86 protein-coding genes and 1 tRNA gene (2 of these 87 only partly in view) are annotated in these 115,343 nt (G+C 36.1%); 41 read left to right on the top strand and 46 right to left on the bottom strand.

Annotated elements, in window-relative coordinates; genetic code table 11:
- The 5 genes from AC3HD6_RS03350 to AC3HD6_RS03330 all read left to right on the top strand — a co-directional run.
- A protein-coding gene (locus tag AC3HD6_RS03350) for a sensor histidine kinase (RefSeq protein WP_488895058.1) crosses the window boundary here: on the top strand, nt 1-370 show its 3' end. Its footprint begins 692 nt before the window's first position; only the last 370 of its 1,062 coding nucleotides appear in the window; the start codon falls outside the window, past its left edge; its stop codon occupies nt 368-370.
- Entirely contained in the window at nt 363-1,058 is a 696-nt protein-coding gene (locus AC3HD6_RS03345; RefSeq protein ID WP_488895057.1) for a LytR/AlgR family response regulator transcription factor, read from the top strand. Before AC3HD6_RS03350 ends, AC3HD6_RS03345 begins: the two co-directional genes overlap by 8 nt.
- Before the next feature lie 385 nt (nt 1,059-1,443).
- Entirely contained in the window at nt 1,444-2,001 is a 558-nt protein-coding gene (locus tag AC3HD6_RS03340) for a hypothetical protein (protein WP_488895056.1), read from the top strand.
- 80 nt (nt 2,002-2,081) lie between these two features.
- Entirely contained in the window at nt 2,082-2,789 is a 708-nt protein-coding gene (locus tag AC3HD6_RS03335) for an ABC transporter ATP-binding protein (RefSeq protein WP_488895055.1), read from the top strand.
- A 222-nt stretch (nt 2,790-3,011) separates the two neighbouring features.
- Nucleotides 3,012-3,449 carry a hypothetical protein gene (locus tag AC3HD6_RS03330; protein ID WP_488895054.1) on the top strand — a complete coding sequence of 146 codons (438 nt, stop codon included), beginning with the start codon at nt 3,012-3,014 and terminating at the stop codon, nt 3,447-3,449.
- Between the two features lie 164 nt (nt 3,450-3,613).
- Here AC3HD6_RS03330 and AC3HD6_RS03325 read toward each other — a convergent pair whose 3' ends face one another.
- From AC3HD6_RS03325 to AC3HD6_RS03315, 3 genes are all read right to left on the bottom strand, one after another.
- Nucleotides 3,614-4,414, bottom strand: coding sequence for a patatin-like phospholipase family protein (locus AC3HD6_RS03325; protein ID WP_488895053.1), 801 nt, complete (start codon nt 4,412-4,414; stop codon nt 3,614-3,616).
- Between the two features lie 269 nt (nt 4,415-4,683).
- Nucleotides 4,684-6,072: a dihydrolipoyl dehydrogenase gene (gene lpdA, locus AC3HD6_RS03320; protein ID WP_068943964.1), complete on the bottom strand. Its 1,389-nt coding sequence runs from the start codon at nt 6,070-6,072 to the stop codon at nt 4,684-4,686.
- A 227-nt stretch (nt 6,073-6,299) separates the two neighbouring features.
- Entirely contained in the window at nt 6,300-6,563 is a 264-nt protein-coding gene (locus AC3HD6_RS03315) for a hypothetical protein (protein ID WP_488895052.1), read from the bottom strand.
- A 404-nt stretch (nt 6,564-6,967) separates the two neighbouring features.
- Here AC3HD6_RS03315 and AC3HD6_RS03310 point away from each other — a divergent pair, with 404 nt between their 5' ends.
- Nucleotides 6,968-7,858, top strand: a complete 891-nt coding sequence (locus tag AC3HD6_RS03310) for a hypothetical protein (RefSeq protein ID WP_488895051.1) — start codon at nt 6,968-6,970, stop codon at nt 7,856-7,858.
- Between the two features lie 164 nt (nt 7,859-8,022).
- Nucleotides 8,023-8,397, top strand: a complete 375-nt coding sequence (locus tag AC3HD6_RS03305; RefSeq protein ID WP_488895050.1) for a hypothetical protein — start codon at nt 8,023-8,025, stop codon at nt 8,395-8,397.
- A gap of 18 nt (nt 8,398-8,415) precedes the next feature.
- Here AC3HD6_RS03305 and AC3HD6_RS03300 read toward each other — a convergent pair whose 3' ends face one another.
- The 10 genes from AC3HD6_RS03300 to AC3HD6_RS03255 form a co-directional block, all read right to left on the bottom strand.
- Entirely contained in the window at nt 8,416-9,315 is a 900-nt protein-coding gene (locus AC3HD6_RS03300; RefSeq protein ID WP_488895049.1) for a TIGR01777 family oxidoreductase, read from the bottom strand.
- A gap of 71 nt (nt 9,316-9,386) precedes the next feature.
- Nucleotides 9,387-10,091 carry a YqjF family protein gene (locus tag AC3HD6_RS03295; RefSeq protein WP_488895048.1) on the bottom strand — a complete coding sequence of 235 codons (705 nt, stop codon included), beginning with the start codon at nt 10,089-10,091 and terminating at the stop codon, nt 9,387-9,389.
- Between the two features lie 90 nt (nt 10,092-10,181).
- Complete coding sequence (locus AC3HD6_RS03290) at nt 10,182-10,667, bottom strand: SRPBCC family protein (protein WP_488895047.1); 486 nt, start codon at nt 10,665-10,667, stop codon at nt 10,182-10,184.
- Between the two features lies 1 nt (nt 10,668).
- Nucleotides 10,669-11,451, bottom strand: a complete 783-nt coding sequence (locus AC3HD6_RS03285; RefSeq protein WP_488895046.1) for a fatty acid desaturase — start codon at nt 11,449-11,451, stop codon at nt 10,669-10,671.
- 11 nt (nt 11,452-11,462) lie between these two features.
- Entirely contained in the window at nt 11,463-12,275 is an 813-nt protein-coding gene (locus AC3HD6_RS03280) for a DCC1-like thiol-disulfide oxidoreductase family protein (protein ID WP_488895045.1), read from the bottom strand.
- A gap of 181 nt (nt 12,276-12,456) precedes the next feature.
- Complete coding sequence (locus tag AC3HD6_RS03275; protein WP_068943974.1) at nt 12,457-12,960, bottom strand: GbsR/MarR family transcriptional regulator; 504 nt, start codon at nt 12,958-12,960, stop codon at nt 12,457-12,459.
- 252 nt (nt 12,961-13,212) lie between these two features.
- Nucleotides 13,213-17,709: a TonB-dependent receptor plug domain-containing protein gene (locus AC3HD6_RS03270; protein ID WP_488895044.1), complete on the bottom strand. Its 4,497-nt coding sequence runs from the start codon at nt 17,707-17,709 to the stop codon at nt 13,213-13,215.
- Between the two features lie 3 nt (nt 17,710-17,712).
- A complete protein-coding gene (locus AC3HD6_RS03265) occupies nt 17,713-20,484 on the bottom strand; it encodes a hypothetical protein (protein WP_488895043.1) in 2,772 nt (923 codons plus the stop codon).
- A 69-nt stretch (nt 20,485-20,553) separates the two neighbouring features.
- A complete protein-coding gene (locus AC3HD6_RS03260; RefSeq protein WP_488895042.1) occupies nt 20,554-22,797 on the bottom strand; it encodes a T9SS type A sorting domain-containing protein in 2,244 nt (747 codons plus the stop codon).
- 12 nt (nt 22,798-22,809) lie between these two features.
- Nucleotides 22,810-23,328, bottom strand: coding sequence for an RNA polymerase sigma factor (locus AC3HD6_RS03255; protein WP_488895041.1), 519 nt, complete (start codon nt 23,326-23,328; stop codon nt 22,810-22,812).
- A 199-nt stretch (nt 23,329-23,527) separates the two neighbouring features.
- Between AC3HD6_RS03255 and AC3HD6_RS03250 the strand changes: the two genes are divergently transcribed.
- Nucleotides 23,528-24,730, top strand: coding sequence for a C1 family peptidase (locus AC3HD6_RS03250; protein WP_488895040.1), 1,203 nt, complete (start codon nt 23,528-23,530; stop codon nt 24,728-24,730).
- A 104-nt stretch (nt 24,731-24,834) separates the two neighbouring features.
- Here the strand turns inward: AC3HD6_RS03250 and AC3HD6_RS03245 are convergent, their stop codons facing one another.
- Entirely contained in the window at nt 24,835-25,293 is a 459-nt protein-coding gene (locus tag AC3HD6_RS03245; RefSeq protein WP_488895039.1) for a hypothetical protein, read from the bottom strand.
- Nucleotides 25,294-25,452: 159 nt separating this feature from the next.
- On the opposite strand from AC3HD6_RS03245, the gene AC3HD6_RS03240 reads away from it, so the two are divergent.
- The 4 genes from AC3HD6_RS03240 to AC3HD6_RS03225 all read left to right on the top strand — a co-directional run bounded on the left by AC3HD6_RS03240 (nt 25,453) and on the right by AC3HD6_RS03225 (nt 26,441).
- A complete protein-coding gene (locus AC3HD6_RS03240; protein ID WP_488895038.1) occupies nt 25,453-25,608 on the top strand; it encodes a bacteriocin-like protein in 156 nt (51 codons plus the stop codon).
- Nucleotides 25,609-25,667: 59 nt separating this feature from the next.
- A complete protein-coding gene (locus tag AC3HD6_RS03235) occupies nt 25,668-25,829 on the top strand; it encodes a bacteriocin-like protein (RefSeq protein ID WP_488895037.1) in 162 nt (53 codons plus the stop codon).
- A 117-nt stretch (nt 25,830-25,946) separates the two neighbouring features.
- Nucleotides 25,947-26,102, top strand: a complete 156-nt coding sequence (locus AC3HD6_RS03230; protein WP_488895036.1) for a bacteriocin-like protein — start codon at nt 25,947-25,949, stop codon at nt 26,100-26,102.
- A 90-nt stretch (nt 26,103-26,192) separates the two neighbouring features.
- Nucleotides 26,193-26,441: a hypothetical protein gene (locus tag AC3HD6_RS03225; protein WP_488895035.1), complete on the top strand. Its 249-nt coding sequence runs from the start codon at nt 26,193-26,195 to the stop codon at nt 26,439-26,441.
- A gap of 188 nt (nt 26,442-26,629) precedes the next feature.
- On the opposite strand, the gene AC3HD6_RS03220 is transcribed toward AC3HD6_RS03225, so the two are convergent.
- Entirely contained in the window at nt 26,630-27,691 is a 1,062-nt protein-coding gene (locus AC3HD6_RS03220) for an NADH:flavin oxidoreductase (RefSeq protein WP_488895034.1), read from the bottom strand.
- 122 nt (nt 27,692-27,813) lie between these two features.
- Between AC3HD6_RS03220 and AC3HD6_RS03215 the strand changes: the two genes are divergently transcribed.
- A complete protein-coding gene (locus AC3HD6_RS03215) occupies nt 27,814-28,197 on the top strand; it encodes a winged helix-turn-helix transcriptional regulator (RefSeq protein WP_185247740.1) in 384 nt (127 codons plus the stop codon).
- 13 nt (nt 28,198-28,210) lie between these two features.
- On the opposite strand, the gene AC3HD6_RS03210 is transcribed toward AC3HD6_RS03215, so the two are convergent.
- Both AC3HD6_RS03210 and AC3HD6_RS03205 read right to left on the bottom strand, forming a co-directional pair.
- The gene (locus tag AC3HD6_RS03210; RefSeq protein WP_488895033.1) at nt 28,211-28,588 is read right to left on the bottom strand and encodes a hypothetical protein; all 378 of its coding nucleotides are present in this window, start codon (nt 28,586-28,588) and stop codon (nt 28,211-28,213) included.
- A 54-nt stretch (nt 28,589-28,642) separates the two neighbouring features.
- Nucleotides 28,643-29,131 (bottom strand): hypothetical protein, encoded by a 489-nt coding sequence (locus tag AC3HD6_RS03205; RefSeq protein WP_488895032.1) that lies wholly within the window; start codon nt 29,129-29,131, stop codon nt 28,643-28,645.
- 44 nt (nt 29,132-29,175) lie between these two features.
- Here AC3HD6_RS03205 and AC3HD6_RS03200 point away from each other — a divergent pair, with 44 nt between their 5' ends.
- On the top strand, nt 29,176-29,592 hold the full coding sequence (locus AC3HD6_RS03200) for a carboxymuconolactone decarboxylase family protein (protein ID WP_488895031.1): 417 nt from the start codon (nt 29,176-29,178) through the stop codon (nt 29,590-29,592).
- Nucleotides 29,593-29,641: 49 nt separating this feature from the next.
- Here the strand turns inward: AC3HD6_RS03200 and AC3HD6_RS03195 are convergent, their stop codons facing one another.
- Together AC3HD6_RS03195 and AC3HD6_RS03190 are read right to left on the bottom strand one after the other, a co-directional pair.
- Nucleotides 29,642-30,490 (bottom strand): GLPGLI family protein, encoded by an 849-nt coding sequence (locus AC3HD6_RS03195; RefSeq protein WP_488895030.1) that lies wholly within the window; start codon nt 30,488-30,490, stop codon nt 29,642-29,644.
- Nucleotides 30,491-30,614: 124 nt separating this feature from the next.
- Nucleotides 30,615-33,047 (bottom strand): alpha-ketoacid dehydrogenase subunit alpha/beta, encoded by a 2,433-nt coding sequence (locus tag AC3HD6_RS03190; protein WP_488895029.1) that lies wholly within the window; start codon nt 33,045-33,047, stop codon nt 30,615-30,617.
- Between the two features lie 136 nt (nt 33,048-33,183).
- Here AC3HD6_RS03190 and AC3HD6_RS03185 point away from each other — a divergent pair, with 136 nt between their 5' ends.
- Nucleotides 33,184-33,477: a hypothetical protein gene (locus AC3HD6_RS03185; protein ID WP_068943987.1), complete on the top strand. Its 294-nt coding sequence runs from the start codon at nt 33,184-33,186 to the stop codon at nt 33,475-33,477.
- 1 nt (nt 33,478) lies between these two features.
- Here the strand turns inward: AC3HD6_RS03185 and AC3HD6_RS03180 are convergent, their stop codons facing one another.
- The 5 genes from AC3HD6_RS03180 to queA form a co-directional block, all read right to left on the bottom strand.
- Nucleotides 33,479-34,456 (bottom strand): polyprenyl synthetase family protein, encoded by a 978-nt coding sequence (locus tag AC3HD6_RS03180; RefSeq protein ID WP_068943988.1) that lies wholly within the window; start codon nt 34,454-34,456, stop codon nt 33,479-33,481.
- A gap of 73 nt (nt 34,457-34,529) precedes the next feature.
- Entirely contained in the window at nt 34,530-35,408 is an 879-nt protein-coding gene (locus AC3HD6_RS03175; RefSeq protein ID WP_068943989.1) for a hypothetical protein, read from the bottom strand.
- Nucleotides 35,409-35,605: 197 nt separating this feature from the next.
- Nucleotides 35,606-36,553: a sterol desaturase family protein gene (locus AC3HD6_RS03170; RefSeq protein ID WP_488895028.1), complete on the bottom strand. Its 948-nt coding sequence runs from the start codon at nt 36,551-36,553 to the stop codon at nt 35,606-35,608.
- A 75-nt stretch (nt 36,554-36,628) separates the two neighbouring features.
- Nucleotides 36,629-37,663: a dual-specificity RNA methyltransferase RlmN gene (gene rlmN / locus AC3HD6_RS03165; protein WP_068943991.1), complete on the bottom strand. Its 1,035-nt coding sequence runs from the start codon at nt 37,661-37,663 to the stop codon at nt 36,629-36,631.
- 71 nt (nt 37,664-37,734) lie between these two features.
- Nucleotides 37,735-38,784 carry a tRNA preQ1(34) S-adenosylmethionine ribosyltransferase-isomerase QueA gene (queA, locus tag AC3HD6_RS03160; protein WP_068943993.1) on the bottom strand — a complete coding sequence of 350 codons (1,050 nt, stop codon included), beginning with the start codon at nt 38,782-38,784 and terminating at the stop codon, nt 37,735-37,737.
- A 524-nt stretch (nt 38,785-39,308) separates the two neighbouring features.
- Here queA and AC3HD6_RS03155 point away from each other — a divergent pair.
- From AC3HD6_RS03155 to AC3HD6_RS03130, 6 genes are all read left to right on the top strand, one after another.
- Nucleotides 39,309-40,001: an AIM24 family protein gene (locus tag AC3HD6_RS03155; protein WP_488895027.1), complete on the top strand. Its 693-nt coding sequence runs from the start codon at nt 39,309-39,311 to the stop codon at nt 39,999-40,001.
- A 55-nt stretch (nt 40,002-40,056) separates the two neighbouring features.
- Complete coding sequence (locus tag AC3HD6_RS03150; protein ID WP_488895026.1) at nt 40,057-41,592, top strand: M61 family metallopeptidase; 1,536 nt, start codon at nt 40,057-40,059, stop codon at nt 41,590-41,592.
- A gap of 45 nt (nt 41,593-41,637) precedes the next feature.
- Nucleotides 41,638-42,711, top strand: coding sequence for a serine hydrolase domain-containing protein (locus AC3HD6_RS03145; protein ID WP_488895025.1), 1,074 nt, complete (start codon nt 41,638-41,640; stop codon nt 42,709-42,711).
- A 276-nt stretch (nt 42,712-42,987) separates the two neighbouring features.
- Nucleotides 42,988-44,385 carry a Gfo/Idh/MocA family protein gene (locus AC3HD6_RS03140; RefSeq protein WP_488895024.1) on the top strand — a complete coding sequence of 466 codons (1,398 nt, stop codon included), beginning with the start codon at nt 42,988-42,990 and terminating at the stop codon, nt 44,383-44,385.
- Nucleotides 44,375-45,283, top strand: a complete 909-nt coding sequence (locus tag AC3HD6_RS03135) for a sugar phosphate nucleotidyltransferase (protein WP_488895023.1) — start codon at nt 44,375-44,377, stop codon at nt 45,281-45,283. Before AC3HD6_RS03140 ends, AC3HD6_RS03135 begins: the two co-directional genes overlap by 11 nt.
- Nucleotides 45,274-46,305: a phosphotransferase enzyme family protein gene (locus AC3HD6_RS03130; RefSeq protein ID WP_488895022.1), complete on the top strand. Its 1,032-nt coding sequence runs from the start codon at nt 45,274-45,276 to the stop codon at nt 46,303-46,305. Before AC3HD6_RS03135 ends, AC3HD6_RS03130 begins: the two co-directional genes overlap by 10 nt.
- Nucleotides 46,306-46,469: 164 nt before the next feature.
- On the opposite strand, the gene AC3HD6_RS03125 is transcribed toward AC3HD6_RS03130, so the two are convergent.
- The 5 genes from AC3HD6_RS03125 to AC3HD6_RS03105 all read right to left on the bottom strand — a co-directional run bounded on the left by AC3HD6_RS03125 (nt 46,470) and on the right by AC3HD6_RS03105 (nt 51,595).
- Nucleotides 46,470-46,961 carry a DNA-deoxyinosine glycosylase gene (locus AC3HD6_RS03125; RefSeq protein WP_488895021.1) on the bottom strand — a complete coding sequence of 164 codons (492 nt, stop codon included), beginning with the start codon at nt 46,959-46,961 and terminating at the stop codon, nt 46,470-46,472.
- Nucleotides 46,962-47,093: 132 nt separating this feature from the next.
- Nucleotides 47,094-48,149: a poly(ethylene terephthalate) hydrolase family protein gene (locus AC3HD6_RS03120; protein WP_488895020.1), complete on the bottom strand. Its 1,056-nt coding sequence runs from the start codon at nt 48,147-48,149 to the stop codon at nt 47,094-47,096.
- A 196-nt stretch (nt 48,150-48,345) separates the two neighbouring features.
- A complete protein-coding gene (locus tag AC3HD6_RS03115; RefSeq protein WP_488895019.1) occupies nt 48,346-50,340 on the bottom strand; it encodes a S9 family peptidase in 1,995 nt (664 codons plus the stop codon).
- 367 nt (nt 50,341-50,707) lie between these two features.
- Nucleotides 50,708-51,052: a phage holin family protein gene (locus AC3HD6_RS03110; RefSeq protein ID WP_488895018.1), complete on the bottom strand. Its 345-nt coding sequence runs from the start codon at nt 51,050-51,052 to the stop codon at nt 50,708-50,710.
- 120 nt (nt 51,053-51,172) lie between these two features.
- The gene (locus AC3HD6_RS03105; RefSeq protein WP_488895017.1) at nt 51,173-51,595 is read right to left on the bottom strand and encodes a PaaI family thioesterase; all 423 of its coding nucleotides are present in this window, start codon (nt 51,593-51,595) and stop codon (nt 51,173-51,175) included.
- A gap of 63 nt (nt 51,596-51,658) precedes the next feature.
- Between AC3HD6_RS03105 and AC3HD6_RS03100 the strand changes: the two genes are divergently transcribed.
- The 4 genes from AC3HD6_RS03100 (at nt 51,659) to AC3HD6_RS03085 (ending at nt 56,658) form a co-directional block, all read left to right on the top strand.
- Nucleotides 51,659-51,725: transfer RNA gene (locus AC3HD6_RS03100), tRNA-Ala, on the top strand.
- Nucleotides 51,726-51,811: 86 nt separating this feature from the next.
- On the top strand, nt 51,812-52,822 hold the full coding sequence (locus AC3HD6_RS03095) for a PDDEXK nuclease domain-containing protein (RefSeq protein WP_488895016.1): 1,011 nt from the start codon (nt 51,812-51,814) through the stop codon (nt 52,820-52,822).
- Nucleotides 52,823-53,314: 492 nt separating this feature from the next.
- Nucleotides 53,315-54,523, top strand: a complete 1,209-nt coding sequence (locus AC3HD6_RS03090; protein ID WP_488895015.1) for a PepSY-associated TM helix domain-containing protein — start codon at nt 53,315-53,317, stop codon at nt 54,521-54,523.
- Nucleotides 54,524-54,534: 11 nt separating this feature from the next.
- Nucleotides 54,535-56,658 (top strand): TonB-dependent receptor domain-containing protein, encoded by a 2,124-nt coding sequence (locus AC3HD6_RS03085; protein ID WP_488895014.1) that lies wholly within the window; start codon nt 54,535-54,537, stop codon nt 56,656-56,658.
- Between the two features lie 117 nt (nt 56,659-56,775).
- On the opposite strand, the gene AC3HD6_RS03080 is transcribed toward AC3HD6_RS03085, so the two are convergent.
- The 3 genes from AC3HD6_RS03080 to AC3HD6_RS03070 all read right to left on the bottom strand — a co-directional run bounded on the left by AC3HD6_RS03080 (nt 56,776) and on the right by AC3HD6_RS03070 (nt 62,948).
- Nucleotides 56,776-57,978 (bottom strand): DUF4374 domain-containing protein, encoded by a 1,203-nt coding sequence (locus AC3HD6_RS03080; protein ID WP_488895013.1) that lies wholly within the window; start codon nt 57,976-57,978, stop codon nt 56,776-56,778.
- 6 nt (nt 57,979-57,984) lie between these two features.
- On the bottom strand, nt 57,985-60,345 hold the full coding sequence (locus AC3HD6_RS03075; protein WP_488895012.1) for a TonB-dependent receptor: 2,361 nt from the start codon (nt 60,343-60,345) through the stop codon (nt 57,985-57,987).
- A 476-nt stretch (nt 60,346-60,821) separates the two neighbouring features.
- Nucleotides 60,822-62,948, bottom strand: a complete 2,127-nt coding sequence (locus AC3HD6_RS03070; protein ID WP_488895011.1) for a type IA DNA topoisomerase — start codon at nt 62,946-62,948, stop codon at nt 60,822-60,824.
- A 733-nt stretch (nt 62,949-63,681) separates the two neighbouring features.
- On the opposite strand from AC3HD6_RS03070, the gene AC3HD6_RS03065 reads away from it, so the two are divergent.
- From AC3HD6_RS03065 to AC3HD6_RS03045, 5 genes are all read left to right on the top strand, one after another.
- Nucleotides 63,682-64,680 carry an EamA family transporter gene (locus tag AC3HD6_RS03065; RefSeq protein WP_488895010.1) on the top strand — a complete coding sequence of 333 codons (999 nt, stop codon included), beginning with the start codon at nt 63,682-63,684 and terminating at the stop codon, nt 64,678-64,680.
- Between the two features lie 18 nt (nt 64,681-64,698).
- Nucleotides 64,699-65,727, top strand: a complete 1,029-nt coding sequence (locus AC3HD6_RS03060) for a methionine ABC transporter ATP-binding protein (RefSeq protein WP_488895009.1) — start codon at nt 64,699-64,701, stop codon at nt 65,725-65,727.
- Complete coding sequence (gene metI, locus AC3HD6_RS03055) at nt 65,720-66,376, top strand: methionine ABC transporter permease MetI (protein ID WP_488895008.1); 657 nt, start codon at nt 65,720-65,722, stop codon at nt 66,374-66,376. Before AC3HD6_RS03060 ends, metI begins: the two co-directional genes overlap by 8 nt.
- A gap of 82 nt (nt 66,377-66,458) precedes the next feature.
- A complete protein-coding gene (gene metQ / locus AC3HD6_RS03050) occupies nt 66,459-67,265 on the top strand; it encodes a methionine ABC transporter substrate-binding lipoprotein MetQ (protein WP_488895007.1) in 807 nt (268 codons plus the stop codon).
- Between the two features lie 285 nt (nt 67,266-67,550).
- Complete coding sequence (locus AC3HD6_RS03045) at nt 67,551-69,809, top strand: glycoside hydrolase family 3 C-terminal domain-containing protein (RefSeq protein ID WP_488895006.1); 2,259 nt, start codon at nt 67,551-67,553, stop codon at nt 69,807-69,809.
- A gap of 81 nt (nt 69,810-69,890) precedes the next feature.
- On the opposite strand, the gene AC3HD6_RS03040 is transcribed toward AC3HD6_RS03045, so the two are convergent.
- The 9 genes from AC3HD6_RS03040 to AC3HD6_RS03000 form a co-directional block, all read right to left on the bottom strand.
- Nucleotides 69,891-70,280: a hypothetical protein gene (locus AC3HD6_RS03040; RefSeq protein WP_488895005.1), complete on the bottom strand. Its 390-nt coding sequence runs from the start codon at nt 70,278-70,280 to the stop codon at nt 69,891-69,893.
- A gap of 114 nt (nt 70,281-70,394) precedes the next feature.
- A complete protein-coding gene (locus tag AC3HD6_RS03035) occupies nt 70,395-72,578 on the bottom strand; it encodes an outer membrane beta-barrel protein (protein ID WP_488895004.1) in 2,184 nt (727 codons plus the stop codon).
- Nucleotides 72,579-72,901: 323 nt separating this feature from the next.
- Nucleotides 72,902-73,456 (bottom strand): DUF2652 domain-containing protein, encoded by a 555-nt coding sequence (locus AC3HD6_RS03030; RefSeq protein WP_068944015.1) that lies wholly within the window; start codon nt 73,454-73,456, stop codon nt 72,902-72,904.
- Nucleotides 73,457-73,513: 57 nt separating this feature from the next.
- Nucleotides 73,514-74,929 (bottom strand): efflux transporter outer membrane subunit, encoded by a 1,416-nt coding sequence (locus AC3HD6_RS03025; RefSeq protein WP_488895003.1) that lies wholly within the window; start codon nt 74,927-74,929, stop codon nt 73,514-73,516.
- A 17-nt stretch (nt 74,930-74,946) separates the two neighbouring features.
- Nucleotides 74,947-78,087 (bottom strand): efflux RND transporter permease subunit, encoded by a 3,141-nt coding sequence (locus AC3HD6_RS03020; protein WP_488895002.1) that lies wholly within the window; start codon nt 78,085-78,087, stop codon nt 74,947-74,949.
- 9 nt (nt 78,088-78,096) lie between these two features.
- Nucleotides 78,097-79,242 carry an efflux RND transporter periplasmic adaptor subunit gene (locus tag AC3HD6_RS03015; protein WP_488895001.1) on the bottom strand — a complete coding sequence of 382 codons (1,146 nt, stop codon included), beginning with the start codon at nt 79,240-79,242 and terminating at the stop codon, nt 78,097-78,099.
- 214 nt (nt 79,243-79,456) lie between these two features.
- Complete coding sequence (locus AC3HD6_RS03010; RefSeq protein ID WP_488895000.1) at nt 79,457-80,383, bottom strand: AraC family transcriptional regulator; 927 nt, start codon at nt 80,381-80,383, stop codon at nt 79,457-79,459.
- A 92-nt stretch (nt 80,384-80,475) separates the two neighbouring features.
- Complete coding sequence (locus tag AC3HD6_RS03005; RefSeq protein WP_488894999.1) at nt 80,476-81,222, bottom strand: metallophosphoesterase; 747 nt, start codon at nt 81,220-81,222, stop codon at nt 80,476-80,478.
- Between the two features lie 104 nt (nt 81,223-81,326).
- Nucleotides 81,327-82,715 (bottom strand): MFS transporter, encoded by a 1,389-nt coding sequence (locus AC3HD6_RS03000; protein WP_488894998.1) that lies wholly within the window; start codon nt 82,713-82,715, stop codon nt 81,327-81,329.
- Nucleotides 82,716-82,857: 142 nt separating this feature from the next.
- Between AC3HD6_RS03000 and AC3HD6_RS02995 the strand changes: the two genes are divergently transcribed.
- Both AC3HD6_RS02995 and AC3HD6_RS02990 read left to right on the top strand, forming a co-directional pair.
- Nucleotides 82,858-83,328: an Lrp/AsnC family transcriptional regulator gene (locus AC3HD6_RS02995; protein WP_488894997.1), complete on the top strand. Its 471-nt coding sequence runs from the start codon at nt 82,858-82,860 to the stop codon at nt 83,326-83,328.
- Nucleotides 83,329-83,696: 368 nt separating this feature from the next.
- Complete coding sequence (locus AC3HD6_RS02990) at nt 83,697-85,124, top strand: LuxR C-terminal-related transcriptional regulator (RefSeq protein ID WP_488894996.1); 1,428 nt, start codon at nt 83,697-83,699, stop codon at nt 85,122-85,124.
- An 810-nt stretch (nt 85,125-85,934) separates the two neighbouring features.
- Here AC3HD6_RS02990 and AC3HD6_RS02985 read toward each other — a convergent pair.
- The gene (locus AC3HD6_RS02985; protein ID WP_488894995.1) at nt 85,935-86,450 is read right to left on the bottom strand and encodes a hypothetical protein; all 516 of its coding nucleotides are present in this window, start codon (nt 86,448-86,450) and stop codon (nt 85,935-85,937) included.
- Nucleotides 86,451-86,467: 17 nt separating this feature from the next.
- Nucleotides 86,468-87,472 carry a hypothetical protein gene (locus AC3HD6_RS02980; protein WP_488894994.1) on the bottom strand — a complete coding sequence of 335 codons (1,005 nt, stop codon included), beginning with the start codon at nt 87,470-87,472 and terminating at the stop codon, nt 86,468-86,470.
- An 800-nt stretch (nt 87,473-88,272) separates the two neighbouring features.
- On the opposite strand from AC3HD6_RS02980, the gene mnmE reads away from it, so the two are divergent.
- Nucleotides 88,273-89,658 (top strand): tRNA uridine-5-carboxymethylaminomethyl(34) synthesis GTPase MnmE, encoded by a 1,386-nt coding sequence (gene mnmE, locus AC3HD6_RS02975; protein ID WP_488894993.1) that lies wholly within the window; start codon nt 88,273-88,275, stop codon nt 89,656-89,658.
- Nucleotides 89,659-89,807: 149 nt separating this feature from the next.
- On the opposite strand, the gene AC3HD6_RS02970 is transcribed toward mnmE, so the two are convergent.
- Nucleotides 89,808-91,607 carry a hypothetical protein gene (locus AC3HD6_RS02970; protein WP_488894992.1) on the bottom strand — a complete coding sequence of 600 codons (1,800 nt, stop codon included), beginning with the start codon at nt 91,605-91,607 and terminating at the stop codon, nt 89,808-89,810.
- A gap of 118 nt (nt 91,608-91,725) precedes the next feature.
- Nucleotides 91,726-92,424 (bottom strand): DUF1826 domain-containing protein, encoded by a 699-nt coding sequence (locus tag AC3HD6_RS02965; RefSeq protein WP_488894991.1) that lies wholly within the window; start codon nt 92,422-92,424, stop codon nt 91,726-91,728.
- A gap of 257 nt (nt 92,425-92,681) precedes the next feature.
- Here AC3HD6_RS02965 and AC3HD6_RS02960 point away from each other — a divergent pair, with 257 nt between their 5' ends.
- Both AC3HD6_RS02960 and AC3HD6_RS02955 read left to right on the top strand, forming a co-directional pair.
- A complete protein-coding gene (locus tag AC3HD6_RS02960; RefSeq protein WP_488894990.1) occupies nt 92,682-94,184 on the top strand; it encodes a tetratricopeptide repeat protein in 1,503 nt (500 codons plus the stop codon).
- 221 nt (nt 94,185-94,405) lie between these two features.
- Nucleotides 94,406-95,215, top strand: a complete 810-nt coding sequence (locus AC3HD6_RS02955) for a phospholipase D-like domain-containing protein (protein ID WP_488894989.1) — start codon at nt 94,406-94,408, stop codon at nt 95,213-95,215.
- A 63-nt stretch (nt 95,216-95,278) separates the two neighbouring features.
- Here the strand turns inward: AC3HD6_RS02955 and AC3HD6_RS02950 are convergent, their stop codons facing one another.
- Nucleotides 95,279-100,189 (bottom strand): PKD domain-containing protein, encoded by a 4,911-nt coding sequence (locus AC3HD6_RS02950; RefSeq protein ID WP_488894988.1) that lies wholly within the window; start codon nt 100,187-100,189, stop codon nt 95,279-95,281.
- Between the two features lie 453 nt (nt 100,190-100,642).
- On the opposite strand from AC3HD6_RS02950, the gene AC3HD6_RS02945 reads away from it, so the two are divergent.
- The 6 genes from AC3HD6_RS02945 to AC3HD6_RS02920 all read left to right on the top strand — a co-directional run.
- Entirely contained in the window at nt 100,643-101,971 is a 1,329-nt protein-coding gene (locus AC3HD6_RS02945; protein ID WP_488894987.1) for an ArnT family glycosyltransferase, read from the top strand.
- Nucleotides 101,972-102,077: 106 nt separating this feature from the next.
- Complete coding sequence (gene glsA, locus AC3HD6_RS02940) at nt 102,078-103,091, top strand: glutaminase A (RefSeq protein WP_488894986.1); 1,014 nt, start codon at nt 102,078-102,080, stop codon at nt 103,089-103,091.
- A 76-nt stretch (nt 103,092-103,167) separates the two neighbouring features.
- On the top strand, nt 103,168-103,755 hold the full coding sequence (locus tag AC3HD6_RS02935; RefSeq protein WP_488894985.1) for a Crp/Fnr family transcriptional regulator: 588 nt from the start codon (nt 103,168-103,170) through the stop codon (nt 103,753-103,755).
- Between the two features lie 94 nt (nt 103,756-103,849).
- Nucleotides 103,850-104,305: a DoxX family protein gene (locus tag AC3HD6_RS02930; protein WP_488894984.1), complete on the top strand. Its 456-nt coding sequence runs from the start codon at nt 103,850-103,852 to the stop codon at nt 104,303-104,305.
- Nucleotides 104,306-105,152: 847 nt separating this feature from the next.
- Nucleotides 105,153-112,190: an SDR family NAD(P)-dependent oxidoreductase gene (locus AC3HD6_RS02925; protein ID WP_488894983.1), complete on the top strand. Its 7,038-nt coding sequence runs from the start codon at nt 105,153-105,155 to the stop codon at nt 112,188-112,190.
- Between the two features lie 19 nt (nt 112,191-112,209).
- Nucleotides 112,210-115,343: the 5' portion of a type I polyketide synthase gene (locus AC3HD6_RS02920; protein WP_488894982.1), read on the top strand. It continues 1,132 nt past the right edge of the window; 3,134 of the gene's 4,266 nt are visible here — the first part of the coding sequence; it begins with the start codon at nt 112,210-112,212; its stop codon lies beyond the right edge, outside the window.

The raw sequence follows: 115,343 nt of genomic DNA, 5'->3' as shown, positions 1-115,343 counted from the left end.
TATTGCTCTGGAAAGCCTGCGGTATTCCCAGGAAAGATTAAAAATAAACAGAAAGATAACATTAACTTCTGTCAATTTCATTCCACCGCTTCTGTATCTTACTCTAGTGGAAAACGTTTTTAAGCATGGTGCGGGAAAAAATTCTGAACCAACAGAAATAAAAATAGAATTGGAAACCAATACCCAGAATTCAATTTTCAGAATTAAAAATACGTATAGCATTAGTTCAGATCATAATGAAAAAGGAATTGGTCTTCAAAACATAAAACGACAGTTGGAGCATTATTATCAGGATCATTATACTTTCCATATTTCCCGGGAAAACAATATTTTTAGCGTTGAAATAATCACTCCTTCCCAATATGATTAACTGTATTATTGTAGATGACGAGCCTTTGGCGACCACTTTGCTGGAAAATCATATTTCCAAAATAGATCATTTGAAACTGACAGGAAAAGCAGAAAATGCCCTTGAAGCCTATAAACTCCTTCAGAACCAGCCTGTAGATCTGATGTTTCTGGATATCCAGATGCCTCATTTCAATGGGATTGATTTTTTAAAATCACTTTCTCAAAAACCTAAAACAATTTTTACCACAGCATACCGGGATTTTGCCATTGAAGGATTCGAACTGGAAGCTGTAGACTATCTTTTGAAACCCATCACTTTTGAGCGGTTTTTCAAATCTGTGGAGCGGGTGATGAGGAATATCCAGGATTCAAAAGATGATTTCATCATTCTTAAAACAGAGGGAATGCATCGAAAATTGCTTCTGAGAGATATCGTTTATATTGAAAGCCAGGGAAATGACGTTAAAATAATCTTATCTACAACCGAAAACTTTATTTCAAAGAATAAAATAACAGATCTGGAACTGCTTTTAGAGTCAAAAGGCTTTTTAAGAATTCATCGGTCATTTATGATCAATACAGAATTCGTTACCGCTTTTAATAATCATGAAATTCATCTTGGGTCTTATCAGATTCCTGTGGGAAGAAGCTACAGACAGGAATTTGATAATTTTATATCCAAGTTCTCAAAAAACAGGCTTTTATAGCTGTTTATTAACACCTTATAAGTAAAATCGCGATATATTTCTATCTCATTTTCACTTTCTGCCTATCATTTTAACATTTATTTTAAATATTTTTTGAAAATACTTCTTCAGATTAATTATTTTTATCCTGTTTTTCAACTCATTACAGGATTATCCTTGCTTGGTTATTTGATAAATATAAAGTAGAGATATTTTCGACAACAAACAAATAAACCACTGTATTACAACTAATTAAAACCAATCAAAAACCCCAGTCCCTAACTAGCTGTTTAAGACCAATATTAAAAAAAAATATTATTTTTGCCAAAAGGAATAAAATTGCTTTTTAGCCGTTTTATTCGTAAGTTTATGTGCACCAATATCTAAAACATTAAAATTTCATTCCATGAGAAAAATAATTCTACTTATTACATGTATGTTCGGTATTTCAGTTTTCTCTCAGATTAAAGTATTGAAAAATGAAAGTTTGGTGGAAATCGGCAAGGACAATTCTGTAGGTTTATATAAAAAAGAAGACAAATATACTGTCAATTATCAGGATCTGAACACCAGTAACCTGAATACAATCCGAGCTTTTTCATTCCAAAATCTGAATGGAGATGTTTCAGGGCTTTATAAACTCATTATGGACGGTTTTATTTCTGCCCCTGAAGAGAATATCGTGTTGGAACTTCCTAATGATATTATCGAACTTCATTATGAAAAAAACTATGGCCAGCCTACTGTACAGTTTATTCAATACATCAACAAGAATAGAAAATATGTGGGAAAATCACAATTTTTAACTCAAAAACAGGTTGATAAGGTTTTCGGAAGAACAAATGGTAAATATGCTATGTATGACAAAACCCCCGGTATCAATCAGGATGGAAAAAAAGGAGGTGCAAGTACCGCTTCTACCACTACTCCGGCTTCCGGTGCTAAGAAAAAAGCAAAAAAATAATTATTATTTATAAATATTGCGAAACTCATTCCATCGAATGAGTTTTTTTATTTTATTTTTGCAGAAAGACATTAAAAATTATGCCGCTTCAGATAAACAATTTAACTAAGAAATTTGGTGAACAGACTGCCTTAAACAATATCAACATTTCTATTGATAAAAATGAAATCATTGGTCTTCTGGGGCCTAATGGAGCCGGAAAATCTACTCTGATGAAATCTATTGTAGGAGCTCTGAAAATTGATGAAGGGGAAATTATTTTTAATGGCCTCAACATTACTCAACACGAAATTGAAAGCAAGAAAAAAATAGGATTTCTTCCGGAAAACAATCCGCTTTACCTGGAAATGTATGTAAAGGAATACCTTCAGTTTGTAGCAAATATTCACAAAATTCCTGAATCTAAGGTAGATGAAGTTATCGAATTAGTCGGAATTACTCCGGAAAAGACAAAAAGAATCGGTCAGCTTTCAAAAGGATATAAACAGCGTGTAGGATTGGCCCAGGCCATTATCCATCAACCTGATCTATTAATTCTGGATGAGCCTACCAACGGACTGGACCCTAACCAAATTCTGGAAATCAGAAATGTAATCAAAGAAATCGGACAACAGAAAACAGTTTTGCTTTCCACACATATTATGCAGGAGGTAGAAGCGCTTTGTTCCAGGGTTATCCTTATTCATAAAGGGAATATTCTTCAGGACTGCCCGATTGATGAATTTAAAGGGAAGTTTAACAGCTTAGAGGAAGCTTTCGCTAGTTATACTGCTGTTGAAAAAATTTAAAATTCTGATCCAAATTTCAAAAAATTAAAATATATCTCTGAGATTTCTACGAAATGATAAACATTGTTTTCACCCAGTTTTGTCATTTCGTAGGAATCTAATTCTTTTTAAATAATGTGGTGCAAGATTTCTTAAAAGCAAAATCAACAGCCTATTTTTTTACTCCCACAACAATGGCTTCATATTTGATGGAATTTGACATTAACCAATAACCATTGCAATATGATTAAGTACTTCTTATTGGGAGTTTTGTCTTTAGCTCAATTTTCTTTTGTTTCGGCTAAAGAAACTCCGGAATTTTTAAAAAGCAACACGATTAGCAACACTGTTTTACAGCAGGTTCCTAAAACAGTAATTATTAAGACTAAGAAATTTAAGATTAGAATTGATAAGCAGCCCAATGGTAAATACCTGTATCAATCCTGGAATGCCAATTCAAAAATTACAGCTAAGCCAAGCATGATTATCAGTGACGGAGAGCTGATTCCAGATGGCAGCGGAGGGAATTATTATTTCAATTTTAATAATCAGGGCCATAGCTATCAGGTTTGGAGAAACTATCTTACCAATTCCGCAAAGAAGGCTCCTTATACTTTGGTAGTTTACGATACGAATGATACTGAAGTTGTACGTCAGGACGCACAGGTAGTTAAAAATTAATATAAAGTTTAGTTCCGGCAGGAAGCTGGAAGAGAGAAGTTGAAAATTTTTAGGATATGAATTTTCAGAAATCTTACATCACTGAAATTTTGCAGAAGACTGAATTTTAGTTGCTGTAAGTTCAAACATCCCTCTTTCAGTGTTCCTGCCTTTTATTATTGAATTTATGTTCCGGCCTGTCTTAATTCTGTAAGAAAACGGCTATCGTCATAGCTTTCTTTAGCTGCGGTATAGCCAATATCAAAAATCTGTTCCAGACGGTCTTTTCCACGCTCGAAAGTTCCGTATGCGGATAGCTTTTGAGAAGAGATAAACCAATCACAATAATCAAACTTCACCTTTTCAATTCTATAGGAAAGAAGATCATAAGAGCGGGAAACAATGGCTTTAATAGAGTTCAAATCCTTGATTTTAGCATCATTCGGTGGTGAAACAAATACTCCGATAAGTTTATCACAATCATCTCTGATAATATCTGCCGGGAAATTGTTCAGGACTCCTCCATCACAATACATTTCATCTCCGATGATATAAGGTGTGGTTATTCCCGGAATAGAACACGAGGCAATGATAGCATCTACCACCTCAAAATCTTTATCAAAAATCTTTTGTGTACCTCCTACCAGTTCTGTGGCTACAATTTTCACTTCAATACCCAAATCTCCCAATTTCATATCATGGAAAATAGGTTTCAAATAGTTTCTGAAAATAATTGAAGAAACCAATCCGGGTTGATTGAATGCAAAGTGCTTCCAGTTAAAAAAATACACAGAATTGAAAAAATCCAGTATTTCTTCCGGAGTTTTTCCTATAGCATGAAGACATCCCACAATAGATCCTGCGCTGCAACAGGCAAGAATATCTATTTCTACATTTTTCTCCTTCAGGAATTTCAATACTCCTGCATGAGCAATGCCTTTGGTACCGCCACCTGACAAAACAAGTCCTACTTTCTCAAAATTCATAGAATAAATGTAAGAAAACGCCTTGATATAATCAGGTTAATTTTTATAAATATGATGATTTTAAAATTATTTTAACAGAAAAACACACTCTAACGGTTAATATTTTATAGCAACACCAAAATATAGGTAAATAAAAACCTAACAGGTTTCTGAACAAAGCTTCTAATATAAGCTCAGTAACAAACCTATTAGGTTTTTAGTAATAATTTATTTCAAACCATAAAAAAAACTCAGATTTCTCTGAGCTTTAAATATAATAAAATAATTGATTAAATGTGAATCACCTCACCGTAAGCTGCTGCTGCTGCCTCCATGATAGCTTCAGAAACAGTTGGGTGCGGGTGGATAGATTTAATGATTTCGTGACCTGTAGTTTCTAATTTTCTAGCAACTACTGCTTCAGCAACCATATCGGTTACTCCTTCACCAATCATGTGGCATCCTAACCACTCACCATATTTAGCATCAAAGATTACTTTGATAAATCCGTCTGTATTTCCGTTTGCAGTAGCTTTACCACTTGCAGAAAGAGGGAATTTACCAACTTTGATTTCGTATCCTTTTTCTTTAGCCTGCTTTTCAGTAAGACCTACAGAAGCTACTTCAGGGTGGCAGTAAGTACATCCAGGGATATTGCCATAGTCGATTTTCTCAACGTGCATTCCTTTGATTTTCTCAACACAAGTGATTCCTTCTGCGGAAGCAACGTGAGCTAATGCCTGAGTTGGAATAATATCACCGATTGCATAGTAACCTGGTACTGAAGTTTCATACCATTCGTTTACTAAAACTCTCCCTTTATCTGTCTGGATTCCTACTTCTTCTAAACCGATATTCTCGATGTTAGCAGCAATACCTACAGCAGATAATAGAACATCAGCTTCAAGAGTAATGTTTCCGTTAGCTGTTTTAACGTTAGCCTTTACTCCTTCTCCTGTTGTATCTACACTTTCTACAGAAGCGTTAGTCATGATTTCGATTCCTGATTTTTTCAGAGATTTCTCTAAGTGTTTAGAGATTTCTTCATCTTCTACAGGAACGATATTTGGCATAAATTCAACAACAGTTACTTTAGTTCCCATTGTGTTATAGAAGTCAGCAAATTCTACTCCGATAGCTCCAGAACCTACAACGATCATAGATTTTGGCTGCTCAGGAAGAGATAATGCCTGTCTGTATCCGATTACTTTTTTACCATCCTGCGGTAAGTTTGGTAATTCTCTTGAACGAGCTCCTGTAGCGATGATAATGTGGTTGGCAGTATATTCAACTACTTTACCTTCTTTATCGGTTACAGAAACTTTTTTACCTTTCTGTACTTTTGCAGTACCAAGAATTACGTCAATCTTGTTCTTTTTCATTAAGAACTCGATTCCTTTGCTCATTTTGCTGGCAACCCCACGGCTTCTCTGAATCACGTTCGGGAATTCAAAGCTTGCTTCTACTTTATTTAATCCGTAGTCTTCAGCATGGTTGATATAATGAAAAACCTGAGCAGATTTCAATAAAGCTTTGGTTGGAATACATCCCCAGTTAAGGCAGATTCCTCCTAAGTTTTCTTTTTCGATAATTGCGGTTTTGAAACCCAATTGTGCTGCTCTGATCGCAGTAACATATCCACCAGGACCACTTCCAATGACAATAATATCGTAATTCATTACTTTAAAAATTTTTATGCGAATTTAAGGAAAAATATTGGATGTTTCACGTTTCCGTCAATTGATCTTAAAATCCATCAATAAGCCATTTTCATTTAATTTTAAACAAGAAAAGAGAACACAAAAAGCATTCTCTTTCAACAAAAATTATTTTAAACTACAAACTTCGTAAAATTCTGGTTATAGAATTTTACACATCAAATTTTAATAAGTGCAAAAAATCTGTATTATTTCGCTTGTCTTAGCAATCGTTTTTCAGTTTGATATCTTTTATTTAAAGCTTTCATCTGATCTCTTTTCATCTGTTTGGTAGCCAGTGGATGATTGAGGATCAGTTTCTTTTCTAAATTGTATTTTTTATCCAGTTCCTGCTGCTTAATATTGATTAATTCATTTTTCGACGGATGCGGTGGAGCAGGTGGATGTTTTTGACCGAAAACATTCATCGATAAACCTAATAATAGCAGGGTTGAAATTAATGCCTTTTTCATAATACTTCTATTTTTAAATGAACTTAATAACTTACTAAATTCATTCTGGTTGATATTTTAAACCTGCATATATCATACCAATATTATTTATAAAAACACACTGTATCTACCTATTAGCACATTATTATTAATTATAAATATTCTAAATAAATAAACAAACCTTAGTATTTTATTAAAAATAAAGAATTAAACAACTATCATTAATAAAATACTCATTTTCAAATTAAAAAAAACACAACCATAACATTATATGATACTTACAATTAAAAAAACGCAATTTACTTCACAAATAATTCAAATCACATAATAGAGATTTATATTAAAATAATCTTAAATCTCATTAAAAAACACAAAACAACAATTATTTTTCTATATTTTTGCAAAAACATTTAAATAAAAACAATATGAGAAGATTTATTTCAATTTTCCTGTTTGGTGCAATCACCTTAAATGCACAAGTTGGTATTAATACCGCGACTCCCAATAGTACATTAGCTGTCAACGGATCCTTAAGAGCAGGTTACAAAGAAGTAACTGCCACACCTTATACTATTTTGGCCACTGATCACTATATTACGTATAATGGAGCTGCTAATGCAACATTTACCCTTCCAGTTATCGGAACAGGAACCACAAGCTATACGGGAAGAATTTACAAAATCAAAAACATCTCATCTTCTACCATTACGCTACAGGCTTCAAGTGGAAACACTCTTCGAATTGATAACACTCCTGTGGCCTCTTTTGTAATTCCTGTAGGGGCATATGCAGAAGTAGTAAACAACAGTAATACTTCTGGCGGTACATGGGATTTATCTTTTACAGTACTGCCTAAACCAAGTAATGTAGAAATCTATGGTGCACAACTTTCCATCCCCCCTCATGGAGGAGCTAGTCCGGGAGTTGCAGATTGGACCAACCATGCTAATGCATCTTTTGATACAGGAACAGGAGCTGATGCATGGTGGATTATCAGTAAAGCTTCCGTAACTTCATCTTTCGGATACACAAGTTCTAGTAGTGGTTTTACCAAAAGTAGTAGAATGACTCTTGTATATGAATACCAAGGACCTGCATTCAATGTAACCAATATGTACCCAATCCTTACAGCAGGAAATAATTCAAGTTATCCTGATGTATTTACGGCTTCTTTCGTAAGCCTTGCCAATGTAGGTGGGAAAACCAGACTTACAGTGTCTGTTGCCCGTGTAGACTTTATGGGAATTGAAAGTCCTAATAGCAGTAACTGGGCTGGTACCTTTCTGCTGAATGTATTGCTAGCAAGAAAATATTAAAAATATATACAGACAATCGTAACATAAGCGTTGTCTCCCGAAACTTATGCTCCTTCAATGATGATTGAGGGAGTTTTTGTTTGTGAACAAATCAATTTTAAGATATTTGTTGTGAAGTATTTTTATACCTTTATTTACTATTTAATCAACATTCATAAACATCTATGAAAAAAGACACACTAACTAAAGATAGCCTTTGGATGAAGGAACCTGAAGATCATGATTTCCCTGCGGCCTTAGATTATTTAGAGCTTCTTTTTACTCCTGATGAAGCCAAAAAAATTGTTGAAAGCTTAAAAGGAGCAAAAACCATTACTAAAAAATCTAAAGATATTCTTAGGGCCAGTAAGCTGGCTTTACTTCCAGAGACCAATATTCATGTAAAAGAGAATCTAAAAAAAGTAGAAAAGAATAAAAAGCTCTCTCCTATTCTACTGGTAAGAGGCCAGCATGAACTTATCATTGCTGACGGCTACCATCGTTTGTGTTGCAGCTATTATCTTACAGAAGATCTGGAGGTTCCCTGCAGATTAGTATAAATTATACTATTGCAAAAATTAAGATTTCAATAGTTTAAGAAGAGCCTCTTCAAAGGTTGGATAAGAAAATTGAAAACCACTATGAATAAGTCTTTCAGGATAAACATTTCGGCTCTTTAATAATAATTCGGTTTCGGTTTTCAGAAAAATAGAGGCAATTTCCAACTGCCATACCGGAGCATCCAATTCAAAAGGAGCATTGAATTGTTTCCTCAGTTTTTTCATCATCACTTCATTCGATAATGGAGCGGGAGCTGTTATATTTATTGCCCCATCAATATTGTTATTCTGAATAATCCAGTCTACAGCTCTGCAAAAATCATCAATATGGATCCAGCTTACCATTTGATTCCCTCTTCCCTGCTTTCCTCCTAATCCTAATTTTGTAATCATTTTCAGCTTGGGAAATGCCCCACCATTGTTTCCCAGTACAATAGAGGTACGGAGCGCCACTTTTCTTATTCCTTCATTTTGAGTCCTAAAAAACTCTTCTTCCCAGCTTTTACAAATATTCATAGAAAAATCATCTCCTATAATTCCATTTTCTTCTGTATTTAAATGTTTCTCAGAATGTACATAAATCGTTGCAGAACTTGCATTCAACCAAATTTTCGGGGCAGCAGTACAACCATCAACAGCTTGCTGCAATACTCTTGTACTGTCTATTCTTGATCTATAAATTTCAGCTTTATTCTTTTCATGGTAACGGCAATCCACAGACTTTCCTGTAAGGTTGATGAGTACATCTGCCCCTTCAAGCGTTTTTTTCCATTGTCCAACTGTTTTAGAGTCCCAGTAAATTTCATTTTTACGTTGAGGGTTGCGGGTTAGAATATAAACTTGCTCCCCTTTTTCTGTAAAGTATTTTTCCAAGTTCTTGCCGAGAAATCCAGTTCCGGCAGCGATGATTATTTTCATTTTTGTGAAGTTTAGAAAAGTGAGTTATTTGAGGTACGGTTTCTTGGGATCCGGATAAGATGTGAAGTATTTTAAATGATGTATTTTTTTGTTTTTACTTCTATTTCTGAACCTTCAGCCAGCATTACTGAAATGGGAATCTGATGATTAAGGGACTCAAAGTCTTTACCATAAATCTTATGAAAATCAATTTTCAGATGATAATCTTTTACCTGATAACATTCCCATTTTGGATGGCAGACTTCGTACTCTGAAGTTTTATTTTCTTTTTTGGTAAAACCATAATAATGCTCTGTAATAAATTCAAATTCTGAATTCTTTTCCATCTGTTGTTTTGAACTTTCTGCTGTAATCCGGATAGAATGCCAGCTTTTATCTTTCCATGAATATTGGATCAGCAATTCATCTTCCTGATAATGAATCAAATTTTTCATAGGTAAAGTATGGTAATTTTCTTTATAAACAGAATTAGCAACAAAACTCAAAGCTGGTTTAGGGACGATTTCTTTGATAAAAACTACTCCTCTTTTCCATTTTCCGTTTTCTTTTTTCTTTACATAAAATCTAAGATTCACTTCTTCAAAATTGCGGTGAAAAGGAATAGGCAAGCCTAATAATTTCGTGTTTAAAAACATGAATCCAACTAAACTTATATAACATTTACCTTTATAGAAATCGAGCTCTGTGCCTTCTGGTAGATATTTTAATAATGTTTCAGGATTGATTTCGTAATTGATGATGGCTAATTTTCTCCATTCTGCTTTTAAAAAATTCATGATGTGGGTGTTTATGGGTTGTTGTTTGTTGAATGATTGATAGAATTTCATTCTATCCTGGGATTAAATCGCCACTTCATCGCTGGGTTGTTATTTTAGTTGATCTTTTGATTGTGGGTATGGGGTTATTGATTCTGCAGTAGTTTTTATGAGTTGATTTCTTTCCAGCAGGAATTCTCTGAGATAATTTTTAAGGTATAGTCTGTTGAATATTTTTCCTATTATTCCAAATGGAGATTCAAAATCAAAGATGTCTATCATGAGTGTTCTCCCATCCGATCTTTTAAAAATATGCTGGTGGCGTAATGATTTGAAAGCCCCTTGCTGCATTTCGTCTGTAAACTGATTGGGTTTTTCCATACTGACAATTTTTGTAGTGAGGGTTTGATATACTCCCAAATGTTTGGCTCTCCATGTTACAGTTTCGTTTTCTTCAATCAGTCCAGATGTACGTCCTGCAATTGCTTTTTCGTGGGTTCGTGAGGTTGATTCTTGGTGTAAATCTATATTTCTTGCTAAATCAAAAACTATTTGAAGATCAGTGTTAATAAGGGTTTCTAAATAAATTCGGGACATATCAAAAGGTTTGTTTTTTATTTAATTGAGGTAATTTTTTGTCTATCCTGTCAGCAAGCTCCGGAAGCTTGATGGTTGGAACTGCAGGAAATAAATGATGCTCCATATGATAAAACATACTGAAAGTCAGCTTATTTTTCCAAAATCCGCGTTGTGTTCTTGCAATACATGGATTTTCATGGGTATCATGATGAACGGTCCAGACTGCAAAAAATGCCATCAGAAGCTCACCAAAGATCATCACTCCTGTATGATACATCAGAACATGAATCTGAAAATAAAAGATCATAATTACCATCACTCCTATAGATCCTAATTCAAGGAACATATTTTTTCGGTATGTTTTATTTGCCTTTTTAAAGGTGACCCAATGAATCAGAAACAGGTGCTTTGGTCCATACAGAATAGCTTCGTACCATTTCATAGAGGCTGATTTCCCTTCATAATCTTCTTCAGAAAGACAAAATTTGTGATGCCTGATATGGTTGAATTTTACAGCATGAACTGAAGTCAGCATCGTTAAACTGTTAAGATATAAAGACAGCCAGGTCATCAATTTTCCAGTACCTAACGAATTATGAAAACCATTATGCACCTGCCTGAGAGCGGTTAGAAAATAAAACCCGGAAAATGGTAATGCCAACCAGTAATATCCGTGATAAGCTAATGACAACGAAATAAAAAACCATGGCATGCTGATATTGTTTTCTATAAATATCTCCATCATAGAAAGTTTTTTAAGGTCTTTCCATTCTACATTTTTGATAAGTTCAATATGATTCATATAATTAATCTTTAAATGGTTGTCAAAATAATGATTCCCAGAGCGGTTAACCTGAACAGTATCCATGAGATGGTTGGAAGGTAATTCAGTTTTAAGATTCTGCATCTTCTCAAATGTTCTAAAAACATGATGAATACCACAATCCCGAAATAAACAAGATAAAAAACCGAAGTACCATCAATAAACAAAGCTGGAATCAAGAGCAAGGTTCCTATTAAAGAAACAGTCATCATATTTCCGAGGTAGTCCCAGATCTTATCTTTTAAATACCTTTTTAAAAATAGGCTTTGCCAAAAAATCTGCCCTAAACATACAGCGAGTTCTCTAAAAAAATTTGGTGTTAAATTGACTCCAAGTCTTCCTGAATATAAACTTAAAACATAAGCTGAAAACAATGCTACAAAAGCCATATAAGCCAATCGGTATTTCAGATTAAAGTCCGGGACACAGGATTGTTCTGTATTGTCTTTTTTAGATGGGATCATCTGCTTTCTGTTATACGAAATAAAGGAATACAATTTTTTAAAGAACCAATATAAAGGCTGTATCCTGGCTGCTCTTTCTAAGAATGGGAATGAATTTCCTATGATTAAAAGCAAACTATCTAAACCATACATCACTTTATTATTTCCATGGTCTATCAGGGCTATTTCGTTTTTTGCCCGTTGAAAATCTACCTGAGCTTTGCTTCTATCTGATATTTCCGTGAAGGCTTCTCTTCCATTTTCATCCAGCATTCCGCTTTTTATAAACCCTTTGGAATAAACAGCGCACATAGGACATTCATTGTCGTAGATCAGGGTGTGATTTTTAAGTGTTTTCATGACATTTATTTTAAAGATTAAGAAAATCTCCTCGGGTTCGCTTGTGTTTTGATCTGAAAGTAAGGTACATCCAGATCTTAAAGATCAATGTCTTCATTCCTGAATATTTTAAAAATATTATATTTTCAATAATTTTTGAAAGTTTAATCGAAATAAAAAAGGATTTTCATCCCTTTCTATTTTATTTCAACAGGTTGGTAATTTTGCCTACCAGCCAGTGATCATCACTTTTAATCGCCAAATCCATAATGTTATTGATTTTTCCGGTTACAGAGCTGAAATCATCCATCAACTTGATGAATTCTTTGGCTTCCTCTGAATCGCTATCTTCAATATTCCTTAACTCTTCCAAAAAGGAAATGACTGGCTCAATTTCTCTTTTCCTACGTTCTTTGGTAATCTGTTTAAAAAGATACCATACATCTTTTTCTGCTACAAAATATTCTTTTCGGTCTCCTTTTATAAATTCTTTTCTTACAATCCCCCAATCCATCAAAGCACGAAGATTCATATTGGCATTTCCTCTCGAAATTTCAAGCTGCTCCATCACCTCATCTGTTGATAATGGTTTGCCACTTGCCAAAAGTAATGCATGAACTTGTGCCATGGTACGGTTGATTCCCCAATTGGTGGCAAAAGTTCCCCAGGTCTGAATGTATTTTTCTTTGGCTTCTGAAAGTTGCATTGTTTTTTTACTTTAAATTTCTATTACAAATGTAATTATATTTTTTGAATTTTCAATAATTATTGAAAATAAAATATAAAACTACTATCATTTTGTAGCAAACAGTGTTACAATCTATTGCATTAAGACATGTTGATAGAAACACTTAAGCGAATTTAAAAGGTTAAAATACTATTTTTGAGATTTCTGTAATTACTAAATACAACCCGCTTCATACATGATGAAACGGGTTGTATAATCTCTGTTAAAGTTCTATGGTTCAATCTTAGTATATATACCTTCATTCCAATATTTTGATTCAGGCATATAATAAAGATAGGCATTGCTTGATTTTCCTGTATAAGATCCTGCAAATTCTACTTTCAGATCAAGATTGATAGTTTTTGTTTCTTCAGCCGCAAAATGTTCCCAGTACAATACCAGGTAATTGTCAAAGATCTCATAATAGGAAACTTGCTTTTTATCTAATAAATCTTTTAATAAAGATGTTTGCAGAGTTAATCCTGCAGGAATACCAATTTTAGCAACAGTCATGGGCAGCTGATTATTCACTTTGTTTTTAAGGGTGACTATCATTCTGTTGGTTTCTCCTACTCTGGAATTTTCGGACATTAATTTCGTATCCATGGTTAAAAGAATATTGGAGCTTTCCGGAGCCTTCAGAGTATAATATTGATATTCTAACTTATAAAGAAGCCCTGTCTCTGAAGGGTAATCTATAGTAATGGTATTGTTTCCGGTTTTGTAAGCGGATGAAATATTTAAGCCAGATGATACTAAAGCATTGTTTATTTTAATAGCAGGTCTATCAGTTCTAAACAGCTTTTCATTTTTTATAAAAAACTGAGACAACGCCTGTAGAGCCAAGCTTGTTGCCTGAGTTGATCCAAATCCATAGCCTCCATTGTACCTTAAAAGCTCATCTGCTGCTTTTGCTATCGTTTGTTGATTGAGTTTTTCATCTTTCTGAAGCGCTATCATATACAATGAAAGGGTTTCTGCATTGGCTGAATATCCACCGGAACCCGTAAAAGTTGTTTCAGCTTTAAGTTTTTGGGGTTCAAACTGTGTATTTAAAGCAAACATCAAATTATCGTAATCCTGATGCTTCCCCAGATTCGCCGCTGCATTGGCCAATAAAGCCAGTTGATAAGAATCTTTTTTCAACAAGGCTCTTTTCAGCATTACCAGGTAAGAATCTTCAATTTCAGTTGTAAAGCCTAACTGAGATAATGCATAGAGAACATACATATTTCTTGACCAATCGTATTCTGAGTAGGGTCCTGTTTGGGACTCATAATATTTTCGTACTCCAAAAAGTCCATTCCCTGCTTTTTTTGATAAAATAAATGATGATAGTCCTTGAATAATCTTTGGATCAATCGCAATATACCTTTTCAGATCTGTAAACTCAAGTAAAGCAAATGCAGAAAGAGAGACATCTGACTCCGCTGTATTAAAATATCCAACACCTCCGTCTTTATTTTTATAGCTTAGCATTTTTTGAAAGCCTTTTTTCAGATTTTTGATCACAAGACTTTCCGTGGAACCATCAATTTTTTTGCTTAATTTTAAATAATCCAGAATAAAAATATTAGGATATACTGTTGATGACAGCTGCTCAAAACATCCATGAGGCTCTCTTTTCAATCTTTCAAGATCATCAAACATTTTCAAAGCAGCATTTTCAAATACATAATAAGATGAAAACAGGCTGCCATTAATATATTCAGGAATCGTAATCTGAATTTTCTCCGTCTTGTTATCTATTACTGAAAACTGATGTAAAAATCCTTTCTCTTCTACCTTAAAAGGAAGAATCATTGTTTCCCTGAAATCTCCAGATCTTATAATAAACTGAATATTAGAATCCACTACCTCATCAGTCTGTATTTTAACAAATAATCTTCCGGATTCCAAAGGTTTTAAAGTAATCAGGCTGTCTGATGACATGAGTTTTACATGATTGGGAACAATAACATCCATTGCCATTTTTCTGGTTTCTCTGGAGTTGTTTTTGATCACCACAGGAATAAGCATTTCGTCCGTTCTAGTCAAATACTGTGGAATCTTAGCATCAATAGATATCAAACTTTGTGCGGCATAAGTGGTTTCATACCGTCCTATAAGTCCGGACGCTGAAATTCCTTCTGTCGTCGTTCTGAAAGTGGAATTGGCATCTGAGTTATAGAATTCTACTTTTGCTTTACCTTCTTTATTGGTTTCCACTACAGGATTCCAATAAATAGCTTCTCTGTAATCAAATCTATAAGAAGTATTTGTTGTTTTATATTCGGGATAGGCAAATTCCTTATTTACTGAATATTTGATAAGTTCCTCTGTAGGAATAGACAGGACTGCAAAATACGTTTTCGGGGTAATATCCAGCTTATTCTGAGCCAGACTATTAGAAAATGAATTAATAATGATAACTCCATTAACGGCTCTGCTTCCGTAAATGGCTGTTGCTGCTGCATCCTTCAAAACTGTAACGCTGTTGATATCGTTGGGATTGATTGCTGTATTAAAATTTTCTACCGGAACTCCATCTACTACAAATAATGGGCTTTTATTTGATATTGATGAAGCCCCTCTCACCACAAAATTCCCTCTTTGCTGCTCTCCAGCCGGAGTTACAGTGATCCCTGCAACTTTTCCCTGCAATAATGACCCAATATTAGAATCTTTAATTTCGGAATTGCCAATAATGCTTACTGAAGAGGTATTTGTTTTTTTACTCATCAAATTTCCATATCCTACCATCACAACTTCCTCAATATATTTTTCAGAAATAGAATCTTTTTTGGTGCTATTTGTTTTTGGTGATATTTGTTTAGGTTTTTCTTTGATTTCAGCCTCTTTTATAATCTCTTCTACATTTATGTTATTTAGCTTTTGCTTAACAAGCGGGTTTATCTCTAATTTATATGACAATACCCTTATTTTTACTGTATGCTTAGGCTGAATGGATTTAGCAATCAATTTATAAGAATCACTCCCTTCCATCCCTGAGAAATAAAACTGCCCGTTTTCTGTTGTCGTTTGTTTGAGAATCTGACCTCCATAAGATTCTACAAGAAAAACATTGGCTTTAATGGGTTTCTTATTTTCATCTTCTACGACTCCATATACAGTGCCTCTTTTTTCTGGGAAAAATTTGTATTTACCTGTTTTAACAATCTCCGGAATCAGTTCAAAATACCGGTATCCATTGGTGAGCATCACAAGATCCAGACTTTTCTCTGCTTTTCCTTCTTTTTTATCAAAATAAAACTGGGGCTTTTCAATTTTTCCTTTCAACTCAGAATCCATCAGAAGCCATGAACTGATATGATTTTGTTTATCATCGGCATAAGTCCAAAGCTTATCATCCACTACACTTATGGCAAGATTTGCCGGTATAGGTTGATTGTTTTTATCTGTAGTTTCAATATTCAGTACTACTTTTTCTCTTGGCTGGTAATATTCTTTTACAGGTTTTACCTTAATATTCAGCTGCTGATCTTTATTGGTAAAAACAATACGTTCTACAAGAGGAATATTATTTTCAAATATCGTAAAACGACAAATTCCAACTGGCAGGTCTTTTTCCGGGACCTCCAATACGTTGGTTCCGTTTTTTAAAGAAATCTCACGGCTGTATATTTCTTTTTCACGGAAAAGCCCTTTTAAAACAATAGCCTTTTCTTGTGTAGTCACCGTTTTCAATAAAAGTATTCCATTTTCTTTTTTGATATTCAATATCAAGCCATTATTTTTAGACTCAGGAAAATGATAAATCTGTGTAATATTTTCGGGTTTTACAACTTTTGCATAATATGTTTCTCCTATTTTCGGAGTAAAGAAGAAATTTCCCATCCCGAAATTATAAGTGGAAACCTCAGATATTTTTTCATGGTTCTGATTATAAATACCCAAAACGGCATCTACAGGTTTTTCATATTCATCTAATACTTTGAATGCAATATTCTGTTCTATTCCGTTGATTAAAGCACCTCCTTCAGGCAAAAGTTTCACATCCAGATTGTTCAATACAATAGGAATATTTCTTGAAATAGATTCTGTAAATCCATCAAAATTAACTTTAATATTTAAAAGTGCATCAGATGATTGTAAGGATTTGGGAAGCCTGAACTGCAATAGCTTTTTTCCTTCCTTATCTGTAATAAGCTTGCCTTCAGTAATCATTTCCCCGTTATGAGTTACCATATAATCCGCTTCGTAAAAAGGAATGGGCAAATTACCCAGACTCCGCATTGAAAAGTCTGCTGTGACTTCATCACCAGGGCCATATCCTTTCTTTGGAAAATCAAGCTTCATTAAAATCCTTGGAGATACTATTTTCTGTAAGGTAATTTCTTTTTCAAAAACATTTTTCCCTTCCTCATTCTGCATCCAGTTGGTATAGGCTCTAATCTTGTAAATACCACCCTTCATATCATCAGCGAAAGAGAAGTATCCGTTAGCATAGCCATTGTTAATTTTATATTTGGACTTTGCTAAAACACTTCCGGAAGGGTCAATGATTTCAAAATTGACCACCCTGCTGTCTCCTGTAGGAAGATTATTCTTTCCCTGCACTACGTATATTTTAAAATACATGTCCTCTCCCGGTTTATAGAAAACATGGTTGGTCTGGATATATGTCTTTTCTTTTTCAAAATCCTTAAATGAATTCTGTGCCTTCAAAAATATTGATGAAAACAATAGACTCAGTGATAGGATATGTGATATAAATTTGAAATTCATGGGTTAAAATTTGAATGAAACAATACAACCAAATGTTTTAAAAGAGGGAAGATTAAAGAAATCCAGTCCTCTTCCATTGTCCGTATCATAGAAATTCTGGTTGGGATCTACTCCTTTATTCGCCTGCCAGAGCATGATATTATCTACATACAATGTAATTTTCATAGATCGCTGGCTATTATTCAGAGGAAAATAGGTGGATAGCGAAATATTATTTATCCTTATATGATCTGCCTTCTGAATATAGTTTTCTGCCACACCCAGGTATCCATATCTGGACCATCTGTTTTCAAGAACATTTTGATGAGGATCATAAAAATCCACCGGAGTCTGGTTATGATTACCATTAGCCAATACTCCTTGAAAAACATAATTTTTGATGTTCCTTTCTTCTCCGGAATCATAAGAACGTCCGTAATAATCCATAACAGCCTGAGTACCGTTCCAGATCTGGCCTCCCTTTTTCCATTCCCAGTTGATATCCAAAATCCATCTTTTATAGACTAAATTATGATTGAATTTCATTACAAAATCAGGAGTTGGGTCAGCAATGATCTTCATTCCGGCAGCCTTTTCCGGAAATCCGGAATCATCAATAATGAGCTGTCCATCAGAAGTTCTTTCAAAATAACTTCCCATCACTGCACCCAATACCTCTCCTTCCGCAAGGGTCTTATAAATATCCTGAAATCCTGAAATAGCAGTATTGTTATAACTAGGTATTACGCGATCTACAATATCTTTATATTTGAAAAATGAAATTTTGTTTGTAGCAAAAAAATCATTGGCCAGAAAAAGCCTGTCATAAGCAAAATTAAATTCATACCCACTATACGTATGATCTGCCATATTTTTTAGTCTTAACTGATTGTTTTCAAATACCGGAAAAACGTCGCCTTCAGTTTTTCTGTTAAAATATTCCCCTTCAAGACTAATATTATATCCGAAATTGATCTTTCCACCTATTTTCCATTCTTTTGTATTGATATTGGATAACCCTTTGAAGCTTTCCACTTCTTGTACAGGAAAATAATGGTAATAATTTTCTGCTTTCAGTAAAGTGGAAGCATAAGAAGCATAGGACCTGGTAATCTCGGGTTCTGAGCTGAGATGGATATAGTTTCCCGAAATTTTAAATTCATAGTTGTACCAGTCAAAGATGTTTTTAAACCGCAGATAACCTGTCGCCTTTGGAAGCCAGTAATTGTTTTTATCTGAAGTATTAGAGATGTAAAAGGAATTTCCAAGATTAAAATCTGCTTCAAAATTACCGGACTTGACTTCCATGTTATAATTAAAAATATAGTCCTGAGAGGTTCTTTGATAATTATATTTTTTATCAATCAGACTATTGTAAACATCAGATTTAATATCATTCAGAATAAAATTAAGACTAAAAGCATTCTTAAAGTTATAGTGACCCAATTCATATTTCCCTTGTATATTGGAGTGATATAACCTGTTGTTTTGTTCTCTTTCATTACCTATTCCATTATTGAATCCGTAGGTAGATGGTTGATATTGATCCAGATTCCAAATAAAATTACTTTCATAAGATTGAATGATATTTAATTTAAAGTTACCAAAAGTTTTATCTGCATTAAGCACAAACTGTCTCTGACGGCTCTGATAGCGGTATTTTTGATCCTGCACAAAAAGAAATGCAGGATTATCAGCATCTTGGCTGTAGTTTCGTTGCTGTCCATTATCCAAAAAAGTCTGCTGGGCATTTGAAAACGAAATGGGAGTCAGTAAAGAATTTTGAAATACTCTATTGAAAAGTCCTATTCTGTTAGTATTTGTCGCCTTATTTTCTTCATAATTAAAGGAAAACTTCACCAAATAGCCTCCTAAATCTGTGTTCAGCTTTGTTTTAATAGAATTGCTCAGATTAAACTGATCAATAAAGTATAATTGATTTTTTTGCTGCGCCCAATCCAATGAAAGGCGAAACTTCTCCTTGTATCCTTGTTTTATAATTGTATTGATATTAAGTTGGTTGTTATATCCAACCATCGTTTTAAACAGGTTATTATTATAGATTATTGCCTGCTTATTTCCGTCAGCTAAAGGAACCAATCTGCCGTTCTGATCATACTGATACGGGATTCCATCAAAAGCCAATGTAGAAATATCAGGTCCAAAGCTAAACACTTCATTGGTCTCGGGTCCATTCCAGATCAAGTTTCCATTATTGGATCTTCCTTGTACATACCTATGCTGGGCTGCTGGAAGGGAATTATGACTTTTAACATCTAAAGAAGAGGTAAATCCGCCATTCAATAATAACGTCCATTTCTTTTGCTCTTTCAGAACATACAGACTGTCTCTTCTCTGCTTCAGCTTTCTTACACTGCTAAAATATCTATCGGAATTATTATTTAGAATTGTTGAAGCATTCTCAATACTGAACTTATCATGGTTTTTTTGTGAAACCAGACTGTCATATGTTTTACTGTAAATCTCCTGTACATTTTTTTTCTCTACCTGACTTTCAAGAATATTTTTCAATTCCCTTAGCTGATAAGACATAACAACCTGGGTACTTTTTCCTTGATTCCAGACTAAGGTATCATAGGGCTTGGCTGCAATGATTGCAAATCCTTCTTCATCAGTCAGTTCATATACACCACTGTTTTTATTGTAGACTTTTAAAAAGTTTTGTGGTTTATCTTTATGATTTAAAAATTTTCCTGAATAATATAAGGTTGAATTTTGTGCCTTCAATACCGTAATAGTAAACGGTAATAGCAACAGTAAATAGTTTTTTCTCATCTTCATGGTAATGTGTACTAAAATAAAGAAAAAGAAATTTCCGGGGAAATTTCTTTTCTCTTTTTCAAATTAATTTTTGATGACCTTAAAAGTCTCCCAGTTATTATTAGTCCGGACACGAACTAAATAAATTCCCTGAGGATATGAAGTCATATCGATTGTGTTTTTACCTTCTTCCAAGTTTTCTTTCCGCATGATTATTTTTCCAGCCAGATCATAGATGTATAATTCTTCAATCTTAGTCGCTGTTCTTATTTTGATCATACCCTTGGTTGGATTTGGAAAAATCACAGTTTTCGCATCCACCTGACGGGCTATTTCTGTTTCCATTTTCTTATTGATATTCCCGTTGGAGATACCGTCTGTACACTCAGGAAGTGTAGCTCTCTGGAGAATCAGCCTTAGCAGAAGACTGTTCAGTTTTTCGACTTCATAAGAATCTATGGTAGGTTTAATATGATTGTTTCCTATCCCGCTATCATTAGTAAGAAACGTGTAGGTTCCGTTGGTAAGTAATGCAAAAGTCCGCATTATATATTCGGTTTCTTTATTGGTATCACTTGCAGCCAATGGAATAATCGTTATCCCTTTTTGAGCAGCTTTTTTTATTTTGTCATATAACTTCTGAATATTTTCTTCAGACTGATGGGGCGGAGCATCCAAAATCAAGAACATAATTTTAGTAGAATTTCCTGAACTCCATTTCAGATCATCAATGGAAACCTGTAGTGCTTCTACAACCGCTTCAGGGGTATCACCTCCTCCAGCTGCTTTTTGTTGTTTGATGAACTGAATTAAATCTTCAGCTTTATCAGAGAAATCAAATTTTCTGGTGATATATTCATCTCCTTTATCCCTGTAAAATACGGAACCATATCTAATTTCAGAATTTTTTAAATTAGTTTCTACTTTTCTCAGAACATCCAGCAATTCAGACTGCAGATAAGTAATCTCATCTCCCATGGATCCTGTTGCATCCACAACAAAAGCAAGATCGAGTTTCCTTTTCTCCAGGCATGGCTTATTCAAAACAATCAGGTTCTGACCATTTTTAAATTCATTCACTTTATTACTGATGATCTGTCCGGAAGCATCGGACAAGTAATAATTTTTAGAATCTGAGCTTTCCCCTTCCATTGGACTGATCCATAATTCTGCATTCCCCAGGTTATCTGAAACAGCTTCCCAGATCACTTTTTTCTGATCATCCAGTAGTTTTACTTTTTCTCCAATGACTGGTTTTTTATTTTTGTTCGTCAACTGAACAGAAACTCTTCTGTCCGGGTAAAATTTCCAGGTATTTTTATATTCTTCAAGGCTTGGAGCAGCTATATCTTTCCAATATTCCCATTTAGAAAAATCATTCACTTCTCCTGCAGTGAGCTGCCCTGCTTTAGGAAGATCCTTTTCCTTATCTTCAGGCTTTTTATCCAATTCCTTTATACTTTTTGAGTACAATTCTTCCAATTTTTCCTTTTCAGCCTGTCGCAAACGTTTTGTTTTTACCACGACTACTCCATGTAAGGCTTTACTTCCATATAATGCTGCTGCCTCCTCAGGCTTAAGGACAGATACTTTTTTAATACGTTTAGGATTCATATCCTTCAAAGCATCCAATGTTGTAGGAATTCCATTAACAACTACCAATGGTCTTTCTGTGCTTCCATTGATGCTGCTCAGCCCTCTTATCTTTATATTGTTATTTTTTCCAGGAGTAGAAATAGATACCCCAGCAACGGTTCCACTTAACATTTCGGAAACCGTAGCTACACTTGAAGAGGAGTAAGTTTTATCTCTTTTAATACCATATCCAGTCACTACAACGTCATCAATACTTTTTACTACATCAGAAGTTTCCATATGGCGTTCTATAGTTGGCGGCGGTGAAGCTATAGACACAGGATTAGGAATTCTTAATGGCTCCGGAACATAATTGTTATATACTATTGCCTTCTCTACTTTAGGAGATATTTTATTCTTCTCTTTCTGAAGATTCTCTTTTGTGATATGATTTATTTTAGCAATATGAGTATCGGCTGCCGGTTCCGGGAAAATTTTGTGTTCTGCGATTGCCGATTTTACAGGTTGCTCTCTATCTTTTTTATTCAGGAAATATAGAGCACCTATTCCTATCATTAGGCTTGCCGCTATTCCATAAGGGAACCAGACAGGAATCATTTTCTTTTTTTCTTTTTTCTGATCTAATTTTTCTTCCACTTTGTCCCAAACTTTATCAAAACCAGGAAAAACAGTTGGTTCTTCTGAAAGTTTAGAAGCTTCATTGAATTGTTGATCGATATGATTATTTTCCATTGTAGTAAAAGTTTAAATGTTTTGATTCACCAAAAGTTCCTGTAGTTTTTTTCTCGCAAAATTGAGCTGGGACTTTGAAGTTCCCTCACTAATGGAAAGCATGGAAGCTATTTCCTTATGCGGATATCCTTCAATAGCAAAAAGATTAAAAATAGCTCTGCATCCTTCAGGGAGAAAGTTGAGCAGACTCAGAATATCTTTTTCAAAGGAAATATGCTCTGAAGATCCTTCCGAAGGTTCATTCAGATTTTCTTCCAGGGAAATAAATAAGGCTTTATTATTTCTTAATTTCTGGAGACATTCATTTACTGCAATTTTTTTTGCCCAGGCTTCAAAAGTATCCGGATTCTGAAGCTGGCTTATTTTCGTGAAAATCTTATAGAAGGCATCGGCCAATACTTCTTCTATATCTTCATCGTTTTTCAAATAACGTTTGCAGACTGAATGCAGCTTACCCGCCATTTTCTCGTAGACTTTCCGCTGTGCTTTGCGATCATTACGCTGGCATTCTATTAGTAATTCTCTTTCCATTGTCAGAAGTTATATTATAATAGATGCAGGAATTTTATCTGGGGTTGGAAACATGATCAACTTTTTTAAAACAAAAGACTGATTTTAAATTTACCGTATTTGTTTTTTTGAATAATATTTTAATTTCAAATTTAACTTTTCCCTTTGTAACAAATCTCTATTAATAACGACTATTAATGTAAATAATCTTTTTATAGTAATGAAAAATGCGAAAATGGCATCATTACTTTTTGTTTTGTCTGCAGGAAGTATGATGTTTGCCCAAGATGACTTAATCAACAAGTTAAAAAACAACCACTCACAAAATGCTAATTTTCAGTTCACAACGTTAAAAGACGTTGGGGCTACTTCTGTAAAGAACCAGGGTTCATCAGGAACTTGCTGGAGCTACTCAGGAAACTCTTTCCTTGAATCTGAAATGCAGAGAATGGGCAAAAAACCTGTAGATCTTGCTGAAATCTTTACCGCAAGAAATTCTTATCATGATAAAGCGAAGTTATATGTTTTAAATAACGGTGCTATCAGCTGGGGTGATGGAGGAGAACTTCACGATGTTGTCAATATGTATAAGAAGTATGGAGCGGTTCCACAGGATGTATATTCTGGATTAAAAGCTGGACAGACAACCAACAACTTCAAAGAAATGCAAGGAAAGTTAAAGCCTGTTCTTGACAGCCTTGTTCAAGCTTCTTCTAAAGGAAAACTTACTGACAACTGGATGGATTCTGTAGATGCTATTCTTGATGAATACTTAGGAAAAGTACCTGCTAACTTCACGTATGAGGGGAAAAACTATACGCCAAAGACTTTTGCTAAAGAAGTAGTAGGAATCAACCCCGAAGATTATGTAGAATTATCTTCTTATAAAGATTATCCTTACTACCAGAAGTTTGTAGTTCCAATTCCTGATAACTGGAGCCATGATTCTGACTGGAACGTTCCCATGAAAGATCTTACAGCGATCATCGATAATGCCGTAACTAAAGGGTATTCTGTAGGTTGGGCAACAGATGTTTCTGAGCCTTATTTCTCTTACAAAAACGGAGTGGCTTATGTTCCGGATATGGATTTAGATCAAATCAATGCAGAGAACAAGCAGACTTTATTTACAGAGCCTAAAAAGGATAAAACCATCACTGAGGATATGCGTCAAAAAGGCCTTAACAACCTTTCTACAACGGATGATCATGGGATGCATATCGTAGGATTGGCAAAAGATCAGACTGGGAAGGAATATTATATGGTGAAAAACTCTTGGGGAGTAACCAATGACTTCGCAGGATACCTTTACGTAACAAGACCTTATGTTGAATATAAGTCTACAGCTATTTTGGTTCACAAAAATGCGATTCCAAAGAATATCTTAAAGCAGTTGAAACCAACTAAGAACATTGGTTTATAAGAAATCACTTCTGTCATTTTAATGTGACAGTTTTAGATATTTAAATCTGTTAAAAAACGCGCTCCTACTATTACAGGAGCGCGTTTGTTTTATATATTCGGAGATTATTTTTCAGTTATATGATGATAATAATCTACCAGAGAGTATATCTCAGGTTTTGAACCTTGTTTATAATCAATAACCAGCCACTTATTTTCAGACTTATTTTTGTCAAACACATAGTTTTCTCTTGGAAAATCAATGATTCTATAACCAGTATAAATGGTTGCAGGAGTAGCTTCAAATATTTCTGCTGAATAATAGTTAGCATCATCAGCTATGGTATAGAAATTATCTTCGCACTGTTTCTTTTTGATTTCCTCTATCTCTTCATCATCAGGGCCTAACAGCAATGTGGTAGATTTTGTGATAACAGTATCAGCTTTTATCTTTTGAGAGGCAACCTGAAGCTCTTCTTTTGGGTGTTTCGGAACATTTTTAAAATGAGATTCTGTTTGCTTATTTTCTTTTTTACAGGAGAAAAATAATAATGGTATTATAAGGAATAGATATTTACCCGACATTTTATTTTGATCCTTTATTTTGTAAATTAATAGATTCACAAAGAAACGAAAAAAGCGGCCCACACCCTATTATTTTAATTTAATCACATCATTTTTATTAAAAGATTAAGAGATTAATAAAAAATACTACATTTGTAATATTAACCAAATCACCAAAACATGAAAAATCTAAAAAAGTTAGTAAAATCAGATCTCAAAAAAATCAATGGCGGTAATGCTCCGGAATGTCCAACAGGGACCCAGGCATGTTACTATACAGGTAAAGATGGATCTCAAAGATGGAGATGTATTTCTGAAACGGCGGAGTGCCCTTAATCTCTTAAAGTATTTATTCAATATTCGGAAATATTCATTAATACTAAAAATTATTACCTATGAAAAATTTAAAAAAATTAGCAACATCAGAACTCAAGAAAATTAATGGTGGAAATGCTCCGGTATGCGAACCTGGAGAAATAGCATGCAGATATCCTGCGGCAGATGGCTATCCTGCTTATTGGGATTGTGTACCTGCAGCATACGGATGCAGACGTTAAGAACAACTTCTGAGTCCAAAAAACGGTTTATTTTGAACCTAAAAGAAACTGTAAACAATTTTTATTTTTTTAAATCTGTAAAAAAATTAATACCAAAACCTATCATAATTATTAAACATGAAAAATCTAAAAAAATTAGTAAAATCAGAATTAAAGAAGATCAATGGTGGGAATGCCCCAGTATGTGAACCAGGAGCAAGAGCTTGCCGATACAAAGCAGAAAATGGACAACCAGCCTACTGGAACTGCGTGGCAGTAGAATATCCATGTTGATTTTAAGAAATACTAAAAAAAGCACTTTCAAAATTTTGAAAGTGTTTTTTTAACTTTAGATAAAACAAATACAAATTATATCACAATACTGTGCAAAGTATTGCAATATTTCAGAAAAAGATTACATTTGTCATTCAACAAACTAATATCAAAATTACTCAACATGAAAAATCTAAAAAATTAGCAAAGTCCCGATTAAAAGAAATTAATGGTGGAGCAACTCCTAATATCGTTTGCCGTCCCGGAACTATTGCTTGTCCTTACAAAGAACCAGGATTTCCCATGTACTGGATCTGTGAATCAGCTGCCACAGCATGTGGATACCAAGATAATCTTTAAAAATAAAAACCGGCTTTCAGAAAATTCTGAAAGCCGATTCTTTAATAAATAGGTGAAAATTAAATATAAAATAAAGTGAATTATGATCATTAATATGAATTGTAAAGGATCAATTTTACCTCGCAAGTGAATAAAATATGCTGTTAAAAAATTACCGCGAAGCTTATTAACCATTTACTCTCTCATATTTAAAATAATACGCTCATACTTTCTGCTGTAAAGTCCAGAATATCTTCTGTATTGCCGTCTTTGATCTTTTTTACCCATTGATAGTCCTGCAAAATAGCACGCCCTACCGCCACTAGGTCAAATTCCTCATTGTCTAATCTTCTTACCAATTCTGTAAGATCCGTTTTCTCTGTTCCCTGCCCTGCGAATGCATTCAAGAAATCGCCATTCAGTCCTACAGAACCTACAGTAATGGTTGGCTGGCCGGTAATTTTTTTAGCCCATCCTGCAAAATTTAAATCAGAACCTTCAAACTCCGCTTCCCAGAAACGACGTTGTGAACAATGGAAAATATCAACTCCGGCTTCTTTTAATGGTAATAACCAATCTTCCATTTCATTAGGAGTAAGAGCAAGCTTCGTTTTATAATCCTGCTGCTTCCATTGGGAAAGACGAATGATAATAGTAAAGTCCTCTCCTACTGCTGCTCTTATGGCTTTCACTACTTCAACAGCAAAACGGCTTCTTTCCTTTAAAGTTTTTCCGCCATATTCATCCGTTCTTGTATTGGTTATTTCCCAGAAAAACTGATCAATAAGATACCCATGTGCTCCATGAATTTCAAGACAGTCGAAGCCAAGATCCTTCGCAGATTTAGCTGAAGCAGCAAACTGTGCAATGGTATCCTGAATATCTTCAATAGTCATTGTAGAAGCTTTTTCCATTGGTAATAACGGATAATCTTCAGCCATTCTTGTATCGCCAACATGCCAGATCTGAGGTCCCATTTTTCCGCCATTCTGATGTACGGTATCAATTACGTTTTTCCAGCCGTTTAATGCTTCAGTTCCATAAAAATCCGGAATATTCTGCAGGTTTTTGGATGCAGGTCTGTTGATGACCGTTCCTTCTGAAAGGATCAATCCAACTTCTGAAGCGGCTCTTCTTCCATAGTAGTCTGCTATTTTCTGTGTTGGAACTCCATTATCAGATTGTGCTCTTGTCATAGGAGCCATTACAATTCTATTTTTAAGGTGTAGATTCTTGTATTGAAACGGTTTAAATAATGATGATGTGCTCATATTTAAGATAACATTTTATAATTGTTACACAAAGTAACTAATAATAGTTTGTTTTTGTATCTTTTATTAAAAAAATAGTGGTAACTTCGCAGTAACTTACATTAGTAACATTAAAGTAACATATGAAAAAGAATGAATTGATGCAATACAGCTGTCCTTTAGGAAAGGCAATGGCCGCCTTAGGAAGCAAATGGAAACCGATCATTGTATTAGTGATTAAAGACCGAAAATTACGTTTTGGAGAACTTGCTGTGCGCATTAATGTCATCTCCAGAAAGGTATTGACTGACCAACTTCGTGAAATGGAAACTGATGGCCTGGTCATCCGTGAAGAGTTTAAAGAGCTGCCTCCAAGAGTGGAATATTCTCTTACTGAAAAAGGGTTGGCATTATTGCCAATTTTGTATCTTTTGGAAGAATGGGAAGCGAAATATCAGGTGAAAGGAACTTATTCAGAAGATTGTATAGAATTGATAAAGGAAAAGCAAAAAGCTGCTAAAGTCTGATTTTATTGACCTCTTACTTAAAACAAATTCTAAAATTATTTTCAACTTTGGTTAGTGTATTTTTATATTTCCCTGGCCTCCATTTGGAATAATCGGTCAAAATTTTGTTTTTCGCAAGATTCTCCAGTTCATTCTTGTATTTTTCATTCCCCTTAAAACCACTTACCCAGTTTTCATTCTTTAAATTGCTGATAGTTCCCTCTTTTTCAACAATAAAACTGAGATCAAAAGGATAGGTATCTAACTCATGTTGCAAAGGAAGCCCTGTCTGAACAAGCAGAACATCCTCTTTCTTGGTAACCTTATTTTCTTGTATCAAATTGGGTTGCTCTTCTTCTGATAGGTCATAAACACTTAAGATTTTTGTTCCGGTTTTAATCTTTTCAATCATCAATTCTTCAGCTGCCTGTTCAATTTTCTTACGAAAATCTTTTCCGTGAATTTCCTACATTTTTAAATCAACCAAGGCTTTATAACATCCCTGAGTTTGCCCATCGATAACAACACAGCTATAGTCATTATTGATTACTTTAAAATGATTCTTTGTTGCATATTCTATTCTTTCATCTGCATAAGGAGGTGTTTTGCAGCCAAAACAAGATGTCGTTACATAAATATTTTTATATTTTTTCAAATCTTTCTTAGCCCTTTCAATATCATCTTCACACATTCTATCATTTAAACTTGGATTTTTCACATAGCTTCGCAGAAATTCCTCAGAGTTTAGAAGCGGTTCTTCAAAATCTGAAGGTTTCTTTTCCACAGGTTTTGTATGATCCTTACATCCTGACAGCAACAGTGCGAAAAAAGATAAGGGAGAATTTTCATGGTAATTTCTGATGTTCCTTGCTTCAAATATACAAATTCCAGTCCTGGTATTTTCATCACCTACTTTCAAAAAGGTTAGTATAGCACGAAAAAGTAAGTATATCATTTTACAACTATTTCTGACCCAAATTTGCAGAAAAAATTTTCATTATGAATTACAAAGAAATTGCAAAAGAAACTATTGGCCATCTGTATAAAGCCCATTACAGCATTCGAAAATCCGGTATTGATGAAAAAATGATTGCATTAGCAGAACTGCGGGTATCACAAATAAACGGATGTGCTTACTGCTGCAGTTATCACGCCAAAGAACTTCTTGATTTTGGTATTGAACAAGATGTGATCAACAGATTACCTGGATGGAAACACACCAATGCCTTTGATGTAAAACAAAAGCTTGTTTTGAGCTGGGTAGAAGCCGTAACTTATAACAATAATGATTCTCAGGAAATCAAGGAAAAATTACTACAGCATTTTACAGAAAGAGAGTTCGTGGAATTGACTGCAAGTATAACTCTGATGAGTACTTTGAATAAATTGCGGATTTCTTTGGCTGAAGAGGATTAATATTAAATGGGCTGTTGCATCAGACAGCCCGTTCCTAATCTGATATAAGTTATTCCAGTTCTATAGGGTTTAAATACTTTCTGTTCAGATCTAACTCTTTCTGCCTTTGATTGATCTTTTCCTGACCACCTAAAATGGTAGTGCCTGAACTGGCCAACACAGCTGCTATATTTTCATTATTGGCTTTTAGTGCCTGTTTAAATTTCGGTTGAGTAGTCTCAATACCTGAATATCGGGTTTTCTTTATATTAATTGACTTCCCTTCCAGTTCAGAAGTAGGTACAGATTTTACAAGTTCAAAATCATACTCATTTTTATCGTCTGCTATTTTGATAATTAACCCAGGTAAGCCGCTAAACTTATAAGGACCATAAGGCAGTGGAACTTCAGGTGAATACCAAGCAGTCCAATTTCTTCCTTTATAAGTAACTGTTGCTTTTTTGCAGTTCATTGTATTGATCATTTTTGTTTCATCTATAAGCTTCCAATTCCCTATTACAGGCTCTTTATAAGTAAGTACTGACATTCCGACCTGTTGAAAGTACTGCACTTTATCATTGGATTGTATGATGGTATAGGGAAATTTTGTTTTTGGTAGTGATGTACCATTTTTGAATCCCATGACTATGCTTCCATCGGGATTTTTGGTGGATACAATAGAGTTTGCCATCACTGTATCTTTTTTAAGAGATTGGGTACTCGCAAAAAAAGCGCGATTTTCACCAATGTACAAAGAGAAAAATTCTTCGTATACATCATCAGGGATCTGTGTATTGAGTTTAGCTTTTAACTGATAGGTAAAGTTCCCATGCAGAGCCTCTTTTTTGTCTGATTGAGAATAGAATAAAATACTGAAAAATAAGACAGATAATTGAAATAATTTTTTAATGTAATTCATGGATAGCGTTTTCACTATAAAAATGCACATATTTTTATAATTACAAAAACAAAATTGATTAATTCCCTATAAAAAAACCGCTTTCAATAGCTGAAAGCGGTTTATAATTTATTTTTAATCCCGATTAGAATATCGCAGGATATTTCTGAGGGTTAGTTTCGTTAAACATCGCGTAGATCTTTTCTACCATATCGTCTGCAGACGGCTTACTGAAATAGTCACCATCACTTGCATACGCTGGTCTGTGATCGTTAGCGGAGATCGTTAAAGGATCTGAATCAAGATATCTGAACGCTTTTTGCTTTTCTAAAATCTGTTGTAAGATGAATCCTGTTGTTCCTCCTTCCACATCTTCGTCAATTACAACCAATCTGTTCGTTTTCTTAACACTTTCAGCAATTTCGTGAGATAAATCGAAAGGAATTAACGACTGGATATCGATTACTTCCGCAGAAACACCCAATTTTTCCAACTCATTAGCTGCTTCTGTTACAATTCTCCATGTAGAACCATAAGTAACCAAAGTAACGTCTTTTCCTTCTTTTGTTACTTCAATCTTACCTACAGGAACTGTGAATTCTCCTAAGTTATCCGGTTGCTTCTCTTTCAATCTGTATCCGTTCAGACATTCTACGATGATCGCAGGTTCGTCAGCCTGAAGCATGGTGTTATAGAATCCGGCAGCTTTCGTAAGGTTTCTTGGCACCAGTACTAAAATACCTTTGGAAAGGTTAAGAATCCCCGCCATTGGAGAACCTGAGTGCCAGATACCTTCTAATCTGTGGCCTCTTGTTCTGATGATTAATGGAGCTTTCTGACCTCCTTTCGTTCTGTAATGTACAGTTGCAAGATCATCACTCATTCCCTGTAAACAGTAAAGAACGTAGTCTAGATACTGGATTTCAGCGATAGGTCTCAGCCCTCTCATCGCCATACCAATTCCCTGTCCAAGAATTGTAGCTTCACGAATTCCGGTATCAGCAATGCGTAATGCTCCGTATTTTTCCTGCATTCCTTCTAATCCCTGGTTTACGTCACCGATGTTTCCAGTATCTTCTCCAAAGATTAATGTTTCAGGATATTTTTCAAAGATTTTATCAAAGTTATTTCTGATCACTACTCTTCCGTCTACATCTTCAGAGCTGTCTGAATATACAGGCTTAATTTCCTGAATGTTTTCAGCTTTCCATTCAGACTGAGAGTATAAATGAGAAGAATAGTTATCTTTTTCGATTTCAAATACTTCATTGTACTTCTGCATCAATTGGCTTCTTTCCGCAGACTGGGTACCTCTCGTTGCCAATAAAGCTTTTCTTGCTAAGTGGAATACATCTTTCTTAGCTTTTGAAACCAATTTATTGAAGTGAGTAAGTGCTGCTTCTACTTCAGTATTCTGACCTTTAATATTTTCTACTAAAGGAACAATAGACTGAATTAATTCTTTAATAGCTCTTTGATAGTTTTCCCAAGCTGTTTTTTGTCCAGCTTTAGCTGTTTTTTTAGCTTCTTCATCAATGGCTTCCAATTCTTCAGCAGTAGCAATTACTTCTTCTTTTCCATCAATTTCAATAGAATAGTTCAGAATCCACTCTTTGAACTTCACCAATCCATCAAACTCAGCTTCCCAAGCTAAACGTGCTTCATTTTTATATCTTTCGTGAGATCCTGATGTAGAATGCCCTTGAGGCTGGGTAACATCTACCACGTGTACTACTACAGGGACACTTTCTGTTCTTGCAAAATGCTCTGCCTTCGCATAAGCATCCAATAATGCTGCATAATCCCAAGCTTTCACCTGGATGATTTCACAACCTTGATTCTCTCCTTCTTTTCTTTGGAAACCGCTTAGCATTTCACTGATATCAGCTTTTGCTCTCTGGTTTTTAGTAGGAACAGAAATTCCGTATCCGTCATCCCAGATCGATACAATCATAGGAACCTGAAGTGCACAAGCAGCATTCAATGTTTCCCAGAAGTGGCCTTCTGCTGTAGAAGCATCACCTATTGTTCCGAAAGCAATCTCATTTCCTTCTCTTGAAAACTTCTCAGAACCGTCAAATTTTACATTTTTATAGATAGTAGAAGCCTGAGCCAATCCTAATAATCTTGGCATCTGGCCTGCTGTAGGAGAAATATCGGAAGAAATGTTTTTCTGTGCCGTTAAATCTTTCCAGCTTCCGTCTTCATTTAAACTTCTTGTAGCAAAGTGCCCGTTCATTTGTCTTCCTGCTGAAGCCGGCTCTCTTTCTACACTTGTATCAGCATACATCTGTGCAAAGAAACTTTCTGCGGTTAAAGCATTAATGGCCAATGCAAAAGTCTGGTCTCTGTAATACCCTGAACGGAAGTCTCCATTTCTGAAAACTTTCGCCATTGCAAGCTGAGGAAGTTCCTTTCCATCCCCAAAAATTCCAAATTTAGCTTTTCCAGTAAGTACCTCTCTCCTTCCGAGATAAGACATTTCACGAGAAACTCTTCCTAGCCTGTAATCATCAAGTATTTGATTTTTAAAGTCCTGGAAGGATATTTGCTGTGTTTCAATATAGGTTGTTTGCATAGCTAAGTAAAAAAGTTTTTGTTCTTCAAGTATTCCGCTAATATACACTTTTTAAATTAATTTTAATTTTTAATAATCTTTTTTAAAAATTTGATAATAAAAAAAATTGTGCTTTATTTTGAAAAAAATTGTAAAGATGGAAAAAAAATCACCTCATATTCTGAATGCATCCAGCAATCTTTTAGGGTTTTCGTTGATTATTATCACCTCATTAAAAATCGCTAAGATCAGCCACAATACATATTTAGACGAATTTGCAGGACTGGCCTGTATTCTTTTTGCATGCAGCTGTTTCTTTTCATTTCTTGCGATCAGAACAGGAAATAAAAGGCGGGAATACTCATTTGAGAGCATTGCGGATTATTTATTTTTAATTGCTTTATTTTGTATAGTTCTAGCCGTTATTATTGTAACCCTGAAAATTATTTAATTTAAAATTTTCTCTCAATTACATAATCCAGCATAATGTGTAAAGACTTTCTTGCTTCAGATTCCGGGAATTCATTCAGGATATCTTTTGCCTTTTGTTGGAAATCTTTCATTACCGTAACAGCGTATTCCAATCCACCGGAATTTTTAACGAACTCTATCAGTTCTTTTACGCGTTTTGGATTGTTATTATAACGCTTAATGGTATCGAAATAGTATTTTCTGTCCTTTTCGCCGGCAATTTTAAGGGTATGAATTAAAGGCAGCGTCATTTTCTGTTCTTTAATATCAATTCCAACCGGCTTACCAATGACATTAGAACTTAAATAATCAAAAAGATCATCTTTGATCTGGAAAGCCATTCCTGTAAATGTTCCGAAGTCCATCATCTTCTTAGCAAGGGCTTCGTCTGCATTATTGGAAAGCACCCCTATCTCACAACAGGCAGCAATTAAAGTAGCCGTTTTCTGACGAATAATTTCATAATAAACATCTTCCGTAATATCCAGTTTTCTTGCTTTTTCTAACTGAAGAAGCTCTCCTTCAGACATTTCACGGATCGTTCTTGAAATCACCCCCAATAAATCGTAATCTTTATGGTCTGTAGATAATAATACGGATTTTGACAACAGATAATCTCCTACCAAAACAGCAATCTTATTCTTCCATAAAGCATTAATAGAAAAGAAATTACGACGTTTAAAACTTTCATCCACCACATCATCATGCACCAAAGTAGCAGTATGAATAAGCTCAATCATGGAGGCTCCACGATAGGTTTTTTCGGTAACATTTCCTGTCAGCTTGGCACAAAGAAAGACAAACATAGGACGCATCTGCTTCCCTTTGGTGGTAACAATAAAACGGGTTACTTTATCTAATAAAGCTACTTTACTCTGCATTGACTCATAAAACTTCTGTTCAAAAAGTTTCATTTCATCATTGATCGGTCGTTTAATTTCTTCTACTGTATTTGCCAAAATCTGCGAATGCTGGGTGAATAATCGTTAATTATCACAAAGATAATTTTTTTCGCTCAATTTTAAGAGAAAATTAATCCTTGAGTTGCTCTTTGGGGATAAAATAAAGGGAGGACTTTGTCTTTCCCAATGGAGATTTAAACTTTTCTCCTGAAATAGAAATTCCTGTTTCATCTACGGCAATCCCTTCAATCTGCCCTATCGACAGGGCACTTCCTAAATAATAATGTTTTGGTCTTTCTTTAAAAAATATTCCTGGTTCAGTTTCTGTAAAAACATCCATAAACACCTCTGTTTTCTTGCTATAACCTACCAAATAAAGCTTTTTATCAAAGTAAGCAGCATCGGTTACCATAAAGTTTGTTTTATAGGTTTCTGCCTTTACAGCATCCTGTTTTTCGTTCAGTTCAGGATCAATGACATAATGCACCGTTGATTTTGAAACCCATTCTTTGGTAAAAAGATGAAGTTTTCCATGGGCATACACCATAGCTTCTGCATCATAGTCGGTATTAAAATAACTTGATTTATAATCAGTTTGCTCCGGATAATGGAATTTAATTTCTTTTACCTGATTATTTAGCAGGCTATCTCCTTGAAAAGGAACTTTAAAAATAGTAAGATGTCTTCTGCTTCCGTCATTATTTCCGAAATCTCCAATATAAAAATTGTTGCCGTCATTTGTTAACGCTTCCCAATCGGTATTTTTAGCATTTACTTGTAGAGTTTTGATTATTTCTCCGGAAGTTTTATTGATTTCAAACAGTTCCGGAGCGTTTCCACTGTCATTAAAAGTATATAATTTTCCATTAAAAATAGTAAGTCCGGAGGTCTCCTGGATTTTATCATCCAAATGGTTGATTCTGTATCTCTTTATTTTCAGAAAATCGGTCTGTTGTGAAAATGCAGTTTGAAAGGCAAGAAAAGCCAATAGCAGAAATGTTCTTTTCATAATGTAAAAATAGGACTTTTAGTTTAAATGGAAGGTTGCTGAGCTGATGTGGGTTAGAATTTCTTGATGAGTTACAAGGGGTGTGATTCTATTTTGAAGTTTGGAAGTATAAGTATTACATACGAAAAGGAAGAAAAAAGAAAGACGAGCAAAAAGCCCGTCTTTCTTAGAGATTTTTATTGATTTTATTTTTAAAATTAAGCAGTTTTCTGTTGCTGCTGATTCTTTACCTGCTCTTTTTGTGCCTGCTTTGCAAAGTATTCTTTCTGGTATTGTCTTACTGTTTTTCCTGTTCCGTCATGTCTCCATCCCGGTGAGTTGAAAATATAGTTGATTCTATCAGTGAATTTTAATCCCGGTTGTTTCAGATCTTTCCAGATTTTTCTCCATTCATAAAAGAGTACTGTATCAGGTCTGTTGTCCGGCATTTTAGGATAGATTCCATATTTTACCGGAATATTCGGATCTTCTTTCTGGAAGGTTCCAAATATTTTATCCCAGATAATCAGACACATTCCCATGTTTTTATCCAGATACTTAATGTTACAGGCATGGTGTACTCGGTGATGGGAAGGAGTAACCAGAATATGCTCTAAGAATCCCATACTCTTTACCGTCTGTGTATGTACCCATGTTCCATATACCTGCCCGATAGCGTAAGCCACCATGATATGCCAAGGATTGAATCCTAAAAAGGCTAATGGTGAAAAGTATAAATATCTGTAAAGCGGCTGCAAAACCGGGCTTCTGAATCCAGTGGTAAGATTAAAGAACTCTGAACTATGGTGTGTAATATGAACAGCCCAGAATGCTCTGGAACGGTGATCTACATAATGCAATACATAGTAGGCAAAATCCGTGATTATAAAACAAGCAAGTAGATACCAGATACTAAGATCCCACGAAAAAAGTTTGTGGTTGTAAAAGAAAAACATCACCCCCATTGCAAACGCCTTCATAATCAGGTCAAGACCAAAGTTCATCAATGCAAGATAAACGTTTGTAGCAAGATCTTTTCCACTGTATAGTTTAGCCTCTGAAACGTGGCTGTAAATCATTTCTGCTAAAATAACTGTAGCATGCAAGGGAACAGCCCAGGCATATACATGTTCCAGCCCGTCCTCGCTCATAAGAAAATCCATCATCACAAAATAATTTTGTGCAAAGTTAGGTTTTTAGATGGTGCTTTAAGGGAATTTTAAGGTTTTTTTAAGGAAATTTTAATCAGCTGTTTTGTTCGCTAACTGTCCGCAAGCAGCGTCAATATCACCTCCCCGGCTTCTTCTGACCATTACAGTAACCCCTGCATTTTCAAGCTGACGGATATAATTCTCTTCAGCCTGCTTATTACACTGGTCATATTTCCCGTCTCCGATTGGGTTGTATTGAATAAGGTTCACTTTTGAAGGAACCTGCTTACAGTATTTGATTAAGGCTTTAATATCTTCATCACCATCATTAATTCCTTTCCATACACAGTATTCGAAAGTAATTACTGAACCTGTTTTCTGATACCAATATTGAAGAGCCTCCATAATATCCGTTAACGGGAATTTATCAGAGAAAGGCATTATTTCATTACGTTTTACTTCAATCGCCGAATGAAGAGAAAGTGCCAGTTTCACACGCAATTCATCATCAGCAAGCATTTTGATCATTTTTGGAATTCCTGAAGTAGAAACAGTGATTCTTCTTGGAGACATTCCTAATCCTTCCGGCTGAGTGATCTTTCTGATGGCTTCCACTACATTTTTGTAGTTCATCATCGGTTCTCCCATTCCCATGAATACGATATTGGAAAGTGGTCTGTCAAAATACATTCTGCTTTGGCTGTCAATTAAAGCAACCTGATCTACAATCTCCGCCACCTCAAGGTTTCTCATCCTTTTCAGTTTTGCGGTAGCACAGAATTCGCAGTTCAATGAGCAGCCTACCTGTGAAGATACACAAGCTGTTGTTCTTGTTTCTGTTGGAATAAGAACAGATTCTACCAATAACCCATCATGAAGTTTCACTCCATTTTTGATGGTTCCATCTGAACTTTTTTGAAGAAGATCTACAGAAACAGGATTAATGGTATATTCTTCGGAAATTCTTTCACGAAGAGGTTTCGAAAGATTCGTCATTTCATCGATCGAATGGAGGTTTTTACTCCATAGCCAGTCATAGACCTGCTTCGCGCGAAACGGCTTTTCTCCTAAAGATACGAAGTATTCTTTAAGCTGATCTAGTGATAATGTACGGATGTCTTTCATTGTAAGGTTGTAGATATTAGGTTGTAGGTTGCAGGTAACTTCTACCTGCAACCTATTACCTAATATCTTTTTTATAGAATTAACATTGCATCACCGTAAGAATAGAACTTATACTTTTCTTTTACGGCTTCTTCATAAGCATGCATAATGAAATCTCTTCCAGCAAATGCAGCAATCATCATAATCAATGTAGACTTCGGTGTGTGGAAGTTCGTGATCATTGAGTTAGCAACTCCAAAATCGTGAGGCGGATAAATGAATTTATTTGTCCAACCGTTGAAAGCAGAGATTTTTTTGTTTGAAGAAACAGAAGTTTCCAACGCTCTCATCGTAGTTGTTCCTACTGCACAAACTCTTCTGTGAGATTCTACTGCTTTATTAATAATCAAAGCATTTTTCTCATCAATGATGATCTCTTCAGATTCCATTTTGTGCTTAGAAAGATCTTCTACCTCAATTGGGTTGAAAGTTCCTAATCCTACGTGAAGGGTAACTTCAGCAAAATTGATTCCTTTGATCTCTAATCTCTTCATCAAATGCTTAGAGAAGTGAAGACCTGCTGTAGGGGCAGCTACTGCTCCTTCAACTTTAGCATAGATCGTCTGGTATCTTTCTGCATCTTCCGGCTCTACTGCTCTTTTGATATATTTTGGAAGTGGAGTTTCTCCTAATTCCTTTAGTTTTGATCTGAATTCGTCGTAAGAACCGTCGAATAAGAATCTTAATGTTCTTCCTCTTGAAGTAGTGTTATCGATAACCTCAGCTACCAAAGACTCATCTTCTGTGAAGAATAATTTGTTACCAATTCTGATTTTTCTTGCCGGATCTACCAAAACGTCCCATACTCTTGTTTCCTTATCAAGCTCTCTTAAAAGGAAAACTTCAATTTTAGCACCTGTTTTTTCTTTGTTTCCATAAAGACGTGCAGGGAAAACCTTAGTATTGTTGAAGATGAACAAATCGTCTTCGTCAAAATAATCCACTACATCTTTGAATAATTTGTGCTCGATAGTTTGTGTCTTTCTATCAAGAACCATTAATCTAGCTTCGTCTCTGTGCTCTGATGGGTGTTCTGCCAATAATTCCGCAGGAAGATCAAAATTAAAATCTGATGTTTTCATTTTTTAAATTACGGTTTAAAAATTATTGAAATTACAAGGTGTAATTTTCGGAGTGCAAATATACGACATTGAACACCCCTTTGTCAAGTATTATTTTCAATCAGATATAAAACCGTGATTTTACGGGGGAATTTTAAAGCCTAAAAAGAGTATTTTTGAAAAAATTGAATGATAACATGAAATCGGAAAATAAAATATACCTCACTGATAATCCGTACTCTGACAGACATAAAATTGAAGTTTCCAACTAGAGTCGGCATATTGATAAGTATAGATTGATCTGGGTTTGATTTTCATTTAAAAACTGAAGATTATTATGCCCATGTTGATGAAACAGTGAAGAAGAAGATGAAGAACGCCGCCAAAATTGTATGAGAAAAGCCACTGAAGTCTTCAAATCATAAATTACCAATTTTGAAGACTATGAATTTGTGGATATGAATCCTACAGTAACAAACGGGAGTATAAACTCGACAAACTAAAACACTAACATTATAAAACAACAAATTAAAAAAATTATAATTATGAGTAAATATTCAATTGAAGCATTTATCAACGAAACAAAAGAAAACCCGCAGCAAAGAGATTATTTTGAACTGGAAACCAAACATCTTTTAGAGATCAACCTTAATAATCAAGCGGTGTGGACTAAGAGAGGAAGCATGGTAAGCTATGTGGGCAACATCAACTTTGAAAGACAGGGAATGCTGGCAGGCGGCCTTGGAAACCTATTGAAAAAAGCGATCAGTGGCGAAGGAAGCAAATTGATGAAAGCTGAAGGTATAGGAAAACTGTATGTTGCTGACTCTGGTAAGAAAGTTCGTATCCTTTATCTGAACAATGAATCGGTTTGTGTGAATGGTAATGATGTACTGGCTCATGAACAAAGTGTAAATAGTGATATTACGATGCTGAAAAGTATCGCTGGAATGATGTCCGGTGGTCTTTTCCAGGTAAAACTTTCCGGAACAGGCCATATTGCCATTACGACCCATGGTGATCCTTTAACCCTGCTTGTAACGCCTGATACGCCGGTTTTCACAGACCCCAATGCTACTGTTGCCTGGTCTGGAAACCTCAGCCCGGAACTGAAAACCAATGTTTCTTTTAAGAGTCTTATCGGAAGAGGAAGCGGTGAAGAATTCCAGATGAAGTTCTCAGGACACGGATGGGTATTAATCCAGCCTTATGAAGAAGTGTATTTTATGGAAAAATAAAACAACTTACCCTTGGGCAATTTTTGTAATTTAGTACTAAATAAAATAAAAGCAGATGAATAGCCTGATCAAATTAGTTTTTGTACTGTTTATATTTCCTAATGCAATTGTTGCCCAAGTTTCAAAGAAAGCTTATCAATATAATATAGATCTTGTTCACCTCTCTGGTGACGATGTTAAAGTTTCTTTTACTCCACCCAAAAACAATCTTAAACAGGGAAAATTCATTATTCCCAAACTAGTTCCCGGCTTTTATCAGGCTATGAATTTTGGGCAGTATGTTTCAAATCTTGTTGCCATAGATAAGAACGGAAAAAAAACTACTACTAAGCGTTTGGATCAAAACAGCTGGGTGATAGACGATCTTAAGCATGTCAGCACAATATCATACCAGGTAGCTGATGGATGGGATTCTTTAGAAAAAGACAGTCATGAGGCTAAATCTGCCGGCAGTATGTTTAATAAAGACAGTGTTTTTGTGATCAACTATAATTCGTTAGTAGGATATTTTCAGGAGATGAAAGATATTCCTTATCAGATTAAAGTGACAAAAAATAAAGACTTTTATGCTTCTTCTGCGTTAGATTACAGACAAAAGGATCAAAATACAGATGTTGTCTGGGCAAAAGATTACCGCCAGTTGGTAGACTCTCCGGTTTTATATTGTATTCCCGATACAACATGGCTAAAAATAGGACATACTGAAGTTCTCGTATCATTTTACAATAAAAAAGAACGACATTATTCAAAAAAAATAGCTCTTGAAATTGAAAATATCCTGAAGAACCAGCAAATTTATCTGGGCGGAACTTTACCGGTAAACAAATATGCTTTTTTAATTTATTACGAAGATTCAAATGAAAAAGGATTCATGGGAGATGGCCTGGAACATTCACAATCAACAGTCTGCCTGTACCGTTCCGGAAATATGAATTACCTTCCCAATGCCTTAAACAGAGTAGCTTCCCACGAGTTTTTCCATATTGTTACCCCTCTTAATATTCACTCAGAAGAAATTCAGCATTATGATTTTCTGAATCCTTCAATGTCTCAACATCTGTGGCTTTATGAAGGGATGACAGAGTACGCCACCATTCATATGCCCATCAAACAAAAAATGATAAGCCTGGAGGATTTCGAAAAAAGCCTGGAGGAAAAGATAAAAGAAATGCAGGAATTTGATAATAAATTATCTTTTACAGAAATCAGCAAAAATGCGATGGAGAGGCAGGATCAGTATATGAACTTTTACCAAAAAGGTCCATTACTGGGAATGTGCCTGGATATAAGATTAAGAGAACTTTCCGGAGGAAAAACCGGCACTCAGAACCTGATGCTGGAACTGATGAAAAAATATGGATCCGGTAGATACTTTAATGATGATGATTTGTTTGATGAAATTACAAAATTGACTTTTCCAGAGATACGTACATTTTTCAGTGATTATATTGAAGGGGCTCAACCTGTTCCTTTGAAAGAATATCTGACAAAAGTGGGTTTTAGTTATGACGAAACTTCTGGAAAAATAAATCTTTTACCCAATCCTGATTCAAAGCAAATCGCCTTAAGGAAAGCCTGGATAGGACAGTAAACTTTGGATTGTAAAATAAATATTTATTGTATTAAAAACCGTACTATGAAAAAACGATTTTCAGGATTGTTATTGTTTGTAATCCATTTCGCCTATCCACAAATACAGAACGTTGAAAAAGTACTTGACTCTTGTGTGAAAAGAGATAATTTTAATGGTTCCGTTTTGCTGGCTAAGAATGGAAAAACTGAATTACTTACTTACAAAGGTTTATCTAACCGGCATTATAATCTCCCATTTTCAGATGAAACCCGGTTTCATATTTTCTCACTGACCAAAACATTTACAGCAGCACTGATTATGCAGCTTTATGAAAAAGGCCAAATAGATTTAGATGCCAGTATTTCTACCTATTATCCAGAATACAAAGGCGAAGCAGCGAAAAAAGCAACCATAAGAAATTTGCTGACCTACAGCAGCGGTAGAGAAAACAAAGATATCAGCTCCCCTGAACTTATCCATCAGGCCTATGATAACACGATCTGGAATCTTGATGATTTTATCACTACATTTCTTTCTGAAAAGCTGGTTGACACTCCCGGAACAAAATTCAGTTATAATAACGGAGATTTTATATTATTGGGAAAAATTATAGAAAAAATTTACCACAAATCTTTTGAGGAAGTATTAAAAGAACAGATATTGATTCCGCTCAAAATGCAGCATACAGGATTTCTTCACCATAATGATATCATCAAAAACATAGATGAAGGATATTCCGCGGATCCATCCGATCCATTTGCTCTTCATATGCCTACCAATACTTATATTGATAATTTCTATTCTGCCGGAGCCATGTATTCTACTCCTAAAGACCTTCTTATTTTTGACCAGGCCATATTTAATGCTGTATTGTTCTCAAAAAAGACTTTAGAGGTAATGCTTACAGCAGACAAAAAACTAGAGGATACTGCATTGGGTTTTTGGGTATATCCTAAAAAATTCGGAACGATCAATACCCTATTTGCAGAACGCCAGGGAGAAGGTTATGGCCATAGTGCCAATTGGGTCCATCTGGTTGATAAAAATCTTAGTGTTATCATTCTATCCAACACCAAAAACATTCAATATCTGAATAAAATGAGGGAAAGATTAATTAAGGCTTACTATGGGCAGTGATATTTTGTGAAATTTGATCTTAATGAAATGAGATTTGAAGATAATAGACGGATAAATGATAGATGAGAAATGTGAGATTAGGTATGAATAGTATATTTTTCTTCCCAAGTGAATTCTCAATTGCCATGGAAAGGTTGATCAATTCAAACCCTAAGCTTTAAACATTTAACTTCTTAAATCCACATCCCGAAACTCTCACAATCTCAAACTCTCCTACTCTCAAACCCCATTCCATCACAGTTTGCAAAAGTTTTAATATATTTAAGAAAAAAATAGATGGACAACAGCACTTCCCGCAGAAATTTTATCAAAACAGCAGCTTTGGCAAGTTTTGGGGCATTGGTTTTACCCAATTCTTTATTTGCCTATTCAAATGATTTTAAAACAGATAAGAAAGTCCGTGTTGGCTTTATTGGGGTAGGACTTCGTGGCCAGGAACATGTAAAGCTATTGGCTAAACGCAGTGATGTAGAGATTGTAGCATTTGCTGATCCTGACAAAAGAATGCTTGCTGCTTCTCAAAAGATATTAAAAGACAACAATAAATCTGCAGCTCAGGAGTTTTCCAATGGTGAATATGACTACCGAAACCTTTTAAAACTGAAAACGATAGATGCTGTAGTAATTGCTACTCCATGGGAATGGCATCTTCCACAAGGCATAGAAGCCATGCGTGCTAAGAAAATTGTAGGTATGGAAGTTTCCGGAGCTATAAAGCTTCAGGATTGCTGGGAGTTTGTGAAAGTATACGAGGAGACGAAAGTTCCTATTTTCATGATGGAAAACGTATGCTACCGAAGAGATGTTATGGCAATTCTGAATATGGTTCGTAAAGGAATGTTTGGAGAACTTGTTCACGGAAGAGGCGGCTATCAGCATGATTTAAGAGGTGTGCTTTTCAATGACGGAGTTACGCCTTACAATTCAGGAGCTGAATTTGGTGAAAAGGGATTCAGTGAGGCTAAATGGAGGACTGAACATTATGTAAAACGTAATGGAGAACTTTATCCTACCCATGGATTAGGTCCCATTGCCATGATGATGGATATCAATCGTGGAAACCGTTTAACAAGGCTTTCTTCATTCTCTTCCAAGTCTGTAGGACTCCATAAATATATTACGGAACATGCTAAAGGTGGACAAAATCACCCGAATGCCAAGGTAAAATTCAATCAGGGAGATATTGTAACCACACAAATTGCCTGCGAAAATGGAGAAACTATTCTATTAACTCATGATACCAGCTTACAGAGACCTTATGATCTTGGGTTCCGTGTACAGGGGACGGAAGGATTATGGCAGGATTTCGGTTGGGGAGACTTCAACCAGGGCCATATCTATTTTGAAAAAACAATGAATCACACACACCGTTGGGACAATACGGAAAAGTGGATGAAAGAATATGACCACCCGATGTGGAAGAGATTCGAAAGCACAGCTGCAGGAGCAGGACATGGCGGAATGGACTTCTTTGTGATGAATACCTTTATTGAATGTATTAAAAGAAATATAGAATTCCCGATGGATGTTTATGATCTTGCCTTATGGTATTCGATTACTCCATTGAGTGAAGAGTCTATTGCCAAGGGGGGCCAGGTTGTTGAAATTCCTGATTTTACCAATGGTCAATGGAAAACTCGTAAACCTGTATTCGGAATGACTGATGAATTCTAAGAAAACACTACTCATTCTGGCTGGTGGATTAGGCAGCCGGTACAAAGGTCTTAAGCAAGTGGATGGAATACTCGATAATGGCTCTCCTATTCTGGAGTATTCTATCTATGATGCTCTGGAAGCTGGCTTTTCTAAAGTAGTTATTATTGTTAATAAACTGATTCCTCAAAGTTATATTGAAAGACTGAATTCAATCTCTGAAAAAAAGGGTTTTGAACTGCACTGGGTATATCAGGAAATGAACAGCATTCCCCTGCATGGTTTTGATTATCCGGAGCGTGAGAAACCATGGGGAACAGCCCACGCTGTGTTATGTGCCAAATATGTGATACAGGAACCATTTATTATGATTAATGCTGATGATTTTTATGGAAAAGAAGCTTACCTTCTCGCTGCTGATGAAATTAACCACCATCATATTTCCGATTCTCAATTAGAGATGATTGCTTACCCTGTGAATACAACATTGAGTGGTCATGGAACGGTAGCAAGAGGAATTTGTACTTTGGATTCTGAAAACAATCTGATCCGGGTAGAGGAACAAACCTCTATTCAAAAGCTTAATGGTTTTATCATTTATACGGAAAACGGTGAGCATATAAAACTAGATCCCAATACGTTGATATCCATGAATTTTTTCATTTTTCATCCTCATATTTTTTGTTCTTTGGAGGCCTACTTCTATGATTTCATAGAGTCTTACCCAATGCCAACACAAGAATTCTACGTTCCCAACGCAGTCCAAAAAATGATAGATGAAAAGAAAGTAAAAGTCATGGTAAAATCTTCCCCTTCCCAGTGGATGGGGGTAACTTATGCTGATGATAAAAAGAATATTAAGGATTTTCTGATGTCAGAAATTCAAAAGAACAGATACCCAGCAGATTTATGGAAATAAATGATATTGTCTCTCAGTTTATCAATACCGATAATTATAAGCTTTCTCCTATCAATGATGGGCTGATCAATACAACTTATCTTTTGGAAGATCTGGATCACCAAAAAAAGTTTATTCTGCAAAAGATCAATCATCATGTCTTTAAGCAGCCGGAATTTATCGTCAACAATCATTTAATGATTAATGAACTTCTTCGGTCAAATAATTATCAATTTCAAATTATAGAGCCTATCCCATCTCTCGTCCATGAATTTCTGATAAAAGATGTAAATGATGAACCATGGCGAATGTTAAGCTTTGTAGAAAACAGCATTACCTTTCTTACTGCTCCTTCTTTACAAACTGCTTTTGAGGCTGCTAAAGCCTTCAGCTATTTCCTTAGTATCGTAAATACTGAAAAGCTACCCGCTATTAAAGACACGCTTCCTAATTTCCTCAATTTCGAAAAAAGAATTGCAGACTATAAAAAAGCCCTGGAAAATACGGTTCCTCATCTAAAGGAGAACGCAAAGACTGAAATAGAGGTCACCAACCAGCTTATTTCCTTACCTGATGAATGGATAGACATGGAGAAAAGCAATCAGATTCCCAAAAGAATCATCCATGCCGATGTAAAGATCAGCAATATTCTCTTTGATCAAAACCATAAGCCGCTGGCCGTCATCGATCTGGACACCATGATGATTTCTACTATTTTATATGATTTCGGAACAATGATTCAGTCCTACACCAATACAACTTATGAAGATGACGGAAAGGCTAAAAACAATTTCAATCCTGAAATGTATGAGATGGTAAAAAAAGGATTTCTTTTCCACCTAAAGGAAAAACTGACTCCAGAAGAGTATGCTCACCTTGATTATGCTGCACAAGTCGCTATTTATATTCAGGAAGTTCGTTTTTTAACTGATTATCTGAATGGAAGCGTTTATTATGCTACGAAATATCCGGAACATAATCTGGACAGAACAAAAAATCAACTGGAATTATTGAAGGGATTAAGAGCGTATTTAGGCTCTTGATTCTGTTGATGCTAAAAGATTTCTAGGGAATGATAAAGTGTATGAATAACTAAAACGCTCTGTTTGTCATTCCCTAGAAATTTATATTTTAAATCTTCTCTCATACCCATTATCCAGAATTTAAAACTCATCCCACTCTCATACTCTACCCCAATCAAACGCTATCACCTTAAAAACTCCAAAATTCTCTTCCATTCTTCAAATTTTCTTTCAAAGGAAATGGTATGGAGCGGGCTTGTGGAGGGTATTAGAAAAATAGGAAGCCTATAGTTCTTCCCTAAAAGTTTTTGCAAATTCTTATATGATTTTCCGCCATTACAAAAAATGGCTTTTACATTGGGATATTCTTCCAGTAGTTTTTCAATCTGATTGGCTTCTTCATTTCTAATCTCAGAATCCAGGCTTCCCTTTCTTTCACAGGAATCAATGACATCCCAAAGGGCAATGTGATGTTTCTTTAAGGTTTCAGTTCTTTTAGAATAATCTTCGGTAAATTCTTCATTCAGCAATTCAAGGATAATTTTCCAGAATTTGTTTTGTGGATGAGCATAATATTGCTGCATTTCCAAAGATTTCACTCCGGGAATAGAACCCAGGATTAAAATTTCAGACTGATCATCAATGAGTGGTGGGAAAGAAGAAATTCTGTTTTGCATATTCAAATATATACATTTTGGCAAAGCTGTTGAAACTAATCATTATGAATAAAGCGGATTAAAGCCCACTTTCTATTGAATTTTTCATCATGAAAATAGCCGGAAAACCGGCTATTAAATATTTTAACCCCTTTATTGAAGGAGATCTGCTTTTGCATTTCGTTTTACCGGTGGGGTTAGAAGACCTATAAATTGAACATCATCTTTCAGTTTATACTGTGGTCCTACAAAATAAGATTTGGCCTCGCCGTCATTATAGCCCATATATTTTAGCCATGCTACAGAAATACCTGCAAATTCATTCTTTGTAATATCCATGGTAGGACTGAAATGAGTAGCTGTAGTGGCTGTAGCCGACCAGGCTGGTACATTTTTAATCAGATTACTCTGCCAAAGATTCGGCCACGTATCTGCCGGAACTACAAAATCCAGTCTTCCTGTAAGCGTAAAAGTTGGCACTTTCACTGTTGATCCTATAGCTACAGGCCCCGGTTCAATAGGTAAAGCGGCTACAATTTTCAGATCAGGATCAATCAGTTTCATAGCTGTTTCTGAAATACTGGATGTTAAAAGAGTGGCTCCTCCTCCTGCAGAATGACCGGCAATAATCATTTTTGAAAGATCTGCTTTTCCAAAAAGGGGAGATTGTGGATCTTTGTTTAATTTGGCAACATTAGCCGCTCCCAAAATATGCATATCCGGCATGCTATTGATAAAATTAGAGGAGATCACAACAATAAAACCATAACTTGCCCATAATCTGACCATCTGATCATAATTCCCCTGACTGGAAAGAATACCGCCTACAAAATTGACCACAGGAACCCTATTCATATTTGCAATATCTGACGGATAATAAACAGCAGTAGAAATAGGACTTTCAAAACCATACGGAAAATTGTTACTGCATTTAATACTCTGATCCAATATCCCTATTGTCTGTAAGATAGGAATCACAAGGCCAGCAAGCTGATTACACTCTCCTACAACAGCATTCGTACTTACCTGATGAGGCCCAGGCTGTCCATATTGGAGATTGGCAGTGCCTTTGGAAGGGAAAAGAACAGATTTATCTGCTGAAACTTCAATGATCTTTCCAGCTGGATCACTGCTAAAAACTTCTTCTTCTCTTTGACAGGAAATCATAAGTAAAGAGATCAATACTGTGGTTACAATACTTTTTTTCATATTTCTTTGGATTTAAATTCAGTATATTGATTTTAAACACCAACGGAACAATCATTTCAAATATAAAGAAAAAACAAGCACATTATTTTTTATTTGTTATGGGTTTCATAATGAGTTCATCACTGTAATCATTTACCAATCAGGCATAAAAAAAACGGAACAAGTCCGTTTTTTTTTATTGAGAAATAATTCTGTATTACAAAGTTTCTTTTAACCAGTCAAAGAATTCTCTCTGCCATACCAATCCGTTTTGTGGATGAAGTACCCAGTGATTTTCATTCGGGAAATACACCAATTTAGATTTTAATCCTCTTAATTTCGCTGCCTGGAAGGCTTCCTGTCCCTGTTCGTAAGGTACACGGAAATCAATTCCTCCCTGAACGATCATAATTGGCTTGTTCCATTTTTCTACGAAGTTACTTGGGTTAAATTCTGTATAAGCTTTTGGCTGTGGTTTTTCCCATGGCGAACCAATATCCCAGTTGGCAAACCAAAGTTCTTCAGTTGTTAAATACCATGATTTCATATCGAATAATCCATCATGAGCAATGAAAGTTTTGAATCTGTTTTCGTGGATCCCAGCTAACATAAATACGCTGTATCCACCATAACTTGCTCCTACAGCGGCTACTCTGTCACCATCTACATAAGGTAATGTTTTTGCATAATCTGTTGCTGCAAGGTAGTCTCTCATTGGTTGTCCACCCCAGTCTTTTGAAATTTCTTCATTCCATTTTGTTCCCCAGCCTGGCATTCCTCTTCTGTTTGGAGCCACTACAATATAATCGTTGGCCGTCATTAGGGCAAAGTTCCATCTTACGCTGAAGTATTGTGTCAATGCAGATTGTGGTCCTCCCTGGCAATATACCAATGTTGGATATTTTTTATTAGGATCAAAATTCGGTGGATAGTGGAACCATACGCCCATTTCTTTGCCATCCGAAGTTTTTACCATTTTAAGTTCGGATTTTCCTTGTGCTAACTTAGCATAAGTATCTTTATTCGCTTCAGTAACCTGCTTCATTTCTCCATTTTTAAGGTTTACAGAGAATAATTCTGTAGCATGGTTTACATCTGTTCTTCCTACTAATACAGAAGTCTTGTTATCTGTAAAAATTTCATTCACGTCAAAGTTTCCTTTGGTGATCTGCTGTACTTTTGAAGATTTTGAATCTAAAGAGAAAAGTTGTTTTGTTCCTCTGTAAGCTGCCGTGAAATAGATTGTTTTTGAATCTGCCCCCCAAAGAACATCTCCGGAAACACTGTCGTCCCAACCTGCTGTAAGGTTAGTCGTCTTTCCAGAATTCCAATCCATGATTTTTACATCATTCTTATCAGCCTCATATCCATCTCTTGCCATACTCTGCCAGATCAAAGATTTTCCATCCGGGCTGAATTTTGGATTGACATCATATCCTTTGTTTGATTCTGTAAGGTTTTTAGTAGTTCCAGTCGCTAAATCATAAGCAAAGATATCGGTATTGGTACTCGTTGCGTATTCTTTACCGCTTTTTGGTTTGGTAACATATAAAAGCTGTGCAGAATCAGGGCTCCAAATAAAATCTTCAGCACCTCCAAATGGTCTTTGAGGAGAATCCCATGTTTTTCCTTCCAACAAATCTTTAGCGGCTTCTACTTTATCCGAAGTATTCACTACAAATACATGGTTGTATTTCCCTTCGTTGAAATAATCCCAGTGTCTGTGGTTTAGGTCTGTATAAACCTGAGCAGTAGTTTTAGGAGTATCACTGTATTTATCTTTCCCCATTAGCTTTTCTACCAACACCTGCTTGCTGAAAGCAATTCTTTTTCCATCAGGAGAAATAACGATATTGTCTGCTTCTCCAATTGTATAGAATTCTGACCATGTTTTTCCGGCATCTTTTGAAAGATAAATCTTATCTCCCTCCTGAGCATAGATCCCATTTTTATCCCATTGGATCAAAGCTTTTTTACCGAAATCAATTTTAGAAGCCTGGTGATTAAGAACATTCAGAAAATAGTTCTCATTTTTTGTTTTTTCTGTTTTCAGATCTACCTGTCCTACTTTATAAATAAGAGAAGCCTGATCCGGAGAAACTGCCTGCACTCCTACTTTTTTCAAAGTCCAAAGAATTTCAGGCGTCATTACTTGTTGTGCATTCATTAAAAGCGGAGCTGCCAAAGCCAGCAGACTGTACTTAAGTTTCATATGAAGATTATTATTTATTTTTCAAAGGTCATTTGCAATCGTATCATCTTCATTGGTATTTGTATTTGCAGATCATGACGATTTCATATGTTCATTCATTTTTAGCAGATCTGTAAAACCCTACTGATTTCATCAAACCCTTTCATTAAATTCAAAGATTGCCAAAGTTAATATTTAAAATAAAAATTACCGAAAGAATTAACATTAAAATTGGAGATATAAAGGAAAATATTGAAAAACAGAGAATATTTTCAACAAAATAAAGGGTATTTCACTCGAATACTTTCAAACATCTCTGTTCATCCCCCAATAAAAAAGCCCACTGGCAAAATACCAGCGGACTTTTTTATTTTTAATTTTTTATCTCTTAGTCTCCATCTGAGAACATTGAATTTGCAAGAGAAGTTACAATTGAAAGCAATATACTGAAGATAAAGGCCCACCAGAAGCCATCTACCACCATACTGTCGATGAAATAATCAGCAATCAGGATAATACCTGCATTAATAACCAATGCAAAGAACCCTAAAGTTAAAATGGTAAGGGGAAGTCCAAACAGACTAAGAATAGGCTTTACAAATATGTTTAAAATCCCAAGCACAATAGCAAATATAATTGCTGTTGAAAAACCTTCAAAATGCACCCCTGGTAAAATTTTAGTTAATAGGTATGCCACTATTGCTGTGACAAACAAACGGATAATTAAGTTCATTTCGTTATTTTTTAATAGTTATGGGATGTAAGGAGCAAAAGCCATTCCATTTCGGTGAAAAAAAATTCTTTAAATCCTTTATCTAAGGAAGATTTTGCTTAATTCTGTAAAAAAATAAGATTATTTTATCTTCATCATGGTGACTAGTGAGGTAGCTGCATGACTCTCTGAGCCAGAGTCTTCATTCTGAACATAGATTTCTACTCTGATAACACTAATCTTGGCGCCCCCTTTAATAACATAAGCTTTTGAAACCAAAGCATCTCCCATAGCTGGACGAAGATAGTTCACTTTTAATTCAACTGTTACCACATAACAGTCTTCCGGATAATGGCTCACCGCTGCATATCCTGCGGAAACATCTACCAAAGAAGCAATCATTGCCCCATTGAACATCCCAGCTTTCCTGGTCATCATTTCCATTTTGGGAATTTTAATCGAGACAAAATCAGTTTCTACTTCCAATAATTCTGCTTTATAGAATTTCAAGGTTTCCGAACGGCCGAAGCTGTCTGTCATGAGTTTCTTTTTCTCTGGGGTCATTATTTTTTAAAATTTAAATGTAAATTTAAAAAATTAATATTCATACCGGGTAATGATGAAATGGGAAAATAAGCAGTGCGTTTGACTGGCAGTCAAAAGGCCACAGGTTCGAATCCCGTATTCTCCACCAAATGGCAACATTTTTATTTACGCTTGTTACTCCTCTACTAATTTTATACCTTCACAAATAGTATAATCAAAATACCAGATTAAGGGATGCTATTAGATCAATCAATTATAGCAGATATTAAAGCCATTATTTCTCAATCAAAAGATAGGGCGACACGTGCTGTTGATCATCAGAGAACACTGATGTATTGGCACATTGGCAAACGTATTTTGGAAGAAGAACAAGGTGGAAAAGACCGAGCCGACTATGGCTCCTTTCTTATCAAATATCTCTCGGAACAACTCCAGCCTGAATTTGGGAGTGGTTTTTCAGTTAGACAGCTAAACTGGTACCGACAGTTTTATCGGACATTTCCAATTGTGTCTGCACTGCGGACACAATTAAGCTGGACTCAGTATAAGTTACTACTAAGTATTGATAATGAAGATAAAAGAGACTTTTATATTGCTGAAACAATAAAGAACAACTGGACTTCCCGACAATTGGAAAGACAGGTTTATAGTAGCTTATATGAGCGGCTTTTGCTGAGCAATGATAAGGAAAGCGTTTTGGCTGTTGCCAAAAAAGAAAAACAGCCTTCCGATGCAAAAGAAATTATTAAAGACCCTATGTTTTTGGAGTTTCTCGGATTAAAACGTGAGACATCATTCTACGAGAAGGATTTGGAAAGTGCTATTATCACACATTTACAAGAATTTTTATTGGAGTTAGGTAATGGCTTTTCATTTGTGGCAAGACAGAAAAGAATACATCTTGATGGAGATGAATTCTTTGTAGACTTGGTTTTCTACAATCGTATACTGCAATGCTTCGTCATTATAGAAATTAAAACAAGCAAGCTGACACATCAGGACATTGGACAGTTGCAGATGTATGTAAATTACTATGATCGCATAGAAAAACTTTCTCATGAAAACCCAACCATTGGAATATTACTTTGTGCACATAAGAATGATACTGTTGTAAAGTTTACACTTCCTGAGGGACAAAAGCAAATTATAGCCAGTCAATATGATCTATATTTACCAACTGAAAAGCAGTTATTAGAAGAAGTAAATAAAGAGTTGGAGAGCTTTAAGGATCAAAGAAATCTGTAATCTTGTAGCTCCCTTCGATTTTCATAATAGAGTTATCTAATTATTACGTTTCTTATTTCGAAAACATGAGGATATATTTGCTATTCGCTGAGAAAAAAATAACAATTCAGGATATATGCGGTATATCAATATGTTTTATATCATTTTCGTAGATATAAAATGAATGGTGGAACTTTTCAAAATTATCCACACAAAATTTATTTACTGACTACTGTAATGAAATTCAAAACCATTTAAAAGATGTTCGATTATCATCCACTTCATCTATTACATCCTAACAACACTTCCATCATTTTAAATCAGAAAAAATATTTTCCCTTACTTACTCTTAGTTATTTTCTACCCTTAAGAATGAAACTTTTGTAATCTTTATCAATCCTAATAAAAATCAGGTTTTCCTGATGAAATAAAGGTTCTCTTTGGGTAGAATTCTTACAAATAAAGTTATATTTGCAGTTCATTATTTTTAATAAGACTAAATAACAATAGAAAATGAAACAAGCTGGTAAGAAAAAATCTAAAGGGACCTTCAAAAAATATATTCTAAAAGCTCATTTATGGCTTGGACTGCTTTCCGGTATTATTGTTTTAATCGTTTCTTTATCAGGTGCTTTTTTCGTTTTCAATGAAGACATTACCGCTATCCTACGAAAGGAGGACATCTTCCACGGGGAAAAAGACATTCAGCATAAAAAGCCTATTCCTTTACGAAAGTTAAAAGATCTGGTGAATGCCCAACTGAAAAATGAAATTGTAAAAGCAGATGAAGTCACAATTCCTATAGATCCTTCCCGTTCTTATCAATTTGGATTAGTTAAAGGTAATCCTGATGGCTGGAATCACTTCAACAGCATTATTGTCTATAAAAATGTTTATGTCAACCAATATACCGGAAAGGTACTTGCCATATATGATGTCAAAAACAATCCTTTCTTTATCTGTATGGCCCTGCACCGCTCACTGCTGCTAAGTAACAGTGTAGGGGGTACCATCGTGGGAGTATCTACTATTATCTTCGTAATTATGCTGATTACCGGGATTATACTTTGGTGGCCGAAGAATAAAAAAATGCGTAAACAGCGTCTATGGTTCCAATGGGAAAAGGTAAAGGGCTGGCGGCGTAAGAACTACGACGTACACAATATCGTTGGTTTTTATGCTTCCTTTCTTGCCATTATTGTAGCTATTACCGGGATTATGTATTCGTTCCGCATTACTCAAATGTGGGTATATGTATTACTTAATGGTTTTTCCTCGGCTACGCCAGATTTCAGCCAATACAAAACAACGGCTCCGGAATCTGTTGAAATGGCAACAACTATCGACCGTGTTATAGAACAGGTAAAGATTCATTATCCGCAGGCTTATTCCTTTGGAGTCGATCTGGAAGATCATGCTGAAGCAGACCACAAACATGAAAATTTAAGCATCTGGATCAAGGAAAAGGAATTTACTTATGCAGAGTCTTCCATGATGATTTTTGACGAACATTCGGGGAAGCTTCTGTTTAACCGTTCACACGAAGAAAAACCTATGGCTGAAAGAGCTACAGATGCTACCTACGATTTGCATGTGGGAGCCTTCTTCGGGATGCCCGGAAAAATATTAGCATTTATCATGAGTCTGTTCTGCGCCTCGCTGCCCATAACCGGGTTTATGATTTGGTGGGGACGTAGAAATAAAAAGAAAACAACAACCTAAAATCTATTATCATGAAGAAGCATTATATGTGGCTCCCTTTAATGGCGAGCTTGAATGCCTACGGGCAAACAGAAAATCTGAACGATTCTTTGCAGACAGAAAAAATTTCAGAGATTAGCAGTGTTGTACTAAAAGGTAACAAAGCGGTCTTTCAGCAGAAAGCCGACAAAATGATTTTTAATGTAGAAAATAGTGTGTTGTCTGATGGAACTACTGTATTGGAAGTATTGGGCCAAACACCAGGTGTAGTCGTTTCACAGGACGGAGAACTCTCTTTACGTGGAAAGAAAGGAGTAAGTGTTATGATTAATGGGAAATTAAGTTCTCTATCCACCAAAGAATTGGCTAACTTACTTCGCTCTACCAACTCCACTTTAGTAAAAAATATTGAAATTATTGCCAACCCTTCTTCCAAATATGATGCTGCCGGAAATGCAGGCATCATCAACATTGTCCTTAAAAAAAGTTCACTGGAAGGAATGAGCGGTAACTATTACCTTAATGGCGGAAGAGGCCGTAAAAACAGAGTTAATACCGGACTTAGCCTCAACTATACCCACAAGAAACTATCCCTGCACGGAGATTACAGCTATACCTTCCGTGGGGAGGAGGAAAGACGAAACTTTAATCAGATTTTCTTTGATGAAAAACAACCTCAGCAAATCATTCGGACGACAGATCAAAACTCAACAACCAATGAGCCTTTAACCTCTAATAATTTTAAATTTGGTGCAGATTATGCATTGAGCGATAAAACCACGATAGGGGCTTTATTTGATGCGAAAATAGGCCGATATGAAGATTTCTCGAATGGCGAAAACAAAATATTTCAACCTGTAGACAATCTGTTTGTTCATGTACTTTCCGGTAATGCGAGCAAAGAAAACTGGTATGATTACACCTATAATGTAAAGGGTACACATCTCTTCGATGATAAAGGCTACAAGGTAGATCTGGATCTGGAATATGAAACATCCCGCTTCACTTCCCGCCAGAATCAGCTTTCGGATGCATTAGTGAATCAGGGAACAGAGAAATTTAACAATAGAAAAGGAAGTATTGCCTCCCGTCTGAAAGTCTTCAATGCTAAGGCTGACTTTACCTTGCCTTTTAGTGAGAAGCATAGCCTGGAAACAGGGTTGAAATCTACCATAAAGTCTAATAATAACCCTTCGGAGTATCTTGTACAGCAGGGTGAAGAATGGATCAATGATGATAAAGCAAGTAATGAATATGAATACAAAGAGCAGATACATGCATTGTATGCCAATTACAAGCTCAATCTAACAAAATGGACATTCCAGCTAGGATTAAGAACTGAAATGACCCATACGGACATCAACCAGAAAACATCCCGGGAACAGCGAAAAAGAGACTATACCAATCTGTTTCCAAGTGCCTCCGTAAAATACCAGGTGAATGATCAGCATGGATTTTATGCATCATACAGCAAAAGAATCAACAGGCCGAGTCATTTCGATCTGAATCCTTTCCGTTTCTACGATGATCCATTCAACTACTGGCAGGGAAACCCCAACCTGAATCCTGAATTTACCCATGCAACAGAATTGGGGTATACATGGGGGAAATACATTATAGCATCGGCCTATTTTAGTGTAACTAATGATATCATGACAGAAGTCTACAACTACCAGCCGGACACAGGAATTCTGGTAAAGACTCAGGACAACCTGAACAAATCTTATGTATATGGCGCTAATATCACCGCTACAACAAAGCTTTTCAGCTTTTGGTCGCTTACTTCCATGTTTAATATATTCAACAATGAATATAAAGGGAATTATCAGAATTATTCGGTAAACAGTTCACAGCTGTCATTTACCCTGAATGCACAAAACAGTTTCAGTATTATGAAAGGGCTAAAAGCAGAGGCTAATGCCCAATATTTTTCAAAATCAAACATTGGTCTGTATATCCGTGATGCTTATTTTGACCTGACATTGGGTGTTTCAAAAACATTATGGAAGGATAAAGCAACTTTAAAATTGGCAGTGACAGATTTATTAAAAACGAATAATTACCGTGTTACCGGAAATAACTTCAGTTCTACTATCCGACAAAAATACAACCTGGACAGCCGGGTGGTAACATTGTCTTTCAATTACAAACTTTAGTCTTACTTACAGCCTTGTCAAGGTTTATAACCTTGACAAGGCTCCAAAAAAAGCAGTTCTCAATAATTTTGAGAACTGCTTTTTTATCAAATCTAATGATCTATTACTATGCTATAATTAATCATAAAATTTATCAAACCTTGCAAAACCGGAAATATTATCAGGAAGCTTCATTCCTTTAGTTATTTTATCCGTCTGCAGATCATAGATCCATACATAGTTTCCTCCTTTGCTGGCATTTACAGCAATGTACATTTTTTTATCCTGAACAAACATACCTTGTTCATAAGGTTCATCACCCGGTAGTTCATCCAATACACGGACTAACTGTTTGGTCTGAAGATCTACAATAGCATAACGTCCATTGTAAGCATTTCCTAATGCCGGATCGCGGTACAGAACAACCATCTTATTATTACCGATATAATCGATCATTGTTTCCAGCGGATTACCTCCCACAAGATCTGTAAGGTTGATATCAAATCCTGCATCAGGCGAAGCAGCTCCCTTAAGAATCCTGAAAAGATGAATTTTACTTGTTCCGGCTCCCACACGTAGATAACACGCGTAATAAAAGGCTTCATTATCTTTTCTGAAAGAGGTTTTAAAATAAGGAGAACCGTTAGCTGTCCCGGAACTTCGGATATCCTTTACCGAATTTTTTACTTTGAAGGTATTATAATCTATTACAGCAAAGTTATAATAGTCCGGTGTAATCCATTTTCCGTTACGGAAACTATACTGCATATAGATATATCCATCCATATAAGTTATAGCACCTAGAGTATAGAAATTATAATCATTAGGGAAAGGTTCAAATCCTTCAATCTCTCCCTGGCGGATAATGCTAAGATCTGAAGCATTGAAAACACTATAGCGGACATGCTGACCATCACCAGTTTCCCCTACAACAACTAAAGTATTATCATCTACCCATACATAACTGGAAATATCACTGATATAAGTGTAAGGAACTTCTTTTACTGTAGTGAGCTTGTCCTGGGAATATTTAAACTTTTTGAAGATTCCCTGATCAGTTTTATAGTTATAGATAAAACCGTTTTTTACAATATAGGAGTAGGTTCCTTTGGAGTTGATCTCGTCACCTTCTTTGGTAATATCCATTGCACCTTTTGTAAGGTCATTGGTAGCCGTCATATAATGAACGGTATTGGGCCAGCTTCCTAACGCGGAAAGCAGAAAATATTTATAGTCTTTTTCACCGCTTCCGGAATCCCCGTAATCTGGTTCGCGTTCACAGCCAATGATGGTTAGACATGCAAGTAGTAAAAATATACTGTTTCTGAAATATTGTGTCATGATCTTTTACTTAAATAGGTATCTGAATTTTATATAGAAAGCACGTCCCTGCTTCTGAAGTTTGAAATTGTCATATGCCAGTGCATCGCTAAGGTTGGTAACATCGAATGCTACATTATATCTTCCGTTCTTCATAGAATAGCTGATACCAATGTTATGCAGTGTTTGTCTTGGGATAATCGGAATATTCCTTGGATTTCCATAGGTTTTCCAGTTTTTGTAGAACCATTCAGTCATCTGCAGACCGTAGTAAAGTTCTACACGGCTTTCTTTCTGAAACCAGTCATCTTTACCAATACTTACATTCAAATTTCCAAATAACCAAGGCTGATTCGGGACATCTTTTTCGTAAGTTGCTGAAATGACATCATTACTGTTGTTGGCAAATTTTGTATTGTCATATGCTTTATTGTAGCTCACATTCATTAATACATTCAGGAGTCTTTTGTATTGATAGCTTAATTCACCTTCCAATCCACGGGTAAAAATATTGGACAAATTTTCATATTTGAAGGTACTGTTGTACAAATTAGGAACAGTATAAATAAAATCCTTTGTATCACGAATGTATCCTGCTCCTTCGATACGGAAAGCATGCTGCCCCCAATGGTGGCTGAAGTATAGTCCTACATTGACGTTATCACTGGTTTCAGGCTTAAGATTCATATTACTGGTTACGGCTACTCCATCTCCAAAAATTTCTTGCGGTTCTACCAAACGATAAGAACGTTCGAATGATCCTTTTATTCCTAGTCCTTGGGTAATCTTGACCGTTGTCGCAAAACCGTAGCCCCAATTGCTGAAATTATCCTTTACCGGATTATCGGTTCTCGTTACCGGATCAAAAACCATTTTCTGAAGTCCTACACTGTAATATTTACCAAAGAAAATATTAGTCCAGTGCTTATTGAAAAATTCCTGTTGATAAGCCATAGACAAAATCTGCTTGGTCATTTTAGCAGGGGGCACATCTTTTTTCTCCTCTTCAAGCTGATTGAACGTGGTATTCTTAAGGTAATCGAGTACATAATTGAAAATAAGCTTATGATGATCAACGATTCTGTAAGTTGCCCCTACTTGTGAGTAAAGACGGTCTTCGTACTGCATGATGATACTTCTGCCTCCTTTTTCACTGGTAGCAGAAGCTACATATGTGCCATCCCAGCTATATTTACGCATAAGGGTATCGGTTGCTTTCTGAACACTTTTAGAGAAACCGGCATATACATTCACATCCAGATGGTCATTGAAAAGGCTCGTCTTTTTATACTTCATAAAGTAATTTTGAGCTTCCCCGTTTTGCTTTACTCCACCATAAACAACGTCCTGGTTGGAGCCTGTCTGTATCTGCTTGTCGAAAACCGATTGAGATGCACCAACAAAGAAGGAATCTGCCCAGCTTTTGTTTTCTAACCCAATTTCAGCCATTCCAAAAACAGACTGATACCGATCGTTAAAACGTTTTAGATTTCTGAGTTCATATTCGTTTTTTGCTGCGTTCCATATTTTCATATCCTTCATCAGATAGTTGTTATCCGAATGGTTATAAAAACTGTTGACACGTAAGATCAACCCTGTTTTATCATCTTTAAACTGCCCGTTCAAGTTGATACGCTGGGTATTGAAAGATCCTAAACTTATTCCTGCATCCAGATAATTTTTGCTGCTGGAAGGCGTAATGATATTTACAGCACCTCCCATAGCATCAGTACTCAGATGAATAGGAACTACTCCTTTATAAATCTCTACACGATCGGCCATATTTACAGGCAATGTACTCAGGTCTACTCCTTTCCCTAACATTTCCAGGGGAACACCATCAATAAAGAATTTCACCGCTTTACCAGACATTCCATTGATGGAAAAGTTATAATCAGAACCTACACCACCCTGCTGACGGACTTTAATCCCAGTGGTTCTGTTCAAAACCTGATTAAGATCGGCGGTGGTATTGGCTAACTTGGCTACATCTATAGCATTCACAGTAAAAGCACCGTCCTGCAGTGCTTTCACTTTACCTTTGCCGTGTACTATGACTTCTTTTACAACCGACTGATCCTCTGCCAGTAGAATACTTACCGGAGATACTTCACTATTGAAGTTTACTTTCTTTCTGAACTTTTTATAGCCATCCAGGCTGAAGATCAATATTGCTTCTCCCTTATTATAACTAATTCTGAAATTTCCGTTTTGATCGGTTTGTGTTTTAATTTTTGTGTTTTCTACAGAGATGGATACTCCGCCTAATCCTTGTTTGATGTTATTCTGTACAACTCCCTGAACTGCAAAACCAGTGTCTTGTGCCTTGATATGAGAAATGGAAAGTGTAAAAATGAGAAAGATAAAAATACGTTGATATAATTTCATTATTTATAATTATTATAAATAGCAAAATTAAAGGTTACCTATGAATCCCCAAAGAAAAAGGTCTCTTTATTTTTAATTATTCTAATTAGTGTTATTGATTTTTCAATATAATCAAACTAAAATGAAACATAAATAACTAAAAATCAATAAACAAAATTAAACACATTCTAAATCCATTTTTTAGCAGCATGAAAAAAATCATCTAAAAAACAAAAAATAAATTTATAAATTCTCACTAATCTCCCGAAATTCTGGTAAAAAAAATAATGTAAAGGTGATTTTATAGACTTAAAGTACCATTGCTTTTTATCATCTTACAGACGCTTGAATACAGAGAGATAAGTACACTTTAGATGAAAATAAAATTTCATAAAAAACGCTGGATAACTTTATGTGCGCAAAGCATATAACTTCTAGTAGCTTAGGTGTTAAAAAAAGTTTTTGTAACTTTTCTGTCTAGCATAAAGCTGGCAGGATCAGCTAAGCTGTACCTGGAAATCATCAGGTAAGGAAAGTACACCTTCTGTGAGTCCTTCAGGATGGGTGGTAAAGCCTTTCAATTTTGAAGTTTTACCTTTTAAAACAAGATCTAAAAGCTGTTTATCTGAAAGCTTTTTGCCAAAGATTTCGAAGGTTATCTTAAACACACAATTTTTAAAGTCAGAACATCCCACTGCAGTTTTCCCCTTGATCAGATTATGTTCCTTACATTTCGGGCACTTAGTTTCTTCCCAAGACTGAAGTTCTTTTTTCTGGGCAGGTTCTCTTTTTTTCTTTTCCTTCACCTCTTCTTTCTCTTCATCCTGCAGGGTAATCACTTTCCCTTTTCCGTAAACTACTTTATCCGTAAGTTCTGTTACCATCTGGATCAGTTCTTCTTTGAAAAGGTTGGCTTCATACTCGCCTTTTTCAATTTTACGAAGTTTTGATTCCCATTCACCAGTCAGTTCCGGGCTCTTTAAAAGTTCGTCTTCAATAGTATCAATCAGCTGAATTCCTGTTTGAGTGGCAATCAGATTTTTACGCTTCTTTTCAATGTACTTTCTTTTGAAAAGCGTTTCGATGATATTCGCACGGGTGGATGGCCTTCCGATCCCGTTATTCTTCAGCATTTCGCGTAATTCTTCGTCTTCTACCTGTTTTCCGGCAGTTTCCATGGCTCTCAGCAGGGTTGCTTCTGTATAAGGTTTTGGCGGAGTGGTTTTCCCTTGGTGAATCATTGGATCGTGAGGACCGGTTTCTCCAACAATAAATTCAGGAATAGTTTGTTCTTCCTCTTTTTCTTTTTCCTTATCTGTAGATTCTTCTTTCGGTTCTTTAGCATATACAGCTCTCCATCCTGGTTCCAGAATCTGTCTTCCGCTGGTTTTGAAAGGAATAGTTCCTACTTTACCTTCTACTAAAGTATTTGAAATTTTACATTCCGGATAGAAAACAGCAATGAAACGTTTTGCAATCAGATCATAAATCAGTTTCTCTTCCCTGCTTAAGTTCTGAGAAGGAGGAACTTCCGTAGGAATGATGGCATGGTGATCGGTTACTTTGGTATCATCAAATACTGCTTTTGATTTTGGAATCGGAGCTTCCAGTAAAGGGGCAATCAGTTCCTGATAGGGGTACATTTTTTTTAGAATCCCTTCTATTTTCGGATATAAACTGTCTGATAAGTAAGTCGTATCAACACGCGGATAGGTTACATGCTTCTTTTCATAAAGACTTTGAACATAGTTCAAGGTATTTTCTGCAGAATACCCATATTTTTTGTTGGCTTCTACCTGCAATCCAGTTAAGTCGAAAAGCCTTGGGTTCTTTTCTTTTCCTTCTTTAATTTCGAAAGAAACAATCTCAAACGGATTTACTTTAAGGTATTCCAGTCCTTTTTCTGCTCTTTCTAAAGTTTTAAGACGATCAATCGCCGCATTGAAAACTACCTCACGATATTTCGTTTTCAGTTCCCAATATTCTTCTGTCGTAAAGGCATCAATTTCTTTCTGACGCTGAACCAGCATCGCTAATGTAGGAGTTTGTACTCTTCCTATCGAAAGAACAGCTTTATTTCCCCCAAATTTCTTGGTAAAAAGTCTTGTCGCATTGATTCCCAATAACCAGTCTCCAATAGCTCTTGCATTTCCTGCCAGATATAGATTTTTATAATCCTCTGCCGGTTTAAGGCTTGCAAAACCCTCTTTAATAGCATCTTCCGTCAAAGAAGAGATCCATAACCGCTGAATGGGTTTAGTACATTTTGCTTTCTGCAATACCCAACGCTGGATGAGTTCTCCCTCCTGCCCTGCATCCCCACAGTTGATGACCTCATCACATTCTTCGACCAATCTTTCAATCACTTTAAACTGATTTTCAACCCCTTTATTCGGGATCAGCTTTATTCCAAAACTGCTGGGAATAATGGGCAGTGAAAATAAATTCCAGGATTTAAATTGTGGTCCGTAATCGTGAGGTTCTTTCAGGGTACAAAGGTGCCCGAATGTCCATGTTACGCAATAGCCATTTCCTTCCATATAGCCCTGTTTAGATGCAGTAGCACCTAACACTTTGGCAATATCTCTGGCAACACTTGGCTTTTCGGCAATACATAATTTCATGAACTCGGGTTTAATGAAGGAGTGCAAAAATCGGGATTTTTTTTGACTTTAGCTAATTAAGTTCACACTTCAAAGTTGATCAATTATTTTTCGAGTTTCAAGAAAACTAATAGTCGAAAGGAAATTTTGAAATAGTAACTACAAACAATTATTTAAATTATACTATTAATCTGTCTGCTTATAATTTTTTTTAAATTCATATATCATAAATTCATACAGATTAGAAATGGTTAATACTAAGTAAAAGATAAAGCTCAATATTCCCGCTCAAACTCAATTAAAAAAAATTACGCAATTCACAAAAAATTCAATTTATTTTACCTTATTCACAACATAAAAAACTCAAAAATTTATTTAAAAATGAATCAAAAAATGGAAAAATAAATTTCAATGATGATAAAATATAAAATCATAAAAATTTAAAACACTGAAAACAAACACAATAAACTATTAATAATAATTTAATATTCAAAAACCCTACTTTTTTAGTGGACTAATAGAATTTATATTATATATTTGCAAACGTATTCAGGAAATAAAATAAAATGAGCACAAAAATAACAAATACCACAACCAATAAACACATCATTAAAAACATGATGAAGGATATGTGTATGCATGTGCATCAAGAATACTGTGGGTGACCTTACTTTTAATATGACATACTTTCGAAGGCCCTACCGAGTTGTAGGGCCTTTTTTTATTTAAAAACCAAAACATTAAAAAAATAAAAATGAACAATTCTAAAAACAAATGGCTGGTTCCATTGGCATTTACAAATATCTATGTAATATGGGGGATTACGTTTTTAGCTATTTCATTTGGCTTGAAAGGTTTTCCACCATTCATTCTTTCGGGATTAAGATTTCTGGTAGCAGGGATTTTGATGATCGGATATCTTCTGTCTAAAGGAGAAAAAGCAAATTCCTTGATTAACTGGAAAAAAAACGCAATCACCGGAGTTCTCATTCTTACCGGCGGAACAGGTCTTGTAGCTTGGGGTGAACAATATGTCACTGCTTCTGAAGCTGCAATTTCTATAGCGACAGGGCCTTTTTGGTTCATTGCTATCGACAGAAAAAACTGGAAATATTATTTCTCAGATAAATTTATTCCGATAGGATTAGCGATTGGTTTTGTAGGATTGATCTTTTTCTTAAAAGGAAGTGTACATTCGACAGCTGCACATGCCGCTGCTGATCCTCAACTTCGTATTACCGCTTTTGTGGTATTGGGATTAAGCTCTGTTGCATGGGTTTTAGGATCTTTATATTCCAAGAAAAATCCTGCCTCACAATCTACCTTTATGAATATTGCCCAACAACTTATTGTAGCGGGAGCTGCTGCTTTTCTAATCGCTTTATTCAGAGGGGAATTTACTGATTTTTCGGTCTCAAACGTACCTGTATCGGCATGGGCAGGTGTTCTGTTTTTGATCTTCTTTGGATCGATAGTCGCTTATTTGTCGTACATTTGGCTGTTGTCCGTGAAACCCGCTGCATTAGTAAGCACCCATACTTACATTAACCCTATTGTAACGGTTATTGCCGGATGGCTTGTGGCCAATCAAAGTATCAATGGAGGCCAGTTATATGGTTTGGCAATCATATTGCTGGGAGTATTGCTGACCAATGTGACCAAGTATTTTAAACTTTCAAAACGGTCTAAGGTCAAAATCAGAAGAGTTAGAAGATTTTTTAACAGGGCAGGCAAGAGATATCAGCCTATTTAAATAGTATAAAACATCAGAATGATAGAAATCAAAAACATATCAAAAACATTCCACCAGAAAAAACAGGCATTTAAGGCACTGGATCAGGTAAGCCTTAATATTGACAAAGGAGATATTGTGGGAATTATAGGGTTTTCCGGTGCCGGAAAAAGTACCCTGATCCGTACCGTCAATCTGCTGGAAAGACCGGATGAAGGACAGATCATTATTAATGGAAGAGATTTCACCCAATTAAGTTCAAAACAGCTTGCTGACGAACGTAAAAAAATAGGAATGATCTTCCAGCATTTTAATCTTCTTTCTTCAAGAACTGTTTTTGATAATGTAGCACTTCCCCTCGAGCTGGATCACATCAGCAAAGATCAAATCAATAAAAAAGTCAACGAATTACTGAAAATTGTAGGTCTTGAAGATAAAGCTAATGATTACCCCAAAAGTCTTTCCGGGGGCCAGAAACAAAGAGTGGCCATTGCAAGGGCTCTAGCCAATGATCCTCACCTGCTGCTTTGTGATGAAGCAACCAGCGCACTGGATCCGGTGACCACTCAATCTATTTTACAGCTGCTAAAGGATATTAATGTGAGATTAGGGATTACAATCCTTCTGATTACCCATGAAATGGATGTCATTAAAGCAGTTTGTAACCACGTTGCCGTAATCGACAAAGGAAAACTATTAGCCAAAGGAACTTTAAGTGAGATCATTTCAAACCGGGAAAATCCGGTGATCCAACAATTTATAAATTCAGACGTCATGACCCTGCCACAGGAACTCAATATCAGACTACAGAAAGAGCCAAAAGATGGCTTATTTCCACTGGTCGAAATAGAACTTAGCGAAAATATTAGTGTTGAACAGATTCTTTCGGCATTATACAATGAGCATAAAATCCCATACAAACTTTTGAAAGCAGATGTAGAATATTTTGGGAATTCTAATTTTGGTAAACTACTTTTGCAACTTCAAGGAGAGGCTGAGGAAAACCAAAAAGCCATTTATTATTTTAATCAGAATAAAATTCAAAATACAATAAAAGGATATGCTTAGTGATGCGGTACTTGCCCTTTTGGCAAAAGGAACCTGGGAAACGGTTTATATGACATTTGTGTCCGGATTTTTTGGATTTGTTTTAGGGCTTCCGGTGGGGATTCTGCTATTTTTAACAAGAAAAGGACAACTGTTGGAAAATGCAGCCTATTACAGAGCATTATCCATTATCGTGAATATTTTTCGTGCGATCCCTTTCATTATTTTAATTGTGTGGATGATTCCTTTCACAAGGATTTTGGCTGGGACATCTATTGGTGTGAATGCCGCATTGGTTCCATTAAGTGTAGGTGCTGCTCCTTTTATTGCAAGATTGGTTGAAAACAGCCTTATCGAAGTTCCTCAAGGATTAATAGAAACAGCAAGAGCATTAGGAGCTTCCCCTTTTCAGATCATTAAAAAGATTTTACTTCCGGAAGCGCTTCCTTCATTAATTAATAATGCTACCATTACTTTGATCACATTAGTGGGGTACTCTGCAATGGGAGGTGCCGTAGGTGCCGGTGGATTAGGCCAGGTTGGATATCAGTATGGATATATCGGATATGATATCGTGATTATGAATACTGTTTTGATACTGCTTGTTCTTTTGGTATTTATCATCCAGTTTATGGGAGACAGATTGTCTAAGAGGTTTGACCATAGATAAGTTTGGGCTTGTAAGGTTTGAGAGTAAGTGAGAGGTGAACAAAGGAGTTCTGTACCTTATACATATTATTAAAAAGAATAGAATGAAAAAAATAAAGATTTTAGGTTTAATAGCTGCCGGAGTATTGTTTTTCAGCGCATGTTCAGGAAGAAAAGATGATCCGAATTTCATCCGGGTCGGAATTACTTATGGACCGGAGCAGGAAGTAGCAGAAGTGGCTAAAAAAGTAGCCAAAGAAAAATATAACCTTGAAGTAGAATTGATTCCTTTCAATGATTATGTGGTTCCCAATGAAGCTTTGGTAAATGGTGATATTGATGCCAACGCTTTCCAGCACGCTCCTTATTTAACCGAACAATCAAAACAACGGGGATATAATCTTGCTATTGTAGGAAATACCTTTGTCTACCCTATTGTTGCCTATTCTAAAAAAATTAAAAACCTTAGTGAACTTCAAAACGGAAGCACCATTGTTATTCCTAATGACCCAACGAATGGCGGCCGTTCCTTACTTCTGCTACAGAAAAACGGTTTGGTGAAATTAAAAGCTGGTGTCGGATTACTTCCAAAAGTGACTGATATTACAGAAAACCCAAAACAATTGAATATTATGGAAATTGAGGGAGCGCAAATCCCTAGGGTTTTGGATGACAGAGATGTTGTAGTGGGAATCATCAACAATAATTTCGCAGCACAGGCCGGACTGGATTCGGAAAAGCAAGGAATATTCAAAGAAGATAAAGATTCACCCTATGTTAACCTTGTCGTAGCAAGACAGGATAACAAAAACAGCCAGAAAGTAAAAAACTTCGTTAAAGCTTACCAATCTGATGAAGTGGAAAAGAAAGCCCATGAAGTTTTTCAGGGAGGAGCTGTGAAAGGTTGGTAATGAATTGCAGAGATAATGTTAAAGTTTAAGGTTTCATGTTCAAGGTTTAAAGTTGTTTTCCATTCAGTTGCCATTGACGATTCACTTGCGAAGCAAAATTGATTATTAACATCAAATCTTACATCTCTTCATCTATTCTCTTTTAATCTCTCTCCATATTTCTACCTTCTAAAAAATCTGTCACAAATCTGTAGGCAGTTTTTTTATGCTTTAAAATTTATTTTCTCAATTTGAGATAATATAAATTTTTTGCTTATTTTTGCTTCAATCCAATAAAAAGGCAATATGTTAAAGAAAACCGCCATTGTAAGTTTATTCACCCTTATTTCTGTTTCTTATATGGCCCAGAACACGACTCCCGTTTATTTAGATGAATCAAAACCTGTAGAACAACGTATTCAGGATGCCCTTTCCAGAATGACTCTGGAAGAAAAAGTAGCAATGCTTCATGCACAGTCAAAATTCAGTTCTCCCGGTGTTCCGAGATTAGGAATTCCGGAATTCTGGACCACTGACGGCCCTCACGGGGTACGTCCTGAAGTAATGTGGGACGAATGGGATCAAGCCGGATGGACCAATGATTCCATTATCGCCTACCCTGCCCTGACTGCTTTGTCTGCCACCTGGAATAAGAAAATGTCCTGGAACTATGGTAAAGCATTGGGAGAAGAAGCCCGCTACAGAAAAAAAGATATCCTGCTGGGACCCGGTGTCAATATTTACAGAACTCCTCTGAATGGGAGAAACTTTGAATATATGGGCGAAGATCCTTATCTGACTTCAAAGATGGTAGTTCCTTACATCAAAGGGGTACAATCTAATGGGGTAGCGACTTCCGTAAAACATTTTGCTCTGAACAATCAGGAAATGTTCCGCCATACCAGCAATGTAAATGTGGATGACAGAACATTATATGAAATATACCTGCCTCCATTCAAAGCAGCAGTGACAGAAGGAGATTCGTGGACAATTATGGGTGCTTATGATATGTACAAAGGTCAGTATGCCAGCCAGAATCAATATCTTTTAAATGATATTCTGAAAAAAGAATGGAATTATAAAGGTGTAGTGGTGTCAGACTGGGGAGCGGTTAACAATACTGAACAGGCTATCCATAACGGATTGGATCTTGAATTCGGATCCTGGACCAATGGCCTTTCTGCCGGAACTAAAAATGCCTATGATAATTATTATCTGGCAAAACCATATCTTGACCTGATTAAAGCAGGAAAAGTGGGAACTAAAGAGCTTGATGATAAGGTAACCAGACTGCTTCGCCTTGCTTATAAAACCACTATGAACAGAAACAAGCCTTTCGGAAATGTAGCTTCTGAGGAGCATAAAGCAGTAGCTAAGGAAATTGGAGAAGAAGGAATTGTATTGTTAAAAAATCAAGGAAATGTACTTCCTATCGACCTTAACAGAGCTAAAAAAATCGCCGTTATTGGTGAAAATGCGATCAAGATTATGACTGTAGGCGGTGGATCATCTTCATTAAAAGTAAAATATGAAACCCTTCCTTTAGACGGAATAAAATCAAGATTTGGAAAACAATCCGATGTCCAGTATGCCAGAGGATATGTAGGAGACATAGGTGGTGAATACAACGGGGTAAAATCCGGACAGGACTTAAAAGATAGCCGTTCTGAAGCCGAACTTCTAAATGAAGCTGTAGCATTAGCCAAAAAATCCGACTACGTAATTTTCGTTGGCGGATTAAATAAAGCAGACTTCCAGGATAGTGAAGGAAACGACAGAAAAAGCTATGGATTACCATATAATCAGGATAATGTCATTAGAGCTTTAGCCAAAGCAAATAAAAACCTGGCTGTAGTTTTAGTTTCCGGAAATGCTGTTGCTATGCCATGGATTAAAGAAGTTCCAACCGTTTTACAATCATGGTATCTAGGTTCTGAAGCTGGAAATTCCATTGCTTCTGTTTTAGCCGGTGATGCCAACCCATCAGGAAAACTTCCGTTTACCTTCCCTGTAAAGCTTGAAGATAACTCTGCACACCAGCTTGGAGAATATCCTGGTCAGAAAGAGGAATTGGCCGCAGGAAAAGGAAAAGATCAGAAAAACCCGATCAATATCACTTACAATGAAGGGATATTTGTAGGATACCGCTGGCATGATACCAAAAACATCAAACCTCTTTTCAGCTTCGGACACGGATTAAGCTACACAACGTTTGAGTTCGGAAAAGCTAAAGCAGATAAAAACGCCCTATCACTAAACGATACCATCACTTTTACGGTAACGGTTAAAAATACAGGAAAGAAGGCCGGAGCAGAAGTTGCCCAGCTTTACATCAGTGATTTAAAATCGTCTGTACCACGTCCTTCCAAAGAATTGAAAGGGTTTGAAAAAGTATTTTTAAATCCCGGAGAGGAAAAAGAAGTAACCTTTACCATTGATAAGTCTGCTTTAAGTTTCTTTGATGCCCAAAAACACGAATGGGTAGCAGAACCAGGAGATTTTGAAGCTCAAATAGGAAATTCTTCTGATGCTATTAAAACGAAGGTGAAGTTTACCTTGAAGTAACCTTACTTATATATTTCTAAAACGAATGCCCGACTAAACTCGGGCATTTTTTATATCAAATTTTAATGTATCTTCTTAAAATTATTTGCGAATAAAACTTAACTCACTCCCCATAATAGTATATGTCAAAGTAGTTTTTGTGACTTTATATTCACAACAAGAAAAATCGTCTCCTACTTCATTCACACAAAGTTTTCCGTTTTCAATTTTCCATTTCGTTTTTTTGCTAGCGCGACCTTGTTTACTAATCATTACACCACCAGGAGCAAATGTCTTTGTTAAATCATTTTCAACTTTCTGACCATCTATTTTATGGATTTTCCAGGTACCTTCAATACCGTTACCCGCATTATTTTCAGCCAAATGAATAGAATTTTCAGTAATTACGTCAGATGGATTCTGACCCAATAGAGCAGCTGTCCCTAAAATTAATCCAGCCGCAACAATGAAGCTTAATGTTGTTTTTTTCATGGTTATTTTTTACAAACTTAAGTATATGTAATGATATAACCAATAAAAATTACGCCGTCATCAATAAAAACAGGTTCCAAAACTGAAACCTGCTTTTATATTGAACTCACTTTTTTATTTTGCCCCTCCTGCATTTTTTTCAACATCCGTTTTGGTATTTTCCTTCACCTTCTGGTTTCCGAAACGCTTCACAAAAGTAACATTCACTCCATACCAATCCCATAATTCATATCTTCTGACCGTTCCGCCCTGATTGTAAGTAATATCATCAGAATAAGGTCGTTTAAAGATGTTCATCAGCTGTATACTGGCTTCCATCTGTGTTTTAGGAAATATTTTCGTAATGGAAATATTGTGGAATACATTGGTATTATTAGCTTGAGTATTTCCATTGTTCTGATTGGAGATTTCCATCCAGGCACTCAGGTTAATATTTTTATTGAAAAGATTTGTATAAGAAAGATTGGCAGAACCACCCCAATAGTTGATATAGGCTCTCCCTCCGATATCATTTTTTAAATTAAAATCATGATTATCAATATAGTACCAACCGAACCCAACATTCAGATTCAGCTTATTTTTAAGAAAATTCTGATTGGTATTGGCAAAAATGTAATATTTCTCAACTTTCCCATTGAAATTTCCTGGGAAAGATACATTTCTTCCTCCTTCACTGGAATAAGTGGTCCAGTAATCCTGATTGGTATGCATATACCTTGCAGAAATAAAATACTTTTTCAGGATTCCAAACTTCAGATAAAGCCTGTCGTTAGGATTAGGATTCAGATCCATATTTCCTCTGGAATACGTTCCGTCAATAGATGGAGTTAAAAAAGGATTAAATTCCGAATACCAAGGTCTCCAGATTTTGCGGTCATAGGTAAGACTCAGATCATATTTATCTGAAAAATTATATTTCAGCAATAAGTTAGGGAGAAAAGTACCATAACCGTCTTTTCTTTCGGTTCCCGCTACATCTTGTCTTACTTTAAAATCAATATATTCATATCGAAGGCCTATCCTGGTTTCCAATTTCTTGAAAAACGTTTTACTATAGTTGGCGTATACAGAAGTAATATTATCCTCATAATGAAATTTATCCCTGGTTGAGAGCCCTGCATATTCAGAAGTCCCCAAAGAGTATCCATAAAGATTATTAGGAATTACATGATTGTTGAACTCTGTTTTTCCACCTACTTCCATGGTTCCCCAGGATTTACCTAATGGCTGGGTATAATCTACTTTCAGGTAATAATTACGCATCTGCCCATTATTTATTGATCCTATTTCTTTAATATTCGGATCGTTCAATATTGTTTTATTGATGAGCTCATTATTATCATTTCCGGAATAATTGGTTCCTAGATTAATATCTAGAATTCTGTTTTTCTCTTTATCATAATATTTATAAAAAGCATTAGTGCCCAGATTACGGTAAAAGCTATTCGCACTTTGAGCCTGATGATAATCAATAAAATCCTTTTTCAGATTATCATACTCTCTTCCGTCTGTATCTGATAAAGATAAACCCCGGCTTTGATAATACTCCAGAACAATTCCTATATTATTTTTATCATTAAGCTCAAATTCGGAAGTAGAGGAAAGTGATGGAGTCTCACTTCTGGATATGGTTTGATAGCTTAAATCTCTATTCAGCGTATTGTCTGCATAAAACACAATATTACTGGACCCTTTTTGTACATAATTATTATTAGAATAGCTTCCAATCAGGGTCTGCGTAAATTTCTTTTTGTGATAATTCAGGTTAAAGTTGGAGTATTGTGTATTTTTTGTACTGTGTCTGTTACTGAGTGAAATACTTCCTTTTAATCCTTCATCATCACGTTTCTTCAAAACAATATTGATCACGGAACCGGAAGCTTCATATCTTGAAGACGGACTTGTAATCACTTCAATTTTCAGTAGATTATCTGCCGGAATCGTTTTAAGATATTCCTTTAATTCTTTTCCTGTAAAAACTGATTTTCTATCATTGATATATACGGTTACCGACTGTCCTTCCGCTTTTATAGCATCACTATTATCAATACTTACCAAAGGGGTCATTCTCAGAACATCCCAAGTTGTATTTCCAGCTACAATGGCGCTGTTGGCCACATTAAAAACAGTTCGGTCTACTTTAGACTCTACGGTTGGTTTTCTTGCCACAATAGTAACCGCCTCTATTTCTTTTGCATTTCCCTTTACAGTATCCTTAGCAGCCGGATCTGGAACCTGTGTCTGAGCCAACGCCAGAGAACCTGTTAATGCTGCTATAGAAAATAATATTCTTTTCATGTGAAATCTTAGTTTTTATCTATAAGACCACCATACTATAACATTTGTTACATCAAAAAAATTAAGAAACGAAATAAACCTTTGGATTTTAACAGTTTACAATATTTGATTTTAGGAAAATTTTAAAAACCATCAACTATCATTGTAAAATAAACAACCAAAACCACTTATTACAAAAATATATACAATAAATTCATAATGACAATGATTTTCATTAACCAAACTTTAACATATTTATTTTTATTTTACCCATAAAAAAAGCCCGGATCTCACCCGGGCCGCTAGCAATAGCAAATTTACAAGGATTAAAAAATAAAAATATGCTAGATTGTATTTTCAAAATAATGAATCATACCCACCTCTGGCAGGTGAAGTTGGTCTTTATTAAAATCAGCTTCCTCATTATTTGTATTTTCTAAAAAAGAATTACTGAATAATGCATACGAAGGCTTCTCTGCCCAACCATTTTTCAAGAGCTGATGAGCCTCCACGATAGGTTTACCATACAATTTTCTGAAATTCCCAATATTATATTGCGAAAAAGCCCCATAGTGAACAATAAACTTCAGTGACAAATCTATTGTCGTACTTAAATTTTTACTCAATTCTTTTATTTTTCCATTGAATGCATTACGCATTTTCCATAGCATCTTGGAAATACTGTGATATGATGGGTTTTCGTCATACCGATAAAATAATATCGCATCCCCTTCAATTTCAGAAATTTCAAAATACTGATCGTTCACATCAATCAGCGTAGATAGTAGTTGTCTTACAATATATTCTCCTGTATAAAGTTTGGTATTGAACACAAATTCGGTAAATCCGCTGAAATCCGGAATTAAAATGATTCCCTCCTGTATACCTGTATTCTTCATAATGATCTTGGATTAAAAACCTGCTGCATCTAAAGACGAAGCAGGTTTAATTTTACTTTATTGCCATCCGCCTCCTACGGAACGATACAGCGCTGTGATTGCATTCAATCGTTGAGCTTTCAGAGAAGCCAGTTCCAATTCAGCAGTAAGCTTATTGGTTTGAGCCATGATCACTTCTACATACGTTGCTGAGTTGTATTTGAATAACATATCAGCTTTTTTCACCGCCTCATTAGATTTCACGACCAGCCCTTCAGCAATTTTCTGCTGTTCTTCCAGCTTTTGAATCTGTACTAACGCATCAGAAACTTCGCCTACTGCCTTCAATACAGATTGTTTAAAACCTATTTCCGCCTGATCAGCCAATACTTTAGACTGTTCATACTGGGTTTTCAGCTGTTTTCCGTTTAAAATAGGCTGAGCAATGGCCCCGGCAGCCATACCGAAGAGAGAACCCGGAACACTGAACCATTTGCTGATCTGAAAGGCGTTTACTCCGCCCTGAGCAGTAATATTCAATGACGGATACATGCTCATTTTAGCAACATGAATTGCTGCTGCACTTTTCCTTACTTCTAATTCAGCAGTTTTTATATCAGGTCTGTAGCTTAACAATTCTAAAGGTACTCCTGCTGAAATATGATCCGGAGACTGAACAGTATTCAGACTTGCACTTCTTTCAATTTTCTCAGGCATAGAACCGGTTAACAGACTTAAAGCATTTTCTTGTGTAGCCACAGAGCTTTCAATAGCCGAAATGTTTTTCAGAATTTGGTCCTTTATAATTTCCTGCTGCTGCACCGCTAAAGCAGTTGTTAATCCAAGCTCCTGTTGCTTCACCAAAAACTTCAGAGTATTATCCGCATAGGTGAGATTCGACTTTGTGATTTTCAATTGGGTATCCAGCATCAGAAGATTGTAATACCCCTGAACTACAGCAGCTACCACTTGTGTCTTTACCGCTTTTGCTGCCTCCTGAGTTTTAAGATAATCAGCCAATGCCTGCTCTTTTCTTCCTTTAATCTTTCCCCAGATATCAGCTTCCCACGAAAAATTAAGTGCTGCTGTATAATCTTCCATATACCTTTTTCCCATAAACTGGCCTGCCGTCATCCCGTTCATGCTATTGTCAGAAGGTCTGCTGATATTAGCATTGGCAGTAGCATTGATGGTAGGAATATTTCCCCATTTGCTTTGCGTATATGCTAATGAAGCAAATTCTATCTGTTTTAAAGCAACCTGCAAATCATTATTCTGAATCATTGCTTTATCAATCAATCCTATTAAAACAGGATCTTTGAAAAAGTCTTTGTAGCCGATCTTTGCGATGTTTTCATTGTGCTCAGCCACGAAAATACTGTCGCTTCTGAAAGTCTCAGGTATCTTCACTTCAGGCTGCTCAAACTTTTGAACTCCACATGAAACCGCTGTTCCTGAAATGAATGCGATATATGCTATATTTTTAATTTTCATTGTTAAAATCATTTGAATTAATATTCCCAATCCGCATCCGTTACTACTTTTCCATTGATTTTCTCATGCAAAGCCTGGAACATCACAAAAAGTACCGGAACTACAAAAATTCCTAAGATCGTTCCGAAAAGCATCCCTGAAATCGCAGCATAGCCAATAGAATGGTTACCCATCGCAGACGGACCTACCACAAAGATCAATGGAATCAACCCAGTGATAAATGCCAGTGAAGTCATTAAAATCGGACGTAAACGGGCCTTTGCACCTTCAACAGCCGAAGCTATAAGACTTTTCCCTGCTCTTCGTCTCTGAATCGCAAATTCCACGATCAGAATCCCATTCTTTGCCAGAAGCCCAATCAACATCACCAGGGCGATCTGAACATAAATATTATTGGAAAGTTCTGCGAAAGTAATTCCTACAAAAACACCTGACAACCCAACCGGAATCGCAATCAACACAGCGAATGGAAGAATATAACTTTCATATTGTGCTGATAACAGGAAGAACACAAATACAATACACAATCCGAAAATCATTACTGATTGTGAGCTGGAACCTGCTTCTTCACGGCTCATCCCTTTATAATCATAAGTATACCCGGGAGGAAGAACCTGCTTGCTTACTTCTTCTACCGCAGCCATTGCCTGCCCTGTACTGTAACCAGGAGCTGCCATTACTGTTAAATTGGATGAATTAAAAAGGTTGAAACGGTCTACTACCTCAGCCCCTGTTGTTTGTTTTAAACTCACCAAGGTATTAATAGGAACCATTTGCCCCAGATTATTTTTAACGAAAAGCCCATTGATAGATTCTTTATCCTGTCTCGTTTCCGGAGTAGATTGCACCAAAACTCTATAGTATTTTCCGAACCTGTTGAAATCTGAAGCCTGAATACTTCCGTAATACCCCTGCATTACTCCCAATACATCAGAAACATTCACTCCAAGCTGAGCTGATTTCACCTCATCCACAAGTACTTCAAACTGCGGATAGGTAACATCAAAGGTCGTAAATGCTACTGCTACTTCCGGTCTCTGCATCAAAGCTCCCATCATCCCGTAAGAAATATTCCCAAGATTCTGAAGTTCTCCGTTGGTACGGTCCTGAAGCACAAGCTCCATACCACTCGTATTTCCAAAACCATCTACTGTTGGGGTATTCAATACAAGGAAATTAGCTCTTTTGTCTTGTGAAAGCGTTCCCTGCACCTGACCAATAATAGCATTGATATCATGAACAGGACCTCTTTGGCCGCCATTCTTTAATTTCACGAAAATAGAAGCCGCAGAAGAAGACATCGATCCACTGAATAAGTTCAGCCCATCTACTGAAATCACTTTATCTACAGCAGGATTTTTCATCAAAAGATCTTCCGTATCCGAAACCACTTTAGACGTTCTGTCCTTAGATGCTCCCGGAGCCAGATTAGCTGTTACAATAATAAAACTCTGATCTTCATCAGGAATAAATCCTTTGGGAGTCGTCATAGACATCCAGGTAAACAATCCTCCAAAAGCAAGGATTATGGCCACTGCAATCCATTTTTTCTTTAAAAGGAATAATACCGCTTTTCCATAACGGAATGTCAGCTTATTGAAACTGGCGTTAAATCCAGCAAAAAACCGGTCTTTAAAGTTCATTTTCTCATGACCTCCCCCATGATGCTGTTTAAGAAACAAAGCACATAAAGCAGGGCTCAGCGTCAACGCATTGATCGCAGAAATCACAATAGCAATTGCTAATGTCAAAGCAAACTGCTGATAGAATAACCCCGTGGAACCACTCATAAATGCCACCGGGACGAATACCGCAGACATAATAAGGGTAATCGAAACAATGGCTCCTGTAATCTCGCTCATTGCAGACATCGTTGCTGCTCTTGGGTTCAATTTCTTGTGCTCCATTTTCGCGTGAACCGCTTCCACTACCACAATCGCATCATCCACCACGATACCAATCGCAAGCACCAGCGCAAACAACGTAAGAATGTTGATCGAGAAACCAAAAACCTTCATAAAGAAGAATGTTCCTACAATCGATACCGGTACAGCAATAGCCGGAATTAATGTTGATCTAAAGTCCTGAAGGAAAATATATACTACAATGAATACAAGAATAAATGCTTCAATCAAAGTATGAATTACCTGTTCAATAGACTGATCCAGTGCTTCTTTAGTAGCATATGGAATTTCATAATTCATTCCAGCCGGAAAAGATTTTTCAAGTTCTTTCATTCTTTCCTGCAGCGCGATCTGAACCTCGTTCGCATTGGAACCCGCCATCTGGAAGATCGCCATCGTTACAGAAGCCTTTTTATTAAAGTTAGAGGAAACCGTATAACTGTAAGCTCCAAACTCTACTCTGGCAACATCTTTTAATTTCAAAACAGAACCATCACTTAAAGCTTTTATGGTAATATTTTCATATTGCTCAGGCTCAGTAAATTTTCCTTTATATCGGAGAACGTATTCCATCACTTCCTTACTTCTCTCCCCTAATCTTCCGGGTGCTGCTTCCAGGTTTTGGGTCTGAATCGCTCGTGAAACCTCTGATGGAGTAAGATTATAAGAAGCCAGCTTATTCGGATCAAGCCATACACGCATAGAGTAATCCTTATTTCCATACACCATTGCATCTCCTACTCCTTTTACCCTTTTCAGTTCGGGAACAATATTGATTTTCGCATAGTTTTCAAGGAAAAGATCACTCATGGAACCATCTTTACTCGTCAGGGAAACCATTGCAATCATACTGTTTTGTCTCTTGACAGTAGTAATTCCGGCCTGGATCACTTCAGCAGGAAGCTGGTTGGTTACCTGAGCTACCCTGTTTTGAACGTTAATCGCAGCCTGATCAGGATCTGTACCCAGTTTAAAGATTACTGTGATACTCAGGGTACCATCATTACTCGCGGTAGAAGTAATATAATCCATATTTTCCACTCCATTGATGGCATTTTCCAATGGCGGAGCTACAGATCTTGCAATTGTTTCAGCATTGGCTCCGGGATAAGCAGCCGTTACCATAACAGTAGGCGGGGCAATATCCGGGAATTTTGTAATCGGCAGACTGACCATACCGACGATCCCGAGAATAACAAGCAATACAGAGATAACCGTTGCCAGTACGGGTCTTTTTATAATTTTCTTTAACATGATTTCTTCTTACGATTTTTTCTGTTGAGCATTTTTCTTTTGTGCCACTACAGGAGTTCCCGGCTGCAATCTATCGAAACCGGAAACGATATACTGATCTCCGGCTTTCAAGCCTTTGGAAACAATAAATTGATCTCCAGCTTTCCCATTCACTTCTACCGGAAGCATTTCTGCCTTTCCATTTTTAATGGTAAACACAAAAACTTTATCCTGAATGGTTCTGGTAGATGCAATTGGAAGCAGTACAACATTGCTATAGAACTGATCCAATAGAATTTTTCCTGTATTTCCGCTTCTCAGGATGTTATTCGGATTGTTGAATTTTGCTCTTAAAGTAATAGAGCCAGTCGTTTTGTTGAACTGTCCTTCAACAGCATCAATTCTTCCCGTTTCAGCATACTTTTCACCACCAGAAAGCAATAGAGATACTGCTGGTGTATTTTTAATAACCTCATCAATGCTGTTTCCCACATATTGCTTCTGGAAATTATTAAAGTCATTTTCACTTAAGCTGAAATAAGTATATACTTCATGGATATCTGATAATAAGGTAATCGGTTCCTGGTTGCCCGGGGTCATCAAACTTCCCAAACGATAGTTGAATCTTCCGACAAATCCGCTTACCGGAGCTTTAATCGTAGAAAAATTAAGATTAATCTTCGCTGATTCAATGGAAGATGTTGATTGGCTTACGGCTCCTCTTGCAGCATTATAAGCAGCCTCCGCTTCTTTCACCTGAATTTCGGAAACCATTTTATTTTTGAATAGTTCCTTTTTTCTGTCCAAGTCAATTTTTGACGTTGAAAGATTAGCCTGAGCTGTAATCAATGCTGCCTGTGCACTTTTTAGCTGCTCAGCAAATATTCTGTCTTCGATTTTAAACAAAGGCTGTCCGGCTCTCACATAATCTCCTTCATCAACAAAAATTTTGCTTAAATATCCGGTTACCTGAGGTCTGATTTCTACATTAGAAATTCCCTCAACGGACGCTGCATATTCTCTTGAAACAGAAGCGTCGCCCTGTTTTACTATTTCTACAGGAAGTTCTGGCACCTGCTGTTGGTAAGCCTGGTTTTGATCACTCTTCTTACATCCCGTCAAAGCGATGAGTGAAAGAAAAAGTAGGATTGATTTTTGAATAAAAAATCTTTGCATAACTCTAGTCATTTAAATTTTCCGTACAAAATTCGAACGAAAAAAATTCAATAGAATTAGTCAAAAAACCTCTTGTTTTGTCAAAAAGACTCCTTATTCTTCAAAACATGAGAAATATCATTCATAGACAAATTAAATGACATATTTCTAAAATATAAATCAAAAATATGATTCTATTTAGCAAAAAGACATCAAAGCCACAACTTACTCATTATCAATACAAATCATCTTTTCTATATTCCAGAGGGGCTCTTCCGGTATGTTTTTTGAAAAATTTACTAAAAGACGCCTGATCGGAAAATTTTAGTTGTGAAGCCACTTCATTAATATTAAAATTGGGATTTCTAAGCAATAGTCTTGCTTCTACTGCCAGCACCTGATGAATAATATCCCGAGGTGTTTTAAACATTGTTTTATTGATCACCTTAGTCAGATATTTCCGACTGATAAATAACCTGTCTGCATAAAACTGAACATTATGTTCTTCTTTGAAATACTGCTGTACAAGCTTAAAAAAACTGGTCGTAAGCTCATCTTCCCGAGGCGTTACCGAATGTGGTTTTTCGATTTTTTTAAAATAGTTATCAATCTCGTAAATAACCAAGGAGAAATGATGCCAGATCATTTCATTAAAATAATAATTCTCTTTCTCCTTATTATTCAACATTTTCAATTGATTAAGGTAAAATTGCAGCCTTTTATAAATTTCAGGTTCATTCCTTATAATATGAGCAGGATCTGATGATAAGCTCTTCAGTACATTATTCGATTTATAATTAAAACCAGCCTCAGAAATAAAGTCTACTGAAAAGAAGATATACTTGGCATTATAATCATCTGCAATATCATCTACCCAGAAAGTTTCTGCCATAGGACAAAAAACAACATCTCCTTTATAGACCGTATATTTTTTATCATCCAGCCTAAACCCTGCGCTTCCTTCCTGCACAAGAAAAATACAGAAGTAATCAGAACGATAAGGTATATTGGGTTTGATGATATAATTTGCCTTATCAATCTCCATCACTACAAATTCTTGAATTCTGAGATCAAATTCTACCTGCTGCAAAACTTCATCAAAAGCAAGCCGTGAAACAAAATCAGGTTCTTTGGGAGATTCTTTATAGGATTTTTTAGCCATAGGAAATGGATTGTGAGGTACGAAGGTAGTGAAAAAGGCTAACCTATGGAAAGGCAACAGAACAGGAGCTGCGTAGAACTAAAAGATAAATCTTATACATCAACAATCAATTCCTTCTCATAGCCATTATATTGTTCATCAATATACCCATGAGGATTACAGATAATTTCAGTGTTCCCGATAGCATATCTGTTTGGAGTATGAATATGACCATGAATCCAATATAACGGCTGATATTCAAGAATCATATCTTCCAGATTAGAAGCATAAGCGGAAGATAGCGGATCTTCTTTATAGGGTTCCGGTACAGACTGAATGCTTGGTGCATGGTGGGTAACGACTATATTTTTAAATTCTCTAGATGATTCCAGACTTTCCTGCAGCCATACTTTTGAAAGCTGATGAATTTTGAAAGTGTCTATCGTTCTCAGTTTTGAGTAAGATGGATCACGTTTGATTTTTTTATAATCATTCATCTTCGGCTGGCAAATCATTCCGTATTCCAATGGATTGCCAAAGATTGAAAAATCAGTCCATAAGGTAGCCCCATGAAAACGGATATCTTCAATGTCTACAAAAGAATTTTCAAGCACAAAAACATTAGAATTTTCTGCTGCATCTTTTATTTTATGAAGCGTTTTTGGATACGAGCCTTTATAATATTCATGATTTCCCAGAACATAGATAACCGGTTTATCAGGAATAGCTTGTTTGATCCATTCAACCCCTTTAGTTCCTAAGTTGACATCACCAGCCAACACAACAATATCTGCATGATCAAACCATAATTCGGTCCTTCCAAATTCCTGATGAAGATCGCTGATGATTTGTATTCTCATAATACAAAAGTAATAAAGAAGGATTAATCTCTAAACAAAAAAGAAACCGACGCCTAAACACCGATTCCTTACTCATATAGTTTGTGTAATTTTAAGGTCGCTTATCACGAAACAGCCACTTCAGCCTGCTTCATTCTTAAGCTTTTCAATATAAAATAGAATAACATTCCAAGGGCTAAAAGAGCATAACCAATCAGTACAATCAGATTCAGGCTCCCAACTGCAAATTCTGAAGGAAAAACCTGGCTCATTAAAGTCATGAATGACAGCCCAATCCCAGCTCCCAGGAAGTAACTTGTAGAACTCAAACTTGATGCCAATCCGTAATTGGAAGGTTCAACATCCTGAATTCCCATTACAGAAAGTGCTGTAAAACAGAAAGTCATTCCTATTCCCGAAATACAAGCTGCTCCTAATAGCACTACCGTTAGCGGATGTCCTGTATAGACTGAAATTAATAACAACAACCCGCCAGCCAGCATAAAAGACCATCCTAGCACTCCCATTTGTGATGAAGTAAACCGTTTTGAAATGTGAGGCAGAATAAATTTGGCCGTTAAGGCAGATAAAACACTGAACGGAACAAGCATTAATCCTGCTGAAGCAGCGCTATAGTCCATATCTTTCTGAAGCATTAATGAAATCAGGAATAAAAATCCGATAAAAAATGCACCTAAAGTAAAGAAAGCTGCATTGGAAACCACCAATGAACCATGTCTGAATAGTTTCAAATCAAATAAAGGTTCTGCAACCGTTCTCAATCTAAAGAACACCATTAGTAAAAGCAATACAGCTACGACTAATGAACCTACTACAAGAAAAGGCTGTTCTTTGATATGAACCAGTTCATGCGTTCCGTAAGTAAGACTTAAAAGCCCAAGCACCATTAATATCCCGGAAATAACATCTGTTTTTTGTGCAGTTTCATTTTTCTCATCCGCTGGCAAATAATAATAGGATAGGATAAGTGTGATTAAAAGAATTGGAACATTAATAAGGAAAACCCAGTGCCAGCTCAGATAGGTACTGATAATTCCTCCTACCGAAAGACCACTCCCGGAACCAATCGCAGCAAAAGAACTAAAGATCCCAATCGCGCGGTTTCTTTCCTGCTCTTCCCTGAAAGTATTGGTGACGATAGACAAGGCTGCCGGCATCACAAATGCAGCTCCTAACCCCTGAAGGGCACGAAATATAGCTAATATATTGAAACTTTCGGAAAGCCCAGCTCCTAATGAAGTTAACATAAAAATTAAAGCTCCCAATAAGAAAATTTTCTTTCTTCCTATCTGATCAGAAAGCTTTCCGCCGATAATCAGAAAACCTCCGAAAAATAATACGTACAGTGTTTGTAACCACTGAACAGTTCCCGCTCCGATGTGAAACTGCTCCTGAATAGAAGGAATGGTTAAATTAATAATGGCAATATCCAAAGCCTCTACAAAAGTTCCCACCGATGCTAAAATTAATATTAAATTTCTCCTTGTATCCATATATTCAAATTTCCTGCAAAATTAAAATTAACAGAACGTAATTAAAAATTAAACACTAAATTTGGAACAATAAAACTAAATAACCACAATAAAAAGAACAAAATAACTAAAACAGAGAAATTAACCTTACAAAACAGAACAAATGCCAACAGAAAATTACACTCCAGACGAAAAAGACCTTTCCATCCTGCGGCTCCTTCAGAAGGATGCCAAGATGAGTGTCCGTGATATTTCAGCCAGAATCAACCTTAGCCCCACTCCTACCCACGAGCGCATTAAACGAATGGAAAAACAGGGAATCATCAAAGAATACACTGCTGTAGTAGATCGTAAAAAGGTGAATAAAGGAATGATGGTTATCTGCATGATCGCCTTGAATGTTCATAATAAAAAAACGGCAGGGAAATTCATTGAAGAAGTAGGCAAATTGAAAGAAGTGGTAGAATTTTATAACATCAGTGGTGATTTTGATTTTATGCTCAAAATTCTGGCTCCCAATATGGATGAATTCCATGAGTTTTTCATTAATAAACTATCAGAAATTGAAGGTATTGGCCAGACTAAAAGTATTTTTGTAATGAGCAGCATTAAAGAAAGTGCTCAAATTGTATAAACCGGTATAAATCTGCAAATTAAAAAAAACACCATTCCAGCGCTGCGGCTTCCATCCAAACAACTAAGTGTTGGACTTATGCATATTTTTCACTAATTTGGCTTTTCAAATCTGTCTACGAAATAAACAGATTTTATTAAACAACAAAAAAGATGATGATCGTTAAATTTATTAATCCCGGCAACTGTAATAAGTCGCCTGGCACTGCATTACCAATCAGCGCCTACCAATATAAAGAAATCCAATACAGTTTTATTCTACATTAAAACTGAAAACGGCAGATTTCTGAAAAGAGATGACATCTTTTTTCAGACTTAGTATTGAGATTATTTTTTCATTTCATCAATGATTACAAATCATAAAAATTTATGAACCGCATCAATGATATCAATTTAAAAAATCACCCTATATTTTTATTTATTTTTATTGCAATTTCATTGGGAAGCTGTGGTAAAAAAATCGATGTTCAGGAGATTGACAATGCTTTACTGAAAAAAAACGAACAACTGAGGCTTGAAGGAAAAGATACAGAACTTATTGCTCTGAATAATGAAATGATCCAACAGTCAAAAGAAAGCGGATATTCAAAAGGAGAAGCCTTAGGATATATTAATCTCGCCAATACATGCGGCATGTTGGGAAAATATAAAGCTAGTCATGAATACCTGAAATCGGCAGAAAAAATAGCAACCCGGCTTAATGACAATTTTCTTTATGCTAAACTCTACCATGAGTATGGCCAGCTTAATTATGTAACCGGATTGGTTAATACTGCATTAAGTTATAATGCTAAAGCTATTCATTACGGTAAAAAACTCAATGAAAAAGGCTGGCTGCTAGGAAATACGTATGAGCAAAGAGCTGATTTTATTTCTTCTACCTATAAAGACTCAGCATTGATTTACCGCCACATAGGCTATAGTATGGATCCTTCCGCTCTTAATGCTTCCCTGATTGGAAATTATCACTTACAACAGACCAAAAATCTTGATTCTGCTACTTTTTATAATGACAAAGCATTATCTCTTCTTAAAGATTCTGAATATGGAACGGTAAGACAGGGAATCATTTACTCTTTTTATGCAGATCTCCTTTCTGAAAAAAAACAATATGAAAAGGCATTAGAGTTTTATGAAAAGGCCGCGGATATTTTAATTAAAACAAAAAGAATCAACAAATTACCAGATCTCTACCAACAGATCTCTTTTGTATATAAAAATCTCAATAACAAGGCAATGGAAGACTCTTACGCCTCCAAAGCTGAGGAACTGGACCACAATCTAAAAGTATCTGGGAATGAAGCCATTGATATTTCTCTAAGCGAAATTATTGAACAAAAAAATAAGGGTAACAATAATATCATTTTTATATTCATTGGTGCATTCATCCTTATTATTTCTACTATTTTATTTCTATTGTTCAGAAAAAGAAAGTATAAGAAACAAAATAAACACCCTGGAAAATCAAATACCATAACTTTTATTGCCAAGGAAAGAATTTCTAAGGAAGATTTTGCAGAATTATTGGATCTTGCCAAGAGCAATGATCTAAAGTTCATTAATAGATTTGAAGAGATCAATACAGCTTTAATTCAGAATATTTTAAAAATCAATCCACAGCTTACAAAATCGGAGCTGTCTTTATGTGCTATGATCTGGCTTGGCTTTTCATCAAAAGACATTGCAGATTTTACTTTTATACAGCACAGATCTGTACAAACAAAAAAAGGCAGGCTTAGAAAAAAACTTTATATTTCTTCCGAAACAGATCTTTACAGCTTTTTTACTTCCTTATAATTTTGAAACACTATTTTACACAATATATTTCCTGCCAATGGCAGGATTTTTTATGAAGCTTACATGATAATTCATTTAAGCCTGCCTTTTTAATAATATTCACCGCATAACATATTCTATAAAATTTCCATTATAAAGATTCTTTTTATTAAAAAACAACAGATGTTAAGATCAAAAAAATGATTTTTTCGTGAAGAGTTTTTAATTTTTATTTTATGAAAAATAATATTCAGACTTCAATTGCTACATTTTAAAAACATGAAAATCAACAACTTAAACACCAAGTAGTAGCTGTAGTGTAGCTATGTCGTATGCGATTTTTTGGAAATATTTATCATTATTGAATATGTTTGTCATGTGAAAAATATTAATAACACCATTAAAGAATAAACATATATTAAAGCATATAATTTAAAAGAAATATTATAATACCCTTCCCCTCTGCTACACTTTTAGCTTTAATCTAATAAAAGTATTAAGAACACAAATGATGAAAATCTAGAGGGGTGGGATTTATTTTAAAAACTAAACAAATAATATTAACTAAAAACACAAATAAAAGAGGCCTATTTAACACAACAACCTATGATGAAATAATATCTCAGAATGATAATCCATCTTTTCATAGAAAACTGAGAATATTACAATTTATATTATTTGTTTAATTGAGAGATTACATTTGAGAAGTTGTAATCTCTCTTTTTTATAAAAACATCATAAAAAAACAGTGGCATAGATCTATACCACTGCTTCAATACACATTATAAACTTATATATCGGTTTCCCGGAAAATAATTGTTATTCTATATTTTATTTCCAATAATTCCAGACTGATCCATCAAATACTGCTAATGTTTTGCTCGCTGTATCATAACACATCATTCCCGGATATGGATTTTTTACATTAATATGAGGAACAGCAATCTGAGGAAGGATCATTGCCTTATCAGGAGACTCCAAGATCAATACCCCATCTGCTGTGCTGGATGTTGCTCCAATGATAACTCCTTTCCCTACCTCATCAGAATTGTTCGTAAAAATAGCAGTTGAGCTGCCGGTATCAGATAAAGGCTTCCATACATCATTCTCGTAAACCTTTACTTTTTTATCATTGACATCAAAAACAAATGTTCCATTTACCAGGGATCCGGTTGGAAGGCCAGAAGTAGCAGGAAGGATCAATCCTTTTGTATTTCCGGATACATTATCAAAATCCAGAACTGTACTGTTTCCATCCACTGCTTGCTTTCCTATTGCTACCTGTGCAGCAGAAAGGTTAAAAATAACAAGGGCGGCTGCTATGCTTATATTTTTTAAATTTTTCATCCTTTTAAATTCTTAAATTAATCATTACAGCTTCTTTCTACACACTTCCATTCGGTACCGTTATATAACTTCACACATTTATCCTGAAGATCATATACTAGCATTCCTTCTTTCGGATCTGCAATAGCATCTCCTGATTGTGGAGTCTGACTTACGTGCTGAACTCTTGTAATCACAAAACCTTTATTTTTTGCTTCCATAGCAACGAAACCATTAGGAATATTTTCTGGCCATGCACTGTTTTTTTGTTGAACAGTAATTCCGAATTTCGTAAATCCATCAGGTGTTCCTGATGCACCAGGTTTTGTACAGAAACTATCTATATCATCAATAATTGTAGGAGCATTACCACAACTGGTAGGATCGTTAGACAAACCATTTGGCCAAAGTGACGGACATGTAGCAGAAGTAGCATTAGGACCACAGAAACTTGCTCCACCAGCACCAAGATCTGTAACACTTCCCATAGCAATGGCTACAATCTGACTATCATTACTGATAACCGCACCATCACCAACACCATTCACTTGTGCTTTTGCAATACAATACGCTTTTCCTGTAGGAGCTCCAACATACTTAACCGATGGATAAGTTTTTGATTGCTGAGTAAATGTTCCACATATCTCCACTACACTACTTGTTCCCATTTCTATCATAGACGTTGTCCCTGGGAAAAAACCTCCAAAAGTTGGATCTCCCTGAGTAACTGATCCTGTAAGAGAAAGAAAAGATTTTGTTCCCAGTGTAACTTTTGAATTTTGTTGAGAACCATGGGTTCCAATTTGAATAGATCCATTAGATTTTACACTGGCTCCATCCCCAATTTCCAGATTTCCCATTACCTGAATACCTGAAACCTGAAACTGTCCGGATTTCACAATAAGCGTAGCTCCGTTAGGAATAGTAACAACACTTAATGTATTATATCCACCGTCAATACAATAAGTATTTCCAGCTGTCATTGCTTGTCCCGTATAAGGTGTACATGTCTGAGCATATGTCAGACTGTAGAAAACAGCCATTAATAAAAAAAATAATTTTTTATTAAAATCGAAAAAATTTAAGTTATTCATACGTATTTATGTCAAATTAACAAATTATTCACATTTTTAAAATAAATATGTGTTTTTTTTACATCATCGAATCCCTACTCAACAATTAACATACCAAACTTCATTATTATTCTAAATAACAATAAAATACCATGCCGGTTTGGTTTAACCAAAAAAATATATTTTGTAATGTTTATTTTAAAAAGAAAAACAAACCTTTGACAGACAACACTTTACTCAACTCAAAACTACATATATTTAAGAAACCTTATTATATTATTTAAAAATTCAATATTATCATGAGTATGTATTGGTTTATTGTCTATAAAAAAGGTAAATTTTGAAAAGCATAAAACAATATGTATCAATATTGTACGATTTATGAAGTACATTACATTATCAATCCAATAAATACTTCAATCATCCTATAATTCATATTTTTCAGATGATAAATCACAAAAAATTAATATCATAAAATTTATCTATCAAAGTAACTTCCAACTATATAAACAAAGGGCTTTTTTCCTGATATCATCTAAGGATAGTATCACAGAAAGTAAGAGCAACATGTATCCAATTAAGACCAATGATTTTTTTGAAAATCACAATCTTTTTTCACTTTAAAATTTACCATCACTTCATTTTGTATGTTCAAAGCAGAACATCCAGAAAACATAATGATATTCCCGATAAAACTCTCCCAATATGAAGTATAGACAATACATATGCTACCGCTGTAAAATTTGCATTAAAAAACGTAAATTTGCACCATGAATAACGATACTATTTGTGCACTGGCTACAGCCAATGGAATAGGTGCTTTAGGCATTATCAGAGTTTCCGGAAATGATGTTTTACCCATCGTTCAGAAAAGTTTTCCTGCAAAAAGGCTGGAGAAACAGAAATCCCACACTATCCACTACGGGTATTTTATGGATGGCGAAGAAGCTATTGATGAAATTATGCTTTCTATTTTCCTGGCACCAAAAAGTTTCACTACAGAAAATTCTGTAGAAATTGCGTTTCATGGCTCTCCACATATCGGAAAACGTATTCTTGAAACTCTTATAAAAAATGGAGCAAGAATGGCTAAAGCCGGAGAGTTTACCCTTCGTGCTTTCATCAATGGAAGAATTGACCTTTCTCAGGCAGAAGCGATTGCTGATGTAATCGCCTCTGAAAATGAAGCCTCCAGAAAAGTAGCCATTAACCAGCTAAAAGGTGGAATCACCAACGAAATATCGTTATTAAGAACTGATCTTCTGAACTTTGTTTCTCTTATCGAATTGGAACTGGATTTTGCTGAAGAAGATGTAGAATTTGCTGATAGAACTGCTTTAAGCGGATTATTGGATAAAATTGACTTAAAATTAAACTCCCTAATCGAGAGTTTTCAATATGGAAATGCCATTAAAAATGGTACTGCTGTTGCAATTATCGGAAAACCTAATGCAGGGAAATCTACCCTACTTAATGCTTTATTGAAAGAGGAAAGAGCAATTGTAAGTAATATTGCGGGAACCACAAGAGATACGATTGAAGAAGTTCTTCATATTAAAGGTCATGCCTTCCGCTTGATTGACACTGCAGGATTACGCGAAACAGTGGATGAAATTGAAGCCATTGGTGTAAAAAAGGCTAAGGAAAAGGTAGAAAATGCCAATATTTTAGTGTATTTGACTGACGCTGCTACTGAAGATTTCTCCGAAGATATTGAAATGATCCAATCTTTATTGAGAGAAGATCTGAAATTAATCATCTGCGCAACAAAAATTGATGAAGTTACTCCAACAAAATACGAAACAGTGGAAGATATTTTCAGAAAGGCTATTTCACATGAATTTGACTTTATCAAAATATCTGCTGTTGAGAATCAAAACATCCAGGATCTTAAAAATGAATTATCTTCATACGTTGAACAGTTAAAATCACAAGAGAATAATGTGGTTATCACTAACCAACGCCACTTCGAGGCTCTACAAAAGTCTTTAGACGCTGTAAACAAGGTAAAAGAGGCAATTTCCTTCCAGATTTCTACAGAGCTACTGGCTTATGAATTGAGAAATGCTTTGGAGCATCTTGGGGAGATATCTGGTGAGGTTACAAATGACGAGGTATTGGGGAATATTTTCTCGAAGTTCTGTATCGGGAAATAATTTTGTATAATACAAGCAACTTTAATTATTATGAAGTTGCTTGTATTTTATGAAGTTATATCTTATTATCAATTATTCTTAGATTCTTAGACTCTTAAATCATAAAAGCAATCAATGATTTTCTACAATTTGACTGGTGGGGAAATATTCTAATTTCCAAAATTCACAAAGTGCGGCACTTCCGTTGCAAAGCTATTCATTGGCAACAAATTATTTCGATTGCTGTTAAAATCAAAAACAGAGTTATTGTCAAAAGGAACCCGTGGATAATAGGTAAAGGAAATCTGAATTCTGTTGAAGACCAAAAACGGATTATTAATTAAAACTCCTAATCCTATTTTAGTGTTTGCCCGGGTACTCAACAGTTTATCATCAGGCATTCCCAACCATCCTACTGCCATTGTTAGATACGGGCTGAAATGGAAATTTTTCCAGGTTTTATGAATAAACATCTGAAGCTGATACCTTAAAACCATTTTTTTAGTCCCAATATAATCGCTGTTATAAACCGGAAACTCATCTGGTGAAGAAAGATTAATTCTGTCTTTGTAAGAATAATTATGCTGTGGATTTCCCAACGCTAAAGTGGGAGAAAAGAAATGTCTTACCTTAGCAAATTTCCAGTCCATAAGATTGGTAAAATACGTTCCATCTACACGGAAAGATTCTCTGTTTTGGCTGTCTTCATTAAAAAATCTACCAAATTGGGCTTTCAAGGTAAAATATCCCAACTTTGTAAAGCTGCCATATGATGCAGAAACACCTACATAAGGGTTCACTTCTTTATTTCTCGACAAGCCGCCTCCAATAAGATTCACAGAATTCCCGTAAGCGATATCCTCCGGCAAGTCATACTGAAAAATATTCTTCTGAACAGAAAACCGTCTGTTAATAAGCCCTACAGACATCAAAAAACTATTGTAAGAGCTAAAATACTTATACTGATCAATCCCAGGACTGTCTTTATACTGGTAGTTCTGGAATCTCCCTATAATGGCAATATTGCTGCTGACTTTTTCCTTAGGATTTGATGAAACCGGGATCTGATAACCACCCCATAAGTCCTGACTATACACTTTGATCTGAACTTCAGGAAAAGCAGTATCCGTTTCTATCGGAAGCAGAACATTCCGCATAAAATATTCAAAAGTAAAACCACCAGCCCATTTTGTTAATGGGGAAAAGAAGTCTCGTCTGACATTAAAATTAATTCTTTCGTTTCTCAAAAAATCCCGTTCTCCAAGAATTTGAGCACTGATATAAGATCCAAAAAGATTATAGGTTGTATAGCTTCCCAAAACATAATCTTGTTTTTCTTTAGAATCATTTCTGTAAAGAAAATCAAATGTATGACCTAACCCCAGTACATTTTCTTCGGTTACTCCAAGACCAATTTTACTTCCTGAATAACTGACTCTCGGTTTTAAGCTCCAGGAATCAAGAACTTTTACCACTACATCAATAGAGTCTTTACTGGAAGCATCATCTGCAACACTGATATTCACTCTGTTGATAAAAGGCATTGTTCTCAGCAAACGTTCAGATTCATAAAGTTTCTGAGCATTGTACTCCTCCCCTTCTTTAAAAAGCAAATAATTATTAACCGTAGAAGTTCTTGTTGTAGAATGAAGGTGGTTTGTAAACCAGTCATACCATTTCAGTTTTTCTTTCTGATCTTTAGAATCATACCCAAAAGGGTCAATGGTTTCAATCCTGATATTCCGGATGTATCTTTTATTATAGGCTTCCTGTGGCAGCTTTTCAGTTCTGGATTTAACAGAAGTAGAATCAGCTTCTCTACGAAATATGAAGCGATGAAGAAATTTGGTAACTTTTCTTTTATCTGAAAATTCTTCTATTTTATAATAAAGTGAATCTTTCTTTTCCTGTGCATTTAAAAAGAAAAAACCACTCAAAAAGAAAATTAAAATTACAATCGATCTAGTCATTAGCCGTCAAAATTCAATACATTTATAATCTTAATTCACAAGTCAAAAAAACCCAAAATAAGATAATATCATTTAAAGATACTACTTTTGAATGAAAAACCTAATACTACCATATGATTTAACAAATCAAAAGCAGGCGGTATTCTCCTTCATTTTCAACAGGAGCTCTATGTACACAAGGCAGAACTTTTTGTTCAGGATGATCTACAGCCAGCCGCCAAAGGTGTCCTAATCCTAGATTGATAGGGTCTGCATTGGGTTTAGCCTGATAATGCAGATCAAAAAAACAGTCCTTTAGAAAGTCTTCAAAATCTTCTTCAGGTCCATCATGCAATTCCTTGAGTTTTTCCCGAATTTCAGGAACTTCTATTTTGGGTATGGCTTGTTCATTGGGCAATATATCACTCGAAGCCCCAAAATAAGTACATAAGAAAGTATCTGTTCCAATGGGTGAGCGATCCACATGATATGAATAAACATCCGTTGAAATAAAATCGAATTCTTCATCCCGCTCATAATTTTTAAGCAGATTAAGAGAAGGTGACGCTCCGAAATCAGCTAATAATTGTAAATCATTCAGGATTATTTCTCTGGCTATGTTTCCTTCTTCTGAGAGTTCTAACGTTAAAAGATCTTCAGTAGAAATTTCAGTAATATTATCTTTTAATTGAAGTTTGGAAACAATTTCTTTAAAATCTCCATCTAATTTCCTGTACCAGCACATAGCATTGATATTTCCCTGAAAATTATTATTTACAAGTTCAGCAAACGTAGAAACCACACCTACTTGATGATTGTCAGAAAATATATTGGTCATATTTTAGGATGTATTCCATGCAAAAATAAAGAATCAATTTTATCACTCATTCCATCTGCCGAAAAACAAAAATGCTTTGGTGTTTTCATTACGAGGATTTTCTATTATTTTAATAAACATATCTATTGTCGTTCTTTCATCGAATAACTCATTTTACTATTACAAACTATCTGATTCGTATGAATTATTCTTAAATCTTTAGTTTTTATCATAAAGTTTGTCTGATTTATTCTTAAGTTTGCTACCGATCCTACTCTATGAAAAAAATCGATTTCTTCAAAAGAAACTTCGTTCCATTACTTGTACTTTGCAGTGTACTCATCAACTGTACTTCAAAAAATAAGGAAAAAGAAAGTTTCGATTATCCGCTGCTTCAGAAGAGTGATGCCCTCCGCCTTTCCGGGAACTATGAAAAAGCATTGCAGCTTAACCAAGAGTATCTCCATATGGCACAAAAAAATGGCTATACAGACGGAGCAGCTCTTTGCTATATGAACATATCCAATCTTTCTGTCACTGTAGGAAACTATGAAAAAGGACTGGTATTTTTAAAAAAGGCAGAAGCATTGCTTAAAAACTCTGATAATGAAGCGCTCAAAGCAAGACTATTTCAGGAATACGGCCAGATGAGCAAAGTAACCAAGCTGTACAACACAGCTCTTGAATATAATGCTAAAGCACTTTACTATACCCGCCAATGCTCTTTAACAGATAAAAAGCAATATAACCTGCAGAAAGTTTTTTCGAACAGAGCAGATTTCCTTTATGATATCAAGCAGAATGATTCTGCGTTGATGTATTTTCATAAAGCAATGAATATTGACAATACGGATTTGATCAACAGTTTGATTGCAAAACACCATCTATACTATACAAAGCGAATAGATTCCGCAAAATTTTATATCGACAGGGCACTTGCTCTTAACGCTCAAAAAAAAGGAGTATTAGATTCGCAGAAAGGACAAATCTACAGAATTGTAGGCGATTATTATAAAGCAGAAGAGAAAGACTCTCTATCTTTAAAATACTATCAGGAGGGATTGGATATCTTTATCAAAACTCATAAGGTATATAATATTCCTTTTATGTATGAAGCTATGGCAGAAACCTACGGCTACTTGGGAGATCAAGAGAAAGAGGCAGAATTCAATAATAAATTCACCCACGCCAAAGAACAATTATCACAAAATCAGAATAACACTGTAAACCTGCTTATTGAAAAATTACTGACTGAAAAAGAAGTCTCTGCACAGACTTTTAAATTCAACACCATTATCTTTTCAGGTTTGGTATTACTGATAATCATACTCATTGCCTTTTTACTATATAAAAAATTGAAACGGGTCAAAAAGCAGATCATCGATGAAAGCTCTGACTTAAAACACAATATAGCGCGTTTGCAAAATGAAAATGAAACCTTGAATCATAAAATTAATGAAAACAATAATGAATTGATGATGCTGGCTGAAAGCAATGATTCTTCATTTTTAACCAGATTCCAGGAACTCTATCCCGGTTTCATTGAATCATTACTCAAAAGAAATAGCGATCTCTCTTCAGCAGATCTATGGTTATGTGCTATGATAAAGCTTGATTTTAGTTCTAAGCAGATTGCTTCTTATATGTCCATTGAACACAAATCTGTCCAGCAGAAAAAATACAGATTAAGAAAAAAGCTTGATATCCTAAGTGAAGAAGATTTTCTGGTTTTCTTCGAAAGATTAGAGAATGATGAAGATCTCGAAAACAAAAAAGAATAATCTTCAAGTTAACTTAAAAAACTACATATTGATCAAAACCTGACACTAGAAGGATGTCAGGTTTTTTTTATGCTTTCCCATAAAGCAGAGAATAAAAAGAAACGTAAATTTGACGCCTAAAATCCGGATTGTATGAAGCCTTCAGATGAAGAAGTTGATCTCGTTAAAAACAGACATATCTGGAAACATATAATTTCAATACTATTTAAGAAAAAGAAAACGTGTATTATAAAGAAAAGAAAAAATATTATTTTAAAATTGATACTGAAAACAGCGAAGGAGTTGAAGTATTTGTAGGACAAAATGCGGGCACTCAGCTGAATAATGACATCCTAAACGCAAAAGCAGAAGTTCTCATCATCTCTCCCTATATTGATGAAGTAAAGGTGGATGATCTCCTGATGCTGAAGAACAGAAATATCAATGTGAGATTAGCATTCAGTGATCTTCGACCTGAACAATACGGAAGTGTATTACGAAAGCTGATCCACCAGAACCGGGTGACAGATGTAAAGAAAAAAGAGAAAAGGGAAAGTCTGAAAAATCTTTTCTTTTTATCTTCTATTATCCTATTCTGTCTGGGAATCTTTGCTCTGATTTATTTTGGGATACATCTTGTTGATGATCTTACCAATTCAAATAATTTTGTAGCTCTTATAGTTGCCGCGGCTTCTTTATATGGTTTTTTCAGATGTTGGGAGAAGAAAACTGAAGTAGAGAAAATGGAAATCTATACCTATCATTATTCTGAAAATCTAAACTTCAAATATATCAGAAACAATCGTTATGACAATAAGTTCCTTCATTCAAAGATTTACGTAATTGATAGAAAAGTAGCCTATCTGGGTTCATTGAATTATACCAAAAGTGGTTTTACTTCTAATTTTGAATCCCGGATCCGAATTACCCAAAGGGAAAAGGTCAATGAATTGGTTCATTTTGTTCATGATATTTTTGAGGATAATATAAATCTTAAAAAACATGAACTTTTCTATCTTGGAAGACAAATCTACAATGAAGAAATGTATTGATATTCTTTCATAAAAAAACAGTGTTCTCCGAAGAGAACACTGCTTACTAAAATGAAGTATGGATTAATTTTTAATCAATTTGCCTTGCAATGATTTTTCTCCTGCCTGCACAATAACAATGTATGTACTCTGCAGCCAGTGGGAAATGTCTACACTTACTTCTCCTGAAGATGACTTCAGCTCTTTCTGGTATTTGATATTCCCCATGGTATCAAAAACCTTGATCTGTGTTGCCAGTAATTTCTCATTACCGGTATCATACGAAACCCTTACGATATCCTTCGCCGGATTTGGCATCAGTTTCAGAGAAGAATCTGTAGTAAGACTTGGTGTATTTCCTGTCTTAGCAAAAACAGATTTACCTATATTTTTTGGTTCCCCTACAAACTTACAATCATCTTGTCCTAAGAATAAGATCGCATCATATCCACCAGGGAAGCTGGCATTAGGATAGAAAGCCAATGGATTGGCATTCATATCATAGGTACCTCCTGCCGGAATAGTAATCATAGATGGGAAATAGGTTCCATATCCATTTATACTTGAAATATCAAGCATTGCCGGTTGGCTGCCTGCATTAAATATTGTTCCATGAACATTATAATGATCACCATCCCACTTGAATGCAGTAATATTAACTTCAAAGTTACATTGTGTTTCTATACCGCAATCTTTTCCAGGGTAATAGTTCATTGCTCCTGAATAATATCTGCAATACATTCCACCAGCAGACTGGTCAATTCTCAACCTGTAAGTTCCAGGTGAGTCAACAAAACTAAATGGACTGATGAAAGTATTAGTTCCATTTTGTAAACTCACTCCGAATCTTTCCCATTGGTGGTAATCAAAGTTACCTTTTGGTCCTAAAATATAACGATCTTTGTCTCTACAATAGCTGTAACATCCTGTAGGGAATACCCACATCAGGCTTTCGATACTCAATGGTACATCTACCATACCAAATACTTTACAGCCACTTGGTGCAGTATAGATTACTTTATATTTTCCTCCTTCATCTACTGTAATGGTTTGCCCAGACATTCCATTACTCCAGTTATATTCACCATTTGCAGGCCCAGACGCTGTAAGTTGAATTTTGTAAGGCTGGCATCCTATCTGAGTATAGGTTACCGTAGGAGCTGCCGGCGGGTTGCTCACTGTAACAACAAAATCTTTAGAGCCTGAACAGTCTGTAGTTCCTGGCACACGTGCTTCTAAAGTATAGGTATAAGTACCTGCCGATAGTCCGCTAACAGTATAAGCAACAGGCTGAATAGTAATCCATCCTGTTGACAATGGAACTCCATTCCTTTTCCATCTGTATTCTAAAGTATTATCTGTTAAAATACCCTTAAGTGTTGTTTGGCTATTAGCACAAACGTTTGATTGTCCAGATATACTTACATACGGAGGTTTTTTAAATGCAACACCTACCGCTTTAACGCTCATTACATTAGTCATACAGCCGTCTGCTGAAATCAATATCGGCCAATAGTTCCCTGATTGTGTTGGTACAAAATTCATTGAGTTTGGTGCACCCGGCACCTGAACATTACCATTCATCCAAATATAACCTGAAGGCACTGTACCTGAAGGCACAAATGAGATCAGTGGAGAAGTTCCTTCACATGCTACTGCATTGGGTGGAGTAAGATTTCCATTTAAATTAGCTTCATAAACGGTAATGTTACGTACAATAGAATTATACACACAGCCTTGAGGAGTTTTAATCATCAAGCTTACACTCTTCACTCCTGCAGTATTGAATGTAACATTCATATTCTGTTGTGAAGTCACATAAGAGGTTCCGTCAAAAGACCATGTATAGATATTCCCAGAAGTATATGAGCTTGGTGAAAGAGTAATTACCTCACCTTTACATGCCTTGAATGGAAGCAAGAAATTCGTGCTTGGAACTGGTGCCAGTGTAATCGTTTTCGTAATTGTACATGCTGGCAATGATGGTTGTGATGGTACAGATACCTTCATCGTAAAGGTGTAAGTACCTGGCGTCATATTGTTATAAGTAGCCGTTTGCCCAACCTGATCCGGCTGTCCTGCCACGCTGAATCTATATTCTATAGAGCTAGGATTAACCTCAAATATGGACGATGAGTTATATAAAGTAACATTATATCCGTTACCGTTACAAACCTGACCAATATTAAGCTTAGGCTCATACAGTTTTCGAACCTCAAAACTTGTTGAATACCAACATGAACCATATCTTAAACGTACACTTACAATGTGTGCACCTGCAAGATTAGTTTGGAATGTGGCTGTAGGCTGTCCCTGAGCACTTACCAACGTAAGAACACTATTAGATACCCACTGGATCTCATCTGGAGGAATACTTACATTTAAATTATTGACTGTAATCGTATTGCAGCCAGTCCATTTTGGCGTAAAACTCACCATAGGAGGTGTTGTACAACTACTAGCTGTCGGACAAGAATTGATTACTTTAATCTCCTGTGAATATACATAACAGCCATTAATATCTTTAGCTCTTACCTGATAAGTTCCTGCCAGGCCGGTTCCCGATAAGGTATATGAGTTAGTAGTAGCTCCTATTGGAGTTCCATTCTTAAACCATTGCCACTCCACAATGTTCGTAAGACCTGTAGAGCTGTTAGCAGTAAGCGTATAAGGCTGTAAAGGATAATCATCACAAACCATAAGATTATACACCGGTGAAACCGTAATAATCGTTTCAGGAAGAATAATGAAACTTGCAGTTGCCTTTGGCTCATATGCACATCCATTCGTTCCTGTATAAGTCACAGTAACTATTTGAGAAACGTTACCTCCTGTATTATTCTGGATATAACCGTTATTTGGGAAGTCATAGACTCCGGAAGAATTGAATGTTGCCGGGTGAGTAGTCCCATTGGCAAAAGTAAACGTTACCTCTGTAGCAGAAGTAATTCCTCCCTGATCAACCGTGAAGTGAAGATCTGAGCCTAAACAAATCTTCCCAATATTCGTAAAGTTAACTACAGGAAGAGCCAGTTTACTTACAGGCATTAAAAATACCTTTTTCTGTCCGCACACCACAACTTCCAGTTTCAGGTTAGTTGTATATATGTTATTTGCAACCTCGTTAATATTTACCGTCACAAATGGAGTGCCTTGCCCGGATACAAAACTTCCGAAATTAGGGTTTTCAAAACTCCATTCCATAGAATCCGGAACAATATCATCTAAATAAGCTTCAAAGTTCTGTGTACTGCTTGGGCAGAAAGGTCCTGAATTTGGCTTAATAAAGATTTTATTAATATCCATTGGCTTTATATCAAATGAAATTGGCTTAGACAGACAAGCTGCCGGGCTATTCGTTCTATAAGCAACAGATACTGAATAAGAAGGTGCTCCCGCATTAAAGATAACAGTAACAGTACTTCCTGCATTACTTCCCTGGATAGTACCATTCGTAACACTCCATACAGGAATTACTCCAGCGGGCTGAGGTGCTACAAGTGAGTAAGTATAAGGTCTGCCTGGGCATACTACTGCCTCTCCCAAGATAAATCCTCTTGGCGGCCTAGGAATACTCACCACCTTAATCAATATTGGATTACTTTCACATCCTCCTCTGATTGCTGTAATCACATAATTTCCTGCTGTTAAGAAAGGATAATCAAGAGCAGCAGTAGTAGGTTGTGGTGACGTATAGACTACTCCACCATTTAAAGTGACATTCCAGATCACCGGAACATTAGGTGTAGCTGTAAATGTTTGTGGTGTTCCCACACAGATTTCCTCTTTTCCTCCTGATATAGTTACAGGCGCTTCTACAACAATCGTTTTTTGTGCATTACCTCCGCATAATAATAAAGTATTTTTATAGGAAGCAGTAAGGGTGTAGGTACCTGGAACATTTCCGGTGAAAAGAATTTCATTTCTTTGCTGGTTATAAGTCAACTGACCTGGCGCAGGTCCTGTTACATCCCAGTCAATGTGAGTAGTTGGCCACTGTGGAAGTGAATACGTGTATTGTTTTCCTAAACATACTACTGATTCTCCTTTAATTCTTGCAGTATTTAGAATGACAGGAATCTTAACTGTAGTCCAAACTGGGCAGCCACATTCAGATCTATACATCACATAGCCAAAACCATCTTCAGGATCTACACTATCCCATTTTACTTCGATTTCGTTTTCAGAGATATTATGCCATGATCCTCCAATCACTTTCCATTCTCCTTTGCATCCATTCTTCACACTGTATCTTTCGGCACTTCCTTCACATACCACTGAAGCACAGCTAATCTGTACGGGTGGAGCTTCTGTGATTTCTAATTTATGATACGTTGTTTCTGAGCATCCACATTTGTTGGTGACAGTTAAGGTAACCGTAACTCCTCCAGCCTGAGTATAGGTATGAGAGGGTTCAAAAGCTGTAGATGTGGTTCCATCACCAAAATCCCAGAAATAATTAACAATATCAGTACCTCCATTCGCATGAGATAAATTGTCAAAATGAACCTCGGTATTTTTACATACGATATCTTTCAGATTAACGAGATTAAAGTCTGCAGAAGGCTTATTTATTTTCTCAATGCAGATATCCTGGGTTTCAACAGTTCCATCAGTAAATGTAACTGTCGCCTGTAAAGAGCCTGCTCCAGCAGTTCCCCATAAAATTTCAGCTGTAAGATTGGCACCTCCTGATGTAGTCTGTAATACTCCACCGGTAGGTATCCATGCTACAAAACTAATATTCGAGCCATGAGCAGTATATTTCACTTTGCTCCCTTCACAGACCCGGACACAAGTACCGGAATCAATATCTGAAGCAGCAACAGAATTATCTCCTGCCCCTTTTTCTCCACGGAAGTTCTGACATCCGACCTGGGAGTCCCAGGTAATATGAGTTGATGATTGTGCTTGCAGCCCCCAAGGTACAAGGAGCCAGCATAGTAAGAGCCATCTGAAGATGTGCTGCCTACTAAAATAAGTAGTGTTTTTCATGGTTAATAAAAATGTATTAATTTTCGCTTGAAAAATAACGAATTTTTTAACACTAAAATCATTTATTAGTGAAAAATATTACTTTTTTATAAACTTAACATCAAAAATACACTCCAATTCTTGATTATATCTTAATTTAACCCAGTTGTACTTATTTATAAAAAATCAACTGATGCCCATTTTAAAACCTAAAATAATTGATTTTTCACTTATTTAAACAACAATATATAGAATAAAATAAACTAAAAACACAACATAAAATGAATTTTAAACATAAATAATAATAAATAAGTTATAAAAACATAACAACAAACATAAGAAAAATCTTTTTCCAGACTTTTATTTTTGCCCTCCACCAAGCAGCATTATCCAACCTTATAGAAAAAGATACCTTTCTTTATTTATTAAGCAAAAAGAGCTTATTTTGCACCAGAAAACAATCTGGTAATTAACATGAAAAAATACTATAAGGAAATAATGATAATAGTCATTGTATTATTATCCAGGTTCCCTTTTATTTTTAACAGTCTTGGAACTGATTTAGACGCCTGGAGAGAAGTATATACAGGAAAAGTATTACATGAAAACCATATTTATGATGTTTCCCGCTTTCCCGGATATCCGTTTCCTGAATTTTTATATTCATTAGTATATCAATATCCATATTGGGTGATCAACCTATTGTCAGTTGTATTTACAGCAGGCTGCAGCTTATATCTTTTTAAGATTTTGGATCTTTTGAAAATAAAACATTCTTTTCTTATTGCCTTGGTATTTCCATTTGTACCGATTATCTATCTCTCCAGCACAGTAGCTATGGAATACAATTGGTCTTTATTCTTTTTACTGGGATGCACTTATTATCTTCTCCATAAAAAGCTTTGGCTTTCTGCTTTACTTTTCGGCCTTATGGTAAGCACGAGGTTCAACAATATTATTTTTCTTCCGGCCTTTGTTTTCCTATCATATACTTACTCTGAAAGAAATATCAAAAAGGCATTACAATTCTCTGTCTTAAGCTTTATTTTCACCTGCATTTTATTTTCACCCGTTATTTTAAAATATGGTACCAGCTTCCTTCAAAGTTATAGCGACTCATCAGTTAGTGTTGGAAGCATGTTAAGCCTAGCCACCTTATATCTATATGGAACTTTAGGGATACTTGCCATTCTTTTAGGTTTAATTATCCAGTTATTTAAAGGAGGTTATCCAAACGTAAAAAATTTACCCCAAAATAATTTTGCTGTATTCTGTATTCTAATGATCGTTTTCAATCTCGCATTTTTTATCAAATACCCATTGGAAGCAGGTTATTTAATTCCATCAGTTCCCTTTGTTCTTATTGTCTTACAATATATATTGAATGACAAACTGATAAAACCAGTAATAATGGCATTATTTCTATCTCCATTTTTGATCCATGTAACCGCAAAGAAAGTTCAGTTTACAGGAGGTGTATTTATCAATGAAAACTATGAAGATCAGGAATTAGCATACTGTAAAGATGTTATTCGTGAAATCAAAATACATGCTGCAAAACAACCTGTTATTTTTCACTTAGGGAATTTTTCTGAACAGATTTCACTGATGGGGAATTTTCAGAAAGACAGCAATATTAAGGTCGTTAAATACCTTAGCCCAAAGGATCAGGAAGATGTAATTCATAAAAAACTTCCACTCTACTATATTGATACCGGAAATGCAAAGGAAGAAAACAGTAAAACTCATATGCTGGATCAATATGGAATATTATTTCACAAAGATTTTGAACTAAAAAGATAAAAATCTCTTACCTATCCCAGCCACATAAGATCTTGCACAAAAAATGAAATACCTTATCTTTGTTTTTTCGAGGCTTATGATCAACTTTTATTCGAAAATATTCTACATGAAAAAAAATAGCTTTTTATTTTCCGCCAAAGGAATTCTTATTGCAGGGTTTTTGTCCTTAAATACAGTGATGTACGCTCAAAAAACAGCAGATGTTTCAACCATTTCAGAAAAAACCTTAAACAGCATCCTGGAAAAGAACAGAAATTATTATACTCAGGGTAAAGTAGCTGACTATATTCCTGAATTGGGCAAAATGGACGCTAAAGCTATTGCCTTTTCTGTAGTAGATAAAAATGGAAAAGTATTCAACACAGGTGACGTTAGCAAAAAGTTCACCATGCAAAGCATTTCCAAGATCATTGCTCTAATGGTTGCTGTAAATGAAAGAGGAGAGGCCAATGTCTTTGACAAAATAGGCTATTTCGGGTCAGACAAACCTTTCAATCACTTTTCCAACCTTGAAACCACTGGTAAGCCTCTTAATCCGATGATGAATGCCGGAGCCATTCTCACCACATCTCTCATCTCCGGTGAAGGTGAAAAGCCTTTCCTTAAAGTACTGGATATGGTTCGATATATTACCAAGAACCCTGGCATTGATTACAACAAATCTGTATACGAATCTGAAAAATCTACAGGCCATCGTAACCGTGGTATGTTCTACATCATGAAAAACAGCGGATTGATTTCAGGAAATGAAGACCAGCTGGATAATTACTTCAAACAGTGTTCTATTGAACTTACCGCTGAAGACCTGGCGAAAATCGGATATTTCTTTGCTAATCAGTGTGTACGTTTTGATGGAGACACTCAGTATAAAAACGCTGACACTGCCAAACTGATAGAATCTCAAATGCTGACCGCCGGAATGTACGAATTCAGTGGTGAATACTCCCGAATGGTAGGATTACCTAGCAAATCTGGAGTAGGCGGCGGAATTACCGTAAGTGTTCCCGGAAAAATGGGGATCGGAGTATTCAGCCCCGCTTTGGATCAACATGGAAATTCATTGGCAGGATACCACATCATTCTGGATCTGGCGAAACAGTATGGATTAAGCATTTTTTAAACTCAGCAATTTTAACTAAAATCAAAACAGATCCGGTAAGATTGATTATATTTGGGTAATTCACATATCCAAATCAATGTCAGCGCCTTACGAAAGCATCTTAAATCACATCAGCCAATATGTAACTTTATCAGAATCTGAAAAAGAAAGACTGTGCTCTTCATTGGAATATAAAAAGTTCAGACGCAGGCAATATCTTTTACAAGAAGGACAACTATGTACTCATGATTATTTTGTAATAAGCGGTTGTACGCGTCAATACGAAGTGAGTGCTAGCGGTCGGGAAAATACTGTGCAGTTTGCATTTGAGAACTGGTGGATATCAGATTGGAGCAGCATGCTTTACTCCCAACCATCTGTATACCATATTGAAGCGATGGAAAATTCAGAGGTTTTCATGATAGAAAAGAACGAATTGGAAAAACTATATATAGAAATACCACAAGTGGAAAGTTATTTCCGTAAAATACTTCTGAATGCTTTCATCTCGCTTCAAAAAAGAATACTATTCCAGCAAAAAACAGCTGAGGAAAGATATCTGGAATTCATCAAATCCTATGGCTGGTTTGAACAGCGGCTTTCTCAGCAGCATATTGCTTCTTTTTTAGGAATTACGCGGGAGACTTTAAACCGTCTGAAAGGACAGCAATATAAAGATCATTAAACAAACCTGTGCTATTTATCACAGGTTTTTTGTATTAAAAATCACATAATCATCCTCCTATATCGTGCTAAATTTGTTCATCAACACTTAAAAAATGGACAAAAAACTCAAACAATGGCTCTCATCCACCCAAGGAGGATGGGGGTCTCTAATCCTTCGTCTAACCTTAGGAATGGTATTATTCCCACATGCCGCCCAAAAACTATTCGGATGGTTTGACGGGCCTGGATTACAGGGTGAAATGCAGTATATGACAACTCATGTAGGGCTTCCATCATTCATAGCGGTTATAGCTATTGCAGTAGAAAGTTTAGGAACATTTTGTATACTATTGGGAATTTGGACAAAAATTACATCCATCGCAATATTCTTTTTATTTATAGGAATGATTGTAGTGGATCATGCTTCTCATGGATTCTTCATGAACTGGTTCGGAAAAATGCCAGCCGGAACAGAAGGCTTCGAATACCACCTATTAGTATTGGGGATCTGTCTCACTCTCATCATACAAGGAGGAGGTAAATATTCAATGGAAAAGCAGTCCATATAAAAACTCATTAAACATCTATTTTCAATCTTTTTCATCATTTAAAGCAGTATTTTACTGCTTTTTTCATTTATATTTCATATTACCTTAATATGTTTACTCTATTACATGAAGCGATCTTTATTTTCAAAACCTTCAAATGGATAAAATAAGTCACAAAATGCAATTCTCCAAGATGCCAATAATATGATATAAATCAATTCCATACAAAATCAACTCAAAAATTCACACATTTTAAATCACCGATTTTGTCGATTTTATGCGGTAAATATTTATGTTATCTTTTTGTAATATATAAAAAAACAAATCTCTTCTTTTTGAAATATTTTATTTTTTATTCCTATATTTGCTTAACATTTCTTTAACTATAATTATTTATTTTTATGGTTACCTAGATTGTGCCGGCTTGTTTATAACGAATAAGAAAATAAACCGTATACTTTAATAACATTTGAATAATTAACATTTGTTTGTTAAAAAATTATTATCGAATTAAATTTATGACTGAGAATTTATCATAAATTTATTATTTTTTATTCACGCATCACAAACAATCAGTCCTCATACCCATTAGATTGATGTTTCAATGCAAAATCGCATATTATTATTTTAATACTAAATGCAATGAAAAACTTGACCATTATGAGGCTAATGCCTTTTAAAAAGCCGGACACCATTCTTACCCCTAATCGTTTTAGGGCGCCCTATACGCCGTTGAAATATATTCAACAAACAAGCTTTACAATTGAAAATATAATAAAAACCAATTTTATGATTTTGTAACAAGCCATTTCTCTTTGTCTCAAAGACTTATGTGTTTTTTACAAAATCCTTACTAACATATCACGCCATGAAAAACTTAACCATTATTGGACTAACGCCTTTTGAAAAGCCGGATGTCAACCTTATGCCTAAATTGCATCAGGCGGGTATATTTCCTGTCCTTAGCTTAGGCCAAGAGTTTACTACCGCGCAGGCAGCACTTAGTCAACTGGAAGAAACAGCCCTACCCTCTTATGGTATATATGTTTCTAATGAAAAACTTTCAACTCTTCAACTTTCCGAAAAGGTAAGATTTGCGATCTTACCATTCGGAATGACGGTTTCCCAAAATTCTAATCTGGATATCATTTATCAGATAAGCAGTTTAGAAGAAGCAAAACAGGCTGAGCAATCAGGAGCCAAAGGAATCATCATTAAAGGCAATGAAGCTGGAGGTCAAATAGGTTATGAATCTACATTTGTATTGTTCCAGCGCATTATTAATGAAATCAAAAGCATTCCGGTGTGGGTACAGGGGGGAATAGGACTCCATACTGCCTCAGCCGTGAAAGCTTTAGGTGCAACAGGAGTTGTATTAGACAGCCAGCTTGCTCTATTTCCTGAAAGCTCAGTTCCAAAGGACATCAAGGAATTGTGTTCAAAACTTAACGGTACTGAAACCAAGATCATTGCCAATCACAGAGTATTGGTAAGACCTAATTCTCCTTCGTTACCGGATGATATCACTTCTGACCATCTTAAATCATATTTTGCAGATCTTGATATCAGCAAGAGCTATATTCCAATGGGACAGGATATTTCCCTGGCAACTGATCTGTACGAAGAATTCAGAACCTTGAAAAAGCTGGCTTTTGGACTTAAAGAAGCCATGTATGGTCATTTAAAACAAGCCAAAGCACTTCAGGTTATTGATCAAAACAATCCACTTGCACAAGAACTTGGATTACAATATCCAATTGCTCAAGGTCCTATGACCCGTGTAAGTGATGTTCCCGGATTTGCCAATGCCGTTGCAGAAGCCGGAGCTTTACCATTTATTGCCTTATCATTACTGAAAGGAAGCTCTGCAAAATCTTTGGTAATGGAAACAAAGGAATTGGCTGGTAATAAAACGTGGGGTGTAGGAATTTTAGGATTTGCCCCTCAGGAATTAAGAGATGAACAAACCTCATACATTCTTGAAGCTCAACCGCCTGTAGTACTAATCGCAGGAGGAAGACCTGCACAGGCTAAAATATTTGAAAAAGCAGGAATAAAGACCTTCCTGCACGTTCCATCTCCTGCCCTGTTGGACATTTTCCTTAAAGAAGGTGCTAAAAGTTTTATTTTCGAAGGCCGTGAATGCGGTGGACACGTAGGTCCATTATCCAGCATGGTTCTTTGGGAAAAGCAAATTGAACGTATATTAAAAGAAGACCATCCGGAAAATATCAGTGTATTTTTCGCCGGTGGAATACATAATGATTTCTCAACAGCATTCGTTTCTATTATGGCGGCCCCATTAGCTGCCAGAGGGGTAAAAGTGGGTGTTTTGATGGGAACTGCTTATCTGTATACTCAGGAAGCTGTACAAACAGGAGCCATTCAGGAAGAATTCCAGCTGCAGGCGATGCAGGCTAAAGACACTGTTTTATTGGAAACAGCTCCAGGTCATGAAACCCGTTGTTTAAATACTTCATTTGCCAACCATTTCAATACCGAGAAAGCTAAACTTTTAGCAGCAGGAACAGATAAAAAAGAAGTTTGGGAAAAACTGGAAAAATTAAACGTAGGCCGTTTAAGAATCGCAGCCAAAGGAATAGAACGTCAGGGAGATCAATTAGTAAATATTCCTAAAGATGATCAATTAGATCTTGGAATGTACATGATTGGTCAAATTGCAACGATGCAAAATAAAGTACTTACCCTGGAAGAACTTCACCAAAACGTAAGTATTGACAACTACGAATACATTCAGAATGCTGAATTATCAGAACAACCAACCTCAAGCGAAAAGCCTTTAGACATTGCCATTGTCGGAATGGAATGTATTTTCCCTGGTGCTAAAAACCTGGATGAATTCTGGAGAAATATCATCTTAGGAAAAGACAGCGTTACCGAAGTTCCGGACGAAAGATGGAATAAAGATCTTTACTACAAACCAGATTCAGACGAAGCTGATGTATCCCATTCCAAATGGGGTGGTTTCATTCCGAAAATTGATTTTGATCCACTAGCATTCGGAATTCCGCCACAATCTCTAGCTGCTATTGAACCTACACAATTGCTGACTTTATTGGTAGCAAAACGTGCGATGGAAGATGCAGGATATGGTGAAAAACATATTAACAGAGAAAACATTTCTGTAATTATCGGAGCTGAAGGCGGTAACGACCTTGCCAACAGCTATAGTTTCAGAGGATATTATAAGCAGGTCTTTGGAGAACTTCACGAAGAAGTAAAAGAAGCATTCCCACATACCACAGAAGATTCATTCCCTGGTATTTTGGCCAATGTGATCGCAGGTAGGATTACGAATCGCCTGGATTTAGGCGGAAGAAACTTTACTGTAGATGCTGCTTGTGCATCTTCTTTGGCGGCTCTCGATTTAGCTTGCCAGGAACTTGCATTAGGTAAATCTGATATGGTTCTTGCCGGAGGTGCAGACTTGCACAACGGAATCAACGATTACCTGATGTTCTCCAGCACCCATGCTCTTTCCAGAAAAGGAAGATGTGCTACCTTTGACAGTGAAGCAGACGGAATCGCCCTTGGAGAAGGAATCGCAATCCTTGTGTTAAAAAGATATGAAGATGCTATCAACGATGGCGATCGTATCTACTCTGTAATCAAAGGAGTGGGTGGATCCAGCGACGGAAAAGCTCTTGGATTAACTGCCCCTAGAAAAGTAGGCCAGGTAAGAGCATTAGAACGTGCTTATACTCAGGCTGGAATCAGTGCTGCCTCTGTAGGATTAGTAGAGGCTCACGGTACCGGAACTGTGGTTGGAGACAAAACAGAATTAAGTGCTTTAACCAACTTATTCAGCCGTTCGGGTGCTTTACCGGGGCAGACGCATTTAGGTTCTGTAAAGACCCAAATCGGACATACTAAATGTGCTGCAGGATTAGCAGGTTTAATCAAAGCTTCTCTTGCCGTTTACCATGGTGTGAAACCTCCTACCCTTCACCTTAAGAATCCGAACGCTTATTATAACGCACAAACCAGCCCATTCTCTTTCCATGCTGAAACTGGGTTATGGACTGAAAAGAATCGTTATGCAGGAATCAGTGCTTTTGGATTTGGTGGAACAAACTTCCACACTGTAATTGCGAACCATCCGAAAAAGGATGATTCAATCGCTATGCAATCCTGGCCTTCAGAACTATTTGTATTCCGTGGGGATACTTATGAAGAAGCCAAAGGACAATCAAGCCAGATCAAAACATTATTGGAAATCAATGATGAGATTCCATTAAAAGATATTGCTTACAGTTTAAGCATTGCTTCAGAAAAACCAATTCAGTTCAGCATTGTTGCAGATAACGCAGTTGACCTGATGATGAAGCTCGAACTAGTATTGCTAGGGATTGAAACAAAAGACACTTTCACTGTTAACAAAAAAGAAGGTAAAGTAGCCTTCACATTCCCAGGACAAGGTAGTCAGAGAATCAATATGGCTCGTGATCTGTTCGTAGTCTTCCCGGCTATGCGTCAGATTATTGACAATTATCCTGAGCTTGAAAAAGTAGTTTTCCCTTCTACAACATTCAATGAAGCGGATTTAAAACAACAGAAAGAAACCATTAAAGATACCCGTCTGGCACAACCGCTTTTAGGAATTGTTGATCTTGCATTGGCTAAATTCTTAGAATCATTAGGAATTATTCCTGATATGCTGGCAGGTCACAGCTATGGTGAATTACCAGCTCTATGTTTCTCAGGCGTATTTGCAGAAGATCAATTGGTTGATTTAAGTATTCAGAGAGCTCAATCTATCCTAAACTCAGTAGAAGGTGGAGATCCGGGTTCTATGTTAGCTGCAAGTGCTACTCATGAGCGTTTACAGCCGATCATTGCTAAGGTGGAAGGATGCTATCCAGTTAACTTCAACGCGCCTACTCAATGCGTTATCGCTGGAAGTACAGAAGCCATCAATAAATTACTGGAAGTTCTTAAACAGGAAGGTATTTCTGCTAAAAAGCTGGAAGTGGCATGTGCATTCCACAGCCCATTATTGGCAAAATCAAAAGATTTATATGCTGATGTATTAAAAGACATTCCTTTCCAGGAAATGCAGATCCCTGTATGGTCTAACACAACAGCAAACGTATATCCTTCGAATCCTTCAGACATCAAAGAAAGATTGACTGACCACCTGGTACAGCCTGTAAGATTCGTGGAACAGATGCAAGCGATGTATAATGATGGAGCAAGAATCTTCATCGAGGTAGGACCTGGAAAAGTCCTTACAGGATTGGCAAAATCATGTATTGAAAAAGATCAGTTGACTTTATATGTTGAAGACAGCAGCCGTAACAAGTTTACTCATTTACTGTGCATGTTAGCCCAGTATTTAGGAACCGGACGCAGCTTCAATATTGAAAAACTTTTCGATGGCCGCTTCGTTCAGCTTGTTGACATCAATCAGCCTGAATTGTATAAGAAAAGCCCTGCCATCTGGCGTGTTAACGGACAAGCTGCACATCCGACAACAGGTTCACTGCCTGCTAATGGTGCACTCCCTATCATAAATCCTATTCCTATGAACAATTTTACTACTCATAATACGCAAGCTCCTGCACCGGAAAGCCTATCTACGGCAGAACGTATGCTGCAGGAATATTTAAACAGCATGAAATTAATGATACAGGCACAACGTGATGTGATGCTTTCCTTTATGGGACAGAATCCTCAGTTGAATCCAATGCCTGTTTACAATACTCCAATGCCGGCTCCTTCTCCTGAACGTACAATCCCTGTACAACAAGTTCAACAGGCAACTGTTGCAGTAGCTGCGTCTGCCGTTTCTGTAAAAGCAGCTCCTACGAGAGATATCAAAGCTTTATTACTACAGGTTGTAAGTGATAAAACAGGATATCCTCAGGAAATGCTGGGCATGGAAATGGACCTTGAAGCTGATTTAAGCATCGACTCTATCAAAAGAGTGGAAATTATCGGAACACTTCGTAACGAATTGGGAACCTTAGCTAAAGGCAACACTAATGAAGATATGGTGATGGAACAATTGGCAGGAATCAAAACCTTGAGCGGATTAGTTTCATGGCTTACTGAATTCTCAGGAGCAGATGCAGCAGCAGCTCCTGAAAAAAACGGAACGGCCCCTGAAGCAGCTTCAAAACCACAAGCTAAATCAGCTTTATCATTAGAAGACCTTCAAAACGCTATCCTGAATATCGTAAGTGAAAAAACAGGATATCCGAAAGAAATGTTAGGCCTAGACTTAGATTTAGAAGCAGACCTTAGTATCGATTCTATCAAGCGTATGGAAATCATTGCAGATCTTAAAAACAAGATCGGTTTTGGTGAAAACCTTGAGCAGGCTGATGATGTGATGGAAAAATTGGCAGCTATTAAAACCCTTCGTGGATTGGCTAGCTGGATCAGTGAAATGAGCGGTGAGACCAATGAAGTTAAAAACGAAGTAAAGGAAGAAACAACTTCTGAACCGACAAATAACGTATTGTCACGTCTTCGTTTTGATATCACTCCTACAGATGCTTCATCAGTACAAAACACAGAGGTTCTGCAAGGAAAACGTTTCGCCATCACTCAGGATGACACTCAACAAACCTCAGCAATTAAAGCTGAATTGGAAAAACACGGAGCTATCGTAGAATTGGTAGAGGCAGATAAAGATCTTTCAAATGTTGATGGATTAATCATGCTAGACCTATTCTCAGCTACAGATAAACCAAGTATTATAGATCACGTTGATTTGATTAAAAAACTTGATTTTGATAAAGCAAAGTGGGTGTATTTAATCTCTGATATTGCAGCTCATATTCAGGAAGTAACTGATGTAAGTGTTTTACGTCATCACCAAGGGTATCCGGGACTTTTCAAAAGTTTGGCGAGAGAATTCGATCACACCACTTGCAGATTCATCAGTTTAAGTACTCCTCAGGAAGTAGATCAGATTGCTGACATTACTTTAAAGGAGATCTTAACCAACGATAAACCTGCTGAAGTGATTTATAAAAATGAAAAAAGACATAAGGTAGATATTATCCCTTCCCCATTGTCGACGAGTTTAAATGAAGCACACATTCAGCTAGATCAAAAATCAGTAGTATTGGTATTGGGCGGAGCACAGGGAATCACTGCAGAATTGGTGAAACACATGTCTCAGGCATATCCATGTACTTATATTTTAGTGGGAAGATCAGCAGATCCAAGAAATGAAGTTTCTGCAAAAGAATTCGAAGGAATGAAAACCAAGGAAGAAATCAGAGCTTATCTGATTAAATCCGGAAAATTCACTTCTCCTGCTGAAATTGAAAAAGAAACCACAAAAGTTTTCAAAAATAATCAGATCCTACGCACCATCCGTGATATGGAAGCGCTTGGAAACACGATTATTTATCAGTCATTAGATCTTTGCGACGAAGAAGGATTAAGCAACCTAATCAGCGATATTTATGAAAAATACAGCCGTTTAGATGGTGTAATTCATGGAGCAGGTCTTTTGGAAGATAAATTATTCAAACAAAAGACTACCTCTTCTTTCGGACGTGTATTTGATACCAAAGTAAAGCCACTTCGTGTATTGGCTGAACAACTTCGTACAGACTGCCAATTTGTGGTATTATTCTCAAGTATCGCATCCGTATACGGTAACAAAGGTCAGACAGATTATGCTGCTGCCAACAGTGTACTGGATGATTACGCTAACGCTCTGAATAAAAGATTAAAAGGAAAGGTAATCTCCATCAACTGGGGGCCTTGGAAAGGTGCCGGAATGGTTTCATCCACCCTTGAATCTGAATACGAACGTAGAGGAATTTCTATGATTCCATTGGATGAAGGAAAAGAAATCTTCCTTAACGAAATAAAATACGGAACTGAAAGCCAAGTGCTTATCATGTCAGGAAATAATTGGTAACCCTCTGTATACACTAAGCATGAAAAAAACAGATGTTGCTGTAGTTGGACTATCCTGTGTCTTTCCCGGGGCGCAGGATGCCCATACTTTTTGGCAGAATATTGTCAATAAAGTAGATTCTACCCAATCCGCTCCGGCAGATAGGATAGATCCGGTGCATTTTAGCGATGCCACCAACCCTGTCGACCGTTTCTATTGTAAACGAGGCGGGTTTATTCCTGATTATGAGTTCAATCCTACCACTTTTGGGATTTTACCCCTTGCAGTGGAAGGAACAGAACCTGATCACTTACTGACCCTTGATTTAGTTCAGAAAGCTTTGGAAGACGCCGGAGTATTTCAAAAGAATACTTCCCTTGAAAAGACCGGAATTATCATCGGGAAAGGAAATTATACCGGGCCGGGAGCTACCCGTGCCATTGAAATTGTGAGAACCGGAGAACAGATTTCCTCCTTATTGCAGGAACTCTTACCTCAGGTATCTTCCGCTGATATTGAAAAAGTAAAACATGCTTTTCAGGAACGCAAAGGACGTTTCGCTGCCGATACTGCCATGGGATTGATTCCCAATCTGGTAGCTTCATTGGTAGCCAACCGTTTTGACCTTGGAGGTGTTGCTTTTACGGTGGATGCCGCTTGTGCCAGTGCTTTAATCGCTGTAGATCACGCTGTACAGGAACTTCAGAGAGGTCGTTCCGATATGATGATCGCAGGAGGAGTTCACACAGGCCAAAACGCTGCTTTCTGGAGTATTTTTGCTCAATTGGGAGCAATGTCCCGTCAACAACAGATCAAACCATTTAGTATGGATGCTGATGGATTACTGATTGGTGAAGGCTGTGGCTTCGTCGTATTAAAACGATTGGAAGACGCTGTTCGTGATCAGGATAAAATCTATGCGGTGATCAAAGGGGTGGGTGTCAGCAGTGATGGTAATGGAACCAGCGTGATGAGCCCATCCGTAAAAGGACAGCTGAAAGCATTAGAACAAGCCTGGATCAATGCTGATCTGGATAAAAATAAAGTGGGGTATCTTGAAGCTCATGGTACCGGAACTCCGCTTGGAGATAAAACAGAACTTCAGACCTTAGCACAGTTCTTTGGGAAAGAAGAAGCTGCTCCTGTAGCAGGAATCGGTTCTGTAAAATCCAATATTGGCCATGCTATGCCGGCTGCCGGAATCGCAGGATTAATTAAAACCTGTCTTGCTTTACATCACGATACATTGCCACCAACATTGTACTGTGAGAATCCAACGGCAGAAATGCAGAATACAAGATTCGAACCGGTGCAGGAAGCTAAAAATTGGTCAAAAACCGGCCTGCCAAAAGTAGCGGCAGTCAATGCTTTCGGATTTGGAGGAATCAATGCTCATGTTGTTCTTGAAGGTTATGATATGCCGAAAAAAGACAAGGTATTGTTGTTGGCAAGACCTACTCATACAGAATTATTGTCTGCCTTAAAAAATAACGAGACCACTATAGGTGAAGGAGATTTCAGAGTAGCCATATTCGATCCGACGCCTGCAAGAGTGGAAAAAGCTATTAAAATTATCTCCAAAAACCTGATCTGGAAAAATAAACAGGACATTTGGTACACTTCTACCCCATTATTAAAAGATGGCGGCAAAGTAGCCTTTGTATTCCCTGGTTTAGATGGTCTGGCAAAAGGTGAAGTAGACAGTGTTAGCCGTTATTTCGGATTAACAGCGCCTATAGAAACTGAAGGAGAAGGGCTTTTAACCGATGCTTTAAATATCTTCAACAATTGCAGTATCCTTGACAATTCATTGAAAAAACTGGGCATTATCCCGGATATGAATGCAGGACACAGTTTAGGAGAATGGCTGGCAGGATATTCATCTGAACTGGCAGAAGCCAATTCTGTAAAAGCTTTAATTGATGTATTGAATCCTGAAACTTTTGAGTTAAAAGATTCCAAATTCATTGCCATCGGAGCAGGAATTGATGTCGTACAGCCTTTTATTTCAGAAATTTCAGACCTGTATATTTCTAACGATAACTGTCCTAATCAGGTGATTCTTTGTGGTAGCAATGCTGCATTGGATGAATTGGTTCCGCAATTAAAATCAAAACAGATCTTCCATCAGGTACTGCCGTTCCAATCCGGATTCCACTCTCCTTTTATCGCTGATAAACTGGATGTAATCCTTGCCGGAATGGAAAAAGCACAGTTCCAGAAAACAAAGATTCCGTTATGGTCTGCGACGACTTTGGAACCTTATCCTGCAGATCAGGCAGCGATCAGAAAACTGAGTGCTGAGCATTTGGTTGAACCTGTCCGTTTCCGTGAACTGACCGATAAACTATACGAAGAAGGTGCCAGAGTATTCATTCAGGTGGGTACCGGTGGTCTGATCGGATTTATTGATGATACCTTGAAAGGAAAAGCATTCAGCACGATTCCTTCCAGTGTTCCAGCCCGTTCTGCATTAGCACAGCTACAACGTGTTGTCGCTTCGCTATTTGTAGAAGGAAAAACCATTGCTCTTGACTTCCTTGAAGTTCAGCAGCCATCAAAAAAAGCATCAGGGAAAGGCATTAAACTGGAATTAGGATCACCTATTATCCGAAACTTTAAAGAAGTAAAAGCCTTAGCTCAGGCCTTTGAAACACCAAAACAATACACTGCTTCAGCTTCAGCCATGACTGCCAAAAGTGGTCATCCATTGGTACAGGCATTCCAGGACAATGTTAATGATATGATCCGTATGCAGGAAGAAGTTCTTACTTTATTCCAAAACCGTCCGGAGATTACCATTCCACGTCCTACTCAGGCTGCTCCTGTAGTACAATATGCTACTCCACAAGCATCGAGAAGTACAACTTTCACAAAAGATCTGTATGTAACGCTGGAAAGCCATCCGTACCTGATCGATCACAGCTTATTGAGACAGCCAAAAGGATGGGCTCATGTAGCCGATATGGAACCGGTAATCCCGATGACCATGATCTTTGAACAGCTGGCAGAAATTGCAGAAGCAGAAATCCCGGGAACACTGATTCATAAAATCATGAATGTAAGTGTATTTCAATGGATGAATGTAGCGCAGCCTTTTGAGAAAACTGTGAAAGGACAATGGCGTGGCGAAAACCATGCATATCTGGATATTGAAAACTTTGCCAATGCAGA

It is taken from the genome of Chryseobacterium sp. II3a (assembly GCF_057815135.1).
The sequence above is the reverse complement of the archived record's forward strand: the minus strand, read 5'-3'. Positions and strand labels throughout refer to the sequence as shown.

What these genes read in the sequence shown, in the direction of transcription:
- AC3HD6_RS03305 (WP_488895050.1), top strand. Translation starts at nt 8,023, where the DNA reads ATGAAAAAAGACACACTAACTAAAGATAGCCTTTGGATGAAGGAACCT.
- AC3HD6_RS03015 (WP_488895001.1), bottom strand. Translation starts at nt 79,242, where the DNA reads ATGCAAAGATTTTTTATTCAAAAATCAATCCTACTTTTTCTTTCACTC.
- AC3HD6_RS03110 (WP_488895018.1), bottom strand. Translation starts at nt 51,052, where the DNA reads ATGAACTTAATTATCCGTTTGTTTGTCACAGCAATAGTGGCATACCTA.
- AC3HD6_RS03280 (WP_488895045.1), bottom strand. Translation starts at nt 12,275, where the DNA reads ATGAAAACACTTAAAAATCACACCCTGATCTACGACAATGAATGTCCT.
- AC3HD6_RS02995 (WP_488894997.1), top strand. Translation starts at nt 82,858, where the DNA reads ATGCCAACAGAAAATTACACTCCAGACGAAAAAGACCTTTCCATCCTG.
- AC3HD6_RS03025 (WP_488895003.1), bottom strand. Translation starts at nt 74,929, where the DNA reads ATGAAAATTAAAAATATAGCATATATCGCATTCATTTCAGGAACAGCG.
- AC3HD6_RS03230 (WP_488895036.1), top strand. Translation starts at nt 25,947, where the DNA reads ATGAAAAATCTAAAAAAATTAGTAAAATCAGAATTAAAGAAGATCAAT.
- metI (WP_488895008.1), top strand. Translation starts at nt 65,720, where the DNA reads ATGCTTAGTGATGCGGTACTTGCCCTTTTGGCAAAAGGAACCTGGGAA.
- AC3HD6_RS03260 (WP_488895042.1), bottom strand. Translation starts at nt 22,797, where the DNA reads ATGGAAAATAATCATATCGATCAACAATTCAATGAAGCTTCTAAACTT.
- AC3HD6_RS03250 (WP_488895040.1), top strand. Translation starts at nt 23,528, where the DNA reads ATGAAAAATGCGAAAATGGCATCATTACTTTTTGTTTTGTCTGCAGGA.
- AC3HD6_RS03310 (WP_488895051.1), top strand. Translation starts at nt 6,968, where the DNA reads ATGAGAAGATTTATTTCAATTTTCCTGTTTGGTGCAATCACCTTAAAT.
- AC3HD6_RS03035 (WP_488895004.1), bottom strand. Translation starts at nt 72,578, where the DNA reads ATGAAAAGAATATTATTTTCTATAGCAGCATTAACAGGTTCTCTGGCG.
- AC3HD6_RS02985 (WP_488894995.1), bottom strand. Translation starts at nt 86,450, where the DNA reads ATGAAAAATTTAAAAAATATAAGCATAGCAGCCGCCCTTGTTATTTTT.
- AC3HD6_RS03000 (WP_488894998.1), bottom strand. Translation starts at nt 82,715, where the DNA reads ATGGATACAAGGAGAAATTTAATATTAATTTTAGCATCGGTGGGAACT.
- AC3HD6_RS03335 (WP_488895055.1), top strand. Translation starts at nt 2,082, where the DNA reads ATGCCGCTTCAGATAAACAATTTAACTAAGAAATTTGGTGAACAGACT.
- AC3HD6_RS03210 (WP_488895033.1), bottom strand. Translation starts at nt 28,588, where the DNA reads ATGATTGAAAAGATTAAAACCGGAACAAAAATCTTAAGTGTTTATGAC.
- AC3HD6_RS03215 (WP_185247740.1), top strand. Translation starts at nt 27,814, where the DNA reads ATGAAAAAGAATGAATTGATGCAATACAGCTGTCCTTTAGGAAAGGCA.
- AC3HD6_RS03105 (WP_488895017.1), bottom strand. Translation starts at nt 51,595, where the DNA reads ATGACCCCAGAGAAAAAGAAACTCATGACAGACAGCTTCGGCCGTTCG.
- mnmE (WP_488894993.1), top strand. Translation starts at nt 88,273, where the DNA reads ATGAATAACGATACTATTTGTGCACTGGCTACAGCCAATGGAATAGGT.
- AC3HD6_RS03245 (WP_488895039.1), bottom strand. Translation starts at nt 25,293, where the DNA reads ATGTCGGGTAAATATCTATTCCTTATAATACCATTATTATTTTTCTCC.
- AC3HD6_RS03060 (WP_488895009.1), top strand. Translation starts at nt 64,699, where the DNA reads ATGATAGAAATCAAAAACATATCAAAAACATTCCACCAGAAAAAACAG.
- AC3HD6_RS03330 (WP_488895054.1), top strand. Translation starts at nt 3,012, where the DNA reads ATGATTAAGTACTTCTTATTGGGAGTTTTGTCTTTAGCTCAATTTTCT.
- AC3HD6_RS03150 (WP_488895026.1), top strand. Translation starts at nt 40,057, where the DNA reads ATGAATAGCCTGATCAAATTAGTTTTTGTACTGTTTATATTTCCTAAT.
- AC3HD6_RS03345 (WP_488895057.1), top strand. Translation starts at nt 363, where the DNA reads ATGATTAACTGTATTATTGTAGATGACGAGCCTTTGGCGACCACTTTG.
- AC3HD6_RS03135 (WP_488895023.1), top strand. Translation starts at nt 44,375, where the DNA reads ATGAATTCTAAGAAAACACTACTCATTCTGGCTGGTGGATTAGGCAGC.
- AC3HD6_RS02990 (WP_488894996.1), top strand. Translation starts at nt 83,697, where the DNA reads ATGAACCGCATCAATGATATCAATTTAAAAAATCACCCTATATTTTTA.
- AC3HD6_RS03270 (WP_488895044.1), bottom strand. Translation starts at nt 17,709, where the DNA reads ATGAATTTCAAATTTATATCACATATCCTATCACTGAGTCTATTGTTT.
- AC3HD6_RS02980 (WP_488894994.1), bottom strand. Translation starts at nt 87,472, where the DNA reads ATGGCTGTTTTCTACAGTCTGACATATGCTCAGACATGTACACCTTAT.
- AC3HD6_RS03075 (WP_488895012.1), bottom strand. Translation starts at nt 60,345, where the DNA reads ATGAAATTATATCAACGTATTTTTATCTTTCTCATTTTTACACTTTCC.
- AC3HD6_RS03020 (WP_488895002.1), bottom strand. Translation starts at nt 78,087, where the DNA reads ATGTTAAAGAAAATTATAAAAAGACCCGTACTGGCAACGGTTATCTCT.
- AC3HD6_RS03240 (WP_488895038.1), top strand. Translation starts at nt 25,453, where the DNA reads ATGAAAAATCTAAAAAAGTTAGTAAAATCAGATCTCAAAAAAATCAAT.
- AC3HD6_RS03190 (WP_488895029.1), bottom strand. Translation starts at nt 33,047, where the DNA reads ATGCAAACAACCTATATTGAAACACAGCAAATATCCTTCCAGGACTTT.
- AC3HD6_RS03005 (WP_488894999.1), bottom strand. Translation starts at nt 81,222, where the DNA reads ATGAGAATACAAATCATCAGCGATCTTCATCAGGAATTTGGAAGGACC.
- AC3HD6_RS03130 (WP_488895022.1), top strand. Translation starts at nt 45,274, where the DNA reads ATGGAAATAAATGATATTGTCTCTCAGTTTATCAATACCGATAATTAT.
- AC3HD6_RS03030 (WP_068944015.1), bottom strand. Translation starts at nt 73,456, where the DNA reads ATGAAGAATACAGGTATACAGGAGGGAATCATTTTAATTCCGGATTTC.
- AC3HD6_RS03200 (WP_488895031.1), top strand. Translation starts at nt 29,176, where the DNA reads ATGAATTACAAAGAAATTGCAAAAGAAACTATTGGCCATCTGTATAAA.
- AC3HD6_RS02950 (WP_488894988.1), bottom strand. Translation starts at nt 100,189, where the DNA reads ATGAAAAACACTACTTATTTTAGTAGGCAGCACATCTTCAGATGGCTC.
- AC3HD6_RS03070 (WP_488895011.1), bottom strand. Translation starts at nt 62,948, where the DNA reads ATGAAATTATGTATTGCCGAAAAGCCAAGTGTTGCCAGAGATATTGCC.
- AC3HD6_RS03275 (WP_068943974.1), bottom strand. Translation starts at nt 12,960, where the DNA reads ATGCAACTTTCAGAAGCCAAAGAAAAATACATTCAGACCTGGGGAACT.
- AC3HD6_RS03095 (WP_488895016.1), top strand. Translation starts at nt 51,812, where the DNA reads ATGCTATTAGATCAATCAATTATAGCAGATATTAAAGCCATTATTTCT.
- AC3HD6_RS03235 (WP_488895037.1), top strand. Translation starts at nt 25,668, where the DNA reads ATGAAAAATTTAAAAAAATTAGCAACATCAGAACTCAAGAAAATTAAT.
- metQ (WP_488895007.1), top strand. Translation starts at nt 66,459, where the DNA reads ATGAAAAAAATAAAGATTTTAGGTTTAATAGCTGCCGGAGTATTGTTT.
- rlmN (WP_068943991.1), bottom strand. Translation starts at nt 37,663, where the DNA reads ATGAAAGACATCCGTACATTATCACTAGATCAGCTTAAAGAATACTTC.
- AC3HD6_RS03300 (WP_488895049.1), bottom strand. Translation starts at nt 9,315, where the DNA reads ATGAAAATAATCATCGCTGCCGGAACTGGATTTCTCGGCAAGAACTTG.
- AC3HD6_RS02965 (WP_488894991.1), bottom strand. Translation starts at nt 92,424, where the DNA reads ATGACCAATATATTTTCTGACAATCATCAAGTAGGTGTGGTTTCTACG.
- AC3HD6_RS03185 (WP_068943987.1), top strand. Translation starts at nt 33,184, where the DNA reads ATGGAAAAAAAATCACCTCATATTCTGAATGCATCCAGCAATCTTTTA.
- AC3HD6_RS03140 (WP_488895024.1), top strand. Translation starts at nt 42,988, where the DNA reads ATGGACAACAGCACTTCCCGCAGAAATTTTATCAAAACAGCAGCTTTG.
- AC3HD6_RS03170 (WP_488895028.1), bottom strand. Translation starts at nt 36,553, where the DNA reads ATGATGGATTTTCTTATGAGCGAGGACGGGCTGGAACATGTATATGCC.
- queA (WP_068943993.1), bottom strand. Translation starts at nt 38,784, where the DNA reads ATGAAAACATCAGATTTTAATTTTGATCTTCCTGCGGAATTATTGGCA.
- AC3HD6_RS03265 (WP_488895043.1), bottom strand. Translation starts at nt 20,484, where the DNA reads ATGAGAAAAAACTATTTACTGTTGCTATTACCGTTTACTATTACGGTA.
- AC3HD6_RS03290 (WP_488895047.1), bottom strand. Translation starts at nt 10,667, where the DNA reads ATGTCCCGAATTTATTTAGAAACCCTTATTAACACTGATCTTCAAATA.
- AC3HD6_RS02925 (WP_488894983.1), top strand. Translation starts at nt 105,153, where the DNA reads ATGAAAAACTTAACCATTATTGGACTAACGCCTTTTGAAAAGCCGGAT.
- AC3HD6_RS03325 (WP_488895053.1), bottom strand. Translation starts at nt 4,414, where the DNA reads ATGAATTTTGAGAAAGTAGGACTTGTTTTGTCAGGTGGCGGTACCAAA.
- AC3HD6_RS03155 (WP_488895027.1), top strand. Translation starts at nt 39,309, where the DNA reads ATGAGTAAATATTCAATTGAAGCATTTATCAACGAAACAAAAGAAAAC.
- AC3HD6_RS02945 (WP_488894987.1), top strand. Translation starts at nt 100,643, where the DNA reads ATGAAAAAATACTATAAGGAAATAATGATAATAGTCATTGTATTATTA.
- AC3HD6_RS03065 (WP_488895010.1), top strand. Translation starts at nt 63,682, where the DNA reads ATGAACAATTCTAAAAACAAATGGCTGGTTCCATTGGCATTTACAAAT.
- AC3HD6_RS03125 (WP_488895021.1), bottom strand. Translation starts at nt 46,961, where the DNA reads ATGCAAAACAGAATTTCTTCTTTCCCACCACTCATTGATGATCAGTCT.
- AC3HD6_RS03205 (WP_488895032.1), bottom strand. Translation starts at nt 29,131, where the DNA reads ATGATATACTTACTTTTTCGTGCTATACTAACCTTTTTGAAAGTAGGT.
- AC3HD6_RS03090 (WP_488895015.1), top strand. Translation starts at nt 53,315, where the DNA reads ATGAAACAAGCTGGTAAGAAAAAATCTAAAGGGACCTTCAAAAAATAT.
- AC3HD6_RS03010 (WP_488895000.1), bottom strand. Translation starts at nt 80,383, where the DNA reads ATGGCTAAAAAATCCTATAAAGAATCTCCCAAAGAACCTGATTTTGTT.
- AC3HD6_RS03120 (WP_488895020.1), bottom strand. Translation starts at nt 48,149, where the DNA reads ATGAAAAAAAGTATTGTAACCACAGTATTGATCTCTTTACTTATGATT.
- AC3HD6_RS03175 (WP_068943989.1), bottom strand. Translation starts at nt 35,408, where the DNA reads ATGAAAAGAACATTTCTGCTATTGGCTTTTCTTGCCTTTCAAACTGCA.
- AC3HD6_RS03195 (WP_488895030.1), bottom strand. Translation starts at nt 30,490, where the DNA reads ATGAATTACATTAAAAAATTATTTCAATTATCTGTCTTATTTTTCAGT.
- AC3HD6_RS03080 (WP_488895013.1), bottom strand. Translation starts at nt 57,978, where the DNA reads ATGACACAATATTTCAGAAACAGTATATTTTTACTACTTGCATGTCTA.
- AC3HD6_RS02970 (WP_488894992.1), bottom strand. Translation starts at nt 91,607, where the DNA reads ATGACTAGATCGATTGTAATTTTAATTTTCTTTTTGAGTGGTTTTTTC.
- AC3HD6_RS03145 (WP_488895025.1), top strand. Translation starts at nt 41,638, where the DNA reads ATGAAAAAACGATTTTCAGGATTGTTATTGTTTGTAATCCATTTCGCC.
- AC3HD6_RS03340 (WP_488895056.1), top strand. Translation starts at nt 1,444, where the DNA reads ATGAGAAAAATAATTCTACTTATTACATGTATGTTCGGTATTTCAGTT.
- AC3HD6_RS03085 (WP_488895014.1), top strand. Translation starts at nt 54,535, where the DNA reads ATGAAGAAGCATTATATGTGGCTCCCTTTAATGGCGAGCTTGAATGCC.
- AC3HD6_RS03045 (WP_488895006.1), top strand. Translation starts at nt 67,551, where the DNA reads ATGTTAAAGAAAACCGCCATTGTAAGTTTATTCACCCTTATTTCTGTT.
- AC3HD6_RS03220 (WP_488895034.1), bottom strand. Translation starts at nt 27,691, where the DNA reads ATGAGCACATCATCATTATTTAAACCGTTTCAATACAAGAATCTACAC.
- AC3HD6_RS03040 (WP_488895005.1), bottom strand. Translation starts at nt 70,280, where the DNA reads ATGAAAAAAACAACATTAAGCTTCATTGTTGCGGCTGGATTAATTTTA.
- AC3HD6_RS02960 (WP_488894990.1), top strand. Translation starts at nt 92,682, where the DNA reads ATGAAAAAAATCGATTTCTTCAAAAGAAACTTCGTTCCATTACTTGTA.
- AC3HD6_RS03255 (WP_488895041.1), bottom strand. Translation starts at nt 23,328, where the DNA reads ATGGAAAGAGAATTACTAATAGAATGCCAGCGTAATGATCGCAAAGCA.
- AC3HD6_RS03115 (WP_488895019.1), bottom strand. Translation starts at nt 50,340, where the DNA reads ATGAAACTTAAGTACAGTCTGCTGGCTTTGGCAGCTCCGCTTTTAATG.
- AC3HD6_RS03295 (WP_488895048.1), bottom strand. Translation starts at nt 10,091, where the DNA reads ATGAATTTTTTAAAAGCAGAATGGAGAAAATTAGCCATCATCAATTAC.
- glsA (WP_488894986.1), top strand. Translation starts at nt 102,078, where the DNA reads ATGAAAAAAAATAGCTTTTTATTTTCCGCCAAAGGAATTCTTATTGCA.
- AC3HD6_RS02930 (WP_488894984.1), top strand. Translation starts at nt 103,850, where the DNA reads ATGGACAAAAAACTCAAACAATGGCTCTCATCCACCCAAGGAGGATGG.
- AC3HD6_RS02935 (WP_488894985.1), top strand. Translation starts at nt 103,168, where the DNA reads ATGTCAGCGCCTTACGAAAGCATCTTAAATCACATCAGCCAATATGTA.
- AC3HD6_RS03315 (WP_488895052.1), bottom strand. Translation starts at nt 6,563, where the DNA reads ATGAAAAAGGCATTAATTTCAACCCTGCTATTATTAGGTTTATCGATG.
- AC3HD6_RS03285 (WP_488895046.1), bottom strand. Translation starts at nt 11,451, where the DNA reads ATGAATCATATTGAACTTATCAAAAATGTAGAATGGAAAGACCTTAAA.
- lpdA (WP_068943964.1), bottom strand. Translation starts at nt 6,072, where the DNA reads ATGAATTACGATATTATTGTCATTGGAAGTGGTCCTGGTGGATATGTT.